A 115,343-nucleotide genomic window follows, 5' to 3' on the forward strand; every position below is an offset into this window, starting at 1 on the left:
GCAGGAAGGGCGCGGTCGGTTCGGTGCCGTGCAGGATGCCGTCCAGGTCGGACAGGGAAAAGCCGGCCACGTCGGCGGCGCCGCGCAGCAGCAGGAAGCGGCGCTCCCGGTATTCTTGGGCGAAGGTGTCTTGGGTGAGCGAAAACTGGATCATGGTTCGGTATTCAAAGAAGTTCATGCAGTGGCCACGCTGATCGGGATGACCTTCTTCTGCGCGGCGGTTGGGGCCCCGTGAGCGGGGCATTTCAGTTCGTCGAGGTTGTCGTGGTCGTAGCCGCGCATCCAGTACGCCATCTTGTCGCGGTCCAGGCGCATGCTGCCATCGGCCTGCAGGGTGGCGAGCTGGTTGATGTCATGGTTCATCATCACAGTGCACTTTTGTACCGTGCCATTGGCGCGCACGGCCAGCGAATTCGGACGGGCGGCGTAGCAGATGGTCGGGGCGGCAGGCGCGGGCGCTGCGCTGGCCGCCGGCGCGGCTGCGGCCGGCGTTGCCGCCGCTCCGCCCGGCCCATCCGCCGGGGCGGCTTGATGGCCGAGCGCGGCGGCGATGCGGGCGTGGGCCGCTTGGCGCTCGAGGCGCGGAATCAGCAGCGGCTGGGCGGCGTCATTACCCAGGTTTTCGATGGTTTTGACAAAGACGGAAAACCGCTGGTCGTGCAGGAATTCCTGACGCAAGACCGCGGCCAGCACCTCGATGGATGCCAGGTTGTCCGTGGTCAGGTGCAGACGGAACATCAGGTGGAATTCCAGCTGCGCGTCGCGCAGGGCCAGCAGGTTGGCCCAGATGCGCTGAAAGGTCGGGCCGCCGGACATCAGCTTGCGGGTCTGGTCATGCGCCGCACCGTATCCGTCCAGCGAAACCTGGAAGTTGGCCTGGCCGTAGGCGCTCAGCTTGCGCACCGTTTCCAGGTCCAGGAAATAGCCGTTGGTCGTGATGTCGCCGCGCAAGCTCACGCCGTGGCTGGCGCATTCGGTCTGGGCGAACTCGCAGATGTCATAAATGATTTCCTTGGCCAGCAACGGCTCGCCGCCGAACCACGACAGGCTCAGCGAGCGGATCGCCGGCACGCGCCGGGCGATCAAGGCTTTTACCCCGGCCACCACATGCGGGGCCATTTTGCCCAGCGCGAAATCTTCATAGCAATAGGTGCAACGGAAGTTGCATTGCTCGGTGGGGTACAGGATCAGTTCCATCGCGCGCGGATCGAGCGAGGACAGTACGGTTTGGGTTTTCAGGTCACGCATGGGATTGGCAGCATTTCGAACAAGCATGGGTTCCCGGGAACCCATGCACAGGTGCCCTAAGGCACCGCTACAGACGTGGGCCGGCGCTTATTCGCCGTCGCCGTCCTCATCCTTTTTCTTTTCCTCTTCCTTCTTCGGCGGAGTAGGCGTCGGGCCGCTGGCCGGCGGCGTTGGCGGAGTCGGCGGCGACGGTGGCGGACAGTTATTGGTGGTCGTTGTCCGGCACGGGATGTTGATCGTGATCGAAGGCAGGGATGGCTTGATGTTGACGTCAACGCCACCGCCTACGGCTTCCAACACATCGTGGTCGAGCACTTCGGTCAGCTGGTAACCGCCGAACTCATCGAATTCAACTTGGGAAGTGACTTTCTTTACATTGATTAATTTGTCGCTCATAAGTATAGCTTCAATAGTTAATAAAAAATTAACTAGCTGGCGACGGCTGGCTGGCTAGGTATGACCCGGTAAAACCGGGCAATTTTTGCGAACGGGGAAGCTGGCGGGAGTCGGGCAGGCGTGCTGGCCGAATGGATGGCTGGCTGAAAGAGGGCATTATTATAAAGATTTCATTTCAATTTGGCAACATCGGCCGCGTGCGCCCACGTGGCCCGCTTTGGATCGGTTATCATGCGGGTTTGCCTTAAGCTGCGCTGAGATCGGCTGCGGCCATCATGATCGAGTCCTGATGCCAACATCTACTATTCCTGTAATCACCATTGACGGCCCGACCGCTAGCGGCAAGGGCACCGTGGCCCACAAGGTCGCTGACAAGCTGGGCTTCCACCTGCTCGATTCGGGCGCCCTGTACCGCCTGACCGCGCTGCAGGCCTTGCGCCGCGAAACCAGGCTGAACGACGAGCATGCCGTGGCCAAGTTGGCCGAGCACCTGAACATTCATTTCGCCGGCGACGCCATCTACCTGTCGCAGGAAAACGTTACCGATGCCATTCGCGCCGAGGAAGTTGGCAACACGGCATCAAAAATCGCCGCGCTGCCCGCCGTGCGCCAGGCGCTTTACGGGCTGCAACTGAGTTTTCGCAAGACGCCTGGCCTGGTGGCCGACGGGCGCGACATGGGCTCGGTGATCTTCCCGCACGCCCCGCTCAAGGTGTTTTTGACCGCCTCCGTGGAAGCGCGCGCCGATCGTCGCTATAAGCAATTGATCGGAAAGGGAATTTCTGCTAGTATGCAAGACCTGCTGATGGATTTGAAAGCGCGCGACGACCGGGATATGAACCGGGCCATTGCGCCGCTGGCACCGGCAGAGGGGGCGCACATCCTCGATACGTCTGCCATGAACGCTGATGAAGCGGCCGAGCAGGTGTTGAAATGGTGGGCCGCCACCCACAAGTAAATTTTTGTTCAACCCTCAACCCAGTTGAAGCCGCATTGTGCGGGCCTTACTGGCTAACCTGGAAATAAATAAATGGAAAGTTTTGCAGCCCTCTTCGAAGAGTCCCTGTCGCGTCAAGACATGCGCTCTGGCGAAGTGATCTCCGCTGAAGTCGTGCGTCTGGACCACAACTTTGTGATCGTTAACGCAGGCCTGAAATCGGAAGCTTTCATTCCTGTTGAAGAATTCAAGAATGACCAAGGCGAACTGGAAGTCAAAGTAGGCGACTTCGTTTCCGTGGCCATCGAATCGCTGGAAAATGGTTTCGGCGATACCATCCTGTCCCGTGACAAGGCCAAGCGCCTGGCATCGTGGCTGGCACTGGAAAAAGCAATGGAATCCGGCGAGATCGTCGTTGGTACCGTCAATGGCAAAGTCAAGGGCGGCCTGACCGTTCTGACCAACGGCATCCGCGCTTTCCTGCCAGGTTCGCTGGTAGACACCCGTCCAGTCAAGGACACCACCCCATTCGAAGGCAAGACCCTCGAATTCAAGGTTATCAAGCTGGACCGCAAGCGCAACAACGTTGTGCTGTCCCGCCGCGCCGTCATCGAAGCTTCGATGGGCGAAGAGCGTCAGAAGCTGATGGAAACCCTGAAAGAAGGCACCGTGGTGACCGGCGTCGTCAAGAACATCACCGACTACGGTGCGTTCGTTGACCTGGGCGGCATCGACGGCCTGCTGCACATCACCGACCTGGCATGGCGTCGTGTGCGTCACCCATCGGAAGTGCTGACCGTTGGCCAGGAAATCACCGCCAAGGTCCTGAAGTACGATCAAGAGAAGAACCGTGTGTCCCTGGGCGTGAAGCAACTGGGCGACGATCCTTGGACCGGTCTGTCCCGTCGTTACCCACAAGGCACCCGCCTGTTCGGTAAAGTCACCAACCTGACCGACTACGGTGCGTTCGTTGAAGTTGAACAGGGCATCGAAGGCCTGGTTCACGTGTCCGAAATGGACTGGACCAACAAGAACGTGGCTCCGAACAAAGTCGTTCAGCTGGGCGACGAAGTTGAAGTGATGGTCCTGGAAATCGACGAAGAGCGTCGTCGTATCTCCCTGGGCATGAAGCAGTGCAAGGCAAACCCTTGGGACGACTTCGGCATGACCCACAAGAAGGGCGATAAGGTCAAGGGCGCAATCAAATCGATCACCGACTTCGGCGTGTTCATCGGCCTGCCAGGCAACATCGACGGCCTGGTGCACCTGTCCGACCTGTCCTGGACCGAGTCCGGCGAAGAAGCCGTACGCAAGTTCAAGAAAGGTGACGAACTGGAAGCCGTGGTTCTGGCAATCGACGTTGAGCGTGAGCGCGTTTCCCTGGGCGTTAAGCAACTGGAAGGCGATCCATTCAACAACTTCGCAGCCATGAACGACAAGGGCTCCCTGGTGACCGGTACCGTTAAGTCGGTTGAGCCAAAAGGCGCCGTGATCGCCCTGTCCGAAGAAGTTGAAGGCTACCTGCGCGCTTCCGAAATCTCCCGCGACCGCGTGGAAGATGCCGGCACCCACCTGAAGGTTGGTGATTCCGTGGAAGCCCTGGTGATCAACATCGATCGCAAGGCACGTTCGATCCAGCTGTCGATCAAAGCTAAAGACAACGCAGAAACTGCTGAAGTGATGTCGAAGATGGCCGCTGATTCCAGCGCCGCTTCCGGCACCACCAGCCTGGGTGCGCTGCTGAAAGCCAAGTTCGACAACAAGAACTAATCTACCGAGCACTTAGATGACTAAGTCCGAATTGATCAACCGACTGGCTGAGCGTTATTCCCAGCTGGTGGCCAAAGATGCGGAGTATGCCGTCAAGACCATTCTCGATGCGATGACCAACGCCTTGGCCGACGGCCAGCGCATCGAGATCCGTGGTTTTGGCAGCTTTGCCCTGAATTCGCGGCCGCCACGCATTGGACGCAATCCGAAGTCCGGCGACAAGGTGATGGTCCCTGAAAAGCGGGTGCCGCACTTCAAGCCTGGCAAGCAGCTGCGCGAGCGGGTCGATGCGATGGTCGGGCAACCGATCATTGAGGACTGAGTCTCTGGCACAGTAGAATGAAGGGGCGGGCATTTGCCTGCCCCTTTTTTTGTTGTTAGAACCGGTAAGCCAGTGTCGGGCACAAGTGCCTGACACTAGCCTGCAGCTGCCGCGGGCCAAGTGTCTGACCCTAAGGGTCAGACACTGGTTTACCGGTTTTAAAGATAGGAAGCAAGAATGAAATTTATTTCCACCGCCTTCGGCGTTGTCCTGTTCGTCCTGTTCTTTGGTTTTGCGTTAAAAAACACGCAGGAAGTCGACCTGCATCTGTTCCTGAATTACGAGCTGCGCGGCCCGCTGGTGCTGATGCTGCTGGCCTTCTTCGTGGCCGGCGCCGCCCTGTGCATCCTGGCGCTGACTCCCACCTTGTTCCGCCAACGCCGCGAATCGAACAAGCAGAAATCCACCATCCAATCCCTGCAGACCGCGGCCATGCAAGTGAACGAGCGCCCGCTGCCGGACAGCATCAACACCCAGCAATAAGAGAAATATGGATTTTGAACTCTGGTGGCTGCTGGGCATCCCAGCAATGTTTGCCCTCGGCTGGATCGCCGCCCGCGTCGATATCCGCGCCGTGGTGTCCGAATCGCGCACCCTGCCGCGCGGTTATTTCCGTGGCCTGAACCACCTGCTGAACGACCAGCCGGACAAGGCCATCGACTCCTTCATCGAGATCGTCAAGCTCGACCCAGAAACGGCCGACATGCATTTCGCACTGGGCAACCTGTTCCGCCGCCGCGGCGAAACGGAGCGCGCCATCCGCGTGCACCAGAACCTGCTGTCGCGTCCCGACCTGCCGGCCGAACAGCGCGCCCACGCCGAATATGAGCTGGGCCAGGATTACCTGAAGGCCGGCCTGCTGGACCGCGCCGAAGAAACCTACACCCGCCTGCTCGATACCTCCTACGCCGTGCAAGGCCGCAGGGCGCTGTTGGAAATCTACCAGCGCGAGAAGGAATGGAAGCGTGCCATCGAAGCCGCGCTCGCGTTGCAGGAAGCCGGCGCCGGCTCGCGCCAGAAGGAAATCTCGCAGTTTTACTGCGAACTGGCGCAGGACGCGCTGGTGCACATCAAGCCCGAAGAAGCGGAGAGCCTGCTGGAACAAGCGTTGCAGGCCGACCGCAGCAGCGTGCGCGCCACCATCCTGTGCGGTGACGCGCAACTGGCCAAAGGCGACACCGAAGCCGCCCTGGTCACCTGGCGCCGCGTCGAACAGCAATCCGTACCGCACACCGCCCTGGTCGCAACGCGCCTGATGGACGGCTACCGCAAAGTCGGCCGCCCGCAGGAAGGCGTCAGCCTGCTGAAGTCCTACCTGGAACAGGCTTCCTCGATCGACCTGCTGGAAGTGGTGTTCAAGGCCGTTATCGAATTGGAAGGGGTGGACGCGGCCAAGCAAGTGGTGCTCGACGAACTGCGCCGTACCCCGACCCTGCTCGGCCTGGACAAGCTGCTGGAAGCGCGCATGATGGATGCGCCGGCTGCCGTGCTGTCCGAGCTGTCGATGGTGAAGAACCTGGTGCATGGCTACACGCAAAAGCTGGCCCGCTACCAATGCAGCCACTGCGGCTTCAAAGCCCGCCAGTTCTACTGGCACTGCCCTGGTTGCAGCCGCTGGGATTCCTACCCGCCGCGCCGCACCGAAGAACTCAACGTGATGAATTAAAGGTGTCTGGCCCAGCGGGTCGGACACCGGCTTACCGGTTTAACTAAAATGACCACACACAAAGCGCCCGCACTCGACAAAGTACGCATCCTGGTCGCAGGCGACGTCATGCTGGACCGTTACTGGTTCGGCGACGTCAGCCGCATTTCGCCGGAAGCCCCGGTACCCGTGGTGCGCATCGAACGCCGCGAAGCGCGCCTGGGCGGCGCCGCCAACGTCGCACGCAATGCCGCCGCCCTGGGCGCACACGCCGGCCTGCTGGGCATCGTCGGCGCCGACGAAGCCGGCTCGGAAGTGGAGCAGCTGCTGCAAAGCGGCGGCATCCACAGCTACCTGAAGCACGACAATGCCATCTCCACCATCATCAAGCTGCGCGTCATTGGCCGCCAGCAGCAGATGGTGCGCATCGACTTCGAAGAAGCGCCAAGCGATGCCGTGCTGCGCAACAAGCTGGTGCAGTTCAAGACCCTGCTGCCGGAGTACGACGTGATCGTGCTCTCCGACTACAACAAGGGCGGACTGGTCGACGTGGCTGAAATGATCGCCACCGCCCGCGCAGCCGGCAAGATCGTGATGGTCGACCCGAAAGGGGACGACTTCTCGCCCTATAAAGGCGCCACCGTGCTGACCCCGAACAAATCGGAACTGAAACGCATCGTCGGCTCCTGGAACAGCGAAGAGCAGCTGGTGACCAAGGCGCAGAACCTGCGTGCCGAACTGTCGCTCAATGCACTGCTGCTGACCCGATCGGAAGAAGGCATGACCTTGTTTACCGACGAAGGTATCTTCAACGTCCAGGCCAGCGCCCGCGAAGTGTTCGACGTGTCCGGCGCAGGGGACACCGTGATTGCCACCATGGCCGCCATGCTGGGTTGCGGCGCCGGCTGGCAGGAAGCCGTCGAAACCGCCAACCGCGCCGGCGGCATCGTAGTCGGCAAGCTCGGCACCGCCACCGTCACCCGCGAAGAACTATTCGCTTAAAAGTCGGGGTCAGCTCCGGCAATCGGACACGGGCTCAGCCGCTATGCGGCTGAGCCCGTGTCCGATTGCCGGAGCTGACCCCGACTTTCATGGGCGCGGGCGGGACGGGATTTTTGTTATATTCGCAATTTCATCAATCCGTCCGAATTGTCATGCGCCTGCTCATCCTTTCCCTGCTTGCCGCTGCCTCGCTGCAAGCCCAAGCTCAGCCAAACTTCTCCAAAGACATCGTCGGCGGCAGCGACCACCCGCTGCTGCATCGCTATGAAGGCTCGATGCTCCATATGTACGGCGGCGAGAATCTTGGCCAAGCCCGCGTCGTCGATACCGAGGCTGGCAAGCCTGTGCTGCACAAAGTGGAAGGCAAGACGGCCAATCGCTTCTATTGGGGACCGAAAGGCCGCAGTGCGCTGGAAATCCACCGCAACTACCAGCAGGCGCTTGCCACTGCCGGCTTCAAGATCCTGTACGCTTGCGAGACCGACCAGTGCGAGAAGTCCAAAGTCCAGCACCTGGTGCAGCAATTGCCGCGGGAAGCGAAGTGGAAATCCTTTGACGCTTATGTCAGCAGCATTTTCAACAGCGCCAACCAGCCGCGTTTCCATCTGGTCAGTGCCGCCAAGCCTGGGCCTGGCGGCAACACCTATGTCATGGTCGCCTTGTCCGAATACACGGATTTCCAGCGCGTGCGCCAGTTCGTACAGATCGTTGAGCCGACCGTGATGGAGGGCGGCAAGGTGACTGTCGACACCCGTGCCATCCAGGACGGCTTGCAGCGCGATGGGAAAGTGGCGCTGTATGGCGTCACCTTCGACACCAACAAAGCCGTGATCGGCGAGCAATCGGGCGAGCAACTGGAGCAGATGGCCAAGGCCTTACAGGCTCAACCAAAGATGAAAGTCTTCATCGTCGGCCACACCGATGACCAGGGCGAGTTCGAGGCCAATCTCACCCTGTCGCAGAAACGCGCCCAGGCCGTGGCCGATGCGCTGGCCGGCAAGTACGGTATCGCCGCCAGCCGCATGATGCCGCGCGGCGTCGCCAACCTGGCGCCGGTGGCCAGCAACGCCAGCGACGAAGGCCGCGCAAAGAACCGTCGTGTGGAATTAGTCGTGCGGTGATTGATCTGCGTCAAACGGCGCGCGGCCCGCGTCAGCCGGGCGGCGCGTGCCGCGTTGTGGCGAAACGAGGTCTTCTCGTGTCCACTTATGGAGGCAATCATGATCAGGAAACTGCTGCTCGCCGTCGCTACGCTGGTCGCTTGCATGGGCATGGCGTTTGCCCAGGTTGATGTCAACAAGGCCGACCAGGCCGCACTCGATAGCGTCAAAGGCATTGGCCCGGCCAAATCCAAGGCCATCATGGCGGAACGCGCGAAAGGGGAGTTCAAGGACTGGGCCGACCTGGAGCAACGCGTCAAAGGTATCGGCGAGAAAAACGCCATCAGGCTGTCGGAAGCTGGGCTGATGGTCAACGGCAAATCGCGCGACGGCGCTGCGCCGCGCAAGGAATCTGCACGTAAGTAAGGAAAATGTCCTGAAGCTCGCTGCCGCCGTCGTGCATGACGGCGGCAAGCACCTTCGCTTCAAGAGGAGGTGAGCGGAAGGTTGGCCAGGAAGGCGTGGATCTGCGATACCACAGCCGCGCCTTCGCCGACACCCGCGGCCACGCGCTTGGTCGACCCGGAGCGCACGTCGCCGATCGCAAACACGCCCGGTACGCTGGTCTCCAGCGGCGCACGTTGCGGTGCGTCAGCCAGCGTCATCTTGGCGCGGCACTGGTCCTTGATGGCATCGAAGCCGGTGCGGATAAAGCCTTGCGCATCAACCTCGACGCCGCAATCGGCCAGCCATGCCGTATTCGGGTCGGCGCCGATGAACAGGAACAGTCGGCAGACGTCGCAGCTATCGACGGCGCCGGTTTCCTTGCACAGGAAAGTCACCCTGGACAGCCCGTCGTCATTGCCTTCCAGGGCCGTAATCTCGGTGTGCGTGTGCAGCTCGATATTCGGCGTCGCCTTGATGCGGTCGATCAGGTAGGTTGACATGGTGGCCTTCAGGCCGGAGCCGCGGATCACCATGTGCACCTTGGACGCAAAGCCGGACAGGAACACCGCCGCCTGGCCTGCGGAATTGCCGCCGCCAACCAGCACCACTTCTTCCGACTTGCATAGTTTGGCTTCGATGGGCGAAGCCCAGAAATAAATGCCGCGGCCTTCGAATTCGCCGATGTTGTCGAGGGCAGGGCGCTTGTAGCGTGCGCCGCTTGCCAGCACCACGGTCTTGGCGCGCACGACCTGACCGCCGGCGATTTCCACGCGCAGCGGCCAGCTGTCGCACAGCAAACGGGTGGCTGGCGCTGGAATGGCGACTTCGACGCCGAATTTTTGCGCCTGCACGAAGGCACGGCCGGCCAGCGCTCCACCTGAAATGCCGGTCGGGAAGCCAAGATAGTTTTCGATTCGTGCACTGGCTGCGGCCTGTCCGCCAAAGGCACGCTGCTCCAGTGCCAGCACGGACAAGCCCTCCGAACCGGCATACACCGATGTCGCCAGGCCGGCGGGACCGGCGCCGACCACCACCACGTCCCACAGCTTTTCGGTATCGATGTCGGGCAGCAGGCCGATACAGTAGCCGACTTCGGCATTGCTCGGGTTCTTTTTCACCACGCCATCCGGGCACACCACCAGCGGCCAGTCGTCCGGTCCGGGCTCGTAGTATTCGCACAGGGCGCGCGCCTGCTCGTCATCTTTCGGATCGAGGATGCGGTAAGGGTAGCCGTTGCTGCTCAAGAAGCTGCGCAGGTGGAACAGGGCGGCATTGCCGGGTGGCGAAACCAGCACCAGGCCGCCGCCTTCCTTTTCCAGCAGGCCCACGCGGCGCAGGATCAGGGCGCGCACGATGCGCTCACCCAGCTCCGCCTCCGCGATGACCAGCGCACGCAGGTTTTCCGGCGACACTTCCAGCACTTCGACATCGTCCTTGGCGCTGGCATTGACCAGGGAGGGGCGGCCGGAAAGCTGCGACACCTCGGCGGTGAACTCGCCGGGACCGTGCTCGGTCAGGAATTCGGAATTGCCAAGGCCATCGTATTTGCAGATGGTGATCGTGCCTTTCAGCCCGATGATCAGGCCGAAGCAGGTGTGGCCCGCTTCGAGGATGCGCACGCCGCGCGCGTACTGGCGCACCGTGCCGAAACGGTGCAGGCGCTTGATTTCCTGCTCGGTCAGCACCGGGTTGACCTGGTGCCGGCGGCTCTCCAGCGTGGAAGGCATGGAGATGACTTCAGTGTCGCTCATGGGGAAAGGCTCCTCTGTGAATGCATGTAGTTTAATGCAATTGCCCCGGCCTGCTATGATTTGTCATGACCTTTACCATCCGGCCGCTGCATCCAGAAGAACTGGCCTCCTTCTTTCATTACCTGAATGACCACTTGCAGGACAACGGACGCGATGGCACGCCGCTGTTCCAGCCGATGTCGCGCACCAGCGCCGGCTTCCCGCCGGAGAAAGCGAACGGCTTCAGCACCGGAATGCAGGCAGACTTCGGCCAGCAGGGCTGGCGCCGGGTCTGGGTCGCGCTGCGCGAGGGCGAAATCATCGGCCACATCGACCTGCGTTCACGGCCCGAAGCGGCCGCGCGCCATCGTTGCCTGCTGGGCATGGGCGTGCACCGCGCCGTGCGCCGCAGCGGCCTGGGCGCCGCCCTGGTGAAAACGGCTGCCGGCTGGGCGCGCGAGCAGGGACTGGAATGGGTCGACTTGGAGGTCCTGGCGGGCAATGCCCCGGCCCGCGGGCTCTACCTGAAAAGCGGCTTCGTGCAGACTGGCGAGATTCCTGACCTGTTCCGGATCGACGGCGAAAGCCTGGGCTATGTCTTCATGTCCCTGCACCTTGCCGCCGAAGCGGATAGAATGGTCGTTTGACAGAACAAACCGTAGCAGGAACCATGGGATACAAAACAATCGCCGATACCATCGGTAACACGCCGCTGGTGCAGCTGGTCCGCATCCCCGGCGCGGAAGCGGCCGCGCGCGGCAACATCATCCTCGGCAAGCTGGAAGGCGACAATCCGGCCGGCTCGGTCAAGGACCGTGCCGCCATGTCGATGCTGCGCCGGGCCGAAGAGCGCGGCCAGATCAAGCCGGGCGACACCCTGATCGAGGCCACCAGCGGCAATACCGGCATCGCGCTGGCCATGGCCGCCGCCATCCGCGGCTACAAGATGATCCTGCTGATGCCGGAAAACCTGAGCGAAGAACGCCGCATGAGCATGGCCGCCTATGGCGCCAATATCATCCTGACGCCGAAGACCGGCGGCATGGAATACGCGCGCGACCTGGCCGAGCAGATGCAGAAGGACGGCAAAGGCATCATCCTCGACCAGTTTGCCAATGGCGACAATCCGCGCGCCCACTACGAGGGCACCGGCCCGGAAATCTGGCGCGATACCGAAGGCCGGGTAACGCACTTCGTTTCCGCCATGGGCACCACCGGCACCATCATGGGCGTGTCGCAGTATCTCAAGGAGCAGAACGAAAACGTGCGCATCATCGGCGCCCAGCCGGAAGAGGGGTCGTCGATCCCGGGCATCCGCAAATGGCCGGAAGCCTACCTGCCAAAAATTTACGACAAGGCGCGTGTGGACCAGGTGGAGTACGTGTCGCAGTCGGCAGCGGAGCGCATGGCGCGTCGACTGGCTGCTGAAGAGGGTATCTTCTGCGGGATTTCGGCAGCGGGTGCCTGTGAGATTGCGCTGCGCATTTCGCAGCAAGTAGAAAACGCGACGATCGTTTTCATCGTCTGCGATCGCGGCGACCGCTACCTGTCGACCGGGGTATTCCCAGCCTGAGCGAAGCGGCGCTCACCCTCCCCGGGCGGGGAGGGTAAAGCAAGGACTGGATCAGCCCTTGTTTTCCGAGCCGCCGGCGCCTTCTTTCGGCTTGAACTGCTTGTCGCTGATGCGGAACTTATTGCGGCGGTCGCCCATCAGGTAACGCAGGTCACGGATGCTCAGGTCGGAAACCTCATGCATGCGGATCAGCAGCGATGCGCCAACCGGCAAGCGGTGGTGGCGGATCTTGGAGATCACAGGCGGTGCGACTTCCAGCGCGCGCGACAGGGCCGCATCGTTCTTCAGGCGCAGGTTTTCAATCAAGGTGTCGAGCAGGCGGTTCGGATTGTACTGCAGCAGATCATCGCCTTCCGACTCGTTGTTCATATCATTACCGACTTGGTTGGTCATGTCTTCTGTTCCTTCTCTAAAGTTGTCCTGCTAACGACCCAAATCCTGAGACGGATTCCTGTTTAACAAGTTTCATAATATATACACAATTGTACAACAGCGCGGTCAGCAGTACTTGCGTGCAACAAAAAATAGTATATTGCTCTCGAAACGCGTTGTCCTATCGCAACATTCTGAGAGAATTCTACCTGAATTTTTGTGTTAGGGTAATTCTGTACTCTTGTATATCACACAAGTTACACGCAGTTACAAAGTTTCCTTCATTGAAAGCTTTACGGCGCGCCCGAGTTCGACTACCGACATGGCATAGAAATAACTCCGGTTGTACTTCGTGATAGAAAAGAAATTATTGCTTCCAACCCAGTATTCGGTAGGATCCGAACCATTCTGCAAATCAACCAGACCATACAAGCCCGGCGGCAGGTCACTATCTGGATGCACGCCGGCGGCCAGCAGGTCCTGGCCGGCATATTGGGCTTCCAGGCCGCCGTTGAGGTATTTTTCCCAGCCACGTTCGGGCGAGACGGTGGCCGGGTAGGCCAGCCGCGCCGGATCGTCCCGCTTCCAGCCGTGCGCGACCAGGAAGTTGGCCACGCTGCCAATGGCGTCGGCTGGTGAATTGCGCAAGTCGACCTTGCCGTCGCCGTCGAAGTCCACACCCAGCTTGTAGATATTGCTTGGCATGAATTGCGGCATGCCGACCGCGCCCGCATAGGAGCCGGTCAGCGACAGCGGGTCGACGCCGGCCTGGCGCGCCGATACGATGGCAGCTTCCAGTTCGCCGCGGAAAAATTCCATGCGTGCCTCGCGGTTCGGCGTCAGCGGGTAGGAGAAGGCCAGGGTGGCCAGCACGTCGAGCACGCGGAATTTGCCCATGTCGCGGCCGTAGATGGTCTCCACGCCGATGATGCCGACGATGATTTCGGCCGGCACGCCATACAGCGCTTCGGCGCGCGCCAGGGTGTCGCGGTGGGTATGCCAGAACTCGACGCCTGCGTTGATGCGCTTGGGCTCAATGAAGCGGCTGCTGTAGGCCTGCCAGTTCTTCGGCTTGCCCGGCGGCGCCGGCTTCACCAGCTGCACCGCGGCGTCGATATAGCGCAGTTCCAGGAACAGCTTTTCGGACTCGGCGACCGGCACCCCGTGCTTCAGTTCCAGGTCGCCCATGAACTGCTGCACGTCCTTCCACTGGCCAAAGTTGACGAACTCGCCGCTGTAATCAATAGCGGGCTTCTTGGGCGCCGGCCTGGCTTTGGCCGGCTTGCGCGGTGCGGCATCTGCCGCCGGCGCCAGGGCCACGCCGCAGCAGGCCATGGCCAGCAGGATGGTGGGGAATTTCTTTAAGAATGTCATCGGGATTGCTTCAGTAAACTGTTCAGCCGTGCGACTGAGTTATCTTCAGGTTGTGCTGCCGGCGCGCCATATTTCAGTGCGCCATACAGCTCCAGGAATCCGCTCATGGCAGCTATTTTCTCGCGCGGCAGGTTCAGTTGCCGCACGCGTTGAGCCAGGGCCAGCGGGCCTTCATCGGGCGCCTTGTCCACGCCATGCCGCGCCAGTTGGCGGCAGAAGGCGAGGTAGGCGGTATCAACAGGATCGCGCGCACGTCGCGTGCGGCGGTATTTCATCAACTGCGTCAGCGCGGCGCACAGGACCAGCCCTGCCAGCAGGCGCCAATCGCCGAAGGCGGCAGCTAGTTCTCTTAGGAAATCTTGCTGCCTGTTGGGATTGTAATCGAGGATCCATTGATTCCAAGCATTATTCATCGCGCCGAGGGCAAAACGCAGCTGTGCCAGCCACGAGGTCTGGTCGCGCGCCAGGTCTGCCAAGCCTTGCAAGCCGAAAAGCGCTTCTTGCGGCAAGGTTTGCGCCAGGCTGGAGCGGATGCGCTCCGGCGCCACGGCGGCGGTCGGGTCGATGCGCGTCCAGCCGCGCTGGGGGCCCAGCCAGACTTCGGTCCAGGCATGGGCATCGGACTGGCGCACCGTGTAAAACCCGTCTACCGGATTCCGTTCGCCGCCCTGGTAGCCGTTCACCACGCGGGCCGGCAAGCCGGCCGCGCGCATCACATAGACGAAGGAGCCGGAAAAGTGTTCGCAGAATCCCTTGCGCGTATCGAAAAGGAATTCGTCCACTTCATCGCGGCCAAGCCGGCCCGGCTCCAGGGTGTATTCGAAGCCTTTGCGGAACATATCCAGCACGGCGGCGATGGCGGCATCGTCGCCGCGTTCTGCGCGCAGGGTCTGGATCTGCGCCGCATAGCGCAGCGTACGCGGGTTGAAGCCTTGCGGAAGCTGCAGCCATCGCTCTAGTGCCTCCGGTTCCAGGCCCGGCTGCGCGACGTAGTTCGTATGGGCCAGCGCGCTATAGCGCAGTCGCTTATCGCTGCTGGCTCCCACCAGTTGTTCCAGTTCGCCGGTATAGGCGGGATTACCGCCGTCGACCGTGGGGCCCGGTTGGCTCAGCTCCAGCATGAACAGGAATTGGCGGCGGCCCGGTTCCAGCGTCACTTCATAAGGATAGGACGGTCCTTTCCAGACCAACTGCCGGGATAGGCGCAATTGGGCGACCGGATGCAGCGCACGGCCGATGCGCGTCCAGGTGCGGCCGTCATAATTGCTCAGGACTGGTCCGCGCCAGTAAAGCTGTTCCTGCGGTGGTGCGGCGCCGGTGAAGCGGACGCGAAACGCCACTTCCTCCGACAGCGCCAGGCTGGTCATGGAGCCCGGCGACATGGTGTCGGACATGCCGCTCTTGCCACCGGCATCGCCCGGCAAGCCCCACAGGGGCCCCTGGATGCGCGGGAAGCCGACAAACAGCAGCACGCCCAGCGGCGCGGCAATGAGGAAGATGCGTCCGGCCAGCTTCAGCCGCGCTGCCAGCGGCGGCACGGCGCCGGTGAACTGGAAGGTGATCTGCGCCGACAGCAGCACGATGATGGTGGCGACCATGGCCAGCGCCGTCAGGATCGATTGCGAGTAGAAGAAATTCGTCAGCAGCAGGAAGAAGCAGAGGAAGATCACCACGAACAGGTCGCGCCGCGCATGCATTTCCAGCAGCTTGAAGGTCAACAGCAAAGCCAGCATCGTGACACCCGCTTCCCGCCCCAGCAAGGTGCGGAAGGTCAGGTAGACGCCGCCCATGGCCAGCAGCGAAACCGGCACCAGCAGCCACATTGGCGGCAGGCGGCTGCCGCGCAGGGTGATGGCGCCGCGCCAGCCCAGTGTCAGGCAGACCATCGCCGAAGTCCACAGCGGTAGGTGGCCGAAGTGAGGTGCCAGCACCATGACCGCCGCCAGCAGGAGCAACAGGGTATCGGCCTTGTCGCGCGTCAGGCGGCTGGCCATGCCGGCCAGGCGGGCTATCATGCGCCCTCCTTGCCGTACAGAGCCAGCGCGCGCAGGCATTCGGCGCAATGCGCTTCGCCCAGGCCTTGCGCGATCTCGCGGTGGCCGACATGGAGCGCATAGGGCAAGGCGCGGCGCTCCGCTTCCAGCACCCACGCCGTCAGGCGCGACAGGCGCACTTCGATATCGAGCAGCGGCGGCAGCGCTTTCAGGTCCAGCAGCAGGTCGGACACGGCGCCGCCTTCGAAATGCTTGCTCACCAGGTTGCCGCCATCGGCCGGATGCAGGCGCGCGATCTGGCGCCATGCCAAGTGGCGCATGGGATCGCCCGGCTGGTAGTTGCGGATGCCGGAGAAGTTATCCAGGCCCACGGTGCCATAACCGTCTTCGCGCGCGGCGCCGGTGGTGGGCAGCGGCGGCGCAGCAACCTCCGGCTGCGGATAGGCCAGCACTTTCAGGTCCGGCTGCCAGTACGACCAGGCGCCGAACAAGCCAAGCGGGAAGCGCGTGAACAGGCGCACGCGCGGCGCCGGCAGCCAGCCGCGTTCCGAAGTGGGGCGCGACAGTACGACGGCGGCGCTGCCCTTGGCGGCGACGTCGATCGACTGGCGCGGCGCGCCCTCATCCTGGAAGCCAAGCCAGATCGCGTAGCGGTCGCGCGGCGTGGTATTGCGTACCAGCAGTTCGAACTGGGCTTCGTCGCCGGCGAACACCGGCTGGGCGCGGCCGGGCGACAGGTGCAGGAAGGCCAGGTTCTTGGCCGTCATGTACATGTCGACGATGGCGCACGATCCGGTGAAGAAGGTGAGGACGAAACCTAGGCCAAGGTTGTAGTTGACGGAGCCGATCAGCATGATCAGGAGCAGGCCGACAAAGGCTATGCCCGGCCTGGTCGGCAGGATGAAGACACGGCGCATCACGAGCTGCACCTCGCCCGCTTCCCTTTCCTTCAGCTGGAACAGCCAGCGGTCAAGCATTCTCCTTGCTGCAGCAAGCATGGCTTATACCGGTACCGATTTTTGCAGCTGCAGCACCAGGTCGCGGCTGGCCAGCGCTGTGCCGTGCGACGATTTGAGCGGGCGCAGGCGGTGGGCGCAGACCGGCACCAGCACGGCCTGTACATCTTCCGGCATGACGTGGTCGCGGCCTTCCAGGGCGGCCCAGGCGCGCGCGGCCTGCAGCAGGGCCAGCGCGGCGCGCGGGCTCAGGCCTTCGGCGAAGAAGCCGTTCTGGCGCGACGCCTGCGCCAGCGCCTGCACATAATCGATCAGGGCAGGGGAGGCGTGGATCTGGCGCAGCGACTGCTGCGCCGCAAATAATTCGGCCGGCGTCATGGCTGGCGCCAGGTGCTTGAGCATCTGGCGGCGGTCTTCTCCCATCAGCAGTGCGCGTTCGGCGGCGGCGTCGGGATAACCGAGCGATATGCACATCAGGAAGCGGTCGAGCTGCGATTCCGGCAGCGGGAAGGTGCCGACCTGGTGGGTCGGGTTCTGCGTCGCGATCACGAAGAACGGTTCGGGCAGGGGGCGGGTCACGCCATCGGCCGAGACCTGGCGCTCTTCCATCGCTTCCAGCAGGCCAGACTGGGTCTTCGGCGTGGCGCGATTGATTTCGTCGGCCAGCAGCACCTGAGTGAAGATCGGGCCGGGGTGGAAGCTGAAGGCGTTCAGCTCGCGTTCATAGATCGAAACGCCGGCCACGTCGGCCGGCAGCAGGTCGCTGGTGAACTGGATACGGTTGAACTGCAGGCCCAGCGACAGCGCCAGGGCGTGCGACAGCGTGGTCTTGCCGACACCCGGCAAGTCTTCCAATAAAAGATGGCCGCCCGCCAGAAGACAGGTCAGGGACTGGCGCACTTGCAATTCCTTGCCGACGATGACCTGGCCAACCTGGCGTGCCACGGCGTGTAATTTGGTATACATGGTTTTGGTACTCATCCCGCCGCGTGGTAGATTAGTCGCATTCTATGCGAGAACGCGATTCATGAGCACAGCAATTTACAGCCATCCCGACTGCCAGCGCCACGAAATGGGCGACTGGCATCCCGAATGCCCGGCGCGCCTGCAAGCCATTGCCGACCAGTTGATCAATTCCCATATCGACGACCTGCTGGAGCACCGCGACGCGCCGCTGGCGGATGAAGCCTCGATTGCCCGCAACCATACCGCCAATGCCATCGCCATCGTGCGCGACAATCTGCCGTGCGCCGGGGACTATTATCCGATCGACGGCGATACATCGCTCAACGCCCACAGCTGGCTGGCGGCGCGCCGCGCTGCCGGTGCTGCCGTGGCGGCCACCGACGCCGTGCTCGATGGAGAGATCGACAATGCCTTCTGCGCCGTGCGCCCGCCCGGCCATCATGCCCGACCTACCGAGCCGATGGGCTTCTGCCTGTTCAATAATGTGGCGATCGCCGTCAAGCATGCACTCGACGTGCGCGGCCTGGAGCGCGTGGCGGTGGTCGACTTCGACGTCCACCATGGCAACGGCACCGAGGAAGCGCTGCTCGACGAACCGCGTGCGCTGATGGTGAGCTTCTTCCAGCATCCGTTCTACCCCTATTGCGAAGTGCTGCCGGAGACGCCAAACCGCGTCAACGTGCCGGTGCCGGCCGGTTCCAGGGGCGATACGGTGCGTGCGCTGGTGCAGGAGAAATGGCTGCCGGCGCTGCACGCCTTCCAGCCGCAGATGATCTTCATCTCCGCCGGCTTCGATGCCCACCGCGAGGACGACCTGGGCGGCATGGGCCTGGTGGAAGCCGATTACGCCTGGATGACGCAGCAGGTGATGGAGGTCGCGCGCCAGCACGCGCAAGGCCGCATTGTGAGCTGCCTGGAAGGCGGCTACAACCTGTCGGCCCTGGGCCGCAGCGTGGTGGCCCATGTGAAGGCCCTGGCCGAGATCTGAGATGCTCTCGCTGTTGCTTGCGCTGGCCGTTGGCGGCGCCTTTCCCTATCAATCGCTGGCCACGCCGGCCAGTTGCACCGCCCCGGCCTGGCCGCGCGAGGCGCTGCGCTACGAGATCGAAGGGACCACCACGTTGGAATTCCGCATCGGCAGCGACGGGGCGGTGCGCGACGCCAAGGTGCGCGGCGGCAGCGGCTGGGCCATGCTGGATCAGGCCGCGTTGGCCGGCCTGGCGCGCTGCCGCTTCAAGCCCGGGTTGGAAGCGGCGCGCGAGGACACGGTGTTCCCGATCCAGTATGCCTGGCGCTTGGACGGCCCGGCGCCGCTGCGGCCGGTGTTGCAGGTGGGTAGTTGCGCCGCCTCCCGCCGCTTCCTGCGTTATGACAACCTTGACCAGCGTCCCGATGGCCGCGCAGCCATCAAGCTTCGCTTCATGGTCGATGCGGAAGGCAAGGCGCAGCGCATCGTGCCGGAAACTGCGCATTTCGACACCATCGTGCGGCAGGATGCCATGGATTGGTTACAGACCTGCCGTTTCGGCATCTCACCGAAAACCAGCGGCGAACACACAGATACTTCGTTCGGCTGGGTGGTGTTGAGATAAACAGGGTCTCAGGCAACCGTCGCATTGGCACTACCAATCAGCTTGCACCCGCACTCGGTCTCACAGCCTTCTACTGCCACAGGTTTGTCGCCTGCCATCAGCGTCTTATGAGCCGTAACGATCTGATTGACGCCGTGAAGCGGACAATCCACCTCATCGCCAAGGCGCGCAATAGCCTTGCCCTCGATATCGTGCTCGGGCGAACCGGAGATGACCTTGCCGCCGTGGCTGGTTTTGTCGCCCACGGTGATGATTTTTAATGACATAAGAGCCTTTGAAGGAGTTGGATGAGAGTTCCACGTGAGCACTACAGAACGAACGTGTCCGCTCCCCATAGCAGCAAACAGACGAGCGCGGCCATATGCAGCCAGAGTTTGACCTTGTGAGCGCGCGTTCTCGGAGCAGCTTGCATCCGAAATGAAGCGATATTGAGATAGATGGCAATCAATAGCGCTCCAAACGGAATGAGCAATATCTCGATTGCAGTCAAAAGGTCTGCGTAGCCACACGCGGCGCTTGCGCACCGACCTCCTGGAGTTTTCGTGCTCTTGTAGGCAGCCCATCCAATGGCGAGCAGGAGCGTTGTATAAGATAATACTTGCAGGGTTGCGGGCCTATTAGGTTTCGTCATGAGGCTGTTGTCGCTGTTCGCTTCATTAAGAATGCGCGTTGTCGGGGTGTTCGTTCGCCTCCGCAGCATCCACCATCAGGTGCCAGGTTATATCTGCTGCCGGCAAATCCAGTAACCAGCTTTCATTGGGTTGCGGGAAGGGCTGACCCGCTATGAGCCATGCCTGACGCCAGGGTTGGTTGACGATGCTGCTCAGCGGGTGGTCCGGTTGCACCCATGGTTGCCAAGTGCCGGTCGCAGGGCAAGCTTGCAGGCCGGCGGATGCGAGCACGGAGGCGGGCGTAACCGTGCGCGTCAGACCTTCAGCGGCGCGCGGCGCAAGGCTGTAGTGATTGTGGTGGATCGTATCCCAGCGTTCCCACACTACGTCGCTGACCAGACGTCCGCCGCCATTGGGCTGGTAGAAGCGTTCGAATGGTTCATCCGAAAGGTACAGGCCGGGCGGGATGGTGGCCAGCATGGTTTGCGTGGCGGCGTCCTGTCCCGGGGCAGTGGGCTGCCAGTACGCTGGAGCCGGGGCACGCGGCTCAATTGTCTGAATGCCGGCAAGGCGCAGGGCAAATTCTGCGGCAAGGAAATAGCGGCCACTGCGGAGGGCTGCTGCACCTGGAGGCGGTGCCGGTGGGGGCGGCGTGACGCCCATGGCATCTCTCACCAGCGATTCCCGCTTCCCATTCCATGCGGGAAGTTTCGCGGGTGGTAAAGGCAGCACTTTGTCGAGGTTCGGGAAACGGCGGTTAGGGTTAAAACTCAGTGCCCGACTTAGTTCGCTATAGCGTTTCGAACGCGCCTCATCGGTGGCTGAAACAAGCGCATCAGCTTTGCTTTCCGGCGTTCGAAATGCCACCGCTAATGCTCTTGCGCATCTTTCGCAACCGAGCGCGACGCCCTTTTGCAGCATCCGGACTGCGCGCGCCTTTTCGTCAGCGGTACCATCTCCGATCACTTTACCGTCGGGCGTTCTTGTCTTGGCATAGAGGAAATGCAGCTCATATGCAGCTGGTCCGTATCCTTGACCAAGTGCGCATTCGAGCATTTTTTTTGCGACAGGATAGTTGGCCCAGAATCCTTCAGCAGGATTATTCCATGTTGCGCTGATCTTGCTTCCTAAAAAGGTCATCGCTTGAGGACTTCCCATCTCGGCCGCTCGTTGGAAGTATGCATATGCTCTGGTGGCATCCTGTTTGACCCCTGTGGCATTCATATAATACGTGCCCATGCGATCGTAGGCCGCCGGAATTCCGAGACGCACGGCGGCCTCGACCAAAGACAAAGCGTCTTGTTCGCCGTGTTGCGAATCGCGCTTCTCCACGTACAGGCTAGCCAGATTGAGCATTGCCTTCCAATGGTGACGCTCAGCCGCCTTGCGCGTCAATTCAATGATTCTGTTGTAGTCTCGGTCATCCACATAAATTGATGGGTCTTCGAGTGCTTGGGCTTCTGCGAACCAAGCATCAGCCTGCGCATCGAAACGAGGGACCTTGTGTGCTTCGATTTGGCAGGTAAAGTCTGCCCGATGAGGGTTGAACGGTGGCAGGTTCTCGATGTGAGAATGATCATTGTCCATTTTGAATGCGAGCAAAGGAAGGCATAAAAAAGTGATCCAGAGAGAGCGTCGTAACAGTCCTGGGGATTTTGATGGAAAGTTCACGGTTATCCCAAGCGCATGGTTGAACTGCGGTTATCTGCAAGTGGAAGCAAGAAGCCCGTCATTCCTAGTTGGTCTTTTTTCTTTCGATGATTCATATCCATGAGGTTGGTCCATTCCTCATATGCCTGCTCGACGTCGTCAATGGTCCCTGTTCCTCCAGTGACCTTTCCGCCGCTATGCATGGAAAAAACGCGCTGCCGGAGTTCGGCTGCATGCCGCGGGTCGTCCGACGCGATGTTGATTTCACTATCAACGGCCATGCTGCGTTGATTAAGATTGGCGCTGCCCAGCGTGAAAAAGCTATCATCGACCAGTAGCAGTTTCGAGTGGATGTAGATTTCTCGATAGCGCCAGCGACCTTGATCGACACCGCTTGTTTGCAGCATGGCAGTGCTCACTTTCAAGCCAAACTGATCTTCCAACATTTTCAGACTGGGCTTGCTGATGGAATTCGCGTGCTGCACCACTTCAGGTGGCGGGGCCGGTCCTATATCGCGGGCGCCAGCTCGGGTAGCTACGATGCGGCGATTGGGGTTTTCAGTCGCATCCTTGATCAGCTTGCTTTGACCGGTCATGCCGTCTTGTTGGCCAAGGACGGCAAGCGTGTCGTAGGTGCGGGGTACCATTTGCGCGCGTTCGGGTACCGGGATGACAATGAACACGTGCATGAGAGGCATGGCTTCCATGCTTTTTCCGGCCTTTGCGCGCCCCCGGTTCCAGGCGGCGACCACGCTTTTGCGCTTATCGAGTAGACGGCGCGACCAGTCTTCGTATTGGAAGTACTGATTTTCCAAATACAGATAGCCACCGCCAAGGGCAGCGATATCGGTGGCCTGGAAGTAGACTTCTTTGATCGTCATGTCGCCATCCTCTTCCGGCTGGGTGCGTACAATCTGGACGGTTGAATCACCGGGCTTTGCGGGGCGGTCCAAGCGGGCGGGCGGGGCGCTGCAGCCATCTTGCCGGCTGGTGCACGCGCGTTCCGCCGCGCGCGTGCGGTCGTCGATGGCGCGATCCCAGGCAGTGACGAAATTTTTGTAAACGCAATGCAACGCCGCGCCCTCAACTCGACAGGCGTAATCTTGATAGGGTTTCAGTGTGAGAAAGCCCGCGTCAGGATTGGCTCCGGTTGCTCCATTGGGGGTGTCTAGTTGAACTGCTTCTTGGGCTTCGTTTTTGCCACCACGCTCACGCCGATAGTCTTCTAAGTGGTGGGATGTGGTGCACCAGTAATCCGTAACGGAATTCAGCCCCATAACGTAGCCGACCGCTTTCTCACCCTCTTGATAAGCATAGTCGATCAGAATCGGCTTCTGATGATGAGTGCCTGCGCGCACTAGCCCCAGTGATTCCACCTCTCCATTCAGGAGGCTGCCAGGCTGCCTGGGTTCGGTGGCAAGTGTGCCTTTGATGGCCTTTGCCGTTCCCGCACGAAGACGGACTTGAATTAGGCCGAGCAATCCACGTGTCGCTGCTTTGTACCAGTTGTAGCAGTATTCTGTTCGCGCATCAGAATTAATCTGGTCCGCCTTCAGCCTTTGAAAGATACCAGGATCCTTCTGCGCAGCTTGGCGCCGGGCGAGGCTATTTACAGCGCTGATAGTCTCGGGCGGAACATATTCGCTGGACCAAGGATCATCGTCGTGAGTATAACCCGGCATATTTTTTGCAAATCCCCCAACATAGCTATCGTGCCAAATCAACAGGCGTACTTTGACACCACGCTTGGCCGCAGCAATCAGCAGATCACCGTAGGTAGGCCCGCGCGGCCATGATTTCCCCGTGCGCACCAGTTCCATGCCGGGGTCGAAGCCCCAGCACACCAGGTCGATGCTCTCCTGGGCAGCGGAAATTTGCGCGGCGATGTCGGCGAAGCCTTCCTGTCCGCAGATGAACAATTTAAGTTGATTGTTATGCGTGATCGGATGGCTGGCAGCGCCTTTTTTGTTGCGGTTTTCGGCGAACCATTGCACTGAACCATGCGCGGTGCGGTTAGTTTCGCAAATATGCGAGGTTTCTGTTCGTTTGATAGGATCGGTCATGAATTGCTGGATTGCTTTATCTGAAGGTAGCGCCGGCTTAAGCGTAGGCGCGGCTTTGCGCTTCGCCGTCGAGGGCGCGCGCGCCGCGATTGGATAGCGTTTGTTCCGCATGAGCGGCGTCGCCGGCCTGCGCCAGTTGCTCGCTGACGGCCACCATGAATTCTTCGCCTGTCGGCAGCTTGACTTTGTATTGCGGCGTTCCCGGCTCGTGATCGATGACGATGCGGCCGAATTCGTCGCTGAGTCCGTCCTCGACTTTAGCGTCCCCCTTGTACAACTCATACGGGACGTTGGCAAAGGGCCGTCCGCCAGCGCGCGATTGAATGGTGTAGTGCAGTTGCGCCGACGTGGGTTTGAGATCTTTGTCAACCAGGCTTGGCGGTGTCGCGTTTTGCGGCCCCACGAGGCTATGTTTGGCCGCGTGCGCGACAAAGCTTCCGTTGGTGCCGTGTTCTATGCCACTGGCGTTATAGACGCTGTAGCTGCCGCCGCCGACGATCTGCAGTTCTTCCTTGGCGCTGATGGTGATGCGGTTGGCCGTCATACTGATATCGAGCTTGGCCAGCATATGGATGTTGTGTTTCAGTGCCTGGATGTCGATATCGCCGCTGTAAGCCAGCAGCTTCATCCCGAGGTTCTCGACGAACAGGCGGAAGGTCTGTTTGACGCTTGCGAACAGGCTGCCTCCGCTGGCGAGCGACAAATTTCTGCCGGTCGTCAGGGCCGTATCCTGGTCGCTGGCGATGTGCGTGGACTGGGCGGTGGTCGTTGCGATGCCGGCAGGGCTGGCCAGCACTAGCATAGGTTTGCTCAATTCCGGGAAAGGACCATCGCCACCTTGGATGGCGTCGTTCTGCTGCTGGATGCCCGCCGCCACGCTGGCTTGCTGCTGTGTTTCCTGGGCGCCTGCCTGTTGCGCCAGGTCTGCCAGCGCGGCATGGTTTTCGCGCGCGACTCCCAGGCGTCGGGCGGATTCGCCCATGTCTTTTACGGTGCCGCGCGCGCGCTCGCGCGCTTCGGTCGATAGCAACATGCCCAGGCCGGCACGGATCACGCCCCAGGCGCCGGTGGCGAGTTCAAACCCTTCGCCGCGGGCGTCCTTGCGTCCGGCATTGTCTTCAATGCGGGTGATCTTACCGAGGCTTAGCTGGCTGTGCTGGTGGTCACTCTTGAGCTGGGCCTGGATGTTTTGGTTGGTGTCGTCGAGGATCAGGTGGTTGCTGCGTCCGCCGGCCTGGTTACCGCCTCCCGGTGTCAGCTCACGGCTGCGCAAGCCTGTCAGCGCTTGTTGTTCGGGCAGCTTCCACGCGGGCATATTGTCCTGGTTGCTGACGGCTCCCATGATGATGGGGCGGTCCGGAGAGCCATCCAGCCACTGTACAACGACTTCGCTCCCGACCCTTGGTGTCGCAGGGCTGCCCAGTTGGCTGCCCGCCCAGGGATTGACGACCCTGATCCAGGCTGAGCTGCGGTCGTCGTGTTGGCCAATCCGGTCCCAATGGAATTGCACGCGGACTCGTCCAAATTCGTCGACGTGGAGGCTGTCGTTGCCATTTGGACCGACCACCGTGGCTGTTTGCGGCGCAAAGATTTTGGTGTCGATGCTGTTGAAGCTGCGTCCTGGCCGCCAGGGAATCATCTTGCGGATGCAGGTCAGGCTATTGGAATATTCGACGGCGTGTTCAGGCTGTTGCAAGTAGTTGTTGGTGGCATTGTGGCGAACCTGCAGAATCAGGAACTCGTTCTGGTTCACGGCGTTGTTGCCGAGATCCGCAATGTCGTCGAAATGGCCGGTCAACTGGAACGCGCGACCAGGCATCAAGAAGCGGTTGTTGCCGGCGCCGTCAAAGTGTTTGCCAAGCGCTTCCATCTCTTGCATGCGCAGGGTCGCCAGGCTATCGCCGTCCTGGTCTTTGAACCCGTAAGCGCCCGTGTATTCGTAGGACTCAATATCCAGCACTGCGCCTTGTTTATTCAAGGTTGGGGCAGTGCTGTGCATCTGCGGGCTTTGCAAAGGGTTCTTGAAGTCATACTGGGCCAAGCGGACGCTGCACGGCATGATCCTGCGTGCTGGTGACCATTGGCCAATGCCGTCTTCTTCGGTGGCGCCGCCGTGGCGCTGGAAGGGGACGCTGCTGCCACCATCGATGAGATCGGCAGCGGTTGAGTCGTCCGTTAGGATCAGCTTGTGCCCAGTGCTGCTGTGCTCGTACCAGTAGAGCAGGCCGGCAGCCTCCCAGCGACGGCTGAGGTAATTGTGGTCGCTTTCGGCGAACTGGCAGGCGTCTGTCATTTGCGGGTCCATGCCGCCGACGCGCCAGTCCCAGTCGGGGAGGACGCCGTATTCGCCCAGTATGGTTTCTGTCTGGCCACGCAAGTTTTGGTTGTGGAAAAGGCAATTATTTCTGCGAAGGCTCAGGTATTTAAGCCAGGGACCAAGTTGGGCCTCGTAAAATGCGATGGCGCCGTCGGTCCGCTTCAGGCGGAATGCAAAGCAGTAGCCTGAGAAATAGCGCAGAGTGCCATCGCCCCGTACCAGTTCGATGCACAGCAGCTTTCCCTGAAGTTGTTTGAGTTCCAGGGTGGCGCTGCTGGAGAGGAGCTCGACAGTGAATTCGAAGTCGCGCGACAGGCCCTCAAACGCGTCGAGGCGGTTTACCAGTAATTGCGCGGCAGGGCCGTCCTTGTGCGGGAACGCCAGGCGCAAAATACGGTTGTGTTGCGGGGTATTAATGAGATCCCGGAAACTCTGGATGAACTTACTCATGCATTTTCGCCCAATCGCCGCAGATTGGTGTTGCAAATTGACAATAGTTGAAAACTTTACCACATTTTCAAAATTCGTAGCATGGAAGGCTGGCAATCGTGCGGACTTGAGTGTTTGTCGGTAAAAGACTGTGTCGCCATGTAAAATAACGGATTGTTCATTCGATTCGTAAGGCAAGAGCATGTCTATCCAATGGTTCCCCGGGCATATGAACGCCGCCAAGAAAAAGGCGGCGGAACAGATGGCCGACGTCGATGTCGTCATCGAAGTGGTTGACGCGCGCCTGCCTGCGGCAAGCTGCAATCCCCTGGTGGAGGAACTGCGCAAGTTCCGCTCGCGCCCTTGCCTGAAGATCCTGAACAAGATCGACCTGGCCGATCCGGATGCCACCGCGGCCTGGATCCGCCATTTCGAGCAGGACAAGACCGTTACCGCCTATGCGATGACGACCAAGAAGCCGTCCGACGTGGCCAAGGTGATCGCCAAGGCGCGCAAGCTGGCGCCGCACCGCAACGAGCCGACCAAGCCGCTGCGCATGATGATCATGGGCATTCCCAACGTCGGGAAGTCGACCCTGATGAATGCACTGCTCAAGCGGCGCGTGGCAAAAGTGGGCGACGAGCCGGCAGTGACCAAGCAGCAGCAGAAGATTTACCTGGATATGGAAACGGTACTGATCGATACCCCGGGGCTGCTGTGGCCGAAGATTGAAATGCCGTCCGACGGTATGGCGCTGGCGGCTTCGCACGCGATCGGCGCCAACGCGCTGATCGAGGAAGAGGTGGCGGTCTGGCTGGCGGAAGAACTGCTGAAGCGCTATCCGGAATTGCTGAAGGCGCGCTACAAGGCGGACGTGTCGGCCATGGACGGCGTGGCGCTGATCGAGCGCGTGGCGCAACTGCGCAGCTACCGCTTGCGCGGCGGCGACTGGGACTTCGAGAAAGCTTCGCACATGCTGCTGCAGGATTACCGCAGCGGTGCGCTCGGCCGCATTTCGCTGGAAACCCCTGCCACCCGTGCCGAAGCGCTGGCCATCCATGCGGAAGCGGAACGCGTCAAGGCCGAAGAGGCGGAGCGCAAGGCCGCCGAGAAGGAAGCCGAGCGCATGAAGGGCAAGCGTGGCACCTGAACCTTAACCGAGTTTGAAGCTGCTGACCGCCAGCGCCCCCATGAAGCGGTCTTCGTGATATACCACCGCGGCGGCCGCCTCCTCGGCCGCACCCACCGCCACCATCAAAGGCAGCAGGTGCTCCTCGCGCGGATGCGCCAGGCGCGCGGCGGGCGCACCTTCCCATTGCAGCAGGCGCGCCGTGCGCGCGGCCGGCGCTGCCGCCATGGTCTCGCGCAGCCAGCCATCGAACAGGCGTGCAGCCTCGGCGCCGGCGGCATTGAAAGCGCGCAAGTTGTGGTAGCTCAGGCCGCTGCCGACAATCAGGATGCCTTCAGCGCGCAAGGGCCGCAGCAGGCGCCCGATTTCCAGGTGCTCGGCCGGATCCAGGCCATGGCGCAGCGAGAGCTGCACGATCGGTACATCGGCATGCGGGAAGGCGGGGTACATGGCGCTGAACGTGCCATGGTCGAAGCCGCGCTCCGCATCGAGCCTGGCGCGATCGCCCAGCAGTTCGATCACGCGCGCGGCCAGCGCCGGCGACCCGGGGGCGGGATATTCGATCTGGTAAGTATGCGGCGGGAAGCCGCCGTAATCGTAGATCATCGGCGGCCGGGCCGACGATGAAACGAGGAAGTCGCGTCCTTCCCAGTGTGCGGTGACAACGAGCAGGGCCCGGGGCTTGCCGCCGGCCTGGCGCGGCAGGTCACGCAGCGAGGCGTCCAGCTGGTCGTATGCGTTGCCGAACTGCTCGCGCATCCAGGGCCAGGGGCCGCCGCCGTGGGACAGGAAGAAGGTGGGCAGGGTAGTCATGCCCACCAATATACTCCGCTCAACGATTCGTTGCAGACAGCGTCATCAAGGCAAACAGTCGCGCCGCGCGCATCCACGCCATCGCCAGCACGATCAGCTGTGCCAGCAGGAAGCCGGCCAGCAGCAGCAAGCCATTGCTGCCCGCCAGGTTGATACGCGCCAGCGCGAACGCGCCGGCGGCCAGCAGGCCGGCCATCGTCAGCAGCAAGTAACTGCCCAGCATGGCGCCCGGGCGGCGCAGCAACAGCTTGAGCCCCCACCACCAGGCCTTGACCGCGGAGCTGCGGCGGCGATCGATCGCCAACTGGGCACGCCCGGCATCCAGCGTCAGGTTGGCCAGGGCCAGCAGCAGTACGCCTAGCGCGTTGGCGAACAGCGCCCACGCGTCGGCCTCCGATTCGAGCCTGGCCTTCTCGGCCATGTCCCGCGCAACATCGGCCACCGCGCCGCTGACCGCCAGCGCCAGGCCAAACGGCACGACAGCCCACACCAGCATGCGGAACATGCGCGGGTACTCGCTCACGCCGCCGGCGAACAGTTGGCCGAAGCTTGCAGTCTCCTGCGAGCGGCCCGCTGTGACGATCACTCCGGTCAGAAGCGGCGACAGCAGCAGGGTAAGCACCAGGGCGGCGATCCCGCCTGCCTGCAGCGCCAGCTTATTGCGCTTCAGTTCAGCCATGATGTCGGACAGCGCCAGCAGGTCCAGCGAGCTGGCCAGTTCCGGCGCATGCACCGACTGGTCGAGAATGCCGGACAGCGTGCTCCACATCGGCGCAGCGAGAAGCAGGGTGGGCAGCAGTGCGGCCACGAGCCAGGTCACCAGCAGCCGCCACTGCAGGGCGGCGCGGCTTGCGTTTTTCAGGTTGGCGGACAGTTTCATAGCGTTGCAATGAAGGAGATCAGGGTCTGGACGATGGCGGCGAAGGCGAAGCTCCAGCGGCGCGCGGCGCGGCCGTCTGGTTCGAGCGTGCGGCTGTCATCGAGCTTGTTGCCATCGAGGCGGTGCTTGCGGCCGGGATCGAGCTCGGCCGATACGGCCTTGGCTGGCTTGGTCCACTCGAAGGTTCGCCAGCGCTCTTCTCCGTCCCACAGCACGGCTTCGCTGCTGCCGTCGGCGAACTTGACGAGCAGGGTTTGCGGCACGTCGGCGCCGCGCCGGCGCACGGTCACCATGGTGTGGTAGGGGTAGGGCCCCTGATATTCCCTGGCATCCGGGTATTGCTCCTTCCATCCCTTGCGTTGCTTGTTTATCCGTTCCGCCACCTGCTCCGACGTCAGCTCGACGCGCTTGCCGTTCTCGACATGCACGCCTGGCTGCGGCAGCACTTCGGCACTGGTGAATTTGGCGATGCGGTCGTCGACCCGGCTCACGTTGTATACCTGCTGCGCAAACACCTGCTCCACCAGCTTGCGGTTGCCGCTTACGTCGCTCAATACCGCGCGGAAGTCGGCTACGCTCGGATGGCGGAATTTCCAGCGGCGGTAGTATTCCTTGAAAGCGCGTCCCATCACGTCCTTGCCCAACTGGGCTTCCAGGTCGTGCATGGCGGTCGCGGTGCGCGAATATACGGGACCCACACCCTGCAGGCGATGGAAGGCGCTGGCGCCCAGCGGATCCGCTGGCTCTTCGCGCGGGGTCATGGCGCGCTCAGCGTCCCAGACGTCAAAGCGCGGCGCAAATCCGAGCCTGCTGAGCAGGGGCGTGGTGGCATCGACCTTGCGGCCCAGGTCGGACAGCATGCGCGTGTTCCAGTACTGGTTCAGGCCTTCGTCCAGCATCGGTTCTTCGAACTCGTTGCTGGCGAGGATGCCGTAAAAATAACCGTGGCCGAACTCGTGGATCGTGACGAAATCGAGCTCGAAAGCGCTCAAGGTGCCGGGCGTGAGGTCCTTGTAAGCATCGGCAGTGAAGAAGGTCGGGTATTCCATGCCGGCCGCTTCGCGCGCATTGTAGGGAGGGATGACCACGGTGACCGTCTTGTAAGGGTAGGGGCCGAGCGTTTTCGAGAAGTAGTCCAGCGAATCCCTGGCGGCTTTCAGCACCGGCGCGGCGTTCGATGCGTATTCCGGCGGGAACAGCACGGTGATCTTTACCTGCGGGCTGCCCGCGCCGGTCCAGGTGCCGGTCAATGGCCTGGCGGTGCGGCTGTCCGCAGTCCAGGCAAAATCGTGCACGTCGCCTTGTACGAAGTGGTGGGTCAGCTTGCCGTCCTTTTCGGCCGGCGGGCCTTGCAGCTCGCCGGTGGCGCCCACGGTATAGCCTTTAGGTACGGTCAGTTTGACGTCGTAGCTGCCGAAGTCGGCATAGAACTCCGACTCGGCATGGAACTCGTGCGCATTCCAGCGTGCCTGCGTGGCGCCGCGCTCACCGGGCAATTCAAGGACGGCGATCTTGGGGAACCATTGCGCCACCAGGTGGAAGGTGCCGAAGTAGCCGGTGCGCGATACCACGCGCGGCAACTGGTCGAAAAAGCTGATGTCGAGCGTGGTGCTGGCGCCGGGCGCGACCGGCTGCGGCAGGTCCATGCGCACCACGGTGCGGTCGGTGGCGGGGCCGCCATCGGGCTGCACGAACTGCCACGCTACCTTGGCCCCGTTCTGCTGCACGCTGCGCAACGCGATGTAGCCCCATTCGCCGTCACTGGTATCGACGCCGGAGCGCAAGCCGGCGCCGCTCTTGCGCTGCTCGGTGAAGTAGGTGCTGCCGGGATTCTGGAAGGCGTTCAGGTACAGGTGCATGTACACGCTGCGTACCGGATTGCTGCTGCGGTTGCGCCAGGTCAGGCGCTGCTTGCCATCGATGGTGTGCTTGACGGGATCGAGGCTGGCCTCGATCTTGTAGTCAACCACGCGGTCCGACAGCGTGGCTTCCTGGCCGGTGCGCATGCCGCCCCACGCACCGGGGGCGCTGGGCGCGGTGACTGCGGCGGCGTTGCGCGGCGCCGTCGGTATCTCGGCTTGCGGTGCGGCGGCGCCGGCCAGCAGTGCGATGGCCGCGAGCGCGATGAAAGTACGCATGAGTCCCTCATAACAATTTGGCAACGCGTCACTATAGCCTAAGCAGCGTATAATGTGGGCGCCTTGGTGCCCGCCTCCTGTTCATGGAGGCAGTTAAACGGGAAACGCAATGTGCTGCCCCCGCAACGGTACGCAAGCGCCGTCCTCATGACGGCAGGCCGCGCCAGATAACCACTGCAGCTGCAGGAAGGTGGAACGGTCAGTCTTGCCAGCCCGGATACCGGCCAGGGAGGTGGAAGCGCACCCGCACAGGGATCGTCTTCCGTGGATTCCGGCTGCGGGGAGGCAGGCGGAAAATACTCATTCAAAAAGTCATGACCTTCATCACCTCGCGCTGCGCGCTTGCCGCAGCTGTTGCCCTGTGCTTTGCCGCAGCGGCCCAAGCCCAATCCAACACCGTTGTCGTTTCCGGTTCCCGCTTTGCCAGCGATCCATCGCTGCTGCCGATCGGCGCCACCACCATTACCGCGGCAGATATTCGCCGCGCCGGCGTATCCGACGTCAGCCAGGCGATCCGCAAGATCGGCGGCGTATACGGCCGCCAGAGCCTGACCGGCAGCCCCGACTTCGGCCTCGACCTGCGCGGCTTTGGCGCCAACAGCGACCAGAACGTGGTGATCGTGCTGGATGGCGTGCGCCTGAACGAGAACGAGCTGTCCAGTGCGACCCTGTCCACCATCCCGATCGATATGGTGGAGCGTATCGATATCATGCGCGGCGGCGCCAGCGTGCTGTATGGTGAAGGCGCGACCGGCGGCGTGATCCAGATCACCACCAGGCGCCCGCAGGCCGGTGCCCGCAGCGGCAATATGTTCACTGAGCTGGGCCAGTTCGACAGCGGCGAAGTGCGCGCCAGCGTGGTGCAGGGCTTCGACGATTTCGCCTTTGATGCTTCGGCCGGCCACCAGCGCTCCGACAACTATCGCGACAACAACGAGTTCAAGCAGTCGCGCTTCAACGGCGGCGTCAAGTTCCACACAGGCGTTGGCAGCTTCTCGCTGCGCGCCGATATCGCGCGCCAGGACCAGCGCTTCGCCGGCAGCCTGACGGAAGCGCAATTCAACGCCAACCCGCGCCAGACCCTGACCCCGAACGATTTCGGCAAGCTCGATAGCGAGCGCTACACAGCCGCCTGGGAACGCAAGATCGGCGCCTTCGACCTGGCGGCCGAGCTGTCGCACCGCAAGAAGGAAGCCAAAGCCACCTATTTCACCATGTTTGGCGTTTCCAGTTCGGCCTACGACACCGAGCAGACCCAGTTCTCGCCGCGCGTGCGCCACCTGGGCCAGTTCAACGGCGTGCTGAACGAACTGGTTGCCGGCTTTGACTTCGGCCGCTGGAACCGCGTCACCACTGCAACCTTCTCGGCCGCCGACGCCAAGCAGAAGAGCAAGGCCTTCTACGTGCGCGACGAGATGAAATTCACCGGTCGGCAACAGTTCCGCCTGTCCGCCGGTGTGCGCCGCGAACTGTTCGACAAGGACTCGGTCGATCCGATGCCATTCACCAGCGCCACGTACAGCGTCAAGCAAGCCAACAACGCCTGGGAAGTGCAGGGCAGCATGCTGGCCGCGCCAGGCCTGACCGCCTGGGCCAAGCTGGGCCAGAGCTACCGCGTTGCCAACTCCGACGAGAACGGCTTCACCCCGCAAGCCAACAAGCCGCTGGAAACCCAGAGCTCGCACGATGCTGAAATCGGCCTCGGTTACGCGCGGGGCGCCTTCAAGGCCGACGCGCGCATCTTCCGCCACAACCTGGACAACGAGATCTACTACGATCCGACCGCAGGCATGTTCGGCGCCAACACCAACCTGGCCCCGACCCAGCGCAAGGGCTTTGAACTGGACGGCAGCTACCGCTTCGCTCCGGCATGGCAGGTGCAGGGCCACTACCAGCAAGTGGAGGCCGAGTTCCGCTCCGGCCCTAACGCCGGGCGCGAGCTGGCGCTGGTACCGAAGAACATCCTGACCGTGCGCCTGGCATGGCTGCCTTCCGACGGCCAGAGCGCCGACATTGGCGTGCAGCGCGTGGGTAAGCAGCGTTATGGTGGCGACTTTGACAATAGCTGCGACGCCCGCATGCCGGCATATACCGTGGTCGATGGCCGCTACGCGCGCAGATTCGGCCAATGGGAGCTGGCGCTGACCGCGCTGAACATGTTCGACAAGGAGCACTTCAGCCAGGCGTTCAGCTGCCGCGCAGGCATTTATCCGAACAGCGGCCGCCAACTGAAAGTTTCGGCGCGCTACGACTTCTAAGCGCTTAAAGCTGGCTTAAAACCGCCCCGTTGGCGCCAATTTGGCCCACGGGGCTGATCACAGCGCGCAAAAAATGGTAATCTCGCGGCGTTTACCACTTACCCGTAAGGATGACCATGCGTTTGCTGCGACTGCTGATTGCTTCTGCCGCCCTGATGTTTACCGCCGCCGGCGCCTACGCCGCCGAGCCGAAACAAGGCGTTGACTATACGGTCCTTGACACCCCGGTGCGCACTGAAGCCCAGGGTAAAAAGGTCGAGGTGGTCGAGTTCTTCATGTACACCTGCCCGCACTGCAACGCGCTTGAGCCGCGCATCGCCGCCTGGGTCAAGCAGAACGCCGACAAGGTCCACTTCCGCCGCATTCACTTCGCCCGCGGCGAAAAGGACCCGCTGGCACGCGCATACGTGACCCTGGAAGCCATGGGCGCCACCGATGCCGCCAGCCAGAAGCTGTTCCATGCCATCCACGTTGAGCGCAAGCGCCTGATGCGTGAGGAAGACGTGACTGCCGTGGTGGTCAGCGCCGGCATCGACAAGGCCAAATATGAAAGCGTCTACAAATCCTTCAGCGTCGAGTCTAAAATGAAGCGCATGGAGAGTACCGTTGCCCAGTACAAGGTGGACAGCGCGCCGACCCTGGTGGTCGATGGCCGTTACGTGACCTCCCCGACCATGGCCGGCCGCCCGAATCAGCCGGAAGAGCAGTCCCAGGCCGCGGCGCTGGCGGTTGTCGACTACCTGGTCGCCAAGGTTGCAGCAAGCAAGAAGTAAGACATGGACGAACGTGAAGAAGGGGTGATGCGAGCATTCCGGGAATCGGCCCCTGACGAGGCCGGCCTGGTGCAGCGCACCTGGGTCAATCATCTGGCCTGGACGCTGGTTATCCTGCTGTCCGGGCTGGCGTTCTGGCTCGTCCTGGCGCTGGTGAATGCGGAAAACCAGCGCAATGCGCTGGCCAGCAAACAATGCCGCGACCAAGTCTTCAAGGAAGAGATCGACCGCCAGTGCATGCTGAGCGTGCAGTCGCGCGAGCACTGGTGGCAGCACCTGTACTACGCCATGAAACACACCAAGCCACAGAAATGAAAGTCGGGGTCAGCTCCGGCAATCGGACATTTTGCGAAGCAAAATGTCCGATTGCCGGAGCTGACCCCGACTTTTAATTAAGCGGTTACATCCAGGTTTGCGAGCTGGCGCTTGAACAGCTGTTCTTGTACGCGGATGTCGTCGCCGTTGTAGCCGTCGTAGGCGCGGGTGGTGCGCGACCAGACTTCCGGCATCACCTGTTCGATCAGGTTGCGGCCGGCGTCGGTCAGGGTAATCATCACGCAGCGGCGGTCGCCCGGGCGGTTGCCACGGGTGATCAGGCCTTGCGCTTCCAGGTCGTTGCAAACCCGGGTCAGGTTGGCCGGCTTTTCCATGCAGGCTTCGCCCAGGTTGGAAGCGGTCGAAGTCTCATTCTCCGACCCATACAGCACCGCCAGCACCATATAGCTGGCATCGACCAGGTCATACTTGCGCAGCACCGAATTCGCCAGATCCTTCATGCGCTTCTGGACGTGATAGGTCATGCGCAGCAGGCGTACCAGGTCTTCCGGGAATTCCGGGATGCGAGTATGAATGTTTTTCAGGCGCTTATTGGTTGCGTCAAAACTACTCATTCTGCAGGCACTCCTGTGCAATTTGTTCAAGCCTGAATTGTACTAGTGTTGACCTAAGGTAAATGCCTTTTTGATCTGTATCAAACGCGAAACGTAAGCTTCGGGTAAGCATAGGTTCCGTCTTTTTTGAAAGTTACATCTTGGGAAAACCTTATACATAAAGGGGAAATTTGGTACAAATGGCATGCTGCCGAAGATGTTTCAGGTTTATTGCCGATGTAACATAGTGTTGGCATCTTCCAACACTGCGCCGCCCGGACCCCGAATTCGTTAAATTATTGGAAACGGGAGGACACCATGTCAGGAACCAGTACCCTCGACCCGGACAATATGCCAGTCCAGCCCGACCGCGAAGTCGGCAAGGGCCATGGCACCGGGGCGCTCGGCCCCAGCGATTCGTCCGATTCCGGCAGCGACCTGCAAGGCGCGCGTCCGCCAGGCCCCGGCGACACCGAACTCGACAGCGATTCCGATGCCCAGGGCACCGGCGAGCGCGCCAGTGTCGGCCGCGACACCCCGGCCCCGGATGGCGGCGATATCGATGTCGACCATGTCGAATCGCTGCCCGACGCCAAACGCCAGGAACACGAGGACGTTGAACGCGGCAGCTGACAGCTGTTGCGGCAAGGATACAAGGCGCCCCGGCCCGGGTTGCGCGAGGGAGCGCACGGGCCTGCTTTCCCCCTAGGGCGTCCGCCCGCTTGATATCAAAACCGGTATTAAAGTCGGACAAGAATTAATTGGATTGCATTGCGCCTGATCCCCTACATTCGGTTTCAACAAAAACCAACCGAGGGGAGACAGCACATGCAGTACCGCTTTGACTTGAAAACCACCGTTTCCTGCATGCTGGCCACCGGCCTGTTGAGCAGCGCATCGGTCTGGGCGCAGGAAGCCGCCCAGGACAACCCGAACGTGGTCCAGGTGACCGGCGTGCGCAAAGCCGCACAGAGCGCGCAAAACATCAAGCGCAATGCCGATGACGTGGTCGATTCCATCGTCGCCGAGGAAGCCGGCAAGTTCCCGGACAAGAACGTGGCCGAGGTGCTGGGCCGCGTCTCGGGCGTGCAGATCCGCCGCGAATTCGGCGAAGCCAGCTCCGTCATCGTGCGCGGCCTGCCTGGCCTGGTGACCCTGCTGAACGGCCGCGAAGTGTACACCTCCAACAACCGCAACCTGTACCTGGCCGATATCCCGACCACCATGCTGCAGCGTATCGACGTCTACAAGTCGCAGAGCGCCGACATGGTGGAGGGCGGTACCGCCGGCGTGATCGACGTGCGCACTTCGCGCCCATTCGACTTCAAGGGCTTCACTGCCAATGTGAACACCCGCGTTGAGCACCGCGACAAATCCAAGACCGACGATCCGCAGCTTTCCGGCATGCTGTCCAACCGCTGGAAAACCGGCATCGGCGAAATCGGCGTGCTGGCCGGCCTGTCTTACCAGAAGGGCAATTACCACGACGAGGTGACCTGGAATTCGCCGCCGGACAAAACCGTCACCACCGACCCCGGTATCACCGGTCCGTATGACCTGGGCCACGTCAACTACCAGGGTGAGCGCAAACGCTGGGCCGGCAACTGGGCGGTGCAATGGCGCCCATCGCGCGACGTGGAAGTATATGCCGAAGGCTGGTCGACCCGCATCGACCACGACGCCGAACGCCAGTTCTTCCTCGGGAACCAGGGCTGGTTCGCACAGCCATGGACTGCGACTGGCGATATCGACTGGGGCGGCGGCATCCGCACCAATCCGCAATACACCCTGATTCCGGGCACCAGCCAGGTCGATACGATCAATGCCAGCAAACCGGCCGGCAACTACCACATCTTCACCCTGAGCTCGAACCAGGCGCCGCGCGACGATTCCGAAGGCCACCAGGGCGCCATCGGCGCACGCTGGAACGTCTCGCCAGACCTGCGCGTGAGCACCGAACTGGCGCGCACCACCAGCCGCTGGAAGCAGGAATTTCCTATCATGGAAATGCTGGCCGACCCGCCTGGCGTGTCCGGCAGAACCTTCGTCAACGGCGGCGCGTGGTTCGACTACCCGGGCTACAACATGATGGACCCGAACAACTACCGCATGTCGGCCTTCATCGACAACTGGTCGGCGTCCAGCGGCCAGTCGACTGACTGGCGCGCCGACGCGACTTACAACAACGGCGAGGAAAACTTCTTCCGCGAGTTTAGCGGCGGCGTGCGTCTTGCTGAACGCAAGGCGGCCTACCAGCACGAAAGCATGAATTTCCTGCCGCCGAATGCCAACCTGCCCGCGCCGGCCTCGGTGCCCGGCCTGGTGTGCCCATCGATGCGCCTGGCGAACGACTACGGCATGCGCCAGTGGCTGGTCGTGTGCGACGACTACCAGCACGCCAATATCGACGCGGTCCGCCAGCTGTACGGCCGCAATGGCAAGACCCAGCCCGACCCGTACTCGCTCTACCGCAATGGCGAAGACACCACCGCCTTCTACGGCAAAACCCGTTTCGGCTTCCAGCTTGGCGCGGTCCCGGTGGAAGGCACGGCCGGTGTGCGCGTGGTGCGTACGGAGCTGGACGTGAACGGCTTCAGCAACGTCAATGGCCAGCCGGTTGCGGTGAACCGGAAAAGCACCGATACCGACTACCTGCCCAACCTGACCGTGAAGGCGCTGCTGACCAAGGACCTGATCGGCCGCTTCAATGCCGGCAAGGCCGTGCAGCGCGCCAGCTTCGGCGATTTCAATCCGGGCGAATCGCTGGGCGCAACGCCGAACTCGCAGGGCATCTACGAAGGCAGCGGCGGCAACCCGGACCTGAAGCCAATCGTCGGCAAGAACTTCGACGCGGCGCTGGAGTGGTACTTCGCGCCGACCGGCAGCGTTACCACCACCTTGTTCGACCACAAGTTCGAGAACTACGTCATTCGCCGCGTGGCGATGGAAACCATCGACGGCAAGCCATACCGCATGGACCGTCCGCGCAACGTCAACAAGGGCGAACTGAAAGGCGTGGAAATCGGCTATCGCCAGTTCTACGACTTCCTGCCCGGCTGGCTCGGTGGTTTTGGCCTGGAAGCCAACTACACCTATATGAAGGGCTATCTGCTGGACGAGGGCGTAAAGAATCCCTTTGTCGGCATGTCGAAGAACGCCTACAACATCGTGGCTCTGTACGAGCGCGGCCCGTGGTCCGGCCGCCTGGCATACAACTACCGCAGCAAGTTCGTCGATGCCTACAATTACCGCGCACTGGGCTTCGACCTGGTCGTGGAGCCGATCAAGACTGCCGACGCTTCGATCTCGTACAAGATCAACGATAACGTGGGCGTGACGCTGGACGTCGAAAACCTGCTGGACCGCAAGTACAACGACTACCACGGCATTGCGAGCAACCCGCGCGACGTGCGCCGTTATGACCGTGTGGTTGGCTTGTCCTTGCGCTGGCGTATGTAAGTTGCCGGCAAAGGCAGCGCGGGGTTCTGCTCCGAGTTCGCCAGGTAGATCGGCGTAACCTCCAGCAGCGTATCGATCGCGACGCGCAGCTTGGCGGGCATGTAGGGGGTATGGGGCCATACCAGGTGCATCTGCGAAGCTTCCATCTCCCCGCAATCGAACAGCACTTTCAACTCGCCCCGTTTCACATACGGCGCCACCAGCCAGCAGGGCAGCCAGGCCAGGCCCATGCCGCGCGCTGCCGCATCGGCAATCACCTGCAGGTCGTCGACCAGCATGCGCTGCTGCGGCAGTACGTCCTGCGTGCGGCCATCCGGCGTCTCCACGGTCCAGCCCTTCACCACGCGACCGCGCGAGTACACGATGCCGGGGTGTCCAGCCACGTCCTGCAGGTCTTTGGGCGCGCCCTGCGCCTGCAGGTAAGAGGGCGCGGCACAGATCAGCATGCGCTGCTGGCCCAGCTGGCGTGCCGCCAGGCTGCTGCTGTTGGGCAGCGGGCCGACGCGCAGGCCAAGGTCGAAGCCCTCATCCACCAGGTCCACCACACGGTCATTGAAAGAGATGTCAATGGTCAGTTGCGGATAGCGCTGGGCCAGGTCCATCATCAGCGGCGCCACGAACTGGCGCCCGAACAGTACCGGTACGCTGATGCGCAGGCGCCCGGTCGGTTCGTTGCGGCCGGTGCCGATGCAGGCCTCGCCCGCATCGAGTTCGGCCAGCGCACGCACACAGCGCTCGTAATAGGACTGGCCGGCATCGGTCAGGTTCTGGCTGCGCGTGGTACGGTGGAACAGGCGCACCCCCAGCCGCTCTTCCAGCCGCGCGATGGCCTTGGCCACGGCGGAACGGGTCTGGTGCAGCCGGGCGGCGGCGGCGGAAAAACTGCCGGCTTCCACCGCTTGCACGAAGACGTTGATGCCGTTCAGGCGCTCATTCATATTGTTTCCTTTTGGTCGACAATTTGTCGATAAAACTCCACCACTGTGGATTGCAAGGAAACTATATAGTTCTTCTCACTTAACCACAACTTGTAAGGAGATCCAAATGCATGCTTACCAAATCACCCCTGGCGCCGGTATCGATAGCCTGGAAGCTGTCAAGCTGCCTAAACGCGAGCTGCAATTCCATGAGGTGCGCGTCAAGGTGCGCGCCGTCTCGCTGAACTATCGCGACCTGCTGGTGGCGCAAGGCAGCTACCCGACCAGCGGCGCAGGCGCCGTGGTGCCAGGCTCGGATGCGGCGGGCGAGGTTGTTGAAGTCGGCCCGGGCGTAGAACGCTTCCGCGTTGGCGACCGTGTTGCAAGCACATTCTTTCCTGAGTGGGAAGAGGGCAAGGTCACGCCGGCTAAAACGGCGATGACGCTGGGCGCAGGCGGCAACGGCGTACTGTCCGAGGAACTGGTGATCCACGAGGGCGGCCTGGTAGCCGTCCCGGAGCACCTGAGCTACGAGGAAGCAGCCACCCTGACTTGCGCCGGCGTCACGGCCTGGAATGCGCTGTTCGTGGAAGGCGGCCTGAAAGCCGGCGACACCGTGCTGTTGCTCGGCACGGGCGGCGTGTCGATCTGGGCGCTGCAACTGGCCAGGGCTGCCGGCATGCGCGTAATCATCACCTCGTCCAGCGACACCAAGCTGGAGCGTGCGCGGGCACTGGGCGCGGATGTGCTGATCAACTACCGCAAGACGCCTGAGTGGCAGGAGGAAGTGCTGCGTGCCACCAATGGCGAGGGTGTGGACCTGGTGCTGGAAGTGGGCGGCCAGGACACGCTGGCGCGCTCGATCGCATCGGCCGGCATGGGCGGGAAAGTAGCGGTGATCGGCGGCGTAGGGGGCGGCTTTGAGACCAGCATCCAGTTGCTTGGCATTGTCGTCGGCGGCAAGAGCATGAACGGGATTTACGTCGGCAGCCGCAAGATGCAGGAAGACCTGTCGCGGCTGGTCGCCCAGCGCAACATCAAGCCGGTGGTGGACCGCGTGTTCGACATCCACCAGGCGCGCGAAGCCTACCAGCACCTCGCCTCCGGCAATCACTTCGGCAAGGTGGTCATCAGCGTAAAACCACGCTATTGAACCGGTTCGGGGGACCGGGTCTGGCGAAAAAAAAGCTCGCGGCAAGCGAGCTTTTTTGCGTTGGCGAAGAACGGCGATCAGGCGAAGTTCTGGGCCACGAAGTTCCAGTTCACCAGGTTCCAGAAGGTCTCGACGTACTTGGGACGGGCGTTGCGGTAGTCGACGTAGTAAGCGTGTTCCCATACGTCGCAGGTCAGCAGCGGCTTGTCGGCGCCGGTCAGCGGGGTGGCAGCGTTGGAGGTGTTGACGATCTCGACGGAGCCGTCGGCCTTCTTCACCAGCCAGGTCCAGCCGGAACCGAAGTTGCCTACGCAGGACTTGGTGAACTCGGCCTTGAAGTTGTCGAAGGAACCGAACTTGGCGTTGATGGCGTCAGCCAGGGCGCCGGCAGGTGCGCCGCCGGCGTTAGGCGCCATGCAGTTCCAGTAGAAAGTGTGGTTCCAAACCTGGGCTGCGTTGTTGAACACGCCGCCGGAAGACTTTTTCACGATCTCTTCCAGGGACAGGTTTTCGAACTCGGTGCCCTTGATCAGGTTGTTCAGGTTGGTGACATAAGCCTGGTGATGCTTACCGTAGTGGAATTCCAGGGTTTCCTTGGAGATGTGCGGCTGCAGCGCGTCCATTGCATACGGCAGTGGTGGCAGGGTATGTTCCATGAATGTTTCCTTTTGATTGAGACGAAAAGTTATTTTTGCCGAAACGGCCACTATTGTAATACGAACGCTAGGTAAGCGTTGGCTGCACGGTGGCCACGCCGATTTCGGCGCTGCCCTCGGCCAGGCGGACGCCCAGCGCATGTCCCGGCTTGATATGCGCCGGGTCGCGCAATACGGCGCCGGCGGCATCGGTGACGATGGCGTAGCCGCGTTCCAGCGTGCGCTGGGGATTCAGTAATTCCAGTTGCGCCGACAGCGCATTCAGGGCGTCGCGCCGCTGCGAAAGGTGCGCGCGCATGCTGGCACCGGCGCGGTGCTGCAAGGATTCCATTGCCGCGCGCGTCTTGCTGGTATCGGGCTGGCGCGCGGCCAGCCGGCCGGCCAGGCGGTCGATGCTGAAGCGGGCCTGCTGCAATGGGTTGCGCGTGGCGTGCAGCATGGCGGTGGACAGGCTGTGCAGCTGCAGGCGTTGCTGTGCGATGCGGGCCGTCGGGCTGAGCAGGCGGCGCTGCAGGTTGTCCAGGGTTTGCGTGGCGTCGCTGAGGGCACGGCGCATGGCGCGGCGCAGGTCGGCGGCGTCGGCGCGCAAGGAACCGAGCCAGTCGGCGCGCGGCGTCGCGGCCAGCTCGGCGGCCGCGGTCGGCGTGGCGGCGCGCACGTCGGCGGCAAAATCGCAGATGGTGAAGTCGGTTTCGTGGCCGACGCCGGACACTACCGGCATAGTGCAATTGGCCACGGCGTAAGCGACTACTTCTTCATTGAAGCACCACAGGTCTTCCATGCTGCCGCCGCCCCGCACTACCAGCAGCACATCGCATTCGGCGCGGCGCGAAGCCGTGGCAATGGCCGCTGCAATCTGGGCGCCGGCCTGCTGGCCCTGCACCAGGGTAGGGTAGAGCACCACGTTGACGTGCGGTGCCCGGCGCCGCAGTGCGATCAGCACATCGCGCAGGGCCGCCGCCTGCGGGCTGGTGACGATGCCGATGGTGCGCGGGAACAATGGCAGGGCGCGCTTGCGTTCGCTATCGAACAGCCCGGCTGCTGCCAGGCGTTCCTTCAGGCGCTGGAATGCTTCGAACAGCGAGCCTACCCCGGCCCTGCGGATTGCCTCCACATTGATCTGGTAATCGCCGCGCGGCCCATACAGGGTAACCAGGGCGCGCACTTCGACCTTGTCGCCTTCGCGCGGCACGAAGCCGGCGTACTGGGCGCGGCCGCGGAACATGACGGCGCGCACCTGGGCGGCATCATCCTTGAGGGTGAAATACCAATGGCCCGAGCTGGCGCGCGTGAAATTCGAGATTTCCCCGGATATCCACTGCAAGGGGAAGGAGCGCTCCAGCAGGCGTGCAACAGCCTGGTTGAGGGCACTGACTGACATTACCTGGTTGGGTTCGGGGCTGTTGATCATTTGACCTGTCCACACTTTTTGAAAGCGGTCATGCTTATGTCATATATCACTTCATATCGCAAGTATTTTTTGTAAACACATGATTATTAAGGAAAAACGCGAATGCCACATAAGCGGGCAATGGTCGAATTTCCTTATAGATCAAGGACTTTGCGATAGCGGCTGGCTGTTACGCACAAAGATATCCACAGAATATGTGAGGAACTCTTCGGGCTGGAAATTTGCGTGATGAAAATGTTTGCAGGGTAACTTTCATTATAGAAATCAAGGACTTGGCACTCCAGTCTGGCCCTTGCTAACAATTTTATCCACAGAAGCTGTGGGGAAAAGTGTTGCCTAAAATTTGGGCGGTGGGCGATTATTGTTGCGGATCAAAGACTTGCATCACCTCCTGCGGCCTTGCTCACACTTTTGTCCACAGAATTTGTGTAGAAGGGCCAAAAATGGCAACCATGGGGTCTGACCCCAAGGTTGCCATGCAGGTGAGAATTTTTTACGCACGGCAAGAAAGTCCTTTTGGATCAAGCACTTTACACGGCTTGCCTGGCCTTGCTCACAATCTTATCAACAGAATATGTGCAGAAGTGCACAGCTGGGAAAAGCAGGAAAAATGCCAGTGCGCATTTTTTGTGCTTGAGAATAATTCGCTTTGCGATCAATGGCTTAGCATATAAAAGCCGCCATTCCCCACAATTTTGTCCATAGAATATGTGCAGAACTGATCCTTCCATCGCTGATGAAAATTTTTGCATTAGAAAAAATCATAATCAAATCATGGGCTTAGTGCGAAATAGTTGGATTGCCAACAATCTTGTCCACAGAAAATGTGAAGAATGCGCACACTTGCCTGTTAGCTCTCGACACGCTACATTGCGCGTTTAGGTTTTCTTTCTTAGGAGTATGTCTTGCTCGCAATTTTCCAGGCCGCCGGCTGGCCTATCTGGCCTCTGCTGATCGCTTCCATCGTTGCCCTTGCGCTGATCGTTGAGCGCCTGATGTACCTCCGCCGCTCGCGCATCATTCCGAAGACACTGCTGGACGAGGTAGTGCGCGTCTATCGCAGCGGAAACGTCAACAATGACATCATCAACAAACTGGAACAGTCGTCCCAGCTCGGTGTTGTTCTTTCTGCAGCGTTGCGTAATGTTAACGCTCCACGCGATGTGATGAAGGAGTCGATCGAAGAGGCGGGCGGCGCGGTGGCGCACCAGCTGGAACGCTTCCTGACCACCCTCGGCACCATCGCGACCCTGGCTCCGCTGATGGGCCTGTTCGGTACCGTGGTCGGCATGATCGAGATCTTCGGTTCGCAAAACTCGACCGGCACCAACCCTGCGCAACTGGCGCATGGCATCTCGGTCGCCCTGTATAACACCGGTTTCGGCCTGGCAATCGCGATGCCGACCCTGGTGTTCTATCGCCACTTCCGCGCCCTGGTCGACTCCTTCGTCATCGACATGGAGCAGCAGGCGGTCAAGTTCGTGGACGTGGTCCACAACTCCCGCAAGTAAGTGAGGGATCAGTTTATGGCGATGAATTTCCGCCGCGGCCAGAAGCGCGAAGATCCGGAGATCAACCTGATCCCGTTTATCGACGTGCTGCTGGTGATCCTGATCTTCCTGATGATCACCACCACCTACAGCAAGTTTACCGAGCTGAAAATCACCTTGCCGACTGCCGATGCGGAAAAGGCGCTGGAGCAGCCGAATGACCTGAACGTGACGGTGGACGCCAAGGGTAACTACACCATCAACGGCACGCCGGTGGCGTTCCACGACGTAGCCGGCCTGGCCGAGCAGATGAAGGCTGCCGCCAAAGGCAGCAATCCGATCGTCAAGATCAATGCCGACCAGTTCGCGATGCACCAGATGGTGATCAACGTGATGGAGTCGGCACGCCTGGCAGGCTTCGAGCGCGTGACCTTCGAAGCGCAGACTGCCCAGGCCAGGTAATGGCCTCTTCCCTCGAGGCGACTTTCTCGCGCGAGTGGCTGCGGCGGGGCGCGCTGGCATGCGCGCTCTGGCCTTTGTCCCTGCTGTTCCGCGGGCTGGCAGCTGTGCGCCGCGGCTTGTATGCGGCCGGAGTCTCGAAGGCCGAGCGCTTGCCGGTGCCGGTCGTCGTCGTGGGGAATATATTCATTGGCGGCACGGGCAAGACGCCGCTGACCATCTGGCTCGTTGATGCACTGCGCGCCGCCGGCTTCCGGCCGGGCGTCGTTTCGCGCGGGTTTGGCAGCAAGGATGCCGCGCCGCGCGAAGTCGGTGCGGGCTCGACGCCGGCCGAGGTGGGCGATGAACCGGTCCTGATTGCCGCCCGCACCGGCTGCCCGGTGTTCGTTGGCCGTGCGCGTGCGGCTGCGGGCAGGGCGCTTCTGGCGGCCCATCCGGAAGTGGACGTGATCGTCACCGACGATGGCTTGCAGCATTACGCCCTGGCCCGCGACGTCGAAATCGTGCTGTTTGACGGGCGCGGCGTCGGCAATGGCTGGACGCTGCCGGCCGGTCCGCTGCGCGAGCCGCCGTCCCGCCAGCGCGATTTCACCGTGGTCAATGTTCCCGATCTGACGGCCGCGCTGTCGGCTGCAGTCGCACCAGCGGGCGCAAGCCGTCAGCGCGCCGCAACTGGCGCTGTGGATGGGGCTGCGCCCTGGCAAATGCGCCTCGCCGGCGATGTCGCAGAGCGCCTTGGCGACCGCAGCGAGCGCATCACGCTGGCCGCGCTGGCGCTGCGCGCCGCGCCAACGGCGCCGGCGGGGCAGGGCGCCGGTGCGCGCGTGGTGGCTGCCGCCGGCATTGGCAATCCTGCCCGCTTCTTCGGCATGCTGCGTGCGGCGGGAATCGCGCCGACCGAGCTGCCGCTGCCCGACCATCACGACTTTAAGGACCGTCCTTTCGCCCGCATCGAGGCCGACTTTATTCTGGTGACGGAGAAGGATGCAGTAAAATGCTGGCAAATTGAAGAATTACGCAACGATCCAAGAATCTGGGTCGTTCCAGTCAGCGCCCGCATCGACGCGGCGCTGGCCGATCAAATTGTGGAGAAACTACGTGGACGCACGCCTGCTTGATATCCTGGTCTGCCCTGTGTGCAAGGGCCCTCTGGAGTACGACAAAAAAGCCCAGGAAATGATTTGCAAAGGCGACCGCCTGGCATACCCGATCCGCGACGGCATCCCGATCATGTGGGCCGACGAAGCGCGCTCCCTGCCAGATACCACGGAGTAAGCGGTGTCCTTCGTCGTCATCATCCCGGCCCGCCTGGCCTCGACCCGCCTGCCAAACAAGCCCCTGGCCGACCTGGGCGGCAAGCCGATGGTGGTACGCGTGGCCGAACGCGCCAAGGAAGCCGGCGCCGCGCGCATCGTTGTCGCCACCGACCATGCCTCTATTAAAGAAGCCTGCGAACAGCATGGCATCGAAGCCTTCATGACCCGTGCCGACCACCCGTCCGGCACCGACCGCATCGCCGAAGTGGCGCGCGCCATGAACCTGGCGCCCGATGCCGTCGTGGTCAATCTGCAGGGCGACGAGCCCCTGATCGACCCGCAACTGCTGCAAGCTGCCGCCGCCCGCATCGGCGCCGACGTGCCGATGTCCACCTGCGCCCACCCGCTGCACGATGCAGCCGACGCCTTCAACCCGAATGTGGTGAAGGTGGTGCTGGACAAGCGGGGCCGTGCACTGTATTTCAGCCGTGCCACCGTTCCATGGCACCGCGATGCCTTCGCCAGGGACAGATCTGCCCTGCCGGACGGCTACGTTCCGTTGCGCCATATCGGCCTGTACGCCTTTCGGAACGACTTCCTGCAAGCCTACCCGGGTCTGGAAGTGTCGCCGCTGGAGGGGATTGAAGCCCTGGAGCAGCTGCGCGTGCTGTGGCATGGATACCCGATTGCCGTGCACGTGACCGACTCCGCCCCGGAGGCGGGGGTGGATACGCCGGAAGACCTGGCGCGTGTACAAGCTCTCTACAAAAGTGGCGGTTAAACCAACTTTTGTGGTAAGTTTCTAGCAAGGTGGCTAAGGCATCATCAAAAATTATTATTAAATCGTTTAGGATCATTCATGCGTCTCATTCTGTTAGGAGCACCAGGAGCCGGTAAGGGCACCCAGGCCAACTTCATCAAGGAAAAGTACAACATCCCGCAGATTTCCACCGGCGACATGCTGCGTGCCGCAATCAAGGAAGGTACTGAACTGGGCCTGGCCGCTAAAAAAGTGATGGACGCGGGCCAGCTGGTTTCGGACGACATCATCATCGGCCTGGTGAAAGACCGCCTGAAGGCGGCCGATTGCGCCAACGGCTACCTGTTTGACGGCTTCCCGCGTACCACCGCGCAAGCCGACGCGATGAAGGACGCAGGCGTCAAAATCGACTACGTCCTGGAAATCGCCGTGCCGGACGACCAGATCGTCGAACGCATGAGCGGCCGCCGCAGCCACCCGGCTTCCGGCCGTGTATACCACGTCAAGTTCAACCCTCCCAAAGTCGAAGGCAAGGACGATGTCACCGGCGAAGACCTGGTGCAGCGCGACGACGACAAGGAAGAAACCGTCAAGAAACGCCTGGACGTCTACCACAACCAGACCGAAATCCTGCTCAGCTACTATGGCGAGTGGGCCAAATCGGGCCAGCCTGGTGCGCCTAAATACCGCAAGATCGAAGGCGTTGGTCCAGTCGAAGAAATTCGCGACCGTGCATTTGCGGCGCTGAACAGCTAATTTTCATGCCAAACCGGCAACCCGGTGCCTGACCCGCAGGGTCAGGCACCGATACGCGGCAGCCGCGTCTTAGGTGTCGGACCTTGCGGGTCTGGCACGGCTTTACCGGTTTAAGGACGGCCCCCTGGCCGTGAAGTGTCAAAGTTTTGCAGTACGTAGTTCGGTCGTACCGAGTTCGTTTTGTAGCTTTTGATTCTAATAACGTAAGGGGGCAATCTATGGCAGCAAGTTTGTGGTTCGCGATTGCGTGCGGCGTGCTCGCAGTGGTGTACGGGTTGTGGGCGCGCAGCTGGATTCTTGGACAAAGCGCGGGCAATGCCCGCATGCAGGAAATCGCGACAGCCATCCAGCAGGGTGCTGCGGCCTACCTGGCCCGCCAGTACCGCACCATCGGTATCGTTGGTGTTGTCCTGCTGGTAGCCATCGGGGCGGCGATCGACATGAAGACCGCCATCGGCTTCCTTCTTGGCGCCGTACTTTCCGGCGCTTGCGGCTTTATCGGCATGAACGTGTCGGTACGGGCCAATGTGCGCACCGCGCAGGCTGCGTCGGTGGGCATGAACGAGGCGCTCAATGTCGCCTTCAAGGGCGGTGCCATCACCGGCATGCTGGTGGTCGGCCTTGGCCTGCTCGGCGTGGCCGGTTTCTACTGGGCCCTCACCGTGATGGGCGCACCCTCCGCGCCTGACCCGGCGCACAATGTGCACGAAGTGCTGAAGCCGATGATCGGCCTGGCCTTCGGCGCTTCCCTGATTTCTATCTTCGCCCGCCTCGGTGGCGGCATCTTCACCAAGGGCGCCGACGTGGGCGCCGATCTGGTGGGCAAGGTGGAAGCGGGCATTCCGGAAGATGATCCGCGCAACCCTGCGGTGATTGCCGATAACGTGGGCGACAACGTGGGCGACTGCGCCGGCATGGCAGCCGACCTGTTCGAGACCTATGTGGTGACCCTGATCGCGACCATGCTGCTTGGCGCGCTGATGATCACCAGCGCGCCGGCGCAGGCGGCCATCTATCCGATGCTGCTGGGCGCCGTGTCCATCATCGGCTCCATCATCGGCTGTTCGATGGTCAAGGCGAAGCCGGGCAAAAAAATCATGTCGGCGCTGTACACCGGCTTGTGGTGGGCCGCCGGCCTGTCGCTGATCGGCTTTGTGATCGTGACCTGGATGGTCTGGCCCGACGACGACATGCGCTACAAGATGCTGGGCGCAACCGTGGTCGGCATCGTGCTGACCGGGCTCATGGTCTATATTACCGAGTTCTATACCGGCACCGAGTTCACGCCGGTGCGCCATATCGCGGAAGCATCCACCACCGGTCACGGCACCAATATCATTGCGGGCCTGGGCGTGTCGATGAAGTCCACCGCGTGGCCGGTACTGGCGGTCTGCGTGGCGATCCTGGTTTCGTTCAAGCTGGCCGGCCTGTACGGCATCGCGATTGCGGCTACTTCCATGCTGTCGATGGCAGGAATCGTGGTTGCGCTGGACGCTTACGGGCCGATTACCGACAACGCCGGCGGTATCGCCGAAATGTCGGGCATGCCGGAATCCGTGCGCGCCATTACCGACCCGCTGGATGCGGTGGGCAATACCACCAAGGCCGTGACCAAGGGTTACGCGATCGGTTCGGCCGGGCTGGCGGCGCTGGTCCTGTTTGCCGACTACACGCACGCGCTGGAGTCGCGCAGCATGTCGATGACGTTCGACCTGTCCGATCCGATGGTGATCGTTGGCCTGTTCATCGGCGGCCTGATCCCTTACCTGTTCGGCGCCATGGCAATGGAGGCGGTGGGCCGCGCTGCGGGTGCAGTGGTGGTGGAAGTCCGCCGCCAGTTCCGCGACATCAAGGGCATCATGGACGGCACCGGCAAGCCGCAGTACGACAAGGCTGTCGACATGCTGACCGCTTCCGCCATCAAGGAAATGATTGCGCCTTCGCTGTTGCCGGTGCTGGTGCCGATCCTGGTCGGCATGCTGCTCGGCCCGCGCGCGCTGGGCGGCCTGCTGATGGGCACCATCATCACCGGCCTGTTCGTGGCGATTTCGATGACCACCGGCGGTGGCGCCTGGGATAACGCGAAAAAGTATATCGAGGACGGCAACCATGGCGGCAAGGGCTCCGACGCGCACAAGGCGGCGGTGACCGGCGATACCGTGGGCGATCCGTACAAGGATACCGCCGGCCCGGCCGTCAATCCGCTGATCAAGATCATCAACATCGTGGCGCTGCTGCTGGTGCCTTTGCTGCCTGCCACCGGCATCCTGTCGGTGACCATGGCGCCGATGCAGGCGCAGCAACAGGTGGTAGCCCCGGCTTCGGCCGCGGCGCCGCAGGTCGCGGCCCCTGCGGTTGCGCCGCAAGCTGCGCCAGCGGCTGCTCCGACCACGGCCGAGATGCCGGCGCAAGCCGCAAGAAAGGTCCCGGCGGCGCAGTAGGCCGCGCCGCGCTCATCCCCCGCGGCGTATGATGGCTGTACGCTGCGGAGGGCATCATGAACTATCCACTCCTGCTGGCGCTGGCCGCCGGGCTTGCCGGCCCGGCCGCTGGCGCCCCATCCCTTGAAGAGTACCGGCGTTTGCCGGAATGCCGGCTCAGCGCCGATGGCCAGCGCCTGCTGCGAGAACCTTGCCGCACGGCGCCAGTGCGCAAGAATATGCCGCGCCGCCCGGTGCCGCTGACCGTCACGCCGACCCCGCGTATCGCGCCGGCGCCCGATCCATCCCTGACCTGGGCGCCCATACTCACCAGGCGCGATCCGCATGCGGCGCCGACGGCAATCGCCCAATTGCCGCGCGCGGGACAAGCGGCGCTGGCGCCGGGGGCCGTGCTGCCGCCCGCGCCGCCGCTTCCCGGCCCCAGTGCGCCCATCCCGGTCCAGTGCGATGCCGGCGGCTGCCGCGATACCAGCGGCACCTACTACCACGGGCCGCCAGGCCAGCTTGTCAGCCCAGGCGGGAAAGTGTGTTCGCAGAGTGGCGGATGGATGACTTGCTACTGATTTCGGCTACAATACGCCTCGATTGACGTTTACGTAACGTAAAGTGAATAGGGGAGACAAAGCATGCAAATCAAGGACCAAGTATTCATCATCACCGGCGGCGCGTCGGGCCTGGGCGCCGCTACCGCGCGCATGATCGTCGAGAACGGCGGCAAGGTCGTGCTGGCGGACGTGCAGGCGCAAGCCGGCGAAAAGCTGGCGGCCGAACTGGGCGCGGCCAAATTCGTCAAGTGCGACGTGACCTCTGAAGCGGACGGTCTGGCCGTGGTGGCCGCGGCCACCGCCATGGGCACCCTGCGTGGCCTGGTCAACTGCGCCGGCGTGGCGCCAGCCATCAAGACCGTGGGCAAGGATGGCCCGCATCCGCTGGAGTCCTTCGCGCGCACCATCAACATCAACCTGGTCGGCACTTTCAATATGTGCCGCCTGGCGGCCGACGCCATGGGCAAGACCGAAGCCGCCGAATGGGGCGAGCGCGGGGTGATCATCAATACCGCATCGGTGGCGGCATTTGACGGGCAGATCGGCCAGGCGGCTTACGGCGCGTCCAAGGCCGGCGTGGCCGGCATGACCTTGCCGATGGCACGCGACCTGTCGCGCTCCGGCATTCGCGTAATGACCATTGCGCCGGGCATCTTCGAGACCCCGATGTTGCTGGGCATGCCGCAGGAAGTGCAGGATGCGCTGGGCAAGATGGTGCCGTTCCCGCCGCGCCTTGGCAAACCGTTCGAGTATGCCTCGCTGGCCAAGTCCATTATCGAAAATGCCATGCTAAATGGCGAAACCATCCGCCTCGATGGGGCGATCCGCATGCAGCCAAAATAAACCGATACCGCTGTCTTAGTGTCAGACCCTGTGGGTCTGACACTGGGGCACCGGTTTTGGTGTAGCATGGCCAGATGAAAGCCATCGCCCTTGCCCTCGCGGCGCTCTGCTGCACAAGCATCCCGCTCCACGCCCAAGACAACCGCGCTCCTGAAATCGCCACCGGCTGGCAGGACAAGCCCGGATGGTCCGCGCAAAAATTCATGGTTGCCGCAGCCAACCCGCTGGCCACCGAAGCCGGCTACCAGATGCTGAAACAAGGCGGTTCCGCCGTCGACGCGGCCATTGCCACCCAGCTGGTACTGACCCTTGTCGAACCGCAGTCCTCCGGCATCGGCGGCGGCGCCTTCATGATGCATTGGGACGGCAAGAAAGTCCGCTCCTTCGACGGCCGCGAAACCGCGCCCGCAAGCGCGACCGAATCGCTGTTCCAGGACGCCAGCGGCAAGCCGTTGCCGCGTGCGCAAGGCGTGGTCGGCGGCCGCTCGGTAGGTGCCCCGGGCGTGCTGCGCATGCTGGAACTGGCGCATCAGGAATACGGCAAGCTGCCCTGGTCCAAACTGTTCGCACCGGCCATCAAGCTGGCGCAGGACGGCTTTGCCGTCAGTCCGCGCCTGAACGCCTTGCTGGCCAATGAGCGCTACCTGCAGCGCGACCCGGCCGCTGCCGCCTATTTCTTCGACCAGGACAAGCAGCCCTGGCCCGTTGGCCACATCCTGAAAAACCCGGCATTGGCCAATACCCTGCGCGAAATCGCGGCCGAAGGAGCCGACGCCTTCTACCGTGGCCATATCGCGCGCGACATCGCGGCGAAAGTCCAGGGTCACCCGACCAATCCAGGCGGCCTGAGCGCAGCCGACATCTCCGGCTACAGGGCAAAGGAACGCGAGCCGCTGTGCGCCGACTACCGCTCCTATACCGTGTGCGGCATGCCGCCGCCATCGTCCGGCGGCGTGGCGATTGCACAGATCCTCGGCATCCTCGAAAACAGCAGAATCGGCGACTATGCGCCGGTCAATGGCGTCATCTCGGCCGATGCCATCCACCTGATGTCGGAAGCCGAACGCCTGGCTTATGCGGACCGCAACCGCTACGTGGCCGATACCGACTTCGTGCCGCTGCCCGGCAGGGGCGCCAGCGGCCTGCTCGATAAATCCTACCTGCGCCAGCGCGCCGCCCTGATCGGCGACAAGTCGATGGGCCGCGCCCGCGCGGGCGTGCCGGCCGAAGTCAAGGTGGCCTGGGGCGACGACACGGCGCTCGATAAGCCCTCGACCTCGCACCTGGTGGTGGTGGACGGCTTTGGCAACGGCCTTTCAATGACCACCTCGGTGGAGGACGCATTCGGTTCGCGCCAGATGGTGGGCGGATTCCTGCTGAATAACCAGCTGACCGATTTTTCCTGGGATTCGGCCGATGAAAACGGCCCGGTAGCCAACCGCGTGCAACCGGGCAAGCGCCCGCGCAGCTCGATGGCCCCGACCCTGGTGTTCGACAAGCAGACGAAGAAGCTGGTACTGGCTGCCGGCTCTCCAGGCGGCTCGACCATCATCAACTACGTCGCCAAGGTGCTGGTCGGCACACTGGACTGGAAGCTGAACGTGCAGCAGGCCATCAGCCTGCCCAACTTTGGCAGCCGCAACGGCCCGACCGAAGTCGAAGCAGGCCGGGTGCCGGCCGCGGTGGTGGAGCAGTTGAAATCGCGCGGCCACGAAGTGCGCCAGTTCGAAATGAACTCCGGACTGCAAGGCTTGCAGCGCACCCCCGGCGGCTGGTTCGGCGGCGCCGATCCGCGCCGCGAAGGCATCGTGCGCGGCGAGTGACGAGCGCGCGACAGGTGGCGGGCGGGCAGGGCGGCCAGGCATTCCCGCCCCGCAGCCAGCATGTTACCCTTGACAGATGGGCATGAAAAAGAAAACGGGCTTGATCCTGACGGGCGGTGGCGCCCGGGCGGCTTACCAGATTGGCGTTTTGCAGGCGATCTCCGAAATCCTGTGGGAAGAGGGATGGCCGCCGGCACGTAATCCCTTCCAGATCATTTGCGGCACTTCTGCCGGCGCCATCAACGCCACAGCCCTGGCCTGCCGCGCCGACAACTTCGGCGAAGGCGTGCAAAAGCTGCTGGACGTGTGGAGCAATTTCGAGGCCAACCAGGTCTACCGCGCCGACTCGCTGGGCGTACTGCGCTCCGGCGCGCGCTGGTTGTCGCTGCTGTCCTTCGGCTGGCTGCTGCGCAAATGGCGCGCCGCGCCGCCCCAGTCGCTGCTCGATAATACCCCGCTGGTCAACCTGCTGCACCGCATGCTGGACTTGCCGCGCCTGGACAACTGCCTGCAGGAAGGCTTGCTGCACGCGGTGGCCGTCACCGCCTCCTCCTATACCGGCGGCCAGCACATCACCTTCTACCAGACCGCCGCCGAAATCGCCCCCTGGGTACGCATGCAGCGGGTGGCGATGCAGGACCAGATCGGGGTCGAGCATTTGCTGGCGTCGTCGGCGATCCCCTTCATCTTCCCGGCGACGCCCTTGTACATGGGCGGCCACCTGGAATACTGCGGCGACGGCTCGATGCGCCAGCTGGCGCCGATCTCGCCGGCCATCCACCTCGGGGCGCAGAAGGTGCTGGTGGTCGGCGCCGGCCGCCTGACCGAGCCGCCGCGCCAGATGACGGAGTCGCCGCGCTACCCAAGCCTGGCGCAGATCGCCGGCCACGCCATGTCTTCCATCTTCCTGGACGGCCTGGCGGTCGACATCGAGCGGCTGAACCGGGTCAACCAGACCTTGTCCGTGCTGCCGGAAGACTTGCTGGCCAAGACCCCGCTGCGGCCGGTGGAGCTGCTGGTCATCGCGCCGTCCGAAAGGCTGGACGACCTGGCGGCGCGCCATATCGGCAGCCTGCCGGCACCGATCCGCACCATGCTGTCCGGGATCGGCGCCACCGAGGCGCGCGGCTCGGCGCTGGCCTCTTACCTGCTGTTCGAAGCCAGCTATACCCAGGAGCTGATACGCCTGGGGCAGCGCGATACCCAGGCGCGGCGCGCCGACGTGCTGGCATTTTTCGGGTCCTGAAGGCGAGCAATAGTAAAATGGCAGCTTTTGCCCATCTTTGACCCCGTGGCCGGAAAAGTACGTCGACTGATCCCGCGCCTGGCCGCCCTGGCTCTGGCTTGCACGCTCGCCCTCCCGGCGCTGGCGGCGCCGCCGCGCACCCTGCGTTTCGAACAGCTGGACGTAAACGACGGCCTGGCGCAGGAGTCCGTGCTGTCGATTGTGCAAGACCGCCAGGGTTTCATGTGGTTCGGCAGCCAGGCGGGCCTGAGCCGCTTTGACGGCTATAAGGTCACGGTTTACCGCAATATCGTCGGCGACCGCCGTAGCCTGGCCGAGAACTGGGTCGGCGTGCTGCACCTCGATCCGCGCGGGCGCATGTGGGTAGGCACCGACGGCGGGCTTGACCTGTTCGATCCCAAGACGCAGTCATTTAGCCACTTCCTGCCGCGCGAGCCGGAAAAGCGCGGCAGCGGCAACCGCCACATCAAGGCCATCATCGACGATGGCCACGACGGCCTGTGGATCGGCACGGCCGACGGCCTGCAGCATTTCGACCCGGCCACCGGCAAGTTTGCCATCTACCACCACGACCGCGCAGACCCGGGCAGCCTTGGCCATGACCAGGTCAACGCGCTGGCGCGCGACAAGCGGGGCAGGCTGTGGATTGCCACCTCGGCCGGCATCGACGTGCTGGAAGCGGGCGCGCGCAGCTTCACCCACTTTCCGCTGAAGGCGGCGGGCGCGCGCGGCGCCCAGTCCTTGCTGGTGGACCGCGACCAGGTGCTGTGGATCGGCACCCAGCACGGCATCGAACGCTGGACCCTGGAGGGCAAGTACCCGCAGCGCCGCGTGATGGGCGCAGCCGAGGGGTTGCCGCAAAGCCCCGTCAAACGCATCTACCAGGACCAGGACGGCACGCTGTGGGTCGGCAGCCAGACCGGGGGCCTGTTCCGCTGGCGCCAGTCCGACGATCACTTCGTGCAATACCGTCACCAGCAGGGCGACCCGCACAGCATCGCCGACAACTACGTGTTCTCGCTATTCCGCGATAACGTCGGCACCCTGTGGGTCGGCACCTGGTACCGCGGCGTGAGCCGGGTCGACCTGGGCAGCGGCGGCTTTGCGCGCCTGGTCAAGGATCCCGGCCAGCGCTTCACGCTGACCGACAACAAGGTGCGCGCCTTGCTCGACGCCGGCGACGGCAAGGTCTGGGTCGGCAATAACGACGGTCTGAATTATTACGACCCGGTGACCGGCAAGACGGTGCTGTACCGCACGGGCAGCGGCAGCGGCAGCGACAGCCTGGAGTTCCAGGTCACCGCGCTGATGCATGACCCGCGCGACCGCAACGTGCTGTGGGTGGGCAGCCGCAATGGCGTGCGCCGCTTCGACATCAAGGGCCGCCGCTTTGGCCCGCTGATGCTGTCGCACGGCGATCCCGAAAATGACGTGATCCGATTCCTTTACGGCGACCGCGAAGGCATGGTCTGGGCTTCCGCCCGCAATGGCCTGCACCGCATCGATCCGTCCAGCAACGGCGTGCTGACCTTCCGCCACGATCCGTCGGACATGCACAGCATGTCCGACAACGTGGTGCGGCCGGTGCTGGAAGACCGGCGCGGCAACTTGTGGGTCGGCACCTTCAATGGCCTTGACCTGCTGGACCGCAAGACTGGCCGCTTCACGCACTACCGCAACAATCCCAATGATGCGGGCAGCTTGAGCCACAACGAGGTGCATTACCTGTTCGAGGACGACGACGGCATGCTGTGGATCGGCACCGCGGCGGGCCTGAACCGCATGGAACGGCGGCCGGACGGCAGCGTGCATTTCCGCCGCTTCCTGCGCAAGGATGGCCTGGCCGACGACGCGATTGCGGGCATCCTGCCGGACCGCGGCAAGTACCTGTGGCTGTCCACCAACACCGGCATCTCGCGCCTCGACATGGGCAACGGCCAGGTGCGCAACTACTCCGGCGTGGACGGCACCATCGAAGGCGCCTATTTCGACGGCTCCGCCTTGCGCGTTTCCGACGGCACTCTTTACTTCGGCGGCTTTAACGGCATCACCGCCTTCGATCCGCATGAGGTGCGCGAGAACAGCACGGCGCCGACTGCCGTCATCACCGACTTCCAGATCTTCAACAAGCCGGTGCGGCCAGGGCAGGGGGGCGTCAACAAGGGCGTGCTGCAGCAGGCGATCGAATATACCAGTTCCCTGTCGCTGCGCGAAGGCGACTCGGTGTTCTCGCTGGAATTCGCCGCGCTGCACTACGCCGCGCCGCAACGCAACCGCTTTGCCTACCAGCTGGTAGGCTTCGACAAGGACTGGGTGGTGACCGATGCGGGCAAGCGCTTCGCCACGTACACCAACCTCGATCCGGGCACCTACCAGTTCCGCGTCAAGGCCGCCAACAAGGACGGCATCTGGAACGACAACGCCGCCACGCTGGAGATCAATATCGCGCCGCCGTACTGGAAAACCTGGTGGTTCCGGTTATGCATGCTGGCGGTGGCGATGGGGGGCGCCTGGGGTGCTTACCACATGCGCGTGCGCGTGCTGCGCAGCCAGCAACTGCAGCTGGAAAAGCAGGTCAGGTTGCGCACGGCCGAAGTGGAACTGAAGAACCAGCTGCTGCAGGAGCAAAAGCGCGAACTGGAGCAGCGCGACAAGCACCTGTCGCTGGCCAAGCAGCGGGCGGAAGACGCGACGCGCCAGAAATCCGAATTCCTGGCCAATATGAGCCATGAAATGCGCACTCCGCTGGCCGGCGTGATCGGCATGCTGGGCTTCGCACTGCGCGACAACGCGCTGGCTGAGCGCACGCGCGAACAGATCGAGCGCGGCCAGGGCAATGCGCAGTCGCTGCTTGCCATCATCAACGACTTGCTGGATTTCTCCAAGATCGAGGCCGGCAAGCTGCACATCGAGTCGATCGATTTCGCACTGGCCAGCATGGTGGAAAACGTAGTCAGCCTGTTCGCCGAACAGACCATGTCCAATATGGTCGGATTCGAAGTCGAGTTCGCGCCGGACTTGCCGGAATTCGTGGTGGGCGACCCGACGCGCCTGCGCCAGGTGCTGGTCAACCTGGTCGGCAACGCCTTCAAGTTCACGGAGCGCGGCAAGGTCACGCTGCGGGTGGAGCGCGAGAGCAGCGGGCCGCAAGGACATCGCATCCGCTTCACGGTGGAAGATACCGGCATTGGCATTCCGCCGGACGCCCTGCCGCGCCTGTTCCAGAAGTTCGAGCAGGGCGACACGACCACCACCCGCCGCTATGGCGGCACCGGCCTTGGCCTGGCGATCAGCAGCCAGCTGGTTGAACTGATGGGCGGCCTGATCGACGTGGTCAGCGCTCCGGGCGCCGGCTCCAGCTTTGCGTTTACCGTTCCGCTGCGCGATGGCGTGGCGCCGCCCCTGGCGCCGCACGTGGCGCGCGAGCCGCACACCCACCAGCTGCGCGTCCTGTGCGCCGAAGACTTCCCGACCAACCAGATCATCGTGCGCATGATGCTGGAGGACCTGGGGCACAAGGTCGACATCGCCGGCAATGGCGTGCTGGCGCTGGCTGCCTGCGCCCAGCAGCGCTACGACCTGGTGCTGATGGACGGTCGCATGCCGGAGATGGACGGCTCCACCGCCACGCGCCTGATCCGCTCCGGCGGCCCGCGCGAAGCGCCGGTGCTGGACCCGCACCTGATGATCGTGGCCCTGACCGCCAACGCCAGCGACGAGGACCGCAGCCGCTACCTGGCCGCCGGCATGGACGATTTCCTGACCAAGCCGATCGACGAAGGCGCGCTGCACATGCAGCTTGAGCGCGCCATCGAACGCCAGCTCGCGCGCGGCATCAAGCTGCCGCCGATGCGCGCGAAGGGCGCCGAACGGCCGTCGGTGGCGGACCTGGATGCCATGTTCGGCGTGTGCGACCTGCCGCCGCCGCCGCCGCTGCCGGGCCAGGCCGGGCAAGCGCTCAAGCTGCGCCTGCGCGATGCCTTCATTGCCGACTTGCCGGCGCGCCTGCGCGAGATGGACCAGGCGTTGGCTGCTGCCGATGCCGATGCGGCCGGCCGCCTGTTCCATGGCATGAAGGGCAGCGCCGCCTACCTGGACGAGGTCGAGCTGCACGCGCTGTGCGGCGAACTGGAAAGGGCTGCGGATCGCGCCATGTGGCCGGCGATCCGTGAAAAGCTGCCGCGTTTGCGGCTGCTGCTGGAACACGTCGTATCCCCAACGCGTCACTAAAACAAAAGCGGAGAGAGCATGAAAGTACTGGTAGTCGACGACGACGTAGTCTCACGCATGGTGCTGATGCACCTGATCGATGGTTGCGGCAAGTTCGAGATCGTCGAAGCGGAGGATGGCGCCGACGCGTGGCAACAGCTTGAGGACGGGCTGCGGCCGGGCATTGTCTTCTGCGACCTGCGCATGCCGCGCCTGTCCGGCATTGAGTTGCTGCAGCGCGTACGCGGGCATGGCGACCTGGCCGAAGTGCCGTTCGTGCTGGTATCGTCCGCCACCGACAAGGATACGGTGCAGCAGGCCACCCTGGCTGGCGCCACCGGCTATATCGTCAAGCCGTTCCAGTCGGAGCAGGTGCGCGCCCATCTTGGCGCCTTCCTCGACCAGGCGGCCAACGGCTACGAGCATCGCGCGGAAGAGCCGTCGGCCACGCTGGTGCGGCTGGGGATCGGCGCCGACCGTTTGCTGGTCTACCTGACCGGCTTCCAGAACCAGCTGACGGCGGCCGGCAGCGAGATCGACGCGCTGCTGGCGCACGACGAACAGGCCGAAGTCCGGGTGCGGCTGGAACGCCTGCACACTGGCTGCACCACGCTCGGCCTGCACGGCGCCGCTGCGGCCCTCAAGCCCTTGATCGGCGGCCGCCCCAGCACCGAGGCGGTGCAGGCGGCACTGACCGACGTGATCCGCGCGGTGCTGCAGCAGTCGTCCCTGGTGCGCCAGGGCTGAAAGCCCGAGCCTTGCGGTAAATATAGTTTAGGTTTAAAGTAGTCTGCACCGCAGGCTGTACTTTCAACCGAACCTTACCCAGGGCGACCATGAACAGACCCACTGCAGCAGAACCGAGCGCGCATCTCGACCAGTTCGCGCGCCAGCACCTTCCTCCGGCTGAGCAATGGCCGGACCTGGTGTTCGACCTCCCCGAGCTGCAATACCCGGCGCGCCTGAACTGCGTGGCCGAGATCCTCGACCAGGCCGTTGCGGCCGGCGGCGGCGAACGGCTTGCCCTGCGAGGCGACGGCATCAGCTGGACCTACGCCGCGCTGCAGCAGCAGGTGGACCGGATCGTCAACGTGCTGCGCGGTCCGATGCGGCTGGTGCCCGGCAACCGCGTGCTGCTGCGCGGCGCCAACCATCCGATGATGGCAGCTGCCGTCCTGGCCGTCCTCAAGGCCGGCCTGATCGCCGTGCCCACCATGCCGCTGCTGCGCGCGCGCGAACTGGGCGTCATCATGCAGAAGGCGCAGGTGCAGGCGGTGCTGTGCGCCCATGCCCTGCGCGAAGAGATCGAAGCTGCGCCAAACCGTCCCGGGCGCACCCTGTGGTTCAACGTGCCGCCTGAGGCGCAAGCAAGCCTGGCGCCGGAAAGCTCGCTAGACGCACTGATGGCCGCGCAGCCAGCCGGCGCCCCCGCGTGCGACACGGCGGCCGACGACGTCTGCCTGATCAGTTTTACCTCCGGCACGACCGGCGTCCCGAAAGGCACCATCCACTTCCACCGGGACGTGCTGGCCATTTGCGACTGCTTCCCGCGCCATATCCTCAAGCCGGAGGCCGGCGACCTGTTCATCGGCACGCCGCCGCTGGCCTTTACCTTCGGCCTGGGCGGCCTGCTGCTGTTCCCATTGCGGGTCGGCGCGGCGGCCGTCCTGCTGGAGAAACTGACGCCGGAAACGCTGCTGCAAGCCATCGAAGCATACCGCGCCACGATCTGCTTTACCGCACCGACCTTCTATCGCCAGATGGCGGCACTGGCCGGCAAGTACGACTTGTCGACGCTGAAGAAATCCGTATCGGCCGGCGAAGCCCTGCCGGTGGCAACGCGCGAGGCGTGGCAGCAAGCTACCGGCCTGCGCATGATCGACGGCATCGGCGCCACGGAAATGCTGCACATTTTCATCTCGGCTTCCGACGACGAGATTCGGCCGGGCGCCACCGGCAAGCCAGTTCCCGGCTACCGCGCCTGCGTGCTCGACAACGCGGGCCAGCCGGTGGGGCCCGGCATCGTCGGCCGCCTGGCGGTGAAGGGCCCGACCGGCTGCCGTTACCTGGACGACCCGCGCCAGCGCGATTACGTGCTGCATGGCTGGAACCTGACCGGCGACGCCTACGAAATGGATGCCGACGGCTATTTCTACTACCGTTCGCGCACCGACGACATGATCATCTCGGCCGGCTACAACATTGCCGGGCCCGAAGTGGAAGACGCCCTGCTGCGCCATCCCGCCGTGGCCGAATGCGGCGTGGTCGGCAAGCCGGACGCGGAGCGCGGGCAGGTCGTCGAGGCGCATGTGGTGCTGAAGCCCGGCTTTGAGCCAACGCCTGAAATGACGGCGCAGCTGCAGGAATTCGTGAAGCAGCAGATCGCGCCGTACAAGTACCCGCGCTCGATCCGCTTCCTCGCTTCGCTGCCGCGCACCGAGACCGGCAAGCTGCAACGCTTCAAACTCCGTAGCACCTGAGGAACCGCATGAATATCGTTTGTATTGGCGGCGGCCCGGCCGGCCTGTATTTCGCCCTGCTGATGAAGAAGCAGGACCCGTCGCACCGCATCGTCGTGGTGGAGCGCAACCGGCCTTACGACACCTTCGGCTGGGGCGTGGTGTTTTCCGACCAGACGCTGGGCAACCTGGTGGCGGCGGACGAAAAGACTGCGCGCGAAATCCTGCAGTCGTTCAACCACTGGGATGACATCGACGTCTTCTTCAAGGGGCAGAAAGTCACCTCGGGCGGCCACGGTTTCTGCGGCATCGGCCGCAAGCGCCTGCTGAACATCCTGCAGCAGCGCTGCGAGGAGCTGGGCGTGGAACTGGTGTTCGAAACAGATGTGCAGGACGACCAGGAACTGGCGGCACGCTACGATGCCGACCTGGTGATCGCGTCCGATGGCCTGAATTCACGCGTGCGCAACCGCTACCAAGCGGACTTCTCGCCGACGGTCGAGGCGCGCCAGTGCCGCTTCGTGTGGCTGGGAACGACAAAGAAGTTCGACGCCTTCACTTTCGATTTCCGGCAGACCGAGCATGGGTGGTTCCAGGCGCACATCTACCAGTACGACGGCGAAACGTCGACCTTCATCATCGAAACGCCGGAGTCCGTCTGGCGCGCAGCCGGGCTGGAGGATATGCCGCAGGACGAAGCGCTGGCCTGGTGCGAGAAGCTGTTTGCGGAACGGCTGGAAGGGCATAAGCTGATGTCCAACGCCGCGCACCGGCGCGGCTCGAACGTGTGGATCAAGTTCCCTCGCATCGTTTGCCAGAAATGGGTGCACTGGAATGGCGAGGTGCCGGTAGTGCTGATGGGCGATGCGGCGCACACGGCGCATTTCTCGATCGGTTCCGGCACCAAGCTGGCCTTGGAAGACGCAATCGAGCTCGCGCGCTGCTTCGGTGCGCACGGCGGCGCGCGCGCGGCGCTGGCCGCCTACCAGGAAGTTCGCGCCGTTGAGGTGCTGAAGATCCAGAGCGCGGCGCGCAATTCGATGGAGTGGTTCGAGAACGTGCAGCGCTACACCTCGATGGAGGCGCCGCAGTTCGCCTATTCGATGCTGACCCGCAGCCAGCGCCTGTCGCACGAAAACCTGCGCCTGCGCGACCAGGATTATGTCGCGCGATTCGAGCGCTGGCTGGCCGAACGGGCCTTTGCGCAAGCCGGGCTGGAGCAGCCCGCAGCGCCTGCACGCACGCCGGCCGCCGCCCGCCCGCTGCCGCCGATGTTCACTCCCTACAAGGTGCGCGAGCTGGTCCTGAAGAACCGCATCGTCGTTTCGCCGATGGCGCAGTACAGCGCGGTCGACGGCTGCGTGGGCGACTGGCATCTGGCCCACCTTGGCGCACGCGCCATGGGCGGCGCCGCCCTGGTGATGGCGGAGATGACCTGCGTCTCCGCCGACGCCCGCATTACCCCGTTCTGCCCCGGCATGTATGCGCCCGAGCACACGGCGGCGTGGAAGCGCATCGTCGACTTCATCCACCGCGATACGGACGCCAGGATCGGCCTGCAGCTTGGCCATGCCGGCGCCAAAGGCTCGACCCGCGCCATGTGGGACGGCATCGACCTGCCGCTCGACAAAGGCAACTGGCCCCTGCTGGCGGCGTCGCAGCAGCAGTATCTTGCCGGGGTTTCGCAGGTGGCCCGCACGGCCAGCGTGGAAGACATGCGCCGCATCGAGGCCGATTTCGTGCGTGCCGCGCTGGCAGCCGAGCAAGCCGGCTTCGACTGGCTGGAACTGCACTGCGCGCACGGCTACCTGCTGTCGTCCTTCATCTCGCCGCTGACCAATGAACGCGGCGACGAGTATGGCGGCTCGCTTGAAAACCGCTGCCGCTTCCCCTTGCGCGTGTTCGCCGCCGTGCGCGCCGCGTGGCCTGCGCATAAGCCCATGAGCGTGCGCATTTCGGCGCATGACTGGGTGGAAGGGGGCATCACGCCGGATGACGCGGTGCAGATTGCGCGCTTGTTCAAGCAGGCCGGCGCCGACATGATCGACTGCTCGTCCGGGCAGGTCAGCAAGCTGGAAAAGCCGGTATTCGGCCGCATGTTCCAGACGCCGTTTGCCGATCGCGTACGGAATGAAGCAGGGATTCCGACCATCGCGGTTGGCTCGATCTTCGAAGCCGACCATGCCAACGGCATCATTGCTGCCGGCCGCGCCGACCTGTGCGCCGTGGGGCGCCCGCACCTGGCCAACCCTTCGTGGACGCTGCTCGAAGCGGCCAGGCTGGGCTACACGCCGGTGACTTGGCCGAAGCAATACCTGGCCGGCAAGCAGCAGCTGGAGCGCAACCTGGAACGCGAACGCCAGCTGGCCGCTGCCAGCGCCGGACTGACGCCGCAGCAGGTCGCGGCCCGCCTGCTGGAGGGCTAGGCAATGCAGCTCTCCGGCCAACACGCTTTCATCACGGGCGGCAGCCGAGGCATCGGTCTCGCATGCGCGCGCACCTTGCTGGGGCAGGGCGCCAGCGTGACCATTGCCGGTCGCGATGCCGCCTCCCTCGAGCGTGCGGCGGCGGCCCTGCGGTCCGAGGCCGCCGCCGGCTTGCTGCCGCAGGTGGCGACGTTCGTCCTGGACGTGACGGATGAAGCGGCCGTACACGCGGCCATCGCAACCGCCGCGCAGCAGCTCGGTCCCATCACCATCCTGCTGAACAATGCAGGGCAAGCCGAGCCCGCACCATTTGCAAAAACCACCAGCCGCCACTGGCAGCACATGCTCGACGTGAACCTGACCGGTGCCTTCCACTGTACGCAAGCGGTCCTGCCGCAGATGCTGGAAAAAGGCTGGGGCAGGATCATCAACATCGCGTCCACCGCGGGATTGAAAGGCTACAAATACGTAAGCGCCTACGTCGCCGCCAAGCACGGCCTGGTTGGGCTGACCAAAGCGCTGGCGCTGGAACTGGCCACCAGAAATATCACGGTCAACGCCGTCTGCCCCGGCTACACCGAAACCGACATGGTGCAGGACGCGATTGCCAACATCATGCAAAGGACCGGCCGCAGTGAGGAGCAGGCACGCGCCGAGCTGGCCGCCGGCAATCCGCAACAGAAGCTGGTGCAGGCCGAGGAGGTCGCCTGCGCCGTTGCCTGGCTTTGCCAGCCATCGTCCAGCGCCATGACCGGCCAATCCATTGCCGTCGCCGGCGGTGAAGTCATGTAAGGAAACCGGAACCATGCAACTAGACCTGGAAAGCCGCCTGACCAACGACCACCACCAGTCGCTGAAGCTGTGGCTGCGCATGCTCTCCTGCACCACCAAGATCGAAACCGAGATCCGTAGCCGCTTGCGCACCGAATTTGGCATCACCCTGCCGCGTTTTGACCTGATGGCGCAGCTTGAGCGCCATCCGGAAGGCCTGCGCATGGGGGAACTGTCCAAGCGCATGATGGTCACCGGCGGCAATATCACCGGCATCACCGACCAGCTGGAACAGGAGAACCTGGTGGTGCGCGTGCCAGACCCGAAGGACGGGCGCGCCTTCAGCGTCAAGCTCACGCCGGCCGGCCGCAAGGCCTTCGCGCAGATGGCCGAAGTCCACGAAAGCTGGGTGGCCGAATTGCTGCAGGAGATCTCGCAAGAAGACAAAGGACAGCTGATCGAACTGCTGTCGCAAATGAAGGGCCACCTTTACGCCCGCGAACAAAAGGATAAACCATGAAATACCTGCAAGGGGAAGCGCAACAACTGCCAGGCAACCGCGCGCAACTGGCCGGCTACCAGGCCAGTCACTTCCAGTTCACGGTGGCGCAGGGCGTCGCCACGCTCACACTGGACCGTCCCGAGCGCAAGAATCCGCTCACCTTCGATTCCTACGCCGAACTGCGCGAGCTGTTCCGCGCGCTGGCTTATGCCGACGACGTCAAGGTCATCGTCATCACCGGCGCCGGCGAAAACTTCTGCTCCGGCGGCGACGTGCATGAAATCATCGGTCCGCTGACCAGGCTGGATATGCCGGGCCTGCTGGCTTTCACCCGTATGACAGGCGACGTTGTGAAAGCCATGCGCGCCTGCCCGCAACCGGTGATCGCCGCCATCGATGGCGTTTGTGCCGGCGCCGGCTCCATGCTGGCCCTTGGGTCGGACATCCGCCTCGGCACGGAACGCAGCAAGACCGCCTTCCTGTTCACCCGCGTCGGCCTGGCAGGCTGCGATATGGGGGCCTGCGCCTTGCTGCCGCGCGTGATCGGCCAGGGCCGCGCCGCCGAATTGCTGTACACCGGCCGTTCGATGTCCGGCAGCGAAGGCGAGCGCTGGGGCTTCTTCAACAGCCTGCACGCGCCGGAAAGCCTGCTGGCCGCCGCACAGGCATTCGCGCAAGGCCTGGCAAGCGGCCCGACCTTCGCGCACGGCATGACCAAGAAAATGCTGCAGCAGGAGTGGAATATGGGTGTCGACGAGGCCATCGAAGCGGAGGCGCAGGCGCAGGCCATCTGCATGGCCACCAACGACTTCCACCGTGCCTACCACGCCTTCGTGGCGAAACAGAAACCGGTGTTCGAGGGCGATTGAGATGGCGGACAAATCCTACCTGGGCTGGCCATTCTTCGAACAGCGCCATGCCGCGCTTGAGCTCGCGCTGGATGCATGGGCCGGGCAGAACGTGCGCGACGCCCATGGCGGCGGCCACGGCACCGAGGCGGTCGATGCGCAATGCCGCGCCCTGGTGCGCGCACTGGGCGACGCAGGATGGCTGCATCACGCCATCGGCGGCACCGCATACGGCGGCGCGCTCGACACCATCGACACCCGCGCCATCTGCCTGATTCGCGAAACACTGGCCCGCCACAATGGCCTGGCCGACTTTGCCTTTGCCATGCAGGGCCTGGGCTCCGGCGCGATCAGCCTGTTCGGCAGCGACGCCAACAAGCAGGCCTATCTGCCGCGCGTGGCGACAGGGGAGGCAATTGCCGCTTTCGCGCTGTCCGAACCGCAAGCCGGTTCGGACGTCGCCGCCTTGCAGTGCGCCGCCGTGCAGGATGGTGAACATTACGTGTTGAATGGCGAGAAGACCTGGATTTCCAACGGCGGTATCGCTGACTTCTACGTTGTGTTCGCGCGCACCGGCGAACAGCCCGGCGCTCGCGGCATCAGCGCCTTTATCGTCGACCGGGACACGCCAGGGTTTGCGATCGCAGAACGCATCAACGTCATCGCCCCTCATCCGCTGGCCCGCCTGAAATTCAGCAACTGCCGCATTCCCGCCAGCCAGCGCCTTGGCGACGCGGGACAGGGCTTCAAGGTGGCGATGGCCACGCTGGACGTATTCCGCACATCGGTCGCCGCCGCCGCACTGGGTTTTGCCCGGCGCGCGCTGGACGAGGCGCTCAGCCACGCACAACAGCGCAAGATGTTTGGCCAGACGCTGGCGGACTTCCAGCTGACCCAGGCCAGGCTGGCGCAGATGGCGACCGGCGTGGAGGCCTCTGCGCTGCTGACCTACCGTGCCGCCTGGCAGCGCGACCAGGGCCGGAAAGTGACGAAGGAGGCGGCCATGGCCAAGATGACCGCCACCGAAACCGCGCAGCAGGTGATCGATGCCGCCGTGCAGATGTTCGGCGGCATGGGCGTGGTCAGCGAACATCCGGTCGAGCGCCTGTACCGTGAAATCCGCGCGCTGCGGATTTATGAAGGCGCCACCGAAGTACAACAATTGATCATTGCGCGCGAATTGCTGCGCGAAGGCTAAGGAGCCAGTATGCAAGTCTTACAACCGCCGGGCTGGGCGCGTCCACGCGGCTATTCAAACGGTATTGCGGCCACTGGCCGCATGGTGTTTGTCAGCGGCATGATCGGCTGGGACGCCAACGGCGAATTCCAGACGGACGATTTCGCCGCGCAGGTCCGCCAAGCCATCGAAAACATCCTGACTGTGCTGAAGGAAGCGGGCGGCGGCCCGGAACATATTGCCCGCATGACCTGGTACGTGGTCGACAAGCACGAATACATGGGCGCCTATAAAGAGATCGGCGCCATCTACCGCGAACTGCTTGGCAAGCATTATCCAGCCATGACTGCAGTCGAAGTTGCCGGATTGCTCGAACCACGTGCCAGGGTAGAGATCGAGGTCACGGCAGTCGTGCCCGCGTAGTTTTAATGAAGTGCTATAGTCCGGCCGTGGAGGTGCAATCCCATGGCCAGACTTCTCTCGCGCCTGCTTGGCGCTATCTTTCTGCTAGTCCTGTCGACCGCGCGCGGCGAAACGCCGCTGTTGACCGCTGCGGACATTGCCCAGCTGTCGACCTGGCTAGGCAATGGGCCGATCAGGCTGGAGCGCTTGTACAAGAAGCGTGATGGGCAAACCGCAGCGGATTTCCACGCGGCAGCCGACGGCAAGGGCCGCACGTTTACCGTGATGGAAGCCACCAATGAACTTGGGCAAATGTTCAAGGTGGGCGGCTATAACCCGCAAAGCTGGGATTCCTCCGGCAAATTCCACATCACCACGGAAGACGAAAAGCGTACCGGCTTCCTGTTCAACCTGACATCGCGCCAAATGCATCGGCAGACGCCGCGCACTTATGCGCTCGATACGGTCGGCTCTTTCCAGACCTGGAACGATGCCAGGACCGGCCCGGTGTTCGGTGCCGGCCACGACTTGTACGTGCCATGGGACCTGACCAATGGCGGCTACTCGATCATGTATTCCTACATCGATCCTGAACGCAGCAATTTCGATTCCAGCCTGCTTGATGGGCGAGACTACGTATCGCCCAATATCACCTATGGCGATATGGAAGTGTGGCGGATATTCGCAGTGCCGGAAGCGGGCAGCTGGATGATGCTGCTGGCCGGCCTGTGCGTGATCGGCCTCATGCGGCGCTGGCGGTCGCCAGCAATGTCGTTCGGAAAATCTCCACCAGCGGCCGCAGGTTAATGCGGTGCCACACCGCCCACAGCGGCGTGTGATAAGTGAACCACGATAGCTCGTGCAGCACCACGCCTGGGGGACGGTCGCCCTTATCGGCGACTGGAGACTTTCTTAAGTTTGCCGCCCGATCGCCGTCATAAATTGAGCGTGGATCGCAACAGAAAGGGCGCCTCTAAGTGGCGTTGGTCCCCCCGACTGGAATCGAACCAGTATCCCACGCTTAGGAGGCATGTGCACTATCCATTGTGCTACGGGGAGGACGCAAAGCGACCGCAATTATAGCTGACAGGCTGGCAACAGGTAAAATGCTTGTTTTTCCGTCTCAATTTGCATTCCCATGGCCGTCATTTCCTTAACATCTGCACAACTGGCTTTTGGCCATCATGCCCTGCTGGACCACGCTGAATTTTCCCTGGAAACGGGGGAGCGGGTTGGCCTGATCGGGCGTAACGGCACCGGCAAATCCTCGCTGTTGAAGATTATTGCCGGCTTCCAGAAGCTGGATGATGGCCTGCTGGTCATGCAGCAAGGCCTGAAAGTCGTGTACGTGGAGCAGGAACCCCAGTTCGAAGCGGGCCAGAGCGTGTACGACGCGGTGGCGTCCGGCCTGGGTGAGCTGCCGGCGCTGCTCAAGGAATACGACGAGCTGACCAGCCAGTTTGGCCAAGGCGATGACGACAAGCTGATGGAACGCATGCACGACATCCAGCTCAAGCTCGACGCCGGCGATGCCTGGAACCTGAAAAACAAGGTGGAAACCGTGCTGGGCCGCCTGAACCTGAATGCGGACCTGGGTATCGAAACCCTGTCCGGCGGCACCAAGAAGCGCGTGGCCCTGGCCCGCGCACTGGTCGGCGCACCAGACGTGCTGCTGCTGGACGAACCGACCAACCACCTGGACTTCAGCTCGATCCAATGGCTGGAAGGCTTGCTGCGCGACTTCAAGGGCAGCATCCTGTTCATCACCCACGACCGCTCCTTCCTGGACAATGTGGCGACGCGCATCATCGAACTCGATCGCGGCATCCTGCTGTCCTACCCAGGCAACTTCAGCGCCTACCAGACGCGCAAGCAGGAACAGCTGGCGATCGAGGAAGTGGAGAACGCCAAATTCGACAAGGTGCTGGCGCAAGAGGAAGTGTGGATCCGCAAAGGCGTTGAAGCACGCCGCACCCGCAACGAAGGCCGCGTGCGCCGCCTGGAACGCCTGCGCGAACAGCGCGCCGCACGCCGCGACCAGCAAGGCCAGGTGCGGCTGGAAGTGGCGACCGGCGAACGATCCGGCAAGATTGTGGCGGAACTGGAGAACGTCAACAAGGCATATGGCGACAAGGTCATCGTGCGCGACTTCAGCACCATCCTGATGCGCGGCGACAAGGTCGGTTTGATCGGCCCGAACGGCGCCGGCAAGACCACGCTGCTCAAGCTGATCCTCGGCGAAGAACAGCAGGACAGCGGCACCATCAAGCAGGGCGCACGGCTGCAGGTGGCTTACTTCGACCAGATGCGCGCGCAGTTGAATGACAGCGCCACCCTGGCCGATACCATTTCGCCCGGCTCCGACTGGGTCGAGATCAACGGCCAGCGCAAACACGTCATGAGCTACCTGGGCGACTTCCTGTTCGATCCGCAACGTGCGCGTTCGCTGGTGAGTTCGCTGTCTGGCGGCGAGCGCAACCGTCTGCTGCTGGCGCGCCTGTTCGCCAAGCCTGCCAACGTGCTGGTGCTGGACGAACCGACCAACGACCTCGATATCGACACCTTGGAATTGTTGGAAGAATTGCTGGAGGATTACACCGGCACCGTCTTCCTGGTCAGCCACGACCGCGCTTTCCTCGACAACGTCGTCACGCAAGTGATCGTTGCCGAAGGGCAGGGCAAGTGGAAAGAGTACGTGGGTGGTTACAGCGATTGGGAGCGTGTGCGCGACACCAGCGTGGCCGCCGCGCCTGCGCCGAAGAAGGCCGAAGCCAGGCCGGCAGCGGCACCGGCCGCAGCGGCGCAGGCGAAGGTTAAAAAGCTCAGTTACAAGGAGCAGCGCGAACTGGAAGAGTTGCCGCAACTCATTGCCAAACTGGAAGATGAGCAGACTGCCTTGAACCTCACGCTGTCCGACCCCGACTTCTATAAGAAGACGCCGGCGGAAGCAAAGCGCCTCAACGAGCGCATTGCGCAGATTGAAGAAGAGCTCATGGCCGCGCTGGAACGTTGGGAAGCAATCGAATCGCGTAACAACGTTTGATGTAACTCAATCCACTCTTTGCACTTTTTCACTTTCGTGCGCTTGCGCACGATTGCCCGCTGTAATATCTGACAACCTTAATGCCGAGGCAGTCCTGCTTCGGCATTTCCAACGGGAAGGCAGATATCGTGACTTTACAGCAGCCACCTAAGCGCATTTCCCAACAGCCGCGGGCGACCGCGGCTGCCGCGCCTGTGCTTGCACTGCGCGCCAGCGACAGTACCGCCATGCCGCGTGTGCTGCCATTCGCTACCTTCATTGTGTTCATCATCTTCGCCGACGTGCTTGAACGTTTCGGTGCGCACGCTAACACCCTGCGCTGGCTCTACCCGCTCAAGATCGCGCTGGTGCTGGCCATGCTGCTGGCGTGGCGCAAGCAATACCGTGAGTTACGTTCGCTGCCTGCACGGCGCGATGCGATTGCTGCCATCGGCGTCGGCGCCGGTGTCTTCGTGCTGTGGATCGCACTCGATGCGAGCTGGATGCAGATCGGTACGCCGCGTGGTTTCGACGCCGCCGGCAGCGATGGCCGTATCGATTGGGCGCTGGTGGCCGTGCGCGCTGTTGGCGCGGCGCTGGTGGTGCCACTGATGGAAGAGCTATTCTGGCGTTCCTTCCTGTTGCGCTGGCTGGCGCAGCGTGACTTCCTGTCGCTGCGGCCGGCGCGTGTCGGCCTGCGGGCGGCGATGATCTCTATCCTTCTGTTCGGTATCGAACATAACTTGTGGCTGGCCGGCATCGTCGCTGGCATTGCCTACACCCTGTTGTATATGCGCAGCGAAACGCTGTGGACTCCCATCCTGGGGCATGCCGTGACGAACGGTTTGTTGGCTGCCTGGATCATGGTGACCGGCAGCTGGACCTATTGGTAGTGTTAAAAGAGGCTAAGAATAATATGCGCATCCTGCCAACCCCATTGGCGCTGGCTGCCGCATTGGCGTGCTGTCCGGCGCAGGCGGATATCAGCGAGACCTTCAAGCCCTTTGTCAGCGTGGGCCAGTCGTATGACGATAACCTGCTGCGCCTGCCCGAAAATACGCCGGAAGGCATCCAGCGCTCGGACCGCGCCACGCAAGCCATTGCCGGCATCGCGCTGGACCGGCCGATCGGGCGCCAGAAAATTACCGGGCAGGCCAAGGTCTCACGCGTGACTTTCGATCACTACGACCAGCTTGATTACAACGGCAGGGATTTCAGCCTGGACTGGGCCTGGGTGGCAGGGAACTACTTCGACGGCAATCTGGGCGGCAGCTACCAGCAGGTACTGACGCCGTTCAACGACTTCCATTCGGAACAACGCAACCTGCGTACCCAGCGCCGCCAGTACGCCAACGGCGGCTGGCGCATGCACCCGAGCTGGCGCGTGTACACCGGCTTCCAGCGCGACCGCTTCGACTATGAGCTGGAGGCGCAGAGCCTGAACAACCGCGAGGAAGACCGCCGCGAGCTCGGGATCGACTATCACGCAGCGAGCGGCAGCCGCATCGGCCTGGTGGCGCGCCATATCAAAGGCAACTTCCTGAACCCGCGCCGCATCGGCACCACTTTCCTTGACCAGAACTATACGCAGAACGAGCTGAAGGCCAATATCAACTGGCTGTACAGCGATATCACCCAGCTGCAATTGTTGGCGGGCTACGCCAAGCGCAAGCACGACACCTTTACCGAACGCGATACCAGCGGCCTGAATGGGCGCGCCACCGTCAATTGGCGCCCGCGCAGCAAATTGCGCCTTACTGCCGATGCCTGGCGCGAGTTCGCGGCGGTGGAAAGCATTGTCGTCAACAACAGCGTCAACAAGGGCGCCAGCATCAACGCCGCCTGGGATATTTCGGCCAAGGTGCAGGCCAATGCCGGGATCAAGCGCGAGAAGCGGAAATTCGAGCGCATGCCTTACGTCACGTTCGATGGCGACCCGAGCGATACCACGCGCAGCACCAATATCGGCGTGGTCTACCAACCCTGGCGCAAGGTGCAGCTTAGCGTGACCGGCTTCAAGGACCGGCGGACCGGGACGCCCTTGATCGGCACCGGCAGCTACAAGGCCAAAGGCGTTTCATTCATGGCGACAGTGCAATTCTGACGGCAAGGAGCAACGATGACGGTAAACGATATTCCCCTGGTCTCCTTTTTTCAGCGCGTGCTCGATCCGCTGATCATCATGGGGATGCTGTACGCCACGTCGATGGTGTACGGGGAGCCCTTTACCGGTTATTCGCTGGTGCTGATGGTGCTGGCTTTCTTCATTTCGTCGGCGGTCTACCAGCACGTCGATCCTTACCGCACCTGGCGCAGCGGCCGCATTACCGCCTACGCGCGCGACATCTTCATGGGCTGGATCGTCACGGCCGTGATCCTGGTCTTCCTCGGCAATGTCAGCGGCCTGGCGTATCACTATGACGAAGCGGTGGTGTTGAGCTGGTTCCTGGCCACGCCCTTTGCGCTGCTCATGAGCCACCTGGCGGCACGCCATGTCGGCACCGACCCGGCCAAGGAGAGCGAGGTGCGCTCGGTGGTCATCGTCGGCGCCAACGAGGTGGGCACCAAGTTTGCCGCCACCGTGGAGCGCATGCCCAACCTGTTCCTCAGCGTACGCGGCTTCTTCGACGACCGCACGGCCGAGCGCCGCAAGTCCGGCCTGTCGCATCCTGTGCTCGGCAATATGGGCGACGTCGCCAGCTTTGTGCGCGACCACCATATCAAGATGATCTTCATCAGCCAGCCGATCTCGGCCCAGCCGCGCATCCGCAAGCTGCTCGATGAATTGCAGGACACCACGGCCTCGGTCTATTTCCTGCCCGATATCTATGTGTTCGACCTGATGCAGGCCCGTTTCGACAGCGTCGGCGGCATGCCGGTGGTGGCGATTTGCGAAACGCCGTTTGTCGGCTTCGACGGCATCGTCAAGCGCGCCAGTGACGTCCTCATTGGCAGCGCCATCCTGCTGGCGCTGGCGCCATTGATGCTGGTCATTGCCCTGGCAGTGTGGATCAGTTCGCCGGGGCCGGTGATTTTCCGCCAGCGCCGCTATGGCCTGTATGGCGAGGAAATCATCGTCTACAAATTCCGTTCGATGCGCGTGACCGAAGATGGCCCCGTGGTGCGGCAAGCCACGGCCCACGATGCGCGCATCACGAAAATCGGCGCCTTCCTGCGCCGCACTTCGCTGGATGAATTGCCGCAGTTTATCAACGTGCTGCAAGGATCAATGAGCATTGTCGGGCCGCGCCCGCATGCTGTTGCCCATAACGAACAATACCGCAAGCTAATCAAAGGCTATATGTTGCGCCACAAAGTCAAGCCGGGCATTACCGGCTGGGCCCAGGTCAACGGCCTGCGTGGCGAAACGGAGACCCTGGAAAAGATGGAAGCGCGTATCCGCTATGACCTGGACTACCTGCGCCACTGGTCGCTGTGGCTCGACCTGTGGATCATCTTGCGGACAGTCAAGGTGGTGCTGAACCGGCAAAACGCGTACTGAATCAATCGTGCGCGCTCGTCGCGCTATTAGAATGAGTTGCAACAGTCGAGGGAGGATATTTTGAAGCACATCAACCCGAACATGGCTTTGGCAGGCATGCTGGTTGTTCTCGTTTCCGCCTGCAGCAGCAAGGCGGAACAGAAACCCGGCCAAGCCTTAGCCAATGTCAACGGTGAAGAAATCACCGTGATGCAGTTGAACGACGAACTGTCGCGCAGCAACGCTCCAGCCACGCAACAGGAGGCCGCACGCAAGCAGGCGCTGGAAGCACTGATCGACCGCCAGCTGCTGATCGGCGAGGCGGCGAAAGAGAAAGTCGACCGCGACCCGCGTGTGGTGCAAGCGATCGAAAGGGCGCGCTCAGTGATCCTGGCGCAAGCCTATATGCAAAAACGCATCGGCACCCCAGCCAAGCCGACGGTGGCGGAGGTGGAAGCCTATTACAGCCAGAACCCGCAATTCTTCTCGCAGCGCAAGCATTTCGACATGCGCGAGATCATCCTGCCCACGCGCGAGGTGACCGATGAGCTGAAAGCGGTCATGGACCAGACCCGTTCGCTTGACGAGGTGGCGGCATGGCTTGACCAGCGCAAGGTCAAGTACCAGAAAGCCCAGCTGAGCCGCAGCGGTTCGGAACTGCCGCCCGAGCTGTCGGCCAAGCTGCTGGCGCTGGCCAAAGGCCAGCTCTTCATCGTGCGCGAAGGCGAGCGCAGCATGCTGGTCACCATCGCCGACATCCGCTCCTCCCCGGTGGAGCTGGATGCGGCACGGCCGCAGATCGAGCAATACCTGGTCGCCAGGAAAGGCAAGGAAGCGGCCGAGGAGGAAGTCAAGCGCCTGCGCGCCAGCGCCAAGATTGCCTATATCAACCAGCCCTCGCCGGTGGCCGACGCGGGCGCCCCGGCCACTGCCCTGGAGCGCGGCGTGGCTGGCCTGAAATAACACTGGATCGAGGAGCAATCATGAAACGACTATTGATGTGGATGGTGGCGATGGCCTTGGTACTGGGCGCGGGCTTCGCACAGGCCGCCGACCTGACGCTGGGCGCCGGCGACGTGATCAAGGCTTCCGTGTTCGGCAACCCGGACATGGCGACCGAAACCCGGGTCAGCGAATCGGGCAGGATCACCTTTCCCTTGCTGGGTGAAGTCAAGGTCAGCGGCATGACCGTGCAGCAGGCCGAGCGTGCGATCGGCGAACAGCTGGTCAAGAAGGGCTACCTGAAAAATGCCCAGGTCAGCATCATCGTGTCGCAGATCCAGAGCGCGCAAGTGTCGGTGCTGGGCATGGTGAACCGTCCCGGCCGCTATCCGCTCGATGGCGGAAAACGCGGCGTGATGGACATGCTGGCGCAGGCGGGCGGCTTCAATGCCGACGGCGGCGATACGGTGAGCGTGGTGCGTACCCGCGACGGCAAGACCAGCAAGACCGTAATCGACGTGGTCGACATGGTGCGCAATGGCGCGCTGGACAAGGAGATCGAGCTGGGCCCCAACGATGTGATCTATGCCGAACGTTCGCCGCGCTTCTACATCTATGGCGAGGTGCAGCGCCCGGGCGCGTTCCGGCTGGAGCGCGCCATGACCGTCAGCCAGGCGCTGGCGGTCGGCGGCGGCCTGACCCCGCGCGGCACGGAGAGCGGCATCAAGATCAAGCGCCGTAACGGCGATGGCTCGGAGCATGTGATCGCTGCCAAGAACGAGGACGTGGTGCAGACCGACGACGTCATCTTCATCAAGGAAAGCTGGTTCTAAGGAGGATGTAATGAATTTCGCCCAGTTCCTGCTGATCCTCCAGGCGCGCAAGAAGATCGTGCTGCTGACCCTGCTGGTCACGGTGGCCGCCACCCTCGTAGTCAGCCTGCTGCTGCCCAAGACCTATGAGGCGACCAGTTCGCTGGTGATGAATTACAAGGGCGTCGATCCGTTGACCGGCATGGCCTTGCCGGGCCAGCTGATGCCCGGCTATATGGCAACGCAGATCGACATCATCAGCAGCAAGAACGTCGCGCTGCGCGTGGTGGACCAGCTCAAGCTGGCCGACAGCCCGGCCGTCATCGCCCAGTTCAACGAATCGACCGGCGGCAAGGGGACGGTGCGCGACTGGCTGGCCGAGCTGCTGCAGAAGAAGCTGGATATCGTGCCGGCCAAGGAAAGCTCGGTGCTGAACGTGACCTTCAAGGCATCCGACCCGCAGTTCGCGGCGGCGGTGGCGAATGCCTTCGCCGACGAATACCAGAAGATCAATGTGCAGCTCAAGGTGGAACCGATGAAAAAGGCCACCAATTACTTCAATTCCCAGTTGAAGGTGCTGCGCGATAACCTGGAGGTGGCGCAGGCCAAGCTGTCCAAGTACCAGCAGGAGCATGGCATTGTCAGCGTCGACAACCGGCTGGACGTCGAATCGATGCGCCTGAACGACCTGTCGGCGCAGCTGGTGGCGGCGCAGTCGCAGGCCATGGAAGCGAGTTCGCGGCAGGCGGTGGCGCACGGTTCCGGCAGCGCCTCGCCGGACGTGACGGCCAGCCCGGTGGTGCAGAACCTGCGCGTCAACCTGGCGCAACAGGAATCCAAGCTGGCGGAAATGGGGCAGCGCCTGGGCCGCAACCATCCGCAGTACCAGAGCGCCGCCGCCGAAGTGTCGCGCCTGCGGGCCGGGCTCAATGAACAGACGGCCCTGGTCACTTCCTCCGTCAGCAACAATGCCAATGTGTTTGCCCAGCGCGAAGCGGCGCTGCGCACGGCGCTGGCGGAGCAAAAGACCAAGGTGCTGCAGCTGAATCGCCAGCGCGACGAGATGAATGTGCTGAACAAGGATGTCGAGAGCGCCCAGCGTGCCTTCGACAATGCCTCGCAGCGCTCTTCGCAAACCCGCATCGAGGGCGGCAACGACCAGTCCGACGTGTCGGTGCTGAACCCTGCCGTGGCGCCGATCGAGCCGGCTGGTCCGCGCGTGCTGCTGAACACCGTGCTGTCGCTGCTGCTGGGGGGGATGCTGGGCATCGGCATTGCCATGCTGTCCGAAATGTTCGATCGCCGCGTGCGGTCGGAAGCCGACCTGGCCGAGGTGGTGCACATTCCCGTGCTGGCCACGATCGACTGGAATCCGCCGCGCCAGCGCCGCTTCGGGCTGCCGCAGCTGCATGCGCCGCGCACGCTGCGCCTGAACTGAGGAGGAGCTGAATGAACAGCCCATTGCACTTCAATCCGGCGTCGCCGCATGGCGTAGGCGATGCGACCATCGGCGCCTTGCTGCAGGAGGCGGGCAAGCTGACGCCGGAAAATACCGATGCCGTGCTGCGCATGCAGGAAGAAACCGGCATCCGCTTCGGCGAGGCGGCGCAGGCGCTGGGCATGGTCAGCGCTGCCGATATCCAGCAGGTGCTGGCGCGGCAGTTCGACTATCCCTATGTCCCGGCAGGGGAGAATTACTTCTCCTCGCGCCTGGTGGCGGCCTACGATCCGTTCAGCCGGCAGGTGGAAAAGCTGCGTGCCGTACGCGGCCAGCTGATGCTGCGCTGGTTCGCGCGCGGCCACAAATCGCTGGCCATCGTCGGCGTCGAACCGGGTTCCGGCACCAGCCTGTTTGCCGCCAACCTGGCCGTGGTGTTTTCCCAGCTGGGCCAGAACACGCTGCTGGTTGACGCCAACCTGCGCCAGCCCTCGCAGCACGAGATCTTCAACCTGCAGGGCAAGACCGGGCTGTCCGACATGCTGGCCGGGCGCGCCAGCATGGCGGCGGTGACGCGCATCGACGCGTTCGAATCGCTGGCCGTGCTGGGGGCGGGCACGCTGCCGCCCAATCCGGCCGAACTGCTGGCGCGCAAGGACTTCACCGGCCTCAATGCCCAGCTCGAGGCGCTGCACGACGTGGTGCTGTACGACACCTCGGACGTACTCACTGCCCACGATTCGCTGCCGGTGATGGCGCGCGCCCATGGCGTGCTGCTGGTGGTGCACCGCAATGCCACGTCGCTGTACGACGTGGCGGCGCTCAGCGAACAGGTGCGCTATGCCGGCGCCGAAGTCGTAGGTTCCGTGCTGCTGGAGTTCTGACGTGGACCCGGGCCTGGCCATGCGCCCGCCAGCCGCGATGCGCGCCGCCCTGCGCGACGCGCTGCCGGACTGGCTGCCGGTGCTGCTCGGCATGCTGGTGCTGTACGTGCCCACCTTCTACCGCCTGTTCACCGGCTTGTGGGCAACGGAGGAACAGGCGCATGGGCCGATCATCCTGCTGCTCGCGCTATGGCTGATGTATCGCCAGTGGCCGGCCATGCTGGCGCGCACCGATGGCCAGCCTTCCAGCGTCGGCTGGCCCGTGCTGGGCGTGGGCCTGCTGGCCTATATTCTCGGCCGCTCGCAAGGCATCATCGCGTTCGAGATTGCTTCCTTCATCCTGCTGATGGCCGCGGTGCTGCTGCTCAAATGCGGCCGCGGCGCGCTGCGCGTGCAGTGGTTTGCCTTCTTCTTCATGGCCTTCATGGTGCCGTTGCCCGGCCCGCTGGTGGGCATGCTGACCATGCCGATGAAGATGGCGGTGTCCTGGGCTACCGAGCACCTGCTGTATGCGGCGGGCTATCCGATCGCGCGCAGCGGCGTGATCCTGCAGGTGGGACAGTACCAGTTGCTGGTGGCCGATGCCTGTGCCGGCCTGCAGACCCTGCTGACACTTGAAGCGCTCGGCTTGTTTTACCTGAACGTGGTGCGCCATTCCTCGGCTTTCCGCAACGTGGCGCTGGCCCTGCTGATCATCCCCATTTCGTTTACCGCCAACGTGATCCGCGTGATCACGCTGTCGCTGGTGACCTACTACCTCGGCGATGCGGCAGGGCAGGGCTTCCTGCACGGTTTTGCCGGCATGGTTCTGTTTATCACGGCGCTGCTGCTGATCATCGGCGTGGACGCCTTCCTGCAATGGTTTGTCAAGTGGCGCAATTCATGAAAAAGTCAATGATGGTGAGCGTGGTGCTGGGCGTGCTGATGGTGTGTTCCGCCGCCGTGACGCGGGCCCTGACGCCGACCGCACGCATGGCCGAAGCTGCCGGGCGTTTCAGCCTGGAGCAGATGGTGCCGCGCACTTTCGGCGAATGGCAGGTCGATACGCGGGTGATGCCGCTGCAGGTCGATCCTGCCACGCAGGCCAAGCTGGACAAGATATACAACCAGACCCTTGGCCGCACTTACGTCAACCGCAACGGCGAGCGCATCATGCTGTCGATCGCTTATGGCGGAGACCAGGGTGACAATATGGGGGTGCACAAGCCGGAGGTGTGCTATACCGCGCAAGGCTTCACCGTGCGCGACGGACAAAAAAGCAGCCTCGATACCGGGCTTGGCGTGGTGCCGGTCAAGCGCCTGTTTGCCGTCGCTGGCGCGCGCCAGGAGCCTATCACGTACTGGATCACGGTCGGACGCAAGGCGACCATGCCGGGCGTCGAGCAGCGTTTGCAGGAATTGCGCTACGGCCTGAGCGGCACGGTACCGGACGGGATGCTGGTACGGGTGTCGAGCATCAGCGGCGACGTCACCCCTGCCTACGCGCTGCATGACCAGTTCGTGCGCGCGCTGCTGGCGGCGCTCGATGCGCCGGCCCGCGAGCGCCTGGTCGGTGTATTTGGCGACTAGGGGGCGACGATGCGTTTGCCATTGTTCCATCGAGCGGCGCCCGCGTCGGCGGGCACCGGCGGGCGGCACCCTGCGCTGGCGCGCCCGAATCGCGGCCTGCCGCTGCTGCTGCTGTTGCCCTTCATGCTGCTTGCCGTGTTCGTCGGCATGGTGGGCGGGCTGGACTCGCCGCCGCTGATCGCAATTGTCGGTACTGCCGTCCTGTCGGTGCTGATGTTGTTCGTGCTGCCGCTGCACGGCATGTTCTGGTGCCTGTTCGTGCTGACCTTCCTGCTGCAAGGTTCGGCCGTCTATTTCCTGCAGTTGCGGCCGGCCGCCTGGCTTGCCTTCGGCCTGGCAATCCTGTTCTTCTGCCGCGCCCTGCTCGACCTGGTCGTGCACAAGCGCGAGCCGCAGCGCATGCGCAAGGGCGATGGCTCCACCGTTGAAATCGCCGCTGTGCTGTTCCTGGCGGCCTTTGTTATCAGCCTGCTGTTCAACCGCGTGCCCAAGACGCAGATCTTCTCGGCGGCGAAGGCCATGCTGCCGATGTTCTCGGTGCTGTTCGCCCTGTACTGGTTCCGCTGGAAAGAAAACCACCTGGAGACCAGCTGGCGCATGATGTTCTGGGTGGTGCTGATCCAGGTGCCGGTGGTGCTGTACCAGCACTTCTTCGTCGCCACGGCGACCACCTTCGATTCCATTGTGGGTACCTTCGGCGGCACGCCCGGCTTTGGCGGCAACAGCGCCATCATGGTGTTCTTCACGGTGGTGGCAATGGCGTATGCCGCCGCGCGCTGGAACGCCGGCCAGATGTCCGGCAAGGCGATGGGCGCTTTCCTGGCGGTCGGCTTCGCCATCATCCTGCTCGGGGAAGTGAAGGCGGCCTTCATCTGGCTGCCCCTGATGCTGGCCTGGGTCCTGCGGCGCCGTATCCTGCGCAGCATCGGTGCCTTTATCGGCTTTGCCGTGCTGGTCGCAGCCTTCGTCGGCACGACTTACACGGTGTACGAGACGCTGTACTGGGGCAAGCAAGTGCAGTCGGCCCAGAATATGGCGGAGAAGCTGGACCGCGGCGGCGGCTATTTTTTCGACCCCGACAACGTCAATTACCGCACCGGTGAAATCAGCCGCGCCGCCTCGCTGGCGCTGTGGGCGAATGACCCGCTGGCCACCGTGCCGCGGCGCCTGGTGGGCTATGGCCCGGGCGCCACCAAACCGTCCGGCCTGCTCGGTGCAGGGGAGGTCGCCAAGCGCTACCAGCCGCTGCATCTGGACGCGACCGCGCTGGCCATCCTGCTCTGGGATGTGGGCCTATTGGGCGCTCTCGCTTACGCCTCCATGCTACTGTTTTCACTGCTAGCTGCCTGGCGCTACGTGCGCCGAAAACAAGGTAGCGTGGCCCAGCTCGCGCTGGCCGATACCTGCGTCGCCGCCATGCTGCTGTTCCTGGTGATGCTGGTTTATAACCGCGCGCTGATGGATGAACCCACCGCCCAGCTGCTTTTGATGATGTGCATGGGGACGATCGTCCAGTTATGCCGTTTCGGCGCGTCCCAACGCTAGGGAATTGTGTCATTTCTGAGCGACATTGTTACAAAACTTTTGTCGCACAGAAACGAATTTGTGAAATACGTGATGTAGACTTTCCTTGTTGTGGCGGATCAAATCGTTGTTAACTTATTGATTCGCAAACGAAATTGTCTGGAGAGTATCACATGAAATTCGTTAAATATTCCCTGTTTCCCTATGCGGTGTTCGCCGCCCTGACCACGTTTGCCACCACCAGCCGCGCCGACTGGGCGATCTCCCCCAATATCGAAGCCGTGCGCCCGGCGCCGGACAAAATGCAATTGCAGCCACAAAACCCGCCCGGTTTTTCCTGGTCGCGTTATCCGATTGCCACGTCGTCCACCTGGTACCTGGTGATCATCCAGCCGCCCGGCACGGCATCGCCGGTCAAACGCGTGGTGCCGCGCAACTGGCTGTTGCCGACCCATGCCTTTCCCACCGCCGGCATCTATACCTGGAAAGTCGCGCCGTTCACCCGCACCCAGGCCATGAACGATGCCGATGCGGCGGCGCGCGCCAAGGCCAAGGCGGCCGGTTCCAATCTGGCGCAGATCGAAGCGGCCGCCGAGGCGGCCGTGGTGCCGCTGGCCGAAGCCGTGGCCAAGGACTGGTCGACCGTGCGCAGCTTTACCATCGACAGCAGCGCCATCAAGTTCGAGGTCTACGACAACGCGACCCTGCGCGACAATGTGCTGCGGCATGGCCGCTCGCGCATGCTGCCGCCGAATTTCCTGCCCTACCTGAAATGGCCGTCGTCGATGATCACCGAGCGCGGCGACCAGGTGCGGCGCCTGATCGAAACCGTGCAGTCGCGCATGGCCATGACGCCGGTCAAAGACACCGACTGGCCGCTGGTGAGCAGCGGCACCATGACCACAGCGCTGAGCAACCAGAACTCGGACATCCGCAACCGCATCAACCGCACCTCGCACCAGGTGGAAGCGGCCGCCTTGCTGTACCGCCTGAAGCAGGGCGAGGCCATTGCCAGCGCCTACCTGAATGAGGCGATCAAGCGCGGCGATGAGTTGGCCGCCCTGAGCCCGACCGGGCCGACCAGCTATGCCAACCAGGACCAGGCCACCCGCACCATTTCGCTGTCGCTGTCGAAGGCGCTCGATATGCTGTGGAATAACCTCGATGCCACCCGCAAGGCCACCTGGCAATCTTCCATTGCGCGCCGCACGACCGATATCTACAACGACCTGTCGGGCAGCAATGGCCGCATGGACCAGTACCCGTACGATGCCCACGGCGGCAATACCCTGGGCTTCCTGGCGCTGATTGCTGCGCTCAACCTGGGCGATGTGCCGGCGGCCCAGACCTGGTTCGACTTCGCAGTGCGCACCTATGTGCACCAGGTCTACACCTGGAGCGGCCCGGAAGGCGGCTATGCCAACGGCACCGCGTACGGCCAGGCGGCCGCCGATTTTTCGGTGCAGATCTGGGACCCGCTGAGCCAGGCGCTGGGGGTATCGATCTACCGCAAGCCATGGTCGGACGGCTTCCTGCGCTTCATGGCGCACTTTGTGCCGCCCGGCGCGCCGACCCACGTGTTTGGCGATGGCCACGAGGACGTGCCGAACACCTACCTGCTGAAAGCCTTTGCCTCGCGCTTCAATACGCCGGCCGCCAAGTGGTACTTCAGCAGCATGACCGGGGTGGAAGATCCGCTGACCCTGCTGCAGGCGCCATCGCCGCTGCCGGTCAACACCGTCGCCACCGCCGTGCCGCCGCCGAATGGGGCGTTCTATCCGAGCGTGGGCTGGGCCGCGATGCACAGCTCGCTGGCGGACATGAAGCGCACCTCGCTGTACTTCAAGTCCAGCCCCTACGGCTCGTACAACCACAGCCATGGCGACCAGAATTCGATCGTGCTCAACAGCGGCGGCAAGCGGCTGCTGATCGAGGCCGGCTATTACGACTGGTACGGTTCCCCGCTGTGGAGCAGCTGGTACCGCGCGACCAAGTCGCACAACGCGGTCACCTACGACAATGGCATTGGCCAGCGGATCGATGGCAATACAGTGAATCTGGGCCGCAACGGCAAGATCACCGGTTTCTCGACCACGGCGGCCATGGATTACGTGGAAGGCGATGCCACGCCGGCGTTCGAAGGTGCGCTGTCGCTGAACCGCCGCAAGGTGTGGTATTTCCGCAGCCAGGATGCGGCCGTGGTGATGGATACGCTGACCGCGCCGGTGGCCCATGCCTGGGAGTGGAATTTCCATGCGGCAGTGGCCATTACGCTCAATGCCGATGGGACGGCAACCATTGTCAATGGCGACCGCTCGCTGTGCCTGAGTTCGATCACGCCGGGGGCCACCCTGGTCAAGCGCAGCGGGCCGGCGCCGCGCACGGGCATCGAAGACCATGCGGCATTTACCCGTCCTGCCACGCTCAAGGGCGAATTCGTGGTGCTGCTCGATGTCGGCTGCAAGAAGCCGGCAGTCAAGCTGACCACCGGCACCACCAGCCGCGTGCTGACCGTGGGCAGCCAGACCATCACGCTGCCGCTGCCTTGAGCCGCCCGGGGGACTGAGCCATGCTATGACAGCACCATACTCGGGCCCCCAAACGCGGCGCAATATCGCCGCCTTCCTGGTAGGCAAGGTGCCTACCGCCGTGCTGACAGCCTGCGTGCTCGGGCTGTCGGCACGCGTCCTGCCGGCTGCCGAGTTCGGCCACTACGTGGTCGGCATGGCGCTGGTGGAACTGGTCCTCGGCCTGTCGAGTTTTGGCCTCGACTGGGTCCTGTTGCGCTTCCTGCCCGAATACCGCTTGCGCGGCAGCCGCCAGGCGCTGGCCCGCCTGGTCGCCGCCGTTGCCGCCTGCCGCATGCTGGTGCTGGGGGGCGTGGCGGGCGGCCTGCTGTGGGCCCGCGGCATGGGCTGGCTGCCGGCCAGCTTCCCGCCTGAGCTGGCCGGCGTGCTGGCGATCCTGCTGGTGGTGGAGGGCGTGATGCGCATCCTGCGCGACAACACGCTGGAAGCGCTGGCCCTGCAAACCCGCATGCAGATCGTCACCGTGCTGCGCGGCACCGTCATGGCCGGCGCCCTGTTGGCAATGGGCAGCGGCACGGCGCGCGAGCTGCTGCTGGCGGAACTGGCGGCAAGCGCCGGTGCGCTGCTGCTGGCCGGCGGTTTTTTTGTCCATGCCGTGCGCCGGCTGCCGGCGCAGGCCAGGGAAGGCTGGCAGCCGCCTGCCAGGGCGCACATGCGGGCGGTGGCCTTGCACAACTACGCCAGCGGCATTGTCGAATACCTGTACTCGCCGTCCTGCCTGATCCTGCTGCTTGCGCGCAGCCAGGCGCCGGAAGCCATGGCGGGGCTGGGATTCGTCCTGCGTTTGACCGATATCATCCGCAACTACATGCCCGGCATGGTCATCTTCTCGGTAGTGCGTTCGCGCATGATCGGCGCCTACGCCGGCAATCGCGACTACGGCGAATTGCAGCGCTGGGCGCATTTCGTGTTCAAGGTCAGCGCGCTGAGTTTGCTGCCGGTGCTGGCAGTGGCGGCGGTGTATGGCGACTTGGTGCTGCAGCTGGCCAGCGGCGGTCGTTTTGGCGAATACCGCCTGCTGTTTGCCGTGCTGTGCGGCTGGCTGGCGCTGCGCCTGCATCGCCTGATCCTCAACGTGGTGTGCAATGCGGTTGGCCTGATGGGCATGTGGGCGCTGGCGTCGCTGTGTTCCCTGCTGGTGCTGCCGTTGCTGGCCTGGCTGGGATCGGCGGCGCTGGGTTTGTGGCTGGTGCCGGCCGCCTTGCTGGGCAACGAGCTGATCGTCAACGGGCTGGTCGTGGCGGGCATGCGGCGGCGCGGCTTCGCATGGCCGCTGGGGCTGCGCTGGTGGATGCGCGCCCTGCTGGCAACAGGTGCGGCGGCCTGTGCCGCGTGGCTATTGCCGGGGCAGGGCGTGCTGGCTGCCGGCGCCGGGGCACTGCTGCTGTGCGCCGTTTTTGCGCTAGCGCTGTTATTGTCGGGTGCAATTGATGAGAAAGATCGACAGCTCATCAATCGGGTGCTGGGACGCCAACTACTGCGCGAGGCCGAATGAAAGTGCTTGCCATCTATCCGGGATTGAATCCTGCTTTCGACGAAGTGGCGTATGTCTTGCCGCCGCTGGTGGCGAAAGGCGTGGCGGTGCAGGTGGTGACGTCGCGCGTCTCGGCGCTCAAGAGTTCCGAGCCCGGCGCTGCGTATGAGAATTTCCAGGGCGTGCCGATCCACCGCATCTTTCCCAGCTTGCGCGCGCTGTCGCATGAAGCGGGAAGATACCTGCCGCAAGTGCGCGAGATCGCCGATGCCTTCCAGCCCGATGTATTGCTGGTGAACTCCTTCCATACCTTGCCGCTGTTGGAGTTGTTGCGTCCACTGTACCCGGTGCCGGTATTGCTGCGGGTTGAATCCGCCGATCCGGTGCAATTGCTGCGGCGGCGCTATTACGGCGGCGTGCCGGCCATCGGCCGCGTTGCCGGGCGCATGCGCTGGTGGCAGGTGTGCGGCCAGGTCGATGCGCTCATGAGCAACGATCCGGCCGACCTGCCGCAACTGGCGACGCTGGGCCTGCGCGGGCGGCGCGCCTATTACGCTGCGCATTGCGCGCAGCGGCCGGCGGACTGGCGGCCGGCGCGTGAACGGCGGCAGGGCGAGATGATCTATGTCGGCTCGCTGATCCGCCACAAGAACTGCGAACGCTGGCTGGAGACGGTGCCGGCGATCCTCGCGCACACGCCGGTGGAACGCTTCGTGGTGATCGGCCGCGGTCCTTATGCGCACATCGTGAAAAAGCTGCAGGAACAGCTGGGCGACCGCGTCGAGCATGTGGAAGGCGTGACGCGCATCGAGGCCTTGCAGCGCCTGTCGTCCGCCTGGTTCGCTTACACCGAAAGCCATTCCGGCTGGGGCTTCCTGTGCGATTCGTGGTCGACGCGCACGCCGGTCCTGTGCCCGCAATCGACTTTCAGCATCGTGCCCGGCTGGACCGGCATGATGCCGCAGGATGTGCCGGCCATGCTGGCGACCATCAACCGCCTGTACGACGACGCCGAGTATTACAGCACGCTGCAGGACGGCGGCGCCTTGCGCTACGCCTCCGAACACACGGCCGATGTGGTGAGCCGCCAGTACCTGCAGATCCTGCGCGAAGTGGTGGCGGAGGGCAGGCGGCCATGATCCATGTGCTTCTGCCGCAAGCGAGCAGCTATCGCGACATCACCGAATACCTTCGCGCGCGCGGCGCGCGCGTGACGATCGTGGGATCCGGTACGCCGGGCATGAGCGGCAAGCTCGCCATCGTGCTGTCCATGTTCTCGCCCAAGCTGCTGCGCTGCTTCGGCTTATGGAGCAAGGCGGACCGCTTGCTGGTTGTGGGCTGGCAGGCCTTGCCGGTGCTGGCGCTGGTCAAGGCCCGCTTGCTGCCACGGCCGCAACGCCTGCTCGTCATGAGCTGCTTCGTCCATGGCAAGCGGGCGCGCCGCCTTGCCGACCGCGTGCTGCGCGCGCTGCGCGTGCCGGGCCTGGGCTTCATCGCTTTCTCGCCGGGCGAGGTGCGCAACCTGGTGGAGAATGTCGGCATGGCGCCGCAAGACGTGCATTGCCATTTATGGCGGCAGGAGCTCGGTGGCCGCGCCTCGCAACAGGATGACGACGGCAGCATTTTCGCCGGCGGTTTTTCCAACCGCGACTACAACCTGCTGCTGGAAGCTGCCGAACCGCTGCCGGCACCGCTGGTGATCGTCGCTTCGCAGCGCAACCAGATCCGCCAGCCGGGGCGAAGCAGCACGCGCATCTTGCGCGACTTGCCGGAGGAGGAATTCGAAGGCCTGCTGGCGCGCAGCAGCGTCGTGGCGATGCCTTTGCGTGGCCTTGGCGAAGCGTGCGGGCAAAGCGTCCTGCTGCGCGTGCTGCGGCATGGAAAACCCCTGGTGGCAACCCGCCACGAAGCGATCGAAGCCTATCTTGGCGAGGACTATCCGGGCTTCGTCCCGCACGATGACGTGCAGGCGATGCGTCAGGCGTTGGCGTGTGCGCTGGAACAGCCGGCGCGGCGCGAGGAGCTTGCGCAGCGCGTGCGGCTGGCAGCGGGAAAGCTGGCAGGGCGCGGCGAACCGGGCGCTGAAATCGAGCAGTTCTTGCTAGGATGAAGCATGGCTCGCCCAGTACGCATCTTGCAGCTGGTGCCGGAACCGTTGCCGACCTTTCGCGCCGACGTGGCGACCCTGTTTGGAAAATACCTGCCGCGCCACGGTGTGCAATGCCATCTGGTCGGCAAGGGCAGCGCGGCGCCGGCCGATACCCAGGGCTTCGCCTCTTCACGGCGGGCACGCGTTGGTGCGCGCTGGAAATCCGAATTGTCATTTCTCTGGCTCTGTCTGCGCGCCTTGCTGGGCGCTAACCGCCGCAGCCACGATGCAGTGCAGGTGCGCGACATGGTCAGCATCGGCTTGCTGGCCTTGGCGCTGGCACGCCTGAAGGGATTGCCGATGGTGTACTGGCTGTCTTACCTGATGAGCGAAGGGCGCATCGAACGCGCGCAGGATGAGCTGGCGCGCTTGCCGGCCCGGCGCCGCCTGCGCCGCCTGCGGGCGCGCCTGGTCCTGGCCAAAGGGCTGGCCGAACGCTGGCTGCTGTACCGCGTCCTGCTGCCGCGTGCCGACCACGTGTTCGTGCAAAGCGAGGCGATGGCGCGGCTGGTGGCGCAGCATGGCGTGCCGGCAGGACGCATCAGTGCCGTGCCGATGGGCGTCGACATGGAAGCGGTGGCGCGCCACGGCGCGCAGCCGGCGGCATGCTCCTGGCAAGGATGGGAAGGGCGGCCAGTGGTCGCCTATCTCGGCACGCTGGACCGCGCGCGCTGCCTGGAGCGGGTGCTCGACGCGCTGGTGCTGGTGCGGCGCGAGCTGCCGGCGGCGTGCCTGCTGCTGATCGGAAGTTCGCCGCGGCAGGATGACGTGCCGCTGTTGCTGGCCGCTGCGCGCGAGCGGGGGCTGGACGGCGCCGTGCAGGTGACGGGATGGCTGCCGCCGGCGCAGGCCTGGCAATACCTGCTCGGCGCGCAAGCTGCCATATCGTATGTGCCGCGCGGTGCGCTGTATGACGTCAGCTCGCCGACCAAGTTGCTGGAGTATCTGGCGCTGGGCATGCCGTGCGTGGGCAACGATATACCCGACCAGGAAGCGGTGCTGGCCGCGAGCGGTGCGGGCTGGCTGGCCGACAGCACGCCGCAGGCCATGGCGGAAGCCTTGCTGGCCATCTTGCGCGACCCGCAAGCGGCGCGGGCGCGCGCGGCGGCCGGTCCGGCATACATTGAGGCGGCGCGCAGTTACCGCGTGCTGGGCGAGGCGGTGGCGCAACGCTATCAGAACCTGGTGGGAGGCGATCATGCTGGCCGAATTGCGTAAGGAATTCCTGTACGGCGGCCGCGCCCTGGTGCGCGACAATGCCTTGAGCCAGCGCCTGGTGCAGCGCTTGCGGCGGCATGAGCTGATGGACGATTATGCGCTGAAGGTATTGGGCGACCGGCTGCTGCACCGCAGCTTGCAGGCGGCCATCGACAGGCTGCCGTATTACGCACACCTGACGCGGGACTTTTCGCCGGTCGAAGCGCGGCATGCCCTGCGTGAACTATTCCCGATTGTCGACAAGGCGACCTTGCTGGAGCATCCCCAGGCGCTGTATCCGAACGGTGGCGCCAGGCGCCCGTGGCAGGCCCTGGGCAAGACCAGCGGCACCACGGGCACGCCGCTGGTGATCATTCGCAGCTTGCAATCGGTGCAGATGGAACAGGCCTTCATCAAGCGCCACTGGAGCTGGGCCGGCTACGCCGACGGCATGCCGCGCGCGACGCTGCGCGGCGACATGGTGACGGGGCTGGACCAGCAACGCCCCCCGTTCTGGTTCGAGAACCGCTACAACAGGCAGCTGTTGCTATCGTCGCGCCACCTGACCGACCAGTGCGCCGGCCCCATCATCGACAAGCTGCGCGACTACGCTCCGGTGATGATGCAGGCCTACCCGTCCACCGCCTATACGCTGGCGCAGCAGCTCGAGCGGCGCGGCATGAGCCTGTCCGTGCCCCACCTGTTTACCGCGTCCGAGCCCCTGTATCCGCACCAGCAGGAGCTGATTCGCCAGCGCCTGGCCGGGAAGATCATGGACATGTACGGCATGGCCGAGCGCGTTGCCTTTGCGACGCAGTGCGAGTACGGCTCCATGCATATCAATCCGGACTATTCGCATGTCGAAATCCTCGACGAGCATGGCGAACCGACCGACGGCTATGGCCATGTGGTCGGCACCACCTTGCACAACCTGGCGATGCCACTGGTGCGCTACCGCCTGAGCGACCGTACGCGCTGGAAGCATGGCCATTGCCTGTGCGGGCGGCCGTTCCCGATGATCGAGCCGGTGACCGGCAAGCTGGAGGACCGCATCACGGGCGGCGATGGTTCCGAGATCAGTCCTTCCGTGCTGACCTTTGCCTTCAAGGGCGTGGAAAACGTGCGCAAGTCGCAGGTGGCGCAGACCGGGCCCGGCACGTGGGAATTGCGGCTGGTGCCGGACGTGCGCTTCTCGCAAGCGGACCAGGACCAGCTGCTGCACAACATCCGGCACCTGGTCGACGCGACCGTGCAGGTGAAGGTGGTGTTGCGCGACGAGCTGCCGAATACGGCGGCCGGAAAGTTCCGCTGGGTGGTCAACGAATGGCAGGATGGGCGGCGCGCATGAAGACCATCGTGATGCTGGGAACCGGGATGGACACCATGGGCGGCATCGCTTCCGTGGTCAGGGTGTACGAACAGGCGGGCATGCTGCAGCGTTTTGGCGTGCGCTACCTGGCCACGCATTGCGATGGCAGCAGATGGCGCAAGCTGCGCGTGATGCTCGCTGCCTACGCGGCATTTGCTGCGATGCTGCTACGCGGGCGGATCGGGCTGGTGCACGTGCACCTCGCTTCGCGCGCCAGCTTCTGGCGCAAATCGGGGTTTTTCCTGCTGGCCTTTGCGGCGCGCGTACCCGCCATCCTGCACCTGCACGGGGCTGAATTTTCAGTGTTTTACGAGAAGGAGTGCGGCCCGCGGCGCAAGCGCTTCGTGCGCTTCATTTTCGACCGCAGCACGCGGGTGGTGGTGCTGTCGGAGGCCTGGCGCCGCTGGGTGGAAGGTATCTCACGCAATTCGCACATCGAAGCGATCTACAACCCGGTGCTGTTGCCGGCGGCCAGTTCGTGGGAGGGGCGGCGGCGCGGCGCCGTGCTGTCGCTGGGAAGGTTGGGGCGGCGCAAGGGGAGTTATGACTTGCTGCAGGCGGCAGCGCGCGTGGCGCCGCTGGTGTCGGCGCTGGAGTTGCGGCTGGGCGGGGATGGCGAGCTCGATGCGGTGCGCGAGCGCGCAGCGCAACTGGGCATTGCCAGCCAGCTCAACCTGCTCGGCTGGGTCGGCGCCGAAGGGCGCCAGCAACAGCTGGCATTGGCATCGCTGTATGCGCTGCCGTCCTATCACGAAGGCTTGCCGATGAGCGTGCTGGAGGCAATGGCTGCCGGGCTGCCGGTACTGGCGACGCCGGTGGGCGGGATACCGGAGGCGGTGGCCGATGGCGTCGAGGGCTTCCTCGTTGCGCCCGGCGATGTCGATGCGCTGGCGGCGCGGCTGGCGCAATTGCTGGAAGACGACGCGCTGGCGCAGCGCATGGGGGAGGCAGCGCGGCGCAAGGTGGAGACCACCTTCAGCAGCGATGCCGTGTTGCCGCAAGTCGAGCGGCTGTATCGCGAACTGGGATTCCCGCCGCAATGACTGCACTTGCCTGGAAAATCAATCGCCTCAAGCTGATGGGGCCTGCCGAAGTTGTCTGGCGCGTGCACCAGCTTGCGCGCCGCAAAGCGGCCGCGCTGGGACTGGGGCTGGCGAGCTACCCGCCCGTGCCGGCACTGGATCGCTTCGGGGCCGCCTTTGTGACCGTGCCGGCAAACGTCGACGCGGCGGCGCTCTGCATGGCTGCCGATGCGCTGCTGGCCGGGCGCTGGAACGTGTTTGCCCTGCAGGGCGCGCCGCTGGGTTTCCCGCCGCAGTGGAATCGCGACCCGCGCACCGGCACTGCCGCGCCTATGGCACCCGGGCCATCGATCGATTACCGCGATGCGTCGCTGGTGGGCGATATCAAGTACCTGTGGGAGCCTGCCCGCCACCTGGAGCTGGTGACGCTGGCCCAGGCCTGGCGCTGCACCGGCGAGCGCAGATACCGGGACGGCGCGCGCACGCTGCTCATTTCCTGGCTCGATCAATGTCCCTACCCGCAAGGCGTGCACTGGGCCAGCTCGCTGGAGCTTGGCGTGCGGCTGCTGAACTGGGCCGTTGCCTGGCAACTGCTGGAAGGCAAGCTGGACGACGATTGGCGCCACCGCTGGCTCAACGCGGTGTACAAGCATTGCCATTTCATCAGCCATCATTTTTCGCGCCACTCGTCGGCCAACAACCACCTGCTTGGCGAGTGCATGGGCTTGTACATCGCCAGCTTGCAGTGGCCCTGCTGGCCGGAGAGTGTGCGCTGGCGGGCCATGGCCGAACGCGGAATGGCCGAGCAGGGCTTGCGGCAGAACTGGGCGGATGGCGTCAACAAGGAACAGGCCATCTACTACCACCACGAGGTGATGGACATGATGGTGCTGTGCCAGCTGGCGGCGCAAGCCAACGGCAGCAGCTTCCCGCCTGAATGGCTGGACCGGCTCGAACGCATGGCGGAATTCCTGGCAGCCATGATGGACGTGGGCGGCAATGTGCCGATGACCGGCGATGCCGACGATGCCCGCATGCTGCGCCTCGATGCCTCGGCGGCACCACCGTACCGCTCCCTGCTTGCCGGCGCCGCCTTGCTGTTCGAACGCCCCGACTTCAAGGCGAAGGCGGGCGCGCTCGATGACCGCAACCGCTGGCTGTTCGCGCACGCCGATGCGCGCTGGGCGGACTTGCCCCTGCCCGCGGCCGATGCATGCGAGACGCCACGCCTGGCTTTCCCGCAAGGCGGGTACTATCTTCTGGGAAGCAATTTCGGCACGCCGCGTGAAGTCAGGATCGTGGTCGATTGCGGCCCCCTGGGTTATCTGTCGCTGGCGGCGCACGGCCATGCCGACGCGCTGGCGTTCACGCTCTCGATGGGCGGACAGGAGCTGCTGATAGACCCTGGCACGTATGCCTACCATACGCACCGGCAGTGGCGCGACTACTTCCGCAGCACGGCCGCGCATAACACGGTGCAAATTGATGGGTTGGACCAGTCCGAGATCGGCGGCAACTTCATGTGGCTGCACAAGGCCAATGCAGTCGTGTTGTCGCATGATGCGCCTCATTTCTTTGAGGGAAAACAAGACGGCTATCTGCGCTTGCGCGATCCTGTCATGCATCGGCGCATCATTCGTTTCGATTCCAAACGGAACGCGGTAAATGTTGAAGATATCCTAGAATGTTCTGGCGAGCACGAGGTAGCCCTGCACTGGCATTTTGCGGAAGGCTGCCATGCCGAAATGGTTGGGCAAACTTTGCATATCGCCAGGCGCGATAAGGGATTGCACATGTCATGCCATTTCGGGAGGGGGCCGCAACTCCATTGCGCCAGCACGGCGCCGATCGCGGGATGGATCTCGCGCAGCTTTGACAGCAAAGCCGGCATCACGACAGCAGCGTGGCGCGGAACGATACGCGGCACCAGCACGATCGTGACCGAAATTACCTTACTTGAAGGAGCGTCATCGTGAAGATCAGTATCTTTGGCATGGGCTACGTAGGTGCAGTTTCGGCGGGCTGCCTGGCGGCAGAAGGCCATACGGTGATTGGGGTCGATCCGAACCGCACCAAGGTTGGACTGATCAACGAGGGGCGCACGCCGATTATCGAAAAGGATATCGGCGAGATGATTGCCGGGGCGGTGCGCGATGGCCGCCTGCGCGCCACCGACAATGTGCGCGATGCGGTAATGGCGAGCGAGATTTCGCTGGTCTGCGTAGGCACGCCTTCTCAACTGAACGGCAACCTTGACCTGAGCGCGGTGCGCAAGGTGTGCGAACAGATTGGCCACGCCTTGCGCGAGAAGGAGAGCTTCCACGTGGTGGTGGCTCGCAGCACGATGCTGCCTGGCTCGATGCGTTCGCTGGTCATTCCGGCGCTGGAGGAGGCATCGGGAAAGCGCGCGGGCATCGATTTCGGCGTGTGCAGCAATCCCGAATTCCTGCGCGAAGGAACGGCCGTGCACGACTATCACCATCCGCCGAAGACGGTGATCGGCGAGACGGACGAACGTTCCGGAGAACTGCTGCTGCAGCTGTACGCGGGGATGGATGCGCCGGTGGTGCGCACCGATGTCGAAACGGCGGAGATGGTGAAGTACACCGACAACACCTGGCACGCGCTGAAAGTCGATTTCGCCAACGAGATCGGCAACATCTGCAAGGCGGTCGGCATTGACGGCCACGAGGTGATGGAGATCTTCTGCAAGGACACCAAACTCAACCTCTCGCCTTACTACATGAAGCCAGGCTTCGCCTTTGGCGGCTCCTGCCTGCCGAAAGACGTGCGCGCGCTGATCTACAAGGCGCGCCAGCTTGACCTGGAACTGCCGCTGCTGAATGCCATCCTCCCGTCCAACCACAAGCAGGTGGAAAAGGGTTTGAAGATGGTGATGGAGAAGCCGGGCAAGAAGGTCGGCATTCTCGGCTTTTCCTTCAAGGCCGGAACCGACGACTTGCGCGAGTCGCCGCTGGTGGACGTGATCGAACACCTGATCGGCAAGGGCTATGACCTGCGCCTGTACGACAAGAATGTGAAGCTGGCGGCGCTGACTGGCGCCAACCAGGACTACATCATGAATATCATTCCCCATATCTCGCGGCTGATGGTCGACTCCATGGATGCGGTGCTGGCCTTTGCCGACACGGTGGTGATCGGCAATGGCGCACCGGAATTCCAGGCCGTGCCCGACCGGCTGCGGCCCGGACAGCACCTGGTGGACCTGGTGCGTGTCTCCGCCAAGCAGAGCGAAGGGGCTTACGATGGCATCTGCTGGTAATCGGGCTGAGCAGCGCCGTGTCCTCATCATCGTTGAAAACCTGCCGTCGCCATTCGACCGGCGCGTCTGGCAGGAGGCGACGACCCTGCGCGCCAATGGCTACCAGGTGGCGATCATCTGCCCCACCGGCAAGGGCTGCGAAGCGCGCTATGAGGAACTCGATGGCATCCACATCTACCGCTACAAGCTGCCGATGGAGGCGGAAGGGGCGCTGGGCTACGCCATCGAGTATTCGGCAGCGTTATTCCATAGTTCGCGCCTGGCGTGGAAGGTGCTGTTGCGCCATGGCTTCGATGTCATCCACGCCTGCAACCCGCCGGACCTGCTGTTCCTGGTGGGCGGCTTCTTCAAGTTCGTGCTGGGCAAGCGCTTCCTGTTCGACCATCACGACATCAATCCGGAACTCTACGAAGCCAAGTTCGGCCGGCGCGACTTCTTCTACAAGCTGATGGTGTGGCTGGAGCGGCTATCGTTCCGTACCGCCGACGTGTCGATCGCCACCAACGATTCGTATAAGCGCATCGCCATCGGACGCGGCGGCATGGACCCCGACAAAGTGTATGTGGTGCGCAGCGGGCCGAAGCTGGACCGGCTGCGCGTGCTGCCACCGGTGGCCGCGCTGAAGCAGGGCAGGCGCTTCCTGGTCGGCTATGTCGGCGTGATGGGAGCGCAGGAAGGCATTGACCTGCTGCTGCAAAGCGTGCGCGTCGTGGTGCACGAGATGGGGCGGCGCGACGTGCATTTCGGCCTGGTGGGCGGCGGCACTTCGCTCGACGAGATGAAGGCGCTGGCGCGCGAACTGGGCGTGGCGGAGTACGTGACCTTCACCGGCCGGGTGCCGGACCAGGAATTGCTGGAAATGCTGAACACGGCCGATGTGTGCGTCAATCCTGACGTGGCAAACGAAATGAACGACAAGTCCACCATGAACAAGATCATGGAGTACATGGCGCTGGGCAAGCCTATCGTCCAGTTCGACCTTACCGAAGGCCGCGTATCGGCGCAGGAAGCCTCGCTGTACGCGGCCAGGAACGATCCTGTCGACATGGCCGTAAAAATTGTGGAACTGCTGGACGATCCGGAGCGGCGCGCCCGTATGGGTACTTATGGTCGCAACCGCGTGGTCAATGAACTCGAGTGGGAGTATGAGGCGCCCAAGCTGCTGGCAGCCTATGAACGCCTGTACTCCGCGCCCGAGCTGATACTAGAAAAGGACAACCCATGAAAGCGATGATTCTGGCGGCCGGCAAGGGCACGCGGGTGCGCCCTTTGACCTATGAACTGCCCAAGCCGATGATCCCTATCCTCGGCAAACCTGTAATGGCCTATCTGGTTGAACACTTGCAGCGGCATGGCGTCAGCGAGATCATGGTCAATGTCAGCTACCTGCACGAGAAGATCGAGGAGTATTTCGGGGAAGGCCACCAGTTCGGCGTGCAGATCGGCTATTCCTTTGAAGGCTATACCAACGACCAGGGCGAGGTAGTGCCGCAGCCAATCGGTTCTGCCGGCGGCATCAAGAAGATCCAAGAGTTCGGCGGATTCTTCGACGAGACCGTGGCGGTGCTGTGCGGCGATGCGCTGATCGACCTCGACCTGAAATCGGCCTTGTACGAGCACCGGCGCAAAGGCGCGCTGGCAACCGTCATCACGCGCGAAGTGCCATGGGATAAGGTGAGCAGCTATGGCGTGGTGGTCAGCGACGACGATGGCCGGGTGCTCGAGTTCCAGGAGAAGCCTTCACGCGCCGAGGCCAAGTCGAATTGCGCCAGCACCGGCATCTACCTGTTCGAACCTGAGGTGATCGATCTGATTCCGTCCGGCCAGGAATTCGATATCGGCTCCGAGCTGTTCCCCTTGCTGGCGCAGCGTGGCCTGCCGTTCTACTGCCAGACGCGCAAGTTCGACTGGATCGATATCGGCAGCGTGAAAGACTACTGGGAGGTGCTGCAGGGAGTGCTGACCGGCGGCGTGGCCCATATGACCGTGCCGGGTGTACAGGTGGAGGAGGGGGTGTGGGTTGGCCTGAATACCAGCATCGACTGGAACGGCACGCGCATTATCGGTCCGGTGTATGTCGGCTCCGGTTGCCGCATCGAGGCCGGCGCCACGATCATCGGGCCGACGTGGATTGGCCACGGCAGCCACATTCGCAGCGGCGCCAGGGTAGTGCGCAGCGTGTTGTTCGAATATACTCGAGTCTTACCGGACGTTACGCTCGACGAATTAATCGTGTTCAAAGAGTATAGTGTCGACCGCGCTGGCGAAATGCGGCATATTTCGCAGGCTGAAGGCGGAGGATGGGCCAATGCGCGGGATCGCCGCGCGACCCGGCGTGCCGCGAATAGTGTTGCCAAAGAGACAACTTTAATATGAAAATTTATCCCGTCATCCTGTCCGGCGGCGCCGGTACCCGGCTGTGGCCCCTGTCGCGCGCAGCCTTGCCGAAGCAGTTGCTGCCGCTGGTCTCGGACAAGACGATGTTGCAGGAAACCGTGCAGCGCCTGGCTGGCCGCAACGGCATGATGGCGCCGTTGATCGTGTGCGGCAATGAACACCGTTTCCTGGTTGCGGAACAGATGCGGGAAAGCGGCGCCAGCCCGCTTGGCATCCTGCTCGAACCGGTGGGCCGCAATACGGCGCCGGCGGTGGCCGCCGCCGCCCATTACCTGCAGGCGATCGATCCCCAGGCGGTGATGCTGGTGCTGCCGGCAGACCATGTGATCAAGGACGTGGACGCCTTCTACGCTGCGATACAGCGCGCTGCCACCCAGGTCGAGGGCGGCGCCCTGGCCACTTTCGGCATCGTGCCGACCGCGCCGGAAACCGGCTATGGCTATATCCAGAGCGGCGAGCCATTGCAGGCCGAAGGCTGCTTCAAGGTGGCCAGGTTCGTCGAGAAGCCAGACCGCGAAGCGGCGCAGGGCTTCCTCGATGCCGGCAACTTCTTCTGGAACAGCGGCATGTTCCTGTTCCGCGCGGACGCCTACCTGAAAGAGCTGGCGCAATTCCAGCCCGACATGGCCAGGCTCAGTGAAGAGGCGGTCAGCAAAGGCTATCGCGACCTGGATTTTTGCCGCCTGGATGAAGCGGCGTTTACGGCCTGCCCATCCGATTCCATCGATTACGCGGTGATGGAGCACACCCGGCAGGCCGTCGTGGCGCCGGCCGCGATCGGCTGGAACGACGTCGGTTCCTGGTCGGCGCTGGTGGACGTGCTGCAGGCCGACGGCGAAGGCAATGTGACGCGCGGCGACGTGTACACCGACAATGCGCGCAATTGCCTGGTGCGCGCCGAAGGACGCATCGTGGCGGCAATCGGCGTGCAGGACCTGGTGATCGTGGAAACTTCCGACGCAGTGCTGGTAGCGCACAAGGACCATGTGCAGCGCGTGAAGCAGGTGGTGGACCACCTGAAGGCCAATGGCCGCACCGAGCACCTGCACCATACCAAGGTGTACCGCCCGTGGGGCTCCTACGAAGGCATCGACATGGGCGACCGCTTCCAGGTCAAGCGCATCATCGTCAACCCGGGCGGCAAGCTGTCGCTGCAAATGCACCACCATCGCGCCGAGCACTGGGTGGTGGTATCGGGCACGGCGCGCGTGACCTGCGGCGACAAGGTGACCTTGTTGACTGAAAACGAGTCGACCTATATCCCGATCGGCATGAGCCACCGCCTGGAAAATCCGGGCAAGCTGCCGCTGCACCTGATCGAAGTGCAGTCGGGCAGCTACCTCGGCGAGGACGACATCGTTCGCTTCGAGGATGTCTACCATCGCGGCTAAACGCTGCGTCCTGGCCGCGCTTCTGCTGTTCGCAGCCGGCGCGCGCGCCCAGCTCCAGCCGGCCCAGCTTGGGCTGGTCGTCAACGATGCCGATCCCGCCAGTGTGGCGCTGGGTGCTTACTACGCCCGCTTGCGTGGCATTGCGCCGGCGCGCATTGCCCATGTCAGCATTGCCGGCAAGCCGCACCGGCTCGATGCCGATGCTTTCGTGCGCCTGAAGAACGAGATCGACGGCCAGCTGCCGGCGCAAACGCGCGCCGTGCTGTTTGCCTGGACCGCACCTTACGCGGTCGCATGCAATAGCCTGACGTCGGCCTACACGCTGGGTTTCGATGCCGCGCAATGCGAACGCAGTTGTGCTCCCGGCCGCAAGAATCCTTATTTCAACGCCAGGGTGCTGCCGCCCGGCTTGCGCCTGTCGATGCTGCTGCCGGCCGAGCCGCTGGACGTGGCGCGTGCGGTGGCCGAACGCGGCAAGGCTGCCGGCTTCAGCCTGCCGCAGGCCGGCGCCTACTTCCTGCAGACCAGTGACGCCACGCGCAATACCCGGGCGCGTTTTTTCCCGCCCAGCGGTGCCATCCCGGCGCGCAAGCTGACCATCCACACGCTGCGCCAGGATGCGCTGGAGGGCGCGCAGGACGTGATGTTCTACCAGACCGGCGTCGCGCAGGTCGGCAAGCTGGAGACGTTGCGCTTCCTGCCCGGCGCGCTGGCCGACCACCTGACGTCCTACGGCGGGGACTTGCTGGGCAGCGGGCAGATGAGCAGCTTGCGCTGGCTGGAGGCGGGCGCCACTGCCAGCTATGGCACGGTCAGTGAGCCTTGCAACCACTGGCAGAAGTTTCCCCATCCCCAGATCCTGTTGCAGCATTACCTCAATGGCGCCACTGCCATTGAAGCGTATTGGCGCAGCGTGGCATGGCCGGCCCAGGGCTTGTTCATAGGAGAACCGCTGGCGCGGCCATACCCGCGTTAGTCCGTTCGGACTAATCGTGTGTCACCAAATAGTCATATCAAACAGTTAATATGCAAAAGGACAATAAAAAATTCCTTTTGGTAAATATTCTGGGGGTACACATTTTCATGGACAAACGCATTCCATTGCGCGCTACCGCGCTGGCCGCCCTGTTGGCCTGCCAGCCGGCTTTCGCGGCCGACGTGGTGATCAGCCAGATGTACGGCGCGGGCGGCAACAGCGGCGCTACCCTGCGCTACGATTACGTTGAACTGTTCAACCGCAGCAACAGTGCCGTGGCGGTGGGCGGCTGGACCATCCAGTATGCGTCGGCCAGCGGCACCAGCTGGGGCAGGGCGGAATTGCCGGCCGGCACCAGCATCGACCCCGGCAAATACTTCCTGGTCAAGCTGGCCAGCAGTAATACCGCTGTCGGCACCGACATCGCCGCCGACTTTTTCAACGGCAGCGTGAACATGAGCGGCGCCTCGGGCAAAGTGGCGCTGGTCAACAACAATACGGCGCTCAGCGGCGCCCAGCCAAGCAGCGCTGCGATCCAGGACCTGGTCGGCTACGGCTCGGCCAATTTCTCCGAAACCGCGACAGCCTCGGGCATGAGCGCGAGCACCAGCTTGCTGCGCGCCAACAACGGCTGTAGCGACACCAACAATAACGCTGCCGACTTCACGGCAGCCGCGCCGCAGTTCCGCAGCGCCGCCTCGCCGGCCCATATGTGCGACAACGGCCCGGTACCGCAGCCGATCGTGCCGGTATGTCCGGCCAGCGCCACGCTGACCTTCGGCGCCGGCGGCAGCATCGCGCTGTCGGCCTCCGATGCCGACGGCATCGTCAACGGCGCCCTCATCACGTCCGCAGCCGTGCCTGGCCTGAGCCTGGGCAGCCTGACGCCGGCCGCCGGCATCGGCGCCAGCGCCAGTGTGTCGCTGGTGGCATCGCCATCGGTGGCGGCCGGCATTTATCCGGTGGCCGTCAAGTTCACCAATGAGCAGAACCAGGAGGCCAGCTGCACCGTCAGCGTGGCCGTTGAACTGGGCGCGGGCACCGTGGTGCCGGTGCACCAGGTGCAGGGTCCGGGCGCTACCAGCCCCTACAGCGGAGCAAAGCTGACCACCGAAGGTGTGCTGACCGCCAAAGTGGGCAGCGGCTTCTTCATCCAGGACCTGGCCGGCGACGGCGATCCGAATAGTTCGGACGGCATGTTCGTCTACATGGGCGCGACCCCGGTGACGGCTGCGGTCGGCGACCTGGTGCGCGTGGCCGGCACCGTGACCGAATACAAGCCAGGCGGCGCCACCCGTTCCTACACCGAGCTGACGAATGTGACCAGCGTGGTCACGCAGAGCAGCGGCAACAGCATCGCCCCGACCAATATCGACCTGCCCGGCACCAGCCTGGCCAATGTCGAAGGCATGCTGGTGCGCTTCCCGGGCAAGTTGACCGTCAACGGCACCGAATCGCTGGGCAGCCGCGGCGAACTGACGTTGGCCGATGGCCGCCGCGAGGTGCCGACCAACCGCTATCCGGCGCGCAGCGCGGAAGCGATTGCCCTGGCAGCCGCCAATGCGGCCAATATGATCACGCTCGATGACGGGCTGTTCGTCACGCCGAACAGCGTGCCGTATCTTGGCCAGGACGGCACGGTGCGCAGCGGCGACACGGTCAGCGGACTGACCGGCGTGGTCGATTTCGGCGCGCTTGGCAGCGGTGGCGCGGGCTTCAAGCTGCAGCCGACCGAAACCCCGGTGTTTGCGCGCGAGAATCCGCGCAGCGCCGCTCCGGAACTGGCTGCCGGCAATGTCAAAGTGGCCAGCGCCAATGTGCTGAACTTCTTTACCACCTTCACCGACGGCACCGATGTACTGGGCCAGACCGGCCAGGGCTGTACCCTGGGTTCGGGCAGCAGCAAGAGCAACTGCCGCGGCGCCGACAATATGACCGAGTTCGTGCGCCAGCGCGACAAGATCGTGGCGGCACTGAAGGCGGTCGATGCCGACGTGGTTGGCCTGATGGAAATCCAGAACAACGGCGACTATGCCGCCAGCCACCTGGTCGACAGCCTGAATGCTGCCTACGGCAAAGTGGAATACGCCTATGTTCCGAAGCCGGCAGCGACGGGCACCGATGCGGTCCGCGTGGCGATGATCTACAAGCCGGCCAGGCTGGCGCTGGTGGGCGGGGCGCTGTCCGATGCCAACAGCATCTACGAGCGTCCGCCCATGGCGCAGACCTTCAAGGCCGCCAACGGGGCCAAATTCAGCCTGGTGGTCAACCACCTGCGGGCCAAGCGCTGCAGCAACGCCACCGGCAGCAATGCCGACCAGGGCGACGGCCAGGGCTGCTACAACGCGCTGCGCCTGGCGCAGGTGCAGCAACTGGGCGACAGCTTCGTGCCGCAGGTGGTGGCGGCGGCCGGCGATGAGGACGTGTTGCTGATCGGCGACTTCAACGCCCATGGCATGGAAGACCCGATCCTGTACCTGGCCGCGCAAGAGCGCCAGGTCCGCTTCGAGAACCAGCTGGAGCGCTTCGTGCGTCCGAACGGCATTCCGCATTCCTATGTGTTCGGCGCCGAGAGCGGCTACCTGGACCAGGCCCTGGCCAGCGCTTCGCTGAGCCAGCAAGTGGCTGGCGCCGTGCTGTGGAATATCAATGCCGACGAGCCGGAAGTGCTGGACTACAACCTCGACGGCAAGAACGCGGCAGCCCAGGCCCTGTACAACGCACAGCCCTACCGCGCCTCCGACCATGACCCGGTGGTGGTCAGCCTCAACCTGCCGGCCTCGTATACGGATGTCACCGCCGGCGTGCAGATCCAGCGCTCCGGCCTGGTGCAAGGCCGCTTCAGCACAGTGGGCACCGCCACCGCCTGGCTCACCAACACCAGCGGCGCCGACATGGCCGCGCCGGTGCACTATGTGCTGCAAGGGCTGCCGGCAGGCGTGACGCTGGCCAACGCCACCGGCTATGTCAACGGCATGCCGTATCTCACCGCTGCGCCATCGCTGGCGGCCGGCGCCCAGGCCACCGTCCAGCTGCAATTCAATAATCCGAGCCGTGTAGCCGTCAATTACACGCCCAAAGTCTACAACGGCAGCTTCTAAGGACCGCAACCATGCAAAACAACCTGATCAACCGTTTCCTGCGCACCCTGCTGCTTGTGCTGGCATTTGGCGCCAGCAGCCAGGCCATGGCGGATGTCATGCGCCTGGTGACCCTGGACACGTCCATCTACGGCGCGGGCCGTCCAGGCTACCTGGACTTCACCTTCAGCGGCGTCGACGGCGCCCCGGCCGCCACTGCGACCATGTCGCAACTGCAAGGCTTCGGCAGCGACCCGGCCAGTTTCTCGCCGTGGGGCGATGCCGCCGCCGTGCCGGGCGGTTTCGCCATGCTCAATTCGTCCAACCTCAACGATGTGCTTTACCAGGGCGCATTCGGCGGCGTATTCAGTTTCATGCTGACGATATCCGGCGATCCATCGGCACTGCTGTACTCCAATTTCGGCGTGCTGGCCTATGACAGCAACTTCAACCCGATCAAGGGCAAGATCCTGGACCTGATGTTCGTTGCCGCGCCGGATGGCAGCGCCGACCTGCAAGTCCTCAGCATCAATGATGCGGTGGCGACCGTGGACGTTCCAGCCGCCGTGCCGGAGCCGGCTTCGCTGGCCCTGGCAGCGCTCGGCCTGCTGATGCTGGCCTTCGCGCGCCGCCGCCGCGCTTAAGCACGCGGTTGCACAAACACCACAGGCACCTTGGGAGTTTTGGCTCCCAAGGTGCTTTTTCATTTGGATGGCACAGAGTGGAAGGGGTGATTTATTTCGGCAAAATATTAATACTTAATTAAAATTGTATTAGCGCGCAGGACTTGGCATGATTCATAGTTTTCCGCATAACGACCTGCGTTTTTTGCCATGTCCTTCAACATTCTCGTCATCGACAGCGACCCTGCTGTGCAGCAACTGCTGGCCCATAACCTGGGGCAGGCGGGCTATGCGGTGCAGTGCCATGGCGATGCGCTGGCTGCCCTGGGGGCCCTGCAGGGAGCGCTGCCCGATGCAGTGTTGCTGGAGTGGGATTTGCCGGGCCAGTCCGGCCTGTCGCTGATCCGCCAATGGCGCGCCGCGCCGCGCACCGGCGAATTGCCGATCCTGATGCTGAGCGCGCGCTGCGCCGAACAGGACAAGGTCCTGGCGCTGGAAAGCGGTGCCGACGACTTCATCTGCAAGCCCTTCGGCCCGCGCGAAACCATCGCGCGCCTGCACGCGGTGCTGCGGCGCCGGCGTCCGGCCGCCATGCCGGGCGCGCTGCAGGTGGCTGGCCTGCGCCTGGACCCGCACACCCTGAGCGTCATGGCGGGCGACCGCCAGCTGAACCTGGGACGGGTGGAATTCCGCCTCCTGAACTACCTGATGCACCACCCGGGCCGCGTGCACAGCCGCGCCCAGCTGCTGGACCAGGTGTGGGGCAGCCATGTCTACCTGGACGAGCGCACGGTCGATGCCCATGTGGGACGGCTGCGCCACGCCCTGCAGCCAAGCGGCCTGCACGACGCGATCCAGACCGTGCGCGGCAGCGGTTACCGCTTCCATGCCGAAACGGCGGCCTGATGCTGGATCCTGGCGCCCGCGAGCAGGAATATTTGCTGCACGCCATCGATGGCGCGCACGGCATTGCCAGCCAGCGCGAACTGTTCCTGTGGAGCCAGGGCGCGCTGCAGGCACTGCTGCCGCATGGCGTGCTGCTATGCATCCAGCTTGACCAACAGGGCCGGGCGCGCCAAGTCGATTGCGTGCACAGCACGGTACTGGCCCCGTCCGAACGGGCGCTGCTGTGCGATCCGGCGCAGGGCCCGGCGCCGGCCTGGCTGCGCCAATGGCAGCAGGGCGGCATGCAAGCGCTGGCGCTGCAAGCGGGCGCCATGGGGCACGGGCTGGTGCATGGCAGCGGCCCGCTGGCGGCCGGCAGCAGCGCCTTTGTGCTGCTTGGCCTGCCCCGTCCGGCGGGCTTGCGCGAAAGCCGGCTGCTGCAATTGCTGCTGCCCTACCTGCACCTGGCGCAGCAGCGCATCGCCACCGCGGTGCAGGCGCCGGCCATGGCGCCGCTGGTCTCGCCGCGCCAGGCCGAAATCCTGCAATGGCTACGGGAAGGCAAGAGCAATGAAGAAATCGGCCGCCTGCTGGGCATCAGCGCCCTGACCGTGAAAAACCACCTGCAGCGCCTGTATCGCCAGCTGGGCGTCAACAACCGGGCCCATGCCGTGGCGCGCAGCGCCCTACAGCACCACGGTTGACCGGCGCGCGCGCTGGCGCGATGATGGCGCCAACCCTTTACGGAGCCATCGTATGAAACGACATCCCTTCCTGCTGGCTTGCCTGCTTGCCAGCGCCTGCGGCCATGCCACCCCCGGCGCTTCCCCAGCACTCGATCAGTTGCGGGCGATTGGGCGCGCGGCCGAGTGCACTTCCAACCAGCAGTGCAAGACTATACCGGTCGGCGCCAAGTCTTGCGGCGGGCCGGAAGCGTACATGGCGTACTCGACCGCCAAGGTCAGTGCCGAGAAGGCCCATGCGCTGGCCGAACGCTACCGCAAGGAGCGCGAGGCGGCCAACCAGGCCAGCGGCCTGGCCAGTGACTGCCGCTTCCTGATGGACCCGGGCGCGCAGTGCCGCGCCGGGACTTGCCAGCTGGGCAGCTCGCACGGCGCGCTGGCCGAATAAAAAAAACGCCGCGACCAGCGCGGCGTTTTTTCGGAGCGGCGAGCGCTTAGTTGCGGACGCTTTGCACGTCGCGTTGCTGGTTCTTCTCAGGCACCGGTACGGTGGTGTCGACTTCCAGCAGGGTGGTCGCTACGTTGCCGCCCGGTGCAGTGAACACGACCGCGCCGAGGTGCTTGGCGCTGCCCAGGCCGGACCAGGAGGCGCCGACGGTGGCGGTGGCGCCGGTGTAGGCGATGGAAGGCATGCCCACACGCAGGTTGCCGCCCATTTCATCCTTGGCCACGGTCCAGGAAGACAGCGTGTAGTTCGAGCTGCCGCCCAGCGGTGCATAACCGACGACGCAGACCTTGTAGCTGCCTGCAGCCGGCTGGTTCAGCGTGACCATCTCGTTGGAGGTCGCGCCGCCGCTGCTGCCAACCTGGGCACCGGCGCCGTTCAGGACGATCAGGTCCAGGTCGTCGTGGTCGCCAGCCTGGTGGCCGGAAGTATCCACGTCGTACAGGGCGAAGCGGGCCACCAGGGCGTTGGCCGGAACGTTCACGGTGTGCACCTTGACGCCGGCATTGCCGCCGGCCTTGCACGCTGCCACGCCGCCGTCGGCGGAAGCATCGGCGGCCACGGTTGCTGCGCTGCGGGTGGCCGGCTTCAGGCCGCCCTTCATCGAAGTCAGCGGACCGTTGTAGCCGGTGCCGATAGCGAACACGGCGCTGGCGCTGGCTGCTTCGTTATACACCTTGGAAGGCACGGCAATCATGGCTGGGCGCGCGGTCAGCGGGCTGCGCACGACGTGGCCGGCATTGTCGTTCCAGGTCAGGTTGCCGTAGGCCCAGGTATTGGGCGCGGCGCTGACGTTGGTCAGGCTGACCGTGAAGCTGGCCTTGGCGCCTGGCGCCAGCGTCAGGGTCGACGGGTTGACCACGACGTTGAAGCCCGGCAGGGTGGCGTTGGCGGTGTAGGTCGCTTCCTGGCTGCCGACGTTGGTGACGGTGCGGGTCATGGTCAGCTTGCCCAGCACGGAGGCCGCGGTCAGCGATGCCAGGTTCAGGTTGTACGGCTGGATGGAACCGTAGGGCGCGCAGGAGCTGGCCGGCAGGGTGCCCGGGATGCCGCACATGAAGCGGATCCAGTCGACTGGACCGGAGTCATACACCAGGCCCGGATCGACCGCCTTGTTCGGACGCACATGGCCCGCGCCCTGGCCCCAAGGCAGGGTACCGGCTGCCATGCCTGGCTGGCCGTCGGCAAAGGTGTCGTAGGCGGTGGTCATCAGCGCCGACTTGATGGCGGCCGGCGACCAGTCCGGGTGGGCGTGGCGCAGCAGGGCGCCGAGGCCGGCCACGTGCGGGCTGGACATCGAGGTGCCCTGGTAGCTGGCCCAGTTGGCGTACGGGGTCAGGGTGCCGTTGGCGATCGCATCGCGCTCGGCCTGGGTATTGTAGTCGGCAGTGACGCCGGCCAGGATATCCACGCCAGGCGCGGTCAGGTCAGGCTTGAGGATGTTGGCATTGTGCTTGTTCGGGCCGCGCGAGGAGAAGCTGGCCATTTGCGGCGCCGGCACGGCGCTGGTGGTCAGCACGGCCTTGCCGATATTGCTCAAGCCGTTCGGATGGGCCGCGATCCAGCTGCGGGCGGCCGAGCCGTCGGCAAAGTTCAGGTGCACGGTGGGGATGCTGTGCGGGTCGGCTGCCGGCGACTGGGCGGCCGAGGCATCCATCAGGATCATGCCGGCGCCGCCGGCTTCCTTGACCGCGCGCGATTTGTCGACGCGGGCGCTGTTGCCGCGTTCGCACAGCAGGACCTTGCCGCCGGCCTTGGCCGGATCGAGCGCTGCATCCGGGCCGCCGCCGTAGGTGGCGCGGTCGGCTTCGGTGTAGCACAGGCGGGCTGCGGCCTTGTCGGCGGTGCTCAGTTCAGCGTATGGCTTGATGGCGGCATCGCGCGCCAGGATGGTCGGGGTATCCGGCAGCGGCGCCTGGTTGTAGGACGAGCCGGTATAGCTGGCGCCGCCCACCAGGTTGACGGTGGCGACACTGGCGCGGTTGTGGGTCGAGGCGGCCACGGTGGTCAGCCAGGGCGACAGGTGGGCCACGGCGTTGGCCGGGCCGGCATTGCCGGCCGATGCGGCGACGAACACGCCGGCGGCGGCAGCATTGAAGAAGGCCATTTCGACCGGATCGTTCACGCTGTTCTGGGAGCCGCTGATGGAATAGTTCAGCACGTGGACGCCATCGGCCACGGCCTGGTCGATGGCTGCCACGCTGTCGGAGTTGTAGCAGGAATTGCGGGTGCCGCTGCCGTCAGGATTGGTCGCGTCCGGGTAGGTCCAGCACACCTTGTAGGAGGCAATGCGGGCGCGCGGCGCCATGCCGGACATGCTGCCGACCGGTACCCCCGAGAGCGTGCCAACCGCACCGAAATTGCCGCCGGCCGTGCTCGAAGTATGGGTGCCGTGGCCGCCGTGGCCGGTCGGGCCGGCCAGCGAATCGCGCGGCGAGACGAAATCGGTCCAGTGCAGTGGGCGGCCGGTGGACAGGAAGCCGGCATTGAAGTAGCGCGCGCCAATCAGCTTGTTGTTGCAATGGCTGGCGGTGAAGCCTTCGCCGGTTTCGCAGCTGCCGTTCCAGTTGCTCGGGGTGTCGTACACCAGGGTGCCGGCGACGTCGAAGGTAGGTTTGCCTTCGTTGTCGACGCGGTCGGCGTAGGAGGTGTGCTCCGGCCAGATGCCGCCGTCGACAATGCCGATCACCACGTTCTCGCCAGCCTTCTCGTTGCCGCCCAGCTTGGCCCACAGGCCTTCGCCCGGGGTGTCCAGGCCGAGGAATTTCGGGGTGTAGTTGGTGTCGAGGCTGCGCGCTTCGTCGGCGCTGATGCTGGCCACGGCGCTGGATTTCTTCAGGGCGCGCACTTCGGCATCGGTCAGGCGGGCGGCAAAGCCGTTCAGCACCAGCTTGTATTTATGCACGATCTGGGCGGCCGGCACGATGGCCGTGGCGTTGTTCTGCTGCTGGTCCAGGTAGGCGATGTAGTCCTGCACGTTCTGTGCGGAAGCGTCCAGGCGGGCGCCCGGGGCCGGCTTGGTGGCGGCCAGGCCGTTCACGCCGCCGGTGTAGTTGGCGACCGGCGCGTCGGCCAGTTGCACGATGTAGGAGTGGCGGGCTTCCTGGGCGCCGGCTTGCGCGGTCAGGCCGGACAGCACGGTCAGGACGGCCAGGGTCAGTGGTCGCAGTTGCATGGTTGTATATCCTTGTTATCGAGTTATTGTGCGCGGCGGCGGCGGATGGTGGCCAGGCCTGCCAGGCCAAGCAGCAGGAGCGGGGCGGAGCCTGGCAGCGGCACTGCGACTGCGAGGTCGTCAATGGCGAACTGCGCGGCATACGGTGCCCAACTGGCCGGATTTACGCAGGCGCCGTTGCCGTCGAACAGGCAGGCGCTGATATTCAGGTTGGTCAGGCGCAGGGCGGCGAAATCGGTGTCCAGGTTCCAGGTCGAGAACATGAAGCGGCCGGCGCCGTCCTGTCCTGCAAAGTCGGCGCTGCGGCTCACGGCAGTGCCGTCGGCCGTGGTGCCTTTCAGCATGAGCTGGCCGTAGATGCCGTCCGGCGTCTGGCCATCCGGGGAGTAGAAGGAGAAGCGCAGGGAGCTCAGGTTGTAGAAGCCGCCGGCGCGCTGGACGTCAAGCGAACCGCTGTTCCAGCCCGAGTAATAGCTGCTGGCATTGCCGGATGGGCAGCTGATCACGGTGCAGGTGCCGCTGTTGCCGCCGTCATGGATATCGCCGGCCAGCTCATCGGCAAGGCCGAGGGATTGCAGCTCGGAGTTGATCCTGGCGGTGAAGGTCAGGCCCGCGTCGACAAATTTTTCGCCATTGAAGTACAGCCTTGGCATTTGCGATTCGAAGTTGGCCACGCTTGCGTGGGCAGGAGCGGCCAGCATGGCCGCGGCGCCGACCAGCGCGCAGCCGGCCAGTTGTTTGATACGGGTGAAATGTACATTCATGATGCGTTCCCTTGCTTTTGTAGTGATCCGAAAACGGCGAAACCTGTGTTGCACAGGTTGCAAGGAAATATAACAATGACACGAATGAAAGTGGATAAAAATTCAATGATGTTAATTTAATTTTCTTAAGGGAAAAGCAAATAAAGTTCGGAAAGTACTATGAAGAAATTGAGATGCCGACAAGAATCAAGTTGTATCAACTTGTGAAAAATCTACGACACTTTTAATAACAAATCCGCCCAGAATGTCTCAGCTGAGACAAGGGGGGCGCACCCCACAGAAAAAATTGTCGAAACCTAAACCCGCGTGGTAGCCTTCGCAGTTCTAATCAAGGCGGAGGTAGTACGGATGTGTGCAGCACGAATCCATGGCAAGACCAGCAAAGGCTTCACCCTGCTTGAGCTGCTGGTCGTGATTGTCATCATCGGCCTGCTGGCCGCATATGTTGGCCCCAAATATTTCTCCCAGCTGGGCAAATCCGAAGTCACGGTGGCCAAGGCGCAGATCGAGGCTTTCGACAAAGCGCTCGACACCTACCGCCTGGACGTGGGCCGCTACCCGAGCACGGAAGAGGGCCTGGCTGCGCTGCTGGCCGCACCGGCCACGGCCGGCGCGAAGTGGAACGGTCCTTACCTGAAGAAGGGCGTGCCGCCCGATCCATGGGGCCGTCCATACCAGTACAAGGCGCCGGGCGCCAAGGCCGAATACGACATCATCTCCCTCGGCAAGGATGGCCAGCCGGGCGGCGAAGGCGAGAACGCCGATATCGGCGCCCAGTAAACCCAACGCGGCCTGAGCAATGCAGTTCGACGTACGCACTTTGTCGCCTGACATGGCGATCGGCCAGTTGGTGGTCGATGGCCGCGACGAGGCCGACGCGCGCCGCCAGGTGGAAGCGCGCGGCCTGTTCGTCAGCGCCATCACGCCGCGCAGCGCCGGCGCCGGCAAAGCCAAGGCGCTCTCGCTCGTGCTGTTCAGCCAGGAGCTGCTGGCGCTGCTGAATGCCGGCCTGGGCGTGGTGGAGGCGCTGGAAGCGCTGCTGGAAAAGGAAACGGCGCCCGCCACGCGCGGCGTGCTGGAACGCCTGCTGGCCGGGCTGCGCGAGGGCCAGCGCTTTTCCACGGTGCTGGCGGACCAGCCGCAGCTGTTCCCGCCGCTCTATGTCGGCATCGTCAAGGCGGCCGAAGGCACCAGCGACCTGCCGCGTTCACTCGAACGTTTCATCGATTACCAGCAGCGGGTGGACCTGGTGCGCGCCAAGCTGGTGAGCGCGGCCATCTATCCCTGCATCCTGCTGCTGGTGGGCGGCGGCGTGTCGCTGTTCCTGATCGCTTACGTGGTGCCGCGCTTTGCCGAGGTGTACCAGGGCGCGGGACGCAACCTGCCGTGGATGTCGCAGGTGATGCTGAGCTGGGGCCAGTTTGCTGCCGCGCATACCATGCCGCTGCTGGCCGGCCTGGCCGCCCTGATCGGCGGCGCGCTGTTCGGCGTGCGCCACCTGGTGCGCAGCGGCGGCCTGGCGCGCCTGCTGGCGCGCTTGCCGGGCGTCGGCGAGCGGGTGAAGATATATGAGCTGTCGCGCCTGTACCTGACGCTGGGCATGCTGAGCGAGGGCGGCATCACCATCCTGAATGCGGTCGATACCGTGCAGGCCATGGTGTCGGCCAATGTAAAAGAAGGCTTGCAGGGCGCGCGCGCCATGATCGAGGCGGGCTTGCCGCTGTCGTCGGCGTTCGAAGCCAATGGACTGACCACGCCGATTTCGCTGCGCATGCTGCGCGTGGGCGAGCGCACCGGTGAAATGGGGGCGATGCTGACACAGTCGGCGGCCTTCTACGACGGCGAAATCGGGCGCTGGATCGACCGCTTTACCCGTACTTTCGAACCGCTGCTAATGGCCGGCATCGGCCTGGTGGTGGGAGCTATTGTGGTTCTATTGTATATGCCGATTTTTGACCTGGCCGGAGAAATGGCATGACGCTGCCGGTGCTTGACGCAAACCTGCTGGCCAAGGCGCGCGCGCAATGCGCGCTGTCGAAACGCAGCCTGGTGGAGGAACTGGAAGAGCTGTCCGGCATCGAGCCGCGCATGGCGGTGCGGGCGCTGGCCCAGCCTTTCGGCCTGGCCGTGCTGGAAACGGCGGACATGCTGGCTTTCGAGCCGGCCTTTGACCTGCTGCCGCTGTCGCAGGCGATGGCGCGCCATTGCGTTCTGCTGCGCTCCCATGATGGCGCGGCGGTGGGCGTGATTGCCGATCCCTTCGACCTTGATTTGCAGACCTGGCTGGCGACGCAGGCGCGCCGTTCCCCTTCGGCGCCGCTGCAATTGCGGCTGGCGCTGCAGGCCGACATCCAGGCCTACCTGTCGAAACAGGAAGAATCGGCGCGTGCCGTCGATACCCTGGTTTCCGGCGGCGAGGGCGTGCGGCGCGACGGCAAGACGGCAGCCGTGCTGTCGTTTGCCTCGGTGTCGGAAGGCGCCAGCCCGGCCGTGCGGCTGGTCAATTCGACCCTGTACGATGCGCTCAAGGCCGGCGCATCCGATATCCACCTGGAGTCGACTGCCGGCGGCCTGGCCGTCAAGTACCGGGTCGACGGGGTGCTGGACCATGCCACCGCCGTCAACGGCATCGACGTGGCCGAGCAGATCATTTCGCGCCTGAAGGTGCTGGCCGAACTCGATATCGCGGAGCGCCGCGTGCCGCAGGACGGCAGTTTCCGCGTGGAGTCGATGGGGCGCGAGATCGACTTGCGGGTATCGATCATGCCCTCCATTCACGGCGAAGACGCGGTGATCCGTATCCTGGACAAGCGCGCCATGATCGAGTCCTATGGCTCGCTGACGCTGGAGGCGCTGGGCTTTGACGAATCTTCCCTGTCGACCCTGCGCTCGCTGGCGCAGGAGGCTTACGGCATGCTGCTGGTGACCGGGCCGACCGGTTCGGGCAAGACCACCACGCTGTATGCGGCCCTGACGGAAATCCACAATGGCCGCGAAAAGATCATCACCATCGAAGACCCGGTGGAGTACCAGCTGCCCGGCATCCTGCAGATCCCGGTCAACGAGAAGAAGGGCCTGACCTTTGCCAAGGGCTTGCGCTCGATCCTGCGCCACGACCCGGACAAGATCATGGTGGGCGAGATCCGCGACCGCGAAACGGCGGAGATCGCCGTGCAGTCTGCGCTGACCGGCCACCTGGTGCTGACCACCGTCCACGCCAACAACGTGTTCGACGTGTTCGGGCGCTTCACCCACATGGGCATCGACCCGTACGCATTCGTATCTGCGCTGAACGGGATCTGGGCGCAGCGCCTGGTGCGCATCAACTGCCCGCATTGCGCGGTGCAGGTAAAGCCGTCGGACGAGGAGCTGGCCAGCGTGGGCCTGTCGCAGGCCGACGTCTACGAATACAACTTCAAGGAAGGCAAGGGCTGCGGGGATTGCCGCGGTACCGGCTACAAGGGGCGCCGTTCGATTGCGGAGATCCTGACCCTGAACGACGAAATTCGCGAACTGATCGTGGAGAAGCGGCCGATCCGCCAGATCAAGGCCGCAGCCTACGCCAACGGCACGCGCAGCTTGCGCCATGCGGCGTTGGAAGTCGTGCGGCGAGGCGACACGACACTGGCAGAAATCAAGCGGGTGACCTTGCATGCTTAATCATTTCGCGCAATCGCTGCGCATAGAAGTCACGCCGCATGCCTTGCGCCTTTTGCGTGTAAAGCGCTGGGGAACGGCGGCGCCGCAGCTGTTGGCCGAGCAGGCGCTGGCTGCAAATGGCCCGGGCGCAGCCGGCGTGGCCGAGGCCCTGCCCGCTGCACTGGCCGCGCTGCTTGCGGGCAGGGACGCCGGCGCCAGGGCTGCAAGCTTCGTCCTGTCCGACGAACTGGTGCGCCTGTGGCAAGTGACCCCGCCTGTGCAAGCTGCCCGCCTGGCCGACCTGGAGGGCGCTGCTGCGCTGCGCTTTCACACGCTGTTCGGCGAAACCCCCGCCGCCTGGCATATCAGCGCGGACTGGAATGCGGCCGCTCCATTCATGGCTGCTGCGGTTCCCCGCTTGCTGAAAGCCGCAATCGATAGCGCCGCCGCGAAGCATGGGCTGACCGTTACCGGCATCGTGCCGAATTTCGTGGCTGCCTGGAACCGCCATGCCGGCGCCCTGAAGAACGATGCCTGGTTCGGTGTCGCGCAGGACAATGTGCTGGCGCTGGCGGCTTGCGAAGAAGGTAAGCTGCGTGCCGTGCGCCATGTCGCCATTCCGCACGGCGCCGACCATTCCTGGCTGACGCAGGCGGCGCAGCGCGAGGCGCTATTGCTTGGCATGCAGCCGCCCGCCCTGATCCAGCTGAGCGGCGAAGTTCCGCCAGCGCTGGCAAAGCCGGCCGGCAGCGACAAGCATATCGCCACCGCAGCCTTGGGAGTTGCAGCATGAGGCCAATGCGGATCGACTTCGCCACTGCGGGCTGGCGCAGCACGCTCTATCGCCTGCATCCTGCTGCCGTGGTTGCGGGCGTACTGGGCGCAGGATTGCTGCTGGCAGGCGCTGCTTTCGGCGTAGAGGCCGCAAAGCGCCAGGCGGAGCGTGAAGAAAGCCTGCGCGCCCAGCAGCGCAAGCAGGCCGCCGCCGTGCGCGCCCCGGTGCGCAAGCCGGAAACCGTGATACCGGAGGGGCAGGCCCTGGCCGTCAACGCCGCCATCCTGCAACTGAACCTGCCATGGCGCGACTTGCAGGATGCCGTTGCCGCTGCCAACACGCCTGCCGTAGCGCTGCTGGCGCTCGATCCCGACCCGCGCAAGCAAGCGCTGAAGATCACGGCCGAGGCCAAGAACAGCGACGACATGGTTGGCTATATCGAACAGTTGAAGGCGCAGGAATTTTTTGCCGGCGCCGCCTTGCTGCGCCATGAAATCAACGACCAGGACCCGAACCGTCCGCTGCGGTTCCAGGTAGAAGTGCAATGGAGGGCGCGATGAACGTTGCCTCCCTGATGCTGCGGGTGCGCCTGGCCGCGATGCGCCTTGGCGTTGCCGGCTGTGTAGCGCTGGCCCTGCTGCTGGCCGGTGCGCTGGCGCTGGCGTGGTCGCTCAAGGCGCGCCAGCAGGCATATGAGCCGTTGCCACCGGCCCCGCCGCAGCTGGTGCAGGCAGCACCGCCGCCAAGCGCCAACGAGAACCTGGCCCATTTCTATGCCTCGCTGGGTGAAAAACGGCATGCGGAGCAGCAGGTCAAACAGCTGTTCGACATCGCGGCCAAGACCGGACTGGCACTGGACCAGGGCGATTACAAATTCAGCGTGGACAAAGCCAGCGGCGTGGCTGCTTACCAGGTCACGCTGCCGGTGAAGGGCGCCTACCAGAACATCTGGCAGTTCAGCATGCAGGCGTTGTCGGCAATTCCGTTTGCTGCACTGGACGATATCGCCTTCCGCCGCGAAACCATTACCGAACCGGTAGTCGAGGCCCGTATGCGTTTCACGCTGCACCTGAAGGAGAAGCCATGAAGCCGCGCCATATGCTGATGGGCGTGGCGCTGCTTGGCGCCGCCGCGCTGGTGCTGTTCGGCGACAAGACTGCCGACGACACGGTGGCGCAGGCGGTCGAGCGCAAGCCGGCGCGCGCACAGGCCGCCAGCGCGCCGCCGGCAGAGAAGGTGACGGCTGCGGCGCCGGGCGAAGCCGCCATTTTGCGTCTGGTGCCGCGCGAAGAGTTGATTGGCGCAGTAGGCGAAGGCTCGTTCAAGAGCAAGGATGGCGTGTTCGGCGGGCAGAACTGGAATCCGCCACCGCCCCAGCCGACGGCAGCGGAGCTCAAACCGCCGCCGCCACCGCCGCCAACGGCGCCGCCGCTGCCGTTCCAGTACCTGGGCAAGGCGGCCGCCGAGGGCGCATGGGAAGTCTATCTTGGCCGCGGCGAGCAAACCTTTGTAGTGAAAAAAGGCATGCAGATCGACGGCATGTACCGTGTGGATGCCATTGCCCCGCCAACCCTGACGATTACCTACCTGCCCATGAACCAGGTGCAGCAGTTAAATATTGGAGTAATTGAGTGAAGCCACGTCTGAGAACGCTGTCGCTGTCCGTGCTGGTGCTTGCGCTGTCCGGCTGCGCGGCTGAAATGGCCTACCGCGATGGCCGCAACCTGGTCGAGAAAGACCAAGTGGAAGCCGGCCTGCTGAAGTACCAGGAAGCGGTCGAGCGCGATCCGGGCAATCCAGTCTACCGCTCCGCCTACATCAATGCGCGCGACCGCACCACTGCCCGATTGCTGGCACAGGCCGAGCAACTGGCTGGCGACGGCAAGTACGGCCTCGCGGCGCAGGATTACCAGCGCGTGCTGGCGCTCAATCCGCAGAACGAACGCGCACGCGGCGGCATGCGAGCGCTGGAAATGGCCGAGCGTCACGACAAGCTGCTGGCGCAGGCCCGCGCATCGCTGGAGCAAAAGGAGTTCGAAGCGGCCAGGAACCGCGTCGGCACGGTGCTGGCCGAGAAGCCGGATCACGCGGCTGGACGCGCCCTGATGCGCGAGGTCAATGAACAGATGCCGCAGCCGCCGGCCGAATCGGGCCTGTCCAAGGCCTACAAGACGCCGATCACGATCGAGTTCCGGGAAGCGCCGCTAAAGCAGGTGTTCGACATCATTTCGCGCCGTTCGGGACTGAACTTCATCTTCGATAAGGACGTCAAGAGCGATGCCCGCACCACCATCATGCTAAAGAACAGCACGGTGGAATCGGCGATCTACTTC

99 protein-coding genes, 1 tRNA gene, 1 pseudogene and 1 riboswitch (2 of these 102 only partly in view) are annotated in these 115,343 nt (G+C 63.6%); of the genes and pseudogenes, 77 read left to right on the plus strand and 24 right to left on the minus strand.

Annotation, left to right across the window (positions count from 1 at the left end; all coding sequences use genetic code 11):
• The 3 genes from ACWBU6_RS09355 to ACWBU6_RS09365 form a co-directional block, all read right to left on the minus strand.
• Positions 1 to 178: the beginning of a JmjC domain-containing protein gene (locus ACWBU6_RS09355; protein ID WP_452648532.1), read on the minus strand. It extends 1,004 nt beyond the left edge of the window; 178 of the gene's 1,182 nt are visible here — the first part of the coding sequence; the start codon lies at positions 176 to 178; the stop codon falls past the left edge of the window.
• A complete protein-coding gene (locus ACWBU6_RS09360) occupies positions 175 to 1,248 on the minus strand; it encodes a radical SAM protein (protein WP_452648533.1) in 1,074 nt (357 codons plus the stop codon). The genes ACWBU6_RS09355 and ACWBU6_RS09360 overlap by 4 nt, the downstream gene beginning before the upstream one ends.
• An 87-nt stretch (positions 1,249 to 1,335) precedes the next feature.
• A complete protein-coding gene (locus tag ACWBU6_RS09365) occupies positions 1,336 to 1,644 on the minus strand; it encodes a hypothetical protein (RefSeq protein WP_452648534.1) in 309 nt (102 codons plus the stop codon).
• A gap of 289 nt (positions 1,645 to 1,933) precedes the next feature.
• Between ACWBU6_RS09365 and cmk the strand changes: the two genes are divergently transcribed.
• The 8 genes from cmk to ACWBU6_RS09405 all read left to right on the plus strand — a co-directional run bounded on the left by cmk (position 1,934) and on the right by ACWBU6_RS09405 (position 8,846).
• Positions 1,934 to 2,602 carry a (d)CMP kinase gene (gene cmk, locus ACWBU6_RS09370; RefSeq protein ID WP_452648535.1) on the plus strand — a complete coding sequence of 223 codons (669 nt, stop codon included), beginning with the start codon at positions 1,934 to 1,936 and terminating at the stop codon, positions 2,600 to 2,602.
• A 72-nt stretch (positions 2,603 to 2,674) separates the two neighbouring features.
• Positions 2,675 to 4,351, plus strand: a complete 1,677-nt coding sequence (rpsA, locus tag ACWBU6_RS09375) for a 30S ribosomal protein S1 (RefSeq protein ID WP_155453574.1) — start codon at positions 2,675 to 2,677, stop codon at positions 4,349 to 4,351.
• Positions 4,352 to 4,367: 16 nt separating this feature from the next.
• Positions 4,368 to 4,673 (plus strand): integration host factor subunit beta, encoded by a 306-nt coding sequence (locus ACWBU6_RS09380; protein ID WP_028100433.1) that lies wholly within the window; start codon positions 4,368 to 4,370, stop codon positions 4,671 to 4,673.
• A 177-nt stretch (positions 4,674 to 4,850) separates the two neighbouring features.
• Positions 4,851 to 5,156, plus strand: coding sequence for a LapA family protein (locus ACWBU6_RS09385; RefSeq protein ID WP_452648536.1), 306 nt, complete (start codon positions 4,851 to 4,853; stop codon positions 5,154 to 5,156).
• Positions 5,157 to 5,163: 7 nt separating this feature from the next.
• Positions 5,164 to 6,339: a lipopolysaccharide assembly protein LapB gene (lapB, locus tag ACWBU6_RS09390; protein WP_452648537.1), complete on the plus strand. Its 1,176-nt coding sequence runs from the start codon at positions 5,164 to 5,166 to the stop codon at positions 6,337 to 6,339.
• Between the two features lie 48 nt (positions 6,340 to 6,387).
• Entirely contained in the window at positions 6,388 to 7,320 is a 933-nt protein-coding gene (gene rfaE1 / locus ACWBU6_RS09395; protein WP_452648538.1) for a D-glycero-beta-D-manno-heptose-7-phosphate kinase, read from the plus strand.
• 152 nt (positions 7,321 to 7,472) lie between these two features.
• Positions 7,473 to 8,441 (plus strand): OmpA family protein, encoded by a 969-nt coding sequence (locus ACWBU6_RS09400; protein ID WP_452648539.1) that lies wholly within the window; start codon positions 7,473 to 7,475, stop codon positions 8,439 to 8,441.
• A 99-nt stretch (positions 8,442 to 8,540) separates the two neighbouring features.
• A complete protein-coding gene (locus ACWBU6_RS09405) occupies positions 8,541 to 8,846 on the plus strand; it encodes a ComEA family DNA-binding protein (protein WP_452648540.1) in 306 nt (101 codons plus the stop codon).
• A gap of 59 nt (positions 8,847 to 8,905) precedes the next feature.
• On the opposite strand, the gene ACWBU6_RS09410 is transcribed toward ACWBU6_RS09405, so the two are convergent.
• Positions 8,906 to 10,618, minus strand: a complete 1,713-nt coding sequence (locus ACWBU6_RS09410; RefSeq protein WP_452648541.1) for an FAD-dependent oxidoreductase — start codon at positions 10,616 to 10,618, stop codon at positions 8,906 to 8,908.
• 65 nt (positions 10,619 to 10,683) lie between these two features.
• On the opposite strand from ACWBU6_RS09410, the gene ACWBU6_RS09415 reads away from it, so the two are divergent.
• Together ACWBU6_RS09415 and cysM are read left to right on the plus strand one after the other, a co-directional pair.
• Entirely contained in the window at positions 10,684 to 11,244 is a 561-nt protein-coding gene (locus ACWBU6_RS09415; RefSeq protein ID WP_452648542.1) for an N-acetyltransferase family protein, read from the plus strand.
• A gap of 23 nt (positions 11,245 to 11,267) precedes the next feature.
• Positions 11,268 to 12,170 (plus strand): cysteine synthase CysM, encoded by a 903-nt coding sequence (cysM, locus tag ACWBU6_RS09420; protein WP_452648543.1) that lies wholly within the window; start codon positions 11,268 to 11,270, stop codon positions 12,168 to 12,170.
• 51 nt (positions 12,171 to 12,221) lie between these two features.
• Here cysM and ACWBU6_RS09425 read toward each other — a convergent pair whose 3' ends face one another.
• The 5 genes from ACWBU6_RS09425 to ACWBU6_RS09445 all read right to left on the minus strand — a co-directional run bounded on the left by ACWBU6_RS09425 (position 12,222) and on the right by ACWBU6_RS09445 (position 17,832).
• The gene (locus ACWBU6_RS09425; protein ID WP_452648544.1) at positions 12,222 to 12,563 is read right to left on the minus strand and encodes a hypothetical protein; all 342 of its coding nucleotides are present in this window, start codon (positions 12,561 to 12,563) and stop codon (positions 12,222 to 12,224) included.
• A 246-nt stretch (positions 12,564 to 12,809) separates the two neighbouring features.
• Positions 12,810 to 13,916, minus strand: a complete 1,107-nt coding sequence (gene mltB, locus ACWBU6_RS09430) for a lytic murein transglycosylase B (protein ID WP_452648545.1) — start codon at positions 13,914 to 13,916, stop codon at positions 12,810 to 12,812.
• A complete protein-coding gene (locus ACWBU6_RS09435; RefSeq protein ID WP_452648546.1) occupies positions 13,913 to 15,931 on the minus strand; it encodes a transglutaminase TgpA family protein in 2,019 nt (672 codons plus the stop codon). Before ACWBU6_RS09435 ends, mltB begins: the two co-directional genes overlap by 4 nt.
• Complete coding sequence (locus ACWBU6_RS09440; RefSeq protein WP_452648547.1) at positions 15,928 to 16,887, minus strand: DUF58 domain-containing protein; 960 nt, start codon at positions 16,885 to 16,887, stop codon at positions 15,928 to 15,930. Before ACWBU6_RS09440 ends, ACWBU6_RS09435 begins: the two co-directional genes overlap by 4 nt.
• Positions 16,888 to 16,911: 24 nt before the next feature.
• Positions 16,912 to 17,832, minus strand: coding sequence for an AAA family ATPase (locus ACWBU6_RS09445; RefSeq protein ID WP_130314949.1), 921 nt, complete (start codon positions 17,830 to 17,832; stop codon positions 16,912 to 16,914).
• A gap of 61 nt (positions 17,833 to 17,893) precedes the next feature.
• On the opposite strand from ACWBU6_RS09445, the gene ACWBU6_RS09450 reads away from it, so the two are divergent.
• Positions 17,894 to 18,820: a histone deacetylase family protein gene (locus ACWBU6_RS09450; protein WP_452648548.1), complete on the plus strand. Its 927-nt coding sequence runs from the start codon at positions 17,894 to 17,896 to the stop codon at positions 18,818 to 18,820.
• Between the two features lies 1 nt (position 18,821).
• The gene (locus tag ACWBU6_RS09455) at positions 18,822 to 19,424 is read left to right on the plus strand and encodes an energy transducer TonB (protein ID WP_452648549.1); all 603 of its coding nucleotides are present in this window, start codon (positions 18,822 to 18,824) and stop codon (positions 19,422 to 19,424) included.
• Between the two features lie 8 nt (positions 19,425 to 19,432).
• Here the strand turns inward: ACWBU6_RS09455 and ACWBU6_RS09460 are convergent, their stop codons facing one another.
• The 4 genes from ACWBU6_RS09460 to ACWBU6_RS09475 form a co-directional block, all read right to left on the minus strand.
• On the minus strand, positions 19,433 to 19,948 hold the full coding sequence (locus ACWBU6_RS09460) for a PAAR domain-containing protein (RefSeq protein ID WP_452648550.1): 516 nt from the start codon (positions 19,946 to 19,948) through the stop codon (positions 19,433 to 19,435).
• 132 nt (positions 19,949 to 20,080) lie between these two features.
• Positions 20,081 to 21,706, minus strand: coding sequence for a DUF6396 domain-containing protein (locus tag ACWBU6_RS09465; RefSeq protein WP_452648551.1), 1,626 nt, complete (start codon positions 21,704 to 21,706; stop codon positions 20,081 to 20,083).
• A 2-nt stretch (positions 21,707 to 21,708) separates the two neighbouring features.
• Positions 21,709 to 23,748: a phospholipase D-like domain-containing protein gene (locus ACWBU6_RS09470; RefSeq protein WP_452648552.1), complete on the minus strand. Its 2,040-nt coding sequence runs from the start codon at positions 23,746 to 23,748 to the stop codon at positions 21,709 to 21,711.
• Between the two features lie 37 nt (positions 23,749 to 23,785).
• The gene (locus ACWBU6_RS09475) at positions 23,786 to 26,515 is read right to left on the minus strand and encodes a type VI secretion system Vgr family protein (RefSeq protein ID WP_452648553.1); all 2,730 of its coding nucleotides are present in this window, start codon (positions 26,513 to 26,515) and stop codon (positions 23,786 to 23,788) included.
• Positions 26,516 to 26,696: 181 nt separating this feature from the next.
• Here ACWBU6_RS09475 and ylqF point away from each other — a divergent pair, with 181 nt between their 5' ends.
• Entirely contained in the window at positions 26,697 to 27,644 is a 948-nt protein-coding gene (gene ylqF / locus ACWBU6_RS09480) for a ribosome biogenesis GTPase YlqF (protein WP_452648554.1), read from the plus strand.
• Between the two features lie 3 nt (positions 27,645 to 27,647).
• Here ylqF and ACWBU6_RS09485 read toward each other — a convergent pair whose 3' ends face one another.
• The 3 genes from ACWBU6_RS09485 to ACWBU6_RS09495 are packed head-to-tail and all read right to left on the minus strand — an operon-like array spanning position 27,648 to position 31,454.
• Positions 27,648 to 28,436, minus strand: coding sequence for a DODA-type extradiol aromatic ring-opening family dioxygenase (locus tag ACWBU6_RS09485; RefSeq protein ID WP_452648555.1), 789 nt, complete (start codon positions 28,434 to 28,436; stop codon positions 27,648 to 27,650).
• Positions 28,437 to 28,455: 19 nt separating this feature from the next.
• Entirely contained in the window at positions 28,456 to 29,316 is an 861-nt protein-coding gene (locus ACWBU6_RS09490; RefSeq protein ID WP_452648556.1) for a hypothetical protein, read from the minus strand.
• Positions 29,313 to 31,454, minus strand: coding sequence for a M1 family metallopeptidase (locus ACWBU6_RS09495; RefSeq protein WP_452648557.1), 2,142 nt, complete (start codon positions 31,452 to 31,454; stop codon positions 29,313 to 29,315). Before ACWBU6_RS09495 ends, ACWBU6_RS09490 begins: the two co-directional genes overlap by 4 nt.
• Before the next feature lie 47 nt (positions 31,455 to 31,501).
• Positions 31,502 to 31,697: riboswitch (cobalamin riboswitch) on the plus strand.
• Positions 31,698 to 31,768: 71 nt separating this feature from the next.
• Here ACWBU6_RS09495 and ACWBU6_RS09500 point away from each other — a divergent pair.
• From ACWBU6_RS09500 to ACWBU6_RS09510, 3 genes are all read left to right on the plus strand, one after another.
• Positions 31,769 to 33,712 (plus strand): TonB-dependent receptor, encoded by a 1,944-nt coding sequence (locus tag ACWBU6_RS09500; protein ID WP_452648558.1) that lies wholly within the window; start codon positions 31,769 to 31,771, stop codon positions 33,710 to 33,712.
• A 116-nt stretch (positions 33,713 to 33,828) separates the two neighbouring features.
• On the plus strand, positions 33,829 to 34,485 hold the full coding sequence (locus tag ACWBU6_RS09505; RefSeq protein WP_452648559.1) for a thiol:disulfide interchange protein DsbA/DsbL: 657 nt from the start codon (positions 33,829 to 33,831) through the stop codon (positions 34,483 to 34,485).
• Positions 34,486 to 34,488: 3 nt separating this feature from the next.
• Complete coding sequence (locus ACWBU6_RS09510; RefSeq protein WP_452648560.1) at positions 34,489 to 34,800, plus strand: hypothetical protein; 312 nt, start codon at positions 34,489 to 34,491, stop codon at positions 34,798 to 34,800.
• Between the two features lie 77 nt (positions 34,801 to 34,877).
• On the opposite strand, the gene ACWBU6_RS09515 is transcribed toward ACWBU6_RS09510, so the two are convergent.
• Positions 34,878 to 35,375, minus strand: coding sequence for a MarR family winged helix-turn-helix transcriptional regulator (locus ACWBU6_RS09515; RefSeq protein ID WP_130314940.1), 498 nt, complete (start codon positions 35,373 to 35,375; stop codon positions 34,878 to 34,880).
• 297 nt (positions 35,376 to 35,672) lie between these two features.
• Between ACWBU6_RS09515 and ACWBU6_RS09520 the strand changes: the two genes are divergently transcribed.
• Both ACWBU6_RS09520 and ACWBU6_RS09525 read left to right on the plus strand, forming a co-directional pair.
• Positions 35,673 to 35,987, plus strand: a complete 315-nt coding sequence (locus tag ACWBU6_RS09520; RefSeq protein ID WP_452648561.1) for a hypothetical protein — start codon at positions 35,673 to 35,675, stop codon at positions 35,985 to 35,987.
• Between the two features lie 195 nt (positions 35,988 to 36,182).
• Positions 36,183 to 38,813: a TonB-dependent receptor gene (locus ACWBU6_RS09525; RefSeq protein ID WP_452648562.1), complete on the plus strand. Its 2,631-nt coding sequence runs from the start codon at positions 36,183 to 36,185 to the stop codon at positions 38,811 to 38,813.
• On the opposite strand, the gene ACWBU6_RS09530 is transcribed toward ACWBU6_RS09525, so the two are convergent.
• Positions 38,771 to 39,751, minus strand: coding sequence for a LysR family transcriptional regulator (locus ACWBU6_RS09530; RefSeq protein ID WP_452648563.1), 981 nt, complete (start codon positions 39,749 to 39,751; stop codon positions 38,771 to 38,773). The genes ACWBU6_RS09525 and ACWBU6_RS09530 overlap by 43 nt on opposite strands.
• Positions 39,752 to 39,857: 106 nt before the next feature.
• On the opposite strand from ACWBU6_RS09530, the gene ACWBU6_RS09535 reads away from it, so the two are divergent.
• On the plus strand, positions 39,858 to 40,883 hold the full coding sequence (locus ACWBU6_RS09535; protein ID WP_452648564.1) for a zinc-dependent alcohol dehydrogenase family protein: 1,026 nt from the start codon (positions 39,858 to 39,860) through the stop codon (positions 40,881 to 40,883).
• A 77-nt stretch (positions 40,884 to 40,960) separates the two neighbouring features.
• On the opposite strand, the gene sodB is transcribed toward ACWBU6_RS09535, so the two are convergent.
• A complete protein-coding gene (gene sodB / locus ACWBU6_RS09540; protein WP_426170471.1) occupies positions 40,961 to 41,539 on the minus strand; it encodes a superoxide dismutase [Fe] in 579 nt (192 codons plus the stop codon).
• 67 nt (positions 41,540 to 41,606) lie between these two features.
• Positions 41,607 to 42,950, minus strand: coding sequence for an exodeoxyribonuclease VII large subunit (gene xseA / locus ACWBU6_RS09545; RefSeq protein WP_452648565.1), 1,344 nt, complete (start codon positions 42,948 to 42,950; stop codon positions 41,607 to 41,609).
• Between the two features lie 905 nt (positions 42,951 to 43,855).
• Here xseA and ACWBU6_RS09550 point away from each other — a divergent pair.
• The 21 genes from ACWBU6_RS09550 to ACWBU6_RS09650 all read left to right on the plus strand — a co-directional run bounded on the left by ACWBU6_RS09550 (position 43,856) and on the right by ACWBU6_RS09650 (position 68,170).
• Complete coding sequence (locus ACWBU6_RS09550; protein WP_452648566.1) at positions 43,856 to 44,461, plus strand: MotA/TolQ/ExbB proton channel family protein; 606 nt, start codon at positions 43,856 to 43,858, stop codon at positions 44,459 to 44,461.
• A 21-nt stretch (positions 44,462 to 44,482) separates the two neighbouring features.
• Positions 44,483 to 44,902: an ExbD/TolR family protein gene (locus ACWBU6_RS09555; RefSeq protein WP_452649548.1), complete on the plus strand. Its 420-nt coding sequence runs from the start codon at positions 44,483 to 44,485 to the stop codon at positions 44,900 to 44,902.
• On the plus strand, positions 44,902 to 46,017 hold the full coding sequence (gene lpxK / locus ACWBU6_RS09560; protein WP_452648567.1) for a tetraacyldisaccharide 4'-kinase: 1,116 nt from the start codon (positions 44,902 to 44,904) through the stop codon (positions 46,015 to 46,017). The genes ACWBU6_RS09555 and lpxK overlap by 1 nt, the downstream gene beginning before the upstream one ends.
• Positions 45,998 to 46,174, plus strand: coding sequence for a Trm112 family protein (locus tag ACWBU6_RS09565; RefSeq protein WP_082507565.1), 177 nt, complete (start codon positions 45,998 to 46,000; stop codon positions 46,172 to 46,174). The genes lpxK and ACWBU6_RS09565 overlap by 20 nt, the downstream gene beginning before the upstream one ends.
• 3 nt (positions 46,175 to 46,177) lie before the next feature.
• Positions 46,178 to 46,936, plus strand: a complete 759-nt coding sequence (gene kdsB / locus ACWBU6_RS09570; protein ID WP_452648568.1) for a 3-deoxy-manno-octulosonate cytidylyltransferase — start codon at positions 46,178 to 46,180, stop codon at positions 46,934 to 46,936.
• A 78-nt stretch (positions 46,937 to 47,014) separates the two neighbouring features.
• Entirely contained in the window at positions 47,015 to 47,671 is a 657-nt protein-coding gene (gene adk / locus ACWBU6_RS09575) for an adenylate kinase (RefSeq protein ID WP_452648569.1), read from the plus strand.
• A gap of 218 nt (positions 47,672 to 47,889) precedes the next feature.
• Positions 47,890 to 50,112 (plus strand): sodium-translocating pyrophosphatase, encoded by a 2,223-nt coding sequence (locus tag ACWBU6_RS09580; RefSeq protein WP_452648570.1) that lies wholly within the window; start codon positions 47,890 to 47,892, stop codon positions 50,110 to 50,112.
• A 56-nt stretch (positions 50,113 to 50,168) separates the two neighbouring features.
• Positions 50,169 to 50,675, plus strand: a complete 507-nt coding sequence (locus tag ACWBU6_RS09585) for a hypothetical protein (RefSeq protein ID WP_452648571.1) — start codon at positions 50,169 to 50,171, stop codon at positions 50,673 to 50,675.
• 63 nt (positions 50,676 to 50,738) lie between these two features.
• Positions 50,739 to 51,500 (plus strand): 3-hydroxyacyl-CoA dehydrogenase, encoded by a 762-nt coding sequence (locus tag ACWBU6_RS09590; RefSeq protein WP_452648572.1) that lies wholly within the window; start codon positions 50,739 to 50,741, stop codon positions 51,498 to 51,500.
• A gap of 74 nt (positions 51,501 to 51,574) precedes the next feature.
• Entirely contained in the window at positions 51,575 to 53,323 is a 1,749-nt protein-coding gene (ggt, locus tag ACWBU6_RS09595; RefSeq protein WP_452648573.1) for a gamma-glutamyltransferase, read from the plus strand.
• A 76-nt stretch (positions 53,324 to 53,399) separates the two neighbouring features.
• Positions 53,400 to 54,569, plus strand: coding sequence for a patatin-like phospholipase family protein (locus tag ACWBU6_RS09600; RefSeq protein ID WP_426341983.1), 1,170 nt, complete (start codon positions 53,400 to 53,402; stop codon positions 54,567 to 54,569).
• A 27-nt stretch (positions 54,570 to 54,596) separates the two neighbouring features.
• Positions 54,597 to 58,799, plus strand: coding sequence for a two-component regulator propeller domain-containing protein (locus ACWBU6_RS09605; protein WP_452648574.1), 4,203 nt, complete (start codon positions 54,597 to 54,599; stop codon positions 58,797 to 58,799).
• Between the two features lie 18 nt (positions 58,800 to 58,817).
• Positions 58,818 to 59,525: a response regulator gene (locus tag ACWBU6_RS09610; protein WP_452648575.1), complete on the plus strand. Its 708-nt coding sequence runs from the start codon at positions 58,818 to 58,820 to the stop codon at positions 59,523 to 59,525.
• A gap of 89 nt (positions 59,526 to 59,614) precedes the next feature.
• Positions 59,615 to 61,258, plus strand: coding sequence for an AMP-binding protein (locus ACWBU6_RS09615; protein WP_452648576.1), 1,644 nt, complete (start codon positions 59,615 to 59,617; stop codon positions 61,256 to 61,258).
• Between the two features lie 8 nt (positions 61,259 to 61,266).
• A complete protein-coding gene (locus ACWBU6_RS09620) occupies positions 61,267 to 63,663 on the plus strand; it encodes a bifunctional salicylyl-CoA 5-hydroxylase/oxidoreductase (RefSeq protein ID WP_452648577.1) in 2,397 nt (798 codons plus the stop codon).
• 3 nt (positions 63,664 to 63,666) lie between these two features.
• Complete coding sequence (locus tag ACWBU6_RS09625; RefSeq protein ID WP_452648578.1) at positions 63,667 to 64,455, plus strand: SDR family NAD(P)-dependent oxidoreductase; 789 nt, start codon at positions 63,667 to 63,669, stop codon at positions 64,453 to 64,455.
• Positions 64,456 to 64,468: 13 nt separating this feature from the next.
• A complete protein-coding gene (locus ACWBU6_RS09630; protein WP_452648579.1) occupies positions 64,469 to 64,954 on the plus strand; it encodes a MarR family winged helix-turn-helix transcriptional regulator in 486 nt (161 codons plus the stop codon).
• Positions 64,951 to 65,805 (plus strand): enoyl-CoA hydratase family protein, encoded by an 855-nt coding sequence (locus ACWBU6_RS09635; protein ID WP_452648580.1) that lies wholly within the window; start codon positions 64,951 to 64,953, stop codon positions 65,803 to 65,805. The genes ACWBU6_RS09630 and ACWBU6_RS09635 overlap by 4 nt, the downstream gene beginning before the upstream one ends.
• A 1-nt stretch (position 65,806) precedes the next feature.
• Positions 65,807 to 66,982, plus strand: a complete 1,176-nt coding sequence (locus tag ACWBU6_RS09640) for an acyl-CoA dehydrogenase family protein (protein ID WP_452648581.1) — start codon at positions 65,807 to 65,809, stop codon at positions 66,980 to 66,982.
• Positions 66,983 to 66,991: 9 nt separating this feature from the next.
• Positions 66,992 to 67,384 (plus strand): RidA family protein, encoded by a 393-nt coding sequence (locus ACWBU6_RS09645; protein ID WP_452648582.1) that lies wholly within the window; start codon positions 66,992 to 66,994, stop codon positions 67,382 to 67,384.
• 42 nt (positions 67,385 to 67,426) lie between these two features.
• A complete protein-coding gene (locus ACWBU6_RS09650) occupies positions 67,427 to 68,170 on the plus strand; it encodes a PEP_CTERM-anchored TLD domain-containing protein (RefSeq protein ID WP_452648583.1) in 744 nt (247 codons plus the stop codon).
• Here ACWBU6_RS09650 and ACWBU6_RS09655 read toward each other — a convergent pair.
• Positions 68,106 to 68,243 (minus strand): annotated as a pseudogene (locus tag ACWBU6_RS09655) (LysR family transcriptional regulator); the annotation flags it as partial. The gene ACWBU6_RS09650 and the pseudogene ACWBU6_RS09655 overlap by 65 nt on opposite strands.
• 104 nt (positions 68,244 to 68,347) lie before the next feature.
• Positions 68,348 to 68,422 (minus strand) — tRNA-Arg (locus tag ACWBU6_RS09660).
• Positions 68,423 to 68,501: 79 nt separating this feature from the next.
• On the opposite strand from ACWBU6_RS09660, the gene ACWBU6_RS09665 reads away from it, so the two are divergent.
• The 29 genes from ACWBU6_RS09665 (at position 68,502) to ACWBU6_RS09805 (ending at position 104,600) form a co-directional block, all read left to right on the plus strand.
• Complete coding sequence (locus ACWBU6_RS09665) at positions 68,502 to 70,406, plus strand: ATP-binding cassette domain-containing protein (protein WP_452648584.1); 1,905 nt, start codon at positions 68,502 to 68,504, stop codon at positions 70,404 to 70,406.
• Between the two features lie 128 nt (positions 70,407 to 70,534).
• Positions 70,535 to 71,278 (plus strand): CAAX prenyl protease-related protein, encoded by a 744-nt coding sequence (locus ACWBU6_RS09670; RefSeq protein WP_452648585.1) that lies wholly within the window; start codon positions 70,535 to 70,537, stop codon positions 71,276 to 71,278.
• A 23-nt stretch (positions 71,279 to 71,301) separates the two neighbouring features.
• A complete protein-coding gene (gene epsL, locus ACWBU6_RS09675; RefSeq protein ID WP_452648586.1) occupies positions 71,302 to 72,489 on the plus strand; it encodes an XrtB/PEP-CTERM-associated polysaccharide biosynthesis outer membrane protein EpsL in 1,188 nt (395 codons plus the stop codon).
• 15 nt (positions 72,490 to 72,504) lie between these two features.
• Entirely contained in the window at positions 72,505 to 73,887 is a 1,383-nt protein-coding gene (locus ACWBU6_RS09680) for an undecaprenyl-phosphate glucose phosphotransferase (RefSeq protein WP_452648587.1), read from the plus strand.
• 60 nt (positions 73,888 to 73,947) lie between these two features.
• Positions 73,948 to 74,829: an EpsD family peptidyl-prolyl cis-trans isomerase gene (locus ACWBU6_RS09685; protein WP_452648588.1), complete on the plus strand. Its 882-nt coding sequence runs from the start codon at positions 73,948 to 73,950 to the stop codon at positions 74,827 to 74,829.
• 20 nt (positions 74,830 to 74,849) lie between these two features.
• Positions 74,850 to 75,641, plus strand: coding sequence for a polysaccharide export protein EpsE (epsE, locus tag ACWBU6_RS09690; protein WP_452648589.1), 792 nt, complete (start codon positions 74,850 to 74,852; stop codon positions 75,639 to 75,641).
• Between the two features lie 10 nt (positions 75,642 to 75,651).
• Positions 75,652 to 77,058, plus strand: a complete 1,407-nt coding sequence (gene epsF / locus ACWBU6_RS09695; RefSeq protein WP_452648590.1) for a chain length determinant protein EpsF — start codon at positions 75,652 to 75,654, stop codon at positions 77,056 to 77,058.
• Between the two features lie 11 nt (positions 77,059 to 77,069).
• Positions 77,070 to 77,942, plus strand: coding sequence for a chain length determinant protein tyrosine kinase EpsG (gene epsG, locus ACWBU6_RS09700; RefSeq protein ID WP_452648591.1), 873 nt, complete (start codon positions 77,070 to 77,072; stop codon positions 77,940 to 77,942).
• Position 77,943: 1 nt separating this feature from the next.
• Positions 77,944 to 78,828, plus strand: a complete 885-nt coding sequence (xrtB, locus tag ACWBU6_RS09705) for an exosortase B (RefSeq protein ID WP_452648592.1) — start codon at positions 77,944 to 77,946, stop codon at positions 78,826 to 78,828.
• Positions 78,825 to 79,511 (plus strand): exosortase-associated protein EpsI, B-type, encoded by a 687-nt coding sequence (epsI, locus tag ACWBU6_RS09710; RefSeq protein WP_452648593.1) that lies wholly within the window; start codon positions 78,825 to 78,827, stop codon positions 79,509 to 79,511. The genes xrtB and epsI overlap by 4 nt, the downstream gene beginning before the upstream one ends.
• 9 nt (positions 79,512 to 79,520) lie before the next feature.
• Positions 79,521 to 81,056: a hypothetical protein gene (locus ACWBU6_RS09715; RefSeq protein ID WP_452648594.1), complete on the plus strand. Its 1,536-nt coding sequence runs from the start codon at positions 79,521 to 79,523 to the stop codon at positions 81,054 to 81,056.
• A gap of 152 nt (positions 81,057 to 81,208) precedes the next feature.
• Complete coding sequence (locus tag ACWBU6_RS09720) at positions 81,209 to 83,584, plus strand: heparinase II/III domain-containing protein (protein ID WP_452648595.1); 2,376 nt, start codon at positions 81,209 to 81,211, stop codon at positions 83,582 to 83,584.
• A 25-nt stretch (positions 83,585 to 83,609) separates the two neighbouring features.
• A complete protein-coding gene (locus tag ACWBU6_RS09725) occupies positions 83,610 to 85,118 on the plus strand; it encodes a lipopolysaccharide biosynthesis protein (RefSeq protein ID WP_452648596.1) in 1,509 nt (502 codons plus the stop codon).
• Entirely contained in the window at positions 85,115 to 86,236 is a 1,122-nt protein-coding gene (locus tag ACWBU6_RS09730) for a glycosyltransferase (protein WP_452648597.1), read from the plus strand. Before ACWBU6_RS09725 ends, ACWBU6_RS09730 begins: the two co-directional genes overlap by 4 nt.
• On the plus strand, positions 86,233 to 87,207 hold the full coding sequence (locus ACWBU6_RS09735; protein WP_452648598.1) for a glycosyltransferase: 975 nt from the start codon (positions 86,233 to 86,235) through the stop codon (positions 87,205 to 87,207). The genes ACWBU6_RS09730 and ACWBU6_RS09735 overlap by 4 nt, the downstream gene beginning before the upstream one ends.
• A 3-nt stretch (positions 87,208 to 87,210) precedes the next feature.
• Complete coding sequence (locus tag ACWBU6_RS09740; RefSeq protein ID WP_452648599.1) at positions 87,211 to 88,464, plus strand: glycosyltransferase; 1,254 nt, start codon at positions 87,211 to 87,213, stop codon at positions 88,462 to 88,464.
• The gene (locus tag ACWBU6_RS09745) at positions 88,445 to 89,791 is read left to right on the plus strand and encodes a phenylacetate--CoA ligase family protein (RefSeq protein ID WP_452648600.1); all 1,347 of its coding nucleotides are present in this window, start codon (positions 88,445 to 88,447) and stop codon (positions 89,789 to 89,791) included. The genes ACWBU6_RS09740 and ACWBU6_RS09745 overlap by 20 nt, the downstream gene beginning before the upstream one ends.
• Positions 89,788 to 90,855, plus strand: coding sequence for a glycosyltransferase family 4 protein (locus tag ACWBU6_RS09750; RefSeq protein ID WP_452648601.1), 1,068 nt, complete (start codon positions 89,788 to 89,790; stop codon positions 90,853 to 90,855). The genes ACWBU6_RS09745 and ACWBU6_RS09750 overlap by 4 nt, the downstream gene beginning before the upstream one ends.
• The gene (locus ACWBU6_RS09755) at positions 90,852 to 92,810 is read left to right on the plus strand and encodes an alginate lyase family protein (protein ID WP_452648602.1); all 1,959 of its coding nucleotides are present in this window, start codon (positions 90,852 to 90,854) and stop codon (positions 92,808 to 92,810) included. The genes ACWBU6_RS09750 and ACWBU6_RS09755 overlap by 4 nt, the downstream gene beginning before the upstream one ends.
• On the plus strand, positions 92,807 to 94,117 hold the full coding sequence (locus ACWBU6_RS09760; RefSeq protein ID WP_452648603.1) for a nucleotide sugar dehydrogenase: 1,311 nt from the start codon (positions 92,807 to 92,809) through the stop codon (positions 94,115 to 94,117). Before ACWBU6_RS09755 ends, ACWBU6_RS09760 begins: the two co-directional genes overlap by 4 nt.
• Positions 94,101 to 95,342: a glycosyltransferase family 4 protein gene (locus ACWBU6_RS09765; protein WP_452648604.1), complete on the plus strand. Its 1,242-nt coding sequence runs from the start codon at positions 94,101 to 94,103 to the stop codon at positions 95,340 to 95,342. Before ACWBU6_RS09760 ends, ACWBU6_RS09765 begins: the two co-directional genes overlap by 17 nt.
• On the plus strand, positions 95,339 to 96,493 hold the full coding sequence (locus ACWBU6_RS09770) for a sugar phosphate nucleotidyltransferase (RefSeq protein ID WP_452648605.1): 1,155 nt from the start codon (positions 95,339 to 95,341) through the stop codon (positions 96,491 to 96,493). Before ACWBU6_RS09765 ends, ACWBU6_RS09770 begins: the two co-directional genes overlap by 4 nt.
• Positions 96,490 to 97,905: a mannose-1-phosphate guanylyltransferase/mannose-6-phosphate isomerase gene (locus tag ACWBU6_RS09775; RefSeq protein WP_452648606.1), complete on the plus strand. Its 1,416-nt coding sequence runs from the start codon at positions 96,490 to 96,492 to the stop codon at positions 97,903 to 97,905. Before ACWBU6_RS09770 ends, ACWBU6_RS09775 begins: the two co-directional genes overlap by 4 nt.
• A complete protein-coding gene (locus ACWBU6_RS09780; protein WP_452648607.1) occupies positions 97,886 to 98,881 on the plus strand; it encodes a TIGR03790 family protein in 996 nt (331 codons plus the stop codon). Before ACWBU6_RS09775 ends, ACWBU6_RS09780 begins: the two co-directional genes overlap by 20 nt.
• Before the next feature lie 107 nt (positions 98,882 to 98,988).
• Positions 98,989 to 101,982 (plus strand): ExeM/NucH family extracellular endonuclease, encoded by a 2,994-nt coding sequence (locus ACWBU6_RS09785; RefSeq protein WP_452648608.1) that lies wholly within the window; start codon positions 98,989 to 98,991, stop codon positions 101,980 to 101,982.
• A gap of 11 nt (positions 101,983 to 101,993) precedes the next feature.
• Positions 101,994 to 102,605, plus strand: coding sequence for an NF038129 family PEP-CTERM protein (locus tag ACWBU6_RS09790; protein WP_452648609.1), 612 nt, complete (start codon positions 101,994 to 101,996; stop codon positions 102,603 to 102,605).
• A gap of 189 nt (positions 102,606 to 102,794) precedes the next feature.
• On the plus strand, positions 102,795 to 103,490 hold the full coding sequence (locus tag ACWBU6_RS09795) for a winged helix-turn-helix domain-containing protein (RefSeq protein ID WP_452648610.1): 696 nt from the start codon (positions 102,795 to 102,797) through the stop codon (positions 103,488 to 103,490).
• A complete protein-coding gene (locus ACWBU6_RS09800) occupies positions 103,490 to 104,173 on the plus strand; it encodes a LuxR C-terminal-related transcriptional regulator (protein WP_452648611.1) in 684 nt (227 codons plus the stop codon). The genes ACWBU6_RS09795 and ACWBU6_RS09800 overlap by 1 nt, the downstream gene beginning before the upstream one ends.
• A 52-nt stretch (positions 104,174 to 104,225) precedes the next feature.
• Positions 104,226 to 104,600, plus strand: coding sequence for a hypothetical protein (locus tag ACWBU6_RS09805; RefSeq protein WP_452648612.1), 375 nt, complete (start codon positions 104,226 to 104,228; stop codon positions 104,598 to 104,600).
• Between the two features lie 46 nt (positions 104,601 to 104,646).
• Here ACWBU6_RS09805 and ACWBU6_RS09810 read toward each other — a convergent pair whose 3' ends face one another.
• A complete protein-coding gene (locus ACWBU6_RS09810; RefSeq protein ID WP_452648613.1) occupies positions 104,647 to 107,832 on the minus strand; it encodes a S8 family serine peptidase in 3,186 nt (1,061 codons plus the stop codon).
• 23 nt (positions 107,833 to 107,855) lie between these two features.
• Positions 107,856 to 108,596 (minus strand): NF038120 family PEP-CTERM protein, encoded by a 741-nt coding sequence (locus ACWBU6_RS09815; protein ID WP_452648614.1) that lies wholly within the window; start codon positions 108,594 to 108,596, stop codon positions 107,856 to 107,858.
• Positions 108,597 to 108,944: 348 nt separating this feature from the next.
• On the opposite strand from ACWBU6_RS09815, the gene gspG reads away from it, so the two are divergent.
• The 8 genes in view from gspG to ACWBU6_RS09855 are tightly spaced (at most 19 nt apart) and all read left to right on the plus strand, a layout consistent with a single transcriptional unit that may run on beyond the window.
• The gene (gene gspG / locus ACWBU6_RS09820) at positions 108,945 to 109,376 is read left to right on the plus strand and encodes a type II secretion system major pseudopilin GspG (protein ID WP_452648615.1); all 432 of its coding nucleotides are present in this window, start codon (positions 108,945 to 108,947) and stop codon (positions 109,374 to 109,376) included.
• Positions 109,377 to 109,395: 19 nt separating this feature from the next.
• Positions 109,396 to 110,574, plus strand: a complete 1,179-nt coding sequence (locus ACWBU6_RS09825; RefSeq protein ID WP_452648616.1) for a type II secretion system F family protein — start codon at positions 109,396 to 109,398, stop codon at positions 110,572 to 110,574.
• On the plus strand, positions 110,571 to 112,256 hold the full coding sequence (locus ACWBU6_RS09830; RefSeq protein WP_452648617.1) for a GspE/PulE family protein: 1,686 nt from the start codon (positions 110,571 to 110,573) through the stop codon (positions 112,254 to 112,256). The genes ACWBU6_RS09825 and ACWBU6_RS09830 overlap by 4 nt, the downstream gene beginning before the upstream one ends.
• A complete protein-coding gene (locus ACWBU6_RS09835) occupies positions 112,249 to 113,028 on the plus strand; it encodes a hypothetical protein (protein ID WP_452648618.1) in 780 nt (259 codons plus the stop codon). The genes ACWBU6_RS09830 and ACWBU6_RS09835 overlap by 8 nt, the downstream gene beginning before the upstream one ends.
• Positions 113,025 to 113,570: a hypothetical protein gene (locus ACWBU6_RS09840; protein ID WP_452648619.1), complete on the plus strand. Its 546-nt coding sequence runs from the start codon at positions 113,025 to 113,027 to the stop codon at positions 113,568 to 113,570. The genes ACWBU6_RS09835 and ACWBU6_RS09840 overlap by 4 nt, the downstream gene beginning before the upstream one ends.
• Positions 113,567 to 114,097, plus strand: a complete 531-nt coding sequence (locus tag ACWBU6_RS09845; protein ID WP_452648620.1) for a hypothetical protein — start codon at positions 113,567 to 113,569, stop codon at positions 114,095 to 114,097. Before ACWBU6_RS09840 ends, ACWBU6_RS09845 begins: the two co-directional genes overlap by 4 nt.
• Positions 114,094 to 114,645 (plus strand): hypothetical protein, encoded by a 552-nt coding sequence (locus ACWBU6_RS09850; RefSeq protein WP_452648621.1) that lies wholly within the window; start codon positions 114,094 to 114,096, stop codon positions 114,643 to 114,645. Before ACWBU6_RS09845 ends, ACWBU6_RS09850 begins: the two co-directional genes overlap by 4 nt.
• Positions 114,642 to 115,343, plus strand: partial view of a secretin N-terminal domain-containing protein gene (locus ACWBU6_RS09855; RefSeq protein WP_452648622.1) — the 5' end (the start) only. Its footprint extends 1,329 nt past the window's final position; only the first 702 of its 2,031 coding nucleotides appear in the window; it begins with the start codon at positions 114,642 to 114,644; its stop codon lies beyond the right edge, outside the window. Before ACWBU6_RS09850 ends, ACWBU6_RS09855 begins: the two co-directional genes overlap by 4 nt.

This window comes from Pseudoduganella sp. HUAS MS19, from assembly GCF_053615455.1.

Bases quoted from the DNA above. Each gene is read 5' to 3' on its own strand.
- ACWBU6_RS09360 (WP_452648533.1), bottom strand. From the start codon at position 1,248: ATGCGTGACCTGAAAACCCAAACCGTACTGTCCTCGCTCGATCCGCGC.
- ACWBU6_RS09365 (WP_452648534.1), bottom strand. From the start codon at position 1,644: ATGAGCGACAAATTAATCAATGTAAAGAAAGTCACTTCCCAAGTTGAA.
- cmk (WP_452648535.1), top strand. From the start codon at position 1,934: ATGCCAACATCTACTATTCCTGTAATCACCATTGACGGCCCGACCGCT.
- rpsA (WP_155453574.1), top strand. From the start codon at position 2,675: ATGGAAAGTTTTGCAGCCCTCTTCGAAGAGTCCCTGTCGCGTCAAGAC.
- ACWBU6_RS09380 (WP_028100433.1), top strand. From the start codon at position 4,368: ATGACTAAGTCCGAATTGATCAACCGACTGGCTGAGCGTTATTCCCAG.
- ACWBU6_RS09385 (WP_452648536.1), top strand. From the start codon at position 4,851: ATGAAATTTATTTCCACCGCCTTCGGCGTTGTCCTGTTCGTCCTGTTC.
- lapB (WP_452648537.1), top strand. From the start codon at position 5,164: ATGGATTTTGAACTCTGGTGGCTGCTGGGCATCCCAGCAATGTTTGCC.
- rfaE1 (WP_452648538.1), top strand. From the start codon at position 6,388: ATGACCACACACAAAGCGCCCGCACTCGACAAAGTACGCATCCTGGTC.
- ACWBU6_RS09400 (WP_452648539.1), top strand. From the start codon at position 7,473: ATGCGCCTGCTCATCCTTTCCCTGCTTGCCGCTGCCTCGCTGCAAGCC.
- ACWBU6_RS09405 (WP_452648540.1), top strand. From the start codon at position 8,541: ATGATCAGGAAACTGCTGCTCGCCGTCGCTACGCTGGTCGCTTGCATG.
- ACWBU6_RS09410 (WP_452648541.1), bottom strand. From the start codon at position 10,618: ATGAGCGACACTGAAGTCATCTCCATGCCTTCCACGCTGGAGAGCCGC.
- ACWBU6_RS09415 (WP_452648542.1), top strand. From the start codon at position 10,684: ATGACCTTTACCATCCGGCCGCTGCATCCAGAAGAACTGGCCTCCTTC.
- cysM (WP_452648543.1), top strand. From the start codon at position 11,268: ATGGGATACAAAACAATCGCCGATACCATCGGTAACACGCCGCTGGTG.
- ACWBU6_RS09425 (WP_452648544.1), bottom strand. From the start codon at position 12,563: ATGACCAACCAAGTCGGTAATGATATGAACAACGAGTCGGAAGGCGAT.
- mltB (WP_452648545.1), bottom strand. From the start codon at position 13,916: ATGACATTCTTAAAGAAATTCCCCACCATCCTGCTGGCCATGGCCTGC.
- ACWBU6_RS09435 (WP_452648546.1), bottom strand. From the start codon at position 15,931: ATGATAGCCCGCCTGGCCGGCATGGCCAGCCGCCTGACGCGCGACAAG.
- ACWBU6_RS09440 (WP_452648547.1), bottom strand. From the start codon at position 16,887: ATGCTTGACCGCTGGCTGTTCCAGCTGAAGGAAAGGGAAGCGGGCGAG.
- ACWBU6_RS09445 (WP_130314949.1), bottom strand. From the start codon at position 17,832: ATGTATACCAAATTACACGCCGTGGCACGCCAGGTTGGCCAGGTCATC.
- ACWBU6_RS09450 (WP_452648548.1), top strand. From the start codon at position 17,894: ATGAGCACAGCAATTTACAGCCATCCCGACTGCCAGCGCCACGAAATG.
- ACWBU6_RS09455 (WP_452648549.1), top strand. From the start codon at position 18,822: ATGCTCTCGCTGTTGCTTGCGCTGGCCGTTGGCGGCGCCTTTCCCTAT.
- ACWBU6_RS09470 (WP_452648552.1), bottom strand. From the start codon at position 23,748: ATGACCGATCCTATCAAACGAACAGAAACCTCGCATATTTGCGAAACT.
- ACWBU6_RS09475 (WP_452648553.1), bottom strand. From the start codon at position 26,515: ATGAGTAAGTTCATCCAGAGTTTCCGGGATCTCATTAATACCCCGCAA.
- ylqF (WP_452648554.1), top strand. From the start codon at position 26,697: ATGTCTATCCAATGGTTCCCCGGGCATATGAACGCCGCCAAGAAAAAG.
- ACWBU6_RS09485 (WP_452648555.1), bottom strand. From the start codon at position 28,436: ATGACTACCCTGCCCACCTTCTTCCTGTCCCACGGCGGCGGCCCCTGG.
- ACWBU6_RS09490 (WP_452648556.1), bottom strand. From the start codon at position 29,316: ATGAAACTGTCCGCCAACCTGAAAAACGCAAGCCGCGCCGCCCTGCAG.
- ACWBU6_RS09495 (WP_452648557.1), bottom strand. From the start codon at position 31,454: ATGCGTACTTTCATCGCGCTCGCGGCCATCGCACTGCTGGCCGGCGCC.
- ACWBU6_RS09500 (WP_452648558.1), top strand. From the start codon at position 31,769: ATGACCTTCATCACCTCGCGCTGCGCGCTTGCCGCAGCTGTTGCCCTG.
- ACWBU6_RS09505 (WP_452648559.1), top strand. From the start codon at position 33,829: ATGCGTTTGCTGCGACTGCTGATTGCTTCTGCCGCCCTGATGTTTACC.
- ACWBU6_RS09510 (WP_452648560.1), top strand. From the start codon at position 34,489: ATGGACGAACGTGAAGAAGGGGTGATGCGAGCATTCCGGGAATCGGCC.
- ACWBU6_RS09515 (WP_130314940.1), bottom strand. From the start codon at position 35,375: ATGAGTAGTTTTGACGCAACCAATAAGCGCCTGAAAAACATTCATACT.
- ACWBU6_RS09520 (WP_452648561.1), top strand. From the start codon at position 35,673: ATGTCAGGAACCAGTACCCTCGACCCGGACAATATGCCAGTCCAGCCC.
- ACWBU6_RS09525 (WP_452648562.1), top strand. From the start codon at position 36,183: ATGCAGTACCGCTTTGACTTGAAAACCACCGTTTCCTGCATGCTGGCC.
- ACWBU6_RS09530 (WP_452648563.1), bottom strand. From the start codon at position 39,751: ATGAATGAGCGCCTGAACGGCATCAACGTCTTCGTGCAAGCGGTGGAA.
- ACWBU6_RS09535 (WP_452648564.1), top strand. From the start codon at position 39,858: ATGCATGCTTACCAAATCACCCCTGGCGCCGGTATCGATAGCCTGGAA.
- sodB (WP_426170471.1), bottom strand. From the start codon at position 41,539: ATGGAACATACCCTGCCACCACTGCCGTATGCAATGGACGCGCTGCAG.
- xseA (WP_452648565.1), bottom strand. From the start codon at position 42,950: ATGATCAACAGCCCCGAACCCAACCAGGTAATGTCAGTCAGTGCCCTC.
- ACWBU6_RS09555 (WP_452649548.1), top strand. From the start codon at position 44,483: ATGAATTTCCGCCGCGGCCAGAAGCGCGAAGATCCGGAGATCAACCTG.
- lpxK (WP_452648567.1), top strand. From the start codon at position 44,902: ATGGCCTCTTCCCTCGAGGCGACTTTCTCGCGCGAGTGGCTGCGGCGG.
- adk (WP_452648569.1), top strand. From the start codon at position 47,015: ATGCGTCTCATTCTGTTAGGAGCACCAGGAGCCGGTAAGGGCACCCAG.
- ACWBU6_RS09580 (WP_452648570.1), top strand. From the start codon at position 47,890: ATGGCAGCAAGTTTGTGGTTCGCGATTGCGTGCGGCGTGCTCGCAGTG.
- ACWBU6_RS09585 (WP_452648571.1), top strand. From the start codon at position 50,169: ATGAACTATCCACTCCTGCTGGCGCTGGCCGCCGGGCTTGCCGGCCCG.
- ACWBU6_RS09590 (WP_452648572.1), top strand. From the start codon at position 50,739: ATGCAAATCAAGGACCAAGTATTCATCATCACCGGCGGCGCGTCGGGC.
- ggt (WP_452648573.1), top strand. From the start codon at position 51,575: ATGAAAGCCATCGCCCTTGCCCTCGCGGCGCTCTGCTGCACAAGCATC.
- ACWBU6_RS09600 (WP_426341983.1), top strand. From the start codon at position 53,400: ATGGGCATGAAAAAGAAAACGGGCTTGATCCTGACGGGCGGTGGCGCC.
- ACWBU6_RS09610 (WP_452648575.1), top strand. From the start codon at position 58,818: ATGAAAGTACTGGTAGTCGACGACGACGTAGTCTCACGCATGGTGCTG.
- ACWBU6_RS09615 (WP_452648576.1), top strand. From the start codon at position 59,615: ATGAACAGACCCACTGCAGCAGAACCGAGCGCGCATCTCGACCAGTTC.
- ACWBU6_RS09620 (WP_452648577.1), top strand. From the start codon at position 61,267: ATGAATATCGTTTGTATTGGCGGCGGCCCGGCCGGCCTGTATTTCGCC.
- ACWBU6_RS09625 (WP_452648578.1), top strand. From the start codon at position 63,667: ATGCAGCTCTCCGGCCAACACGCTTTCATCACGGGCGGCAGCCGAGGC.
- ACWBU6_RS09630 (WP_452648579.1), top strand. From the start codon at position 64,469: ATGCAACTAGACCTGGAAAGCCGCCTGACCAACGACCACCACCAGTCG.
- ACWBU6_RS09635 (WP_452648580.1), top strand. From the start codon at position 64,951: ATGAAATACCTGCAAGGGGAAGCGCAACAACTGCCAGGCAACCGCGCG.
- ACWBU6_RS09640 (WP_452648581.1), top strand. From the start codon at position 65,807: ATGGCGGACAAATCCTACCTGGGCTGGCCATTCTTCGAACAGCGCCAT.
- ACWBU6_RS09645 (WP_452648582.1), top strand. From the start codon at position 66,992: ATGCAAGTCTTACAACCGCCGGGCTGGGCGCGTCCACGCGGCTATTCA.
- ACWBU6_RS09650 (WP_452648583.1), top strand. From the start codon at position 67,427: ATGGCCAGACTTCTCTCGCGCCTGCTTGGCGCTATCTTTCTGCTAGTC.
- ACWBU6_RS09665 (WP_452648584.1), top strand. From the start codon at position 68,502: ATGGCCGTCATTTCCTTAACATCTGCACAACTGGCTTTTGGCCATCAT.
- epsL (WP_452648586.1), top strand. From the start codon at position 71,302: ATGCGCATCCTGCCAACCCCATTGGCGCTGGCTGCCGCATTGGCGTGC.
- ACWBU6_RS09680 (WP_452648587.1), top strand. From the start codon at position 72,505: ATGACGGTAAACGATATTCCCCTGGTCTCCTTTTTTCAGCGCGTGCTC.
- epsE (WP_452648589.1), top strand. From the start codon at position 74,850: ATGAAACGACTATTGATGTGGATGGTGGCGATGGCCTTGGTACTGGGC.
- epsF (WP_452648590.1), top strand. From the start codon at position 75,652: ATGAATTTCGCCCAGTTCCTGCTGATCCTCCAGGCGCGCAAGAAGATC.
- epsG (WP_452648591.1), top strand. From the start codon at position 77,070: ATGAACAGCCCATTGCACTTCAATCCGGCGTCGCCGCATGGCGTAGGC.
- epsI (WP_452648593.1), top strand. From the start codon at position 78,825: ATGAAAAAGTCAATGATGGTGAGCGTGGTGCTGGGCGTGCTGATGGTG.
- ACWBU6_RS09715 (WP_452648594.1), top strand. From the start codon at position 79,521: ATGCGTTTGCCATTGTTCCATCGAGCGGCGCCCGCGTCGGCGGGCACC.
- ACWBU6_RS09720 (WP_452648595.1), top strand. From the start codon at position 81,209: ATGAAATTCGTTAAATATTCCCTGTTTCCCTATGCGGTGTTCGCCGCC.
- ACWBU6_RS09725 (WP_452648596.1), top strand. From the start codon at position 83,610: ATGACAGCACCATACTCGGGCCCCCAAACGCGGCGCAATATCGCCGCC.
- ACWBU6_RS09730 (WP_452648597.1), top strand. From the start codon at position 85,115: ATGAAAGTGCTTGCCATCTATCCGGGATTGAATCCTGCTTTCGACGAA.
- ACWBU6_RS09735 (WP_452648598.1), top strand. From the start codon at position 86,233: ATGATCCATGTGCTTCTGCCGCAAGCGAGCAGCTATCGCGACATCACC.
- ACWBU6_RS09740 (WP_452648599.1), top strand. From the start codon at position 87,211: ATGGCTCGCCCAGTACGCATCTTGCAGCTGGTGCCGGAACCGTTGCCG.
- ACWBU6_RS09745 (WP_452648600.1), top strand. From the start codon at position 88,445: ATGCTGGCCGAATTGCGTAAGGAATTCCTGTACGGCGGCCGCGCCCTG.
- ACWBU6_RS09750 (WP_452648601.1), top strand. From the start codon at position 89,788: ATGAAGACCATCGTGATGCTGGGAACCGGGATGGACACCATGGGCGGC.
- ACWBU6_RS09755 (WP_452648602.1), top strand. From the start codon at position 90,852: ATGACTGCACTTGCCTGGAAAATCAATCGCCTCAAGCTGATGGGGCCT.
- ACWBU6_RS09765 (WP_452648604.1), top strand. From the start codon at position 94,101: ATGGCATCTGCTGGTAATCGGGCTGAGCAGCGCCGTGTCCTCATCATC.
- ACWBU6_RS09770 (WP_452648605.1), top strand. From the start codon at position 95,339: ATGAAAGCGATGATTCTGGCGGCCGGCAAGGGCACGCGGGTGCGCCCT.
- ACWBU6_RS09775 (WP_452648606.1), top strand. From the start codon at position 96,490: ATGAAAATTTATCCCGTCATCCTGTCCGGCGGCGCCGGTACCCGGCTG.
- ACWBU6_RS09780 (WP_452648607.1), top strand. From the start codon at position 97,886: ATGTCTACCATCGCGGCTAAACGCTGCGTCCTGGCCGCGCTTCTGCTG.
- ACWBU6_RS09785 (WP_452648608.1), top strand. From the start codon at position 98,989: ATGGACAAACGCATTCCATTGCGCGCTACCGCGCTGGCCGCCCTGTTG.
- ACWBU6_RS09790 (WP_452648609.1), top strand. From the start codon at position 101,994: ATGCAAAACAACCTGATCAACCGTTTCCTGCGCACCCTGCTGCTTGTG.
- ACWBU6_RS09795 (WP_452648610.1), top strand. From the start codon at position 102,795: ATGTCCTTCAACATTCTCGTCATCGACAGCGACCCTGCTGTGCAGCAA.
- ACWBU6_RS09800 (WP_452648611.1), top strand. From the start codon at position 103,490: ATGCTGGATCCTGGCGCCCGCGAGCAGGAATATTTGCTGCACGCCATC.
- ACWBU6_RS09805 (WP_452648612.1), top strand. From the start codon at position 104,226: ATGAAACGACATCCCTTCCTGCTGGCTTGCCTGCTTGCCAGCGCCTGC.
- ACWBU6_RS09810 (WP_452648613.1), bottom strand. From the start codon at position 107,832: ATGCAACTGCGACCACTGACCCTGGCCGTCCTGACCGTGCTGTCCGGC.
- ACWBU6_RS09815 (WP_452648614.1), bottom strand. From the start codon at position 108,596: ATGAATGTACATTTCACCCGTATCAAACAACTGGCCGGCTGCGCGCTG.
- gspG (WP_452648615.1), top strand. From the start codon at position 108,945: ATGTGTGCAGCACGAATCCATGGCAAGACCAGCAAAGGCTTCACCCTG.
- ACWBU6_RS09825 (WP_452648616.1), top strand. From the start codon at position 109,396: ATGCAGTTCGACGTACGCACTTTGTCGCCTGACATGGCGATCGGCCAG.
- ACWBU6_RS09830 (WP_452648617.1), top strand. From the start codon at position 110,571: ATGACGCTGCCGGTGCTTGACGCAAACCTGCTGGCCAAGGCGCGCGCG.
- ACWBU6_RS09835 (WP_452648618.1), top strand. From the start codon at position 112,249: ATGCTTAATCATTTCGCGCAATCGCTGCGCATAGAAGTCACGCCGCAT.
- ACWBU6_RS09840 (WP_452648619.1), top strand. From the start codon at position 113,025: ATGAGGCCAATGCGGATCGACTTCGCCACTGCGGGCTGGCGCAGCACG.
- ACWBU6_RS09845 (WP_452648620.1), top strand. From the start codon at position 113,567: ATGAACGTTGCCTCCCTGATGCTGCGGGTGCGCCTGGCCGCGATGCGC.
- ACWBU6_RS09850 (WP_452648621.1), top strand. From the start codon at position 114,094: ATGAAGCCGCGCCATATGCTGATGGGCGTGGCGCTGCTTGGCGCCGCC.